This is a genomic window from Collinsella ihumii (assembly GCF_030385545.1).
Lineage (GTDB): Bacteria > Actinomycetota > Coriobacteriia > Coriobacteriales > Coriobacteriaceae > Collinsella > Collinsella ihumii.
This window is the reverse complement of the sequence record NZ_JAUEIQ010000005.1, coordinates 57,672-173,014: the sequence shown is the minus strand read 5'-3', so window position 1 is coordinate 173,014 and position 115,343 is coordinate 57,672. Positions and strand designations below refer to the sequence as shown.

At 63.7% G+C, this 115,343-nt stretch carries 93 protein-coding genes and 2 tRNA genes (2 of these 95 cut by a window edge); 18 read left to right on the top strand and 77 right to left on the bottom strand.

Annotated elements, in window-relative coordinates:
• The 12 genes from atpF to purF form a co-directional block, all read right to left on the bottom strand.
• On the bottom strand, nucleotides 1-73 hold the 5' end (the start) of the coding sequence (atpF, locus tag QVN30_RS06520) for a F0F1 ATP synthase subunit B (protein WP_066831203.1). The gene continues 524 nt to the left of window position 1, outside the view; 73 of the gene's 597 nt are visible here — the first part of the coding sequence; its start codon is at nucleotides 71-73; the stop codon falls past the left edge of the window.
• A gap of 46 nt (nucleotides 74-119) precedes the next feature.
• Entirely contained in the window at nucleotides 120-314 is a 195-nt protein-coding gene (locus QVN30_RS06515; RefSeq protein WP_066831200.1) for an ATP synthase subunit c family protein, read from the bottom strand.
• Between the two features lie 116 nt (nucleotides 315-430).
• A complete protein-coding gene (gene atpB / locus QVN30_RS06510; protein ID WP_066831197.1) occupies nucleotides 431-1,225 on the bottom strand; it encodes a F0F1 ATP synthase subunit A in 795 nt (264 codons plus the stop codon).
• Nucleotides 1,226-1,261: 36 nt separating this feature from the next.
• A complete protein-coding gene (locus QVN30_RS06505; RefSeq protein WP_289835834.1) occupies nucleotides 1,262-1,555 on the bottom strand; it encodes a hypothetical protein in 294 nt (97 codons plus the stop codon).
• 228 nt (nucleotides 1,556-1,783) lie between these two features.
• Nucleotides 1,784-2,428: a uracil phosphoribosyltransferase gene (gene upp / locus QVN30_RS06500; RefSeq protein ID WP_204565357.1), complete on the bottom strand. Its 645-nt coding sequence runs from the start codon at nucleotides 2,426-2,428 to the stop codon at nucleotides 1,784-1,786.
• 454 nt (nucleotides 2,429-2,882) lie between these two features.
• Entirely contained in the window at nucleotides 2,883-3,335 is a 453-nt protein-coding gene (gene rpiB / locus QVN30_RS06495; protein WP_087202646.1) for a ribose 5-phosphate isomerase B, read from the bottom strand.
• A gap of 60 nt (nucleotides 3,336-3,395) precedes the next feature.
• A complete protein-coding gene (gene glpK, locus QVN30_RS06490; protein WP_289835833.1) occupies nucleotides 3,396-4,940 on the bottom strand; it encodes a glycerol kinase GlpK in 1,545 nt (514 codons plus the stop codon).
• A gap of 2 nt (nucleotides 4,941-4,942) precedes the next feature.
• Nucleotides 4,943-5,641, bottom strand: a complete 699-nt coding sequence (locus tag QVN30_RS06485) for an L-threonylcarbamoyladenylate synthase (protein WP_204565356.1) — start codon at nucleotides 5,639-5,641, stop codon at nucleotides 4,943-4,945.
• 208 nt (nucleotides 5,642-5,849) lie between these two features.
• On the bottom strand, nucleotides 5,850-7,007 hold the full coding sequence (locus tag QVN30_RS06480; RefSeq protein WP_289835832.1) for a N5-glutamine methyltransferase family protein: 1,158 nt from the start codon (nucleotides 7,005-7,007) through the stop codon (nucleotides 5,850-5,852).
• A gap of 286 nt (nucleotides 7,008-7,293) precedes the next feature.
• Nucleotides 7,294-7,950: a phosphoribosylglycinamide formyltransferase gene (gene purN, locus QVN30_RS06475; protein ID WP_289835840.1), complete on the bottom strand. Its 657-nt coding sequence runs from the start codon at nucleotides 7,948-7,950 to the stop codon at nucleotides 7,294-7,296.
• 169 nt (nucleotides 7,951-8,119) lie between these two features.
• On the bottom strand, nucleotides 8,120-9,223 hold the full coding sequence (gene purM, locus QVN30_RS06470; protein WP_066831179.1) for a phosphoribosylformylglycinamidine cyclo-ligase: 1,104 nt from the start codon (nucleotides 9,221-9,223) through the stop codon (nucleotides 8,120-8,122).
• Between the two features lie 248 nt (nucleotides 9,224-9,471).
• Nucleotides 9,472-11,142: an amidophosphoribosyltransferase gene (purF, locus tag QVN30_RS06465; RefSeq protein WP_087202638.1), complete on the bottom strand. Its 1,671-nt coding sequence runs from the start codon at nucleotides 11,140-11,142 to the stop codon at nucleotides 9,472-9,474.
• Nucleotides 11,143-11,570: 428 nt separating this feature from the next.
• On the opposite strand from purF, the gene QVN30_RS06460 reads away from it, so the two are divergent.
• The gene (locus QVN30_RS06460) at nucleotides 11,571-12,887 is read left to right on the top strand and encodes a putative ABC transporter permease (protein WP_289835831.1); all 1,317 of its coding nucleotides are present in this window, start codon (nucleotides 11,571-11,573) and stop codon (nucleotides 12,885-12,887) included.
• Between the two features lie 65 nt (nucleotides 12,888-12,952).
• On the opposite strand, the gene QVN30_RS06455 is transcribed toward QVN30_RS06460, so the two are convergent.
• Nucleotides 12,953-13,360 (bottom strand): molybdenum cofactor biosynthesis protein MoaE, encoded by a 408-nt coding sequence (locus QVN30_RS06455; RefSeq protein ID WP_204565321.1) that lies wholly within the window; start codon nucleotides 13,358-13,360, stop codon nucleotides 12,953-12,955.
• 277 nt (nucleotides 13,361-13,637) lie between these two features.
• Between QVN30_RS06455 and QVN30_RS06450 the strand changes: the two genes are divergently transcribed.
• The 5 genes from QVN30_RS06450 to QVN30_RS06430 all read left to right on the top strand — a co-directional run bounded on the left by QVN30_RS06450 (nucleotide 13,638) and on the right by QVN30_RS06430 (nucleotide 18,829).
• Nucleotides 13,638-14,480 carry a DUF8171 family membrane protein gene (locus tag QVN30_RS06450; RefSeq protein WP_289835830.1) on the top strand — a complete coding sequence of 281 codons (843 nt, stop codon included), beginning with the start codon at nucleotides 13,638-13,640 and terminating at the stop codon, nucleotides 14,478-14,480.
• 12 nt (nucleotides 14,481-14,492) lie between these two features.
• Complete coding sequence (locus QVN30_RS06445) at nucleotides 14,493-16,289, top strand: ABC transporter ATP-binding protein (protein WP_289835829.1); 1,797 nt, start codon at nucleotides 14,493-14,495, stop codon at nucleotides 16,287-16,289.
• A complete protein-coding gene (locus QVN30_RS06440) occupies nucleotides 16,286-17,122 on the top strand; it encodes an energy-coupling factor transporter transmembrane component T family protein (RefSeq protein ID WP_066831164.1) in 837 nt (278 codons plus the stop codon). Before QVN30_RS06445 ends, QVN30_RS06440 begins: the two co-directional genes overlap by 4 nt.
• A complete protein-coding gene (locus QVN30_RS06435; protein ID WP_289835828.1) occupies nucleotides 17,123-17,920 on the top strand; it encodes a PHP domain-containing protein in 798 nt (265 codons plus the stop codon).
• 78 nt (nucleotides 17,921-17,998) lie between these two features.
• The gene (locus QVN30_RS06430; protein WP_087200769.1) at nucleotides 17,999-18,829 is read left to right on the top strand and encodes a MurR/RpiR family transcriptional regulator; all 831 of its coding nucleotides are present in this window, start codon (nucleotides 17,999-18,001) and stop codon (nucleotides 18,827-18,829) included.
• A 21-nt stretch (nucleotides 18,830-18,850) separates the two neighbouring features.
• On the opposite strand, the gene QVN30_RS06425 is transcribed toward QVN30_RS06430, so the two are convergent.
• From QVN30_RS06425 to carA, 4 genes are all read right to left on the bottom strand, one after another.
• Nucleotides 18,851-20,323: a sortase domain-containing protein gene (locus QVN30_RS06425; RefSeq protein WP_289835827.1), complete on the bottom strand. Its 1,473-nt coding sequence runs from the start codon at nucleotides 20,321-20,323 to the stop codon at nucleotides 18,851-18,853.
• Between the two features lie 44 nt (nucleotides 20,324-20,367).
• Nucleotides 20,368-20,841, bottom strand: coding sequence for a 5-(carboxyamino)imidazole ribonucleotide mutase (purE, locus tag QVN30_RS06420; RefSeq protein ID WP_289835826.1), 474 nt, complete (start codon nucleotides 20,839-20,841; stop codon nucleotides 20,368-20,370).
• A gap of 251 nt (nucleotides 20,842-21,092) precedes the next feature.
• Nucleotides 21,093-24,383 carry a carbamoyl-phosphate synthase large subunit gene (gene carB / locus QVN30_RS06415; protein ID WP_289835825.1) on the bottom strand — a complete coding sequence of 1,097 codons (3,291 nt, stop codon included), beginning with the start codon at nucleotides 24,381-24,383 and terminating at the stop codon, nucleotides 21,093-21,095.
• A gap of 77 nt (nucleotides 24,384-24,460) precedes the next feature.
• A complete protein-coding gene (gene carA, locus QVN30_RS06410) occupies nucleotides 24,461-25,879 on the bottom strand; it encodes a glutamine-hydrolyzing carbamoyl-phosphate synthase small subunit (RefSeq protein WP_204565316.1) in 1,419 nt (472 codons plus the stop codon).
• Nucleotides 25,880-26,289: 410 nt separating this feature from the next.
• Between carA and QVN30_RS06405 the strand changes: the two genes are divergently transcribed.
• A complete protein-coding gene (locus QVN30_RS06405; protein WP_204538196.1) occupies nucleotides 26,290-27,183 on the top strand; it encodes a bifunctional hydroxymethylpyrimidine kinase/phosphomethylpyrimidine kinase in 894 nt (297 codons plus the stop codon).
• Nucleotides 27,184-27,460: 277 nt separating this feature from the next.
• On the opposite strand, the gene QVN30_RS06400 is transcribed toward QVN30_RS06405, so the two are convergent.
• The 17 genes from QVN30_RS06400 to QVN30_RS06320 all read right to left on the bottom strand — a co-directional run bounded on the left by QVN30_RS06400 (nucleotide 27,461) and on the right by QVN30_RS06320 (nucleotide 51,517).
• Entirely contained in the window at nucleotides 27,461-27,802 is a 342-nt protein-coding gene (locus tag QVN30_RS06400; protein ID WP_289835824.1) for an Hpt domain-containing protein, read from the bottom strand.
• Nucleotides 27,803-27,822: 20 nt separating this feature from the next.
• Nucleotides 27,823-28,908: an HD domain-containing phosphohydrolase gene (locus QVN30_RS06395; RefSeq protein ID WP_289835823.1), complete on the bottom strand. Its 1,086-nt coding sequence runs from the start codon at nucleotides 28,906-28,908 to the stop codon at nucleotides 27,823-27,825.
• Nucleotides 28,909-29,013: 105 nt separating this feature from the next.
• Nucleotides 29,014-30,030, bottom strand: a complete 1,017-nt coding sequence (locus tag QVN30_RS06390) for a hypothetical protein (RefSeq protein ID WP_289835822.1) — start codon at nucleotides 30,028-30,030, stop codon at nucleotides 29,014-29,016.
• A gap of 84 nt (nucleotides 30,031-30,114) precedes the next feature.
• On the bottom strand, nucleotides 30,115-31,902 hold the full coding sequence (locus QVN30_RS06385; protein ID WP_289835839.1) for an ABC transporter ATP-binding protein: 1,788 nt from the start codon (nucleotides 31,900-31,902) through the stop codon (nucleotides 30,115-30,117).
• 222 nt (nucleotides 31,903-32,124) lie between these two features.
• The gene (locus tag QVN30_RS06380) at nucleotides 32,125-32,763 is read right to left on the bottom strand and encodes an NUDIX domain-containing protein (RefSeq protein WP_289835821.1); all 639 of its coding nucleotides are present in this window, start codon (nucleotides 32,761-32,763) and stop codon (nucleotides 32,125-32,127) included.
• A 428-nt stretch (nucleotides 32,764-33,191) separates the two neighbouring features.
• Nucleotides 33,192-40,043, bottom strand: coding sequence for a Spy0128 family protein (locus QVN30_RS06375; RefSeq protein ID WP_289835820.1), 6,852 nt, complete (start codon nucleotides 40,041-40,043; stop codon nucleotides 33,192-33,194).
• Between the two features lie 648 nt (nucleotides 40,044-40,691).
• On the bottom strand, nucleotides 40,692-41,990 hold the full coding sequence (gene purD, locus QVN30_RS06370; protein ID WP_289835819.1) for a phosphoribosylamine--glycine ligase: 1,299 nt from the start codon (nucleotides 41,988-41,990) through the stop codon (nucleotides 40,692-40,694).
• Between the two features lie 204 nt (nucleotides 41,991-42,194).
• On the bottom strand, nucleotides 42,195-43,109 hold the full coding sequence (locus QVN30_RS06365; RefSeq protein ID WP_289835818.1) for a DegV family protein: 915 nt from the start codon (nucleotides 43,107-43,109) through the stop codon (nucleotides 42,195-42,197).
• Between the two features lie 9 nt (nucleotides 43,110-43,118).
• Nucleotides 43,119-44,405: an adenylosuccinate synthase gene (locus QVN30_RS06360; protein ID WP_066831122.1), complete on the bottom strand. Its 1,287-nt coding sequence runs from the start codon at nucleotides 44,403-44,405 to the stop codon at nucleotides 43,119-43,121.
• A gap of 262 nt (nucleotides 44,406-44,667) precedes the next feature.
• Nucleotides 44,668-46,065 carry a replicative DNA helicase gene (dnaB, locus tag QVN30_RS06355; RefSeq protein WP_066831119.1) on the bottom strand — a complete coding sequence of 466 codons (1,398 nt, stop codon included), beginning with the start codon at nucleotides 46,063-46,065 and terminating at the stop codon, nucleotides 44,668-44,670.
• A 653-nt stretch (nucleotides 46,066-46,718) separates the two neighbouring features.
• Nucleotides 46,719-47,234: a 50S ribosomal protein L9 gene (gene rplI / locus QVN30_RS06350; protein ID WP_066831117.1), complete on the bottom strand. Its 516-nt coding sequence runs from the start codon at nucleotides 47,232-47,234 to the stop codon at nucleotides 46,719-46,721.
• A 53-nt stretch (nucleotides 47,235-47,287) separates the two neighbouring features.
• Nucleotides 47,288-48,259, bottom strand: a complete 972-nt coding sequence (locus QVN30_RS06345) for a DUF2232 domain-containing protein (protein WP_289835817.1) — start codon at nucleotides 48,257-48,259, stop codon at nucleotides 47,288-47,290.
• Nucleotides 48,260-48,281: 22 nt separating this feature from the next.
• Nucleotides 48,282-48,548 carry a 30S ribosomal protein S18 gene (gene rpsR, locus QVN30_RS06340; RefSeq protein WP_066831111.1) on the bottom strand — a complete coding sequence of 89 codons (267 nt, stop codon included), beginning with the start codon at nucleotides 48,546-48,548 and terminating at the stop codon, nucleotides 48,282-48,284.
• Between the two features lie 71 nt (nucleotides 48,549-48,619).
• A complete protein-coding gene (locus tag QVN30_RS06335) occupies nucleotides 48,620-49,102 on the bottom strand; it encodes a single-stranded DNA-binding protein (RefSeq protein WP_066831109.1) in 483 nt (160 codons plus the stop codon).
• Between the two features lie 59 nt (nucleotides 49,103-49,161).
• Entirely contained in the window at nucleotides 49,162-49,455 is a 294-nt protein-coding gene (gene rpsF, locus QVN30_RS06330; protein WP_066831107.1) for a 30S ribosomal protein S6, read from the bottom strand.
• A 387-nt stretch (nucleotides 49,456-49,842) separates the two neighbouring features.
• Entirely contained in the window at nucleotides 49,843-51,006 is a 1,164-nt protein-coding gene (locus tag QVN30_RS06325; RefSeq protein WP_289835816.1) for a DUF4013 domain-containing protein, read from the bottom strand.
• An 82-nt stretch (nucleotides 51,007-51,088) separates the two neighbouring features.
• Complete coding sequence (locus QVN30_RS06320) at nucleotides 51,089-51,517, bottom strand: hypothetical protein (protein ID WP_087200792.1); 429 nt, start codon at nucleotides 51,515-51,517, stop codon at nucleotides 51,089-51,091.
• Nucleotides 51,518-51,725: 208 nt separating this feature from the next.
• Here QVN30_RS06320 and QVN30_RS06315 point away from each other — a divergent pair.
• The 4 genes from QVN30_RS06315 (at nucleotide 51,726) to QVN30_RS06300 (ending at nucleotide 55,217) form a co-directional block, all read left to right on the top strand.
• Nucleotides 51,726-51,816 (top strand) — tRNA-Ser (locus QVN30_RS06315).
• A 49-nt stretch (nucleotides 51,817-51,865) separates the two neighbouring features.
• A tRNA-Ser gene (locus QVN30_RS06310) sits at nucleotides 51,866-51,957 on the top strand.
• Between the two features lie 209 nt (nucleotides 51,958-52,166).
• Entirely contained in the window at nucleotides 52,167-52,718 is a 552-nt protein-coding gene (locus QVN30_RS06305) for a LemA family protein (RefSeq protein WP_087200794.1), read from the top strand.
• A gap of 303 nt (nucleotides 52,719-53,021) precedes the next feature.
• The gene (locus QVN30_RS06300; RefSeq protein WP_289835815.1) at nucleotides 53,022-55,217 is read left to right on the top strand and encodes an acyltransferase family protein; all 2,196 of its coding nucleotides are present in this window, start codon (nucleotides 53,022-53,024) and stop codon (nucleotides 55,215-55,217) included.
• A gap of 342 nt (nucleotides 55,218-55,559) precedes the next feature.
• On the opposite strand, the gene QVN30_RS06295 is transcribed toward QVN30_RS06300, so the two are convergent.
• The 13 genes from QVN30_RS06295 to QVN30_RS06235 all read right to left on the bottom strand — a co-directional run bounded on the left by QVN30_RS06295 (nucleotide 55,560) and on the right by QVN30_RS06235 (nucleotide 71,600).
• On the bottom strand, nucleotides 55,560-56,801 hold the full coding sequence (locus QVN30_RS06295) for an NRAMP family divalent metal transporter (protein ID WP_204565302.1): 1,242 nt from the start codon (nucleotides 56,799-56,801) through the stop codon (nucleotides 55,560-55,562).
• A 10-nt stretch (nucleotides 56,802-56,811) separates the two neighbouring features.
• On the bottom strand, nucleotides 56,812-58,725 hold the full coding sequence (locus tag QVN30_RS06290; RefSeq protein WP_289835814.1) for a magnesium transporter: 1,914 nt from the start codon (nucleotides 58,723-58,725) through the stop codon (nucleotides 56,812-56,814).
• Nucleotides 58,726-59,009: 284 nt separating this feature from the next.
• A complete protein-coding gene (locus tag QVN30_RS06285; protein WP_289835813.1) occupies nucleotides 59,010-60,248 on the bottom strand; it encodes a polysaccharide deacetylase family protein in 1,239 nt (412 codons plus the stop codon).
• 577 nt (nucleotides 60,249-60,825) lie between these two features.
• Nucleotides 60,826-62,226, bottom strand: a complete 1,401-nt coding sequence (locus QVN30_RS06280) for a polysaccharide deacetylase family protein (RefSeq protein ID WP_289835812.1) — start codon at nucleotides 62,224-62,226, stop codon at nucleotides 60,826-60,828.
• A 160-nt stretch (nucleotides 62,227-62,386) separates the two neighbouring features.
• Nucleotides 62,387-63,142, bottom strand: coding sequence for a PRC-barrel domain containing protein (locus QVN30_RS06275; protein ID WP_289826881.1), 756 nt, complete (start codon nucleotides 63,140-63,142; stop codon nucleotides 62,387-62,389).
• Nucleotides 63,143-63,535, bottom strand: coding sequence for a YtxH domain-containing protein (locus tag QVN30_RS06270; RefSeq protein WP_066831321.1), 393 nt, complete (start codon nucleotides 63,533-63,535; stop codon nucleotides 63,143-63,145).
• A gap of 140 nt (nucleotides 63,536-63,675) precedes the next feature.
• Nucleotides 63,676-64,422, bottom strand: coding sequence for a hypothetical protein (locus QVN30_RS06265; protein WP_289835811.1), 747 nt, complete (start codon nucleotides 64,420-64,422; stop codon nucleotides 63,676-63,678).
• Between the two features lie 52 nt (nucleotides 64,423-64,474).
• The gene (locus QVN30_RS06260; protein ID WP_087200807.1) at nucleotides 64,475-65,815 is read right to left on the bottom strand and encodes a hemolysin family protein; all 1,341 of its coding nucleotides are present in this window, start codon (nucleotides 65,813-65,815) and stop codon (nucleotides 64,475-64,477) included.
• Nucleotides 65,816-65,906: 91 nt separating this feature from the next.
• Nucleotides 65,907-66,758, bottom strand: a complete 852-nt coding sequence (trhA, locus tag QVN30_RS06255; protein WP_289835810.1) for a PAQR family membrane homeostasis protein TrhA — start codon at nucleotides 66,756-66,758, stop codon at nucleotides 65,907-65,909.
• Between the two features lie 211 nt (nucleotides 66,759-66,969).
• A complete protein-coding gene (locus QVN30_RS06250; protein ID WP_066831315.1) occupies nucleotides 66,970-68,166 on the bottom strand; it encodes a DUF362 domain-containing protein in 1,197 nt (398 codons plus the stop codon).
• An 88-nt stretch (nucleotides 68,167-68,254) separates the two neighbouring features.
• Nucleotides 68,255-69,445 carry an ABC transporter permease gene (locus QVN30_RS06245; protein WP_289835809.1) on the bottom strand — a complete coding sequence of 397 codons (1,191 nt, stop codon included), beginning with the start codon at nucleotides 69,443-69,445 and terminating at the stop codon, nucleotides 68,255-68,257.
• Complete coding sequence (locus tag QVN30_RS06240) at nucleotides 69,432-70,655, bottom strand: ABC transporter permease (protein ID WP_289835808.1); 1,224 nt, start codon at nucleotides 70,653-70,655, stop codon at nucleotides 69,432-69,434. Before QVN30_RS06240 ends, QVN30_RS06245 begins: the two co-directional genes overlap by 14 nt.
• A 9-nt stretch (nucleotides 70,656-70,664) precedes the next feature.
• A complete protein-coding gene (locus QVN30_RS06235) occupies nucleotides 70,665-71,600 on the bottom strand; it encodes an ABC transporter ATP-binding protein (RefSeq protein ID WP_087200813.1) in 936 nt (311 codons plus the stop codon).
• A gap of 335 nt (nucleotides 71,601-71,935) precedes the next feature.
• Here QVN30_RS06235 and QVN30_RS06230 point away from each other — a divergent pair, with 335 nt between their 5' ends.
• Nucleotides 71,936-72,706: a helix-turn-helix transcriptional regulator gene (locus QVN30_RS06230; protein ID WP_289835807.1), complete on the top strand. Its 771-nt coding sequence runs from the start codon at nucleotides 71,936-71,938 to the stop codon at nucleotides 72,704-72,706.
• Nucleotides 72,707-72,775: 69 nt separating this feature from the next.
• Here the strand turns inward: QVN30_RS06230 and QVN30_RS06225 are convergent, their stop codons facing one another.
• From QVN30_RS06225 to QVN30_RS06185, 9 genes are all read right to left on the bottom strand, one after another.
• A complete protein-coding gene (locus QVN30_RS06225) occupies nucleotides 72,776-74,302 on the bottom strand; it encodes a Mur ligase family protein (RefSeq protein ID WP_289835806.1) in 1,527 nt (508 codons plus the stop codon).
• A 524-nt stretch (nucleotides 74,303-74,826) separates the two neighbouring features.
• Complete coding sequence (locus QVN30_RS06220; RefSeq protein ID WP_204538250.1) at nucleotides 74,827-75,330, bottom strand: 4Fe-4S binding protein; 504 nt, start codon at nucleotides 75,328-75,330, stop codon at nucleotides 74,827-74,829.
• Nucleotides 75,331-75,336: 6 nt separating this feature from the next.
• Nucleotides 75,337-76,428 (bottom strand): hydrogenase large subunit, encoded by a 1,092-nt coding sequence (locus QVN30_RS06215; protein ID WP_204538253.1) that lies wholly within the window; start codon nucleotides 76,426-76,428, stop codon nucleotides 75,337-75,339.
• A 3-nt stretch (nucleotides 76,429-76,431) separates the two neighbouring features.
• Nucleotides 76,432-77,082 carry an NADH-quinone oxidoreductase subunit C gene (locus QVN30_RS06210; RefSeq protein WP_066831297.1) on the bottom strand — a complete coding sequence of 217 codons (651 nt, stop codon included), beginning with the start codon at nucleotides 77,080-77,082 and terminating at the stop codon, nucleotides 76,432-76,434.
• Nucleotides 77,083-77,595: an NADH-quinone oxidoreductase subunit B family protein gene (locus tag QVN30_RS06205; RefSeq protein ID WP_239283375.1), complete on the bottom strand. Its 513-nt coding sequence runs from the start codon at nucleotides 77,593-77,595 to the stop codon at nucleotides 77,083-77,085.
• Nucleotides 77,596-77,607: 12 nt separating this feature from the next.
• Nucleotides 77,608-80,481 (bottom strand): proton-conducting transporter transmembrane domain-containing protein, encoded by a 2,874-nt coding sequence (locus QVN30_RS06200; RefSeq protein ID WP_289835805.1) that lies wholly within the window; start codon nucleotides 80,479-80,481, stop codon nucleotides 77,608-77,610.
• Between the two features lie 190 nt (nucleotides 80,482-80,671).
• Nucleotides 80,672-81,856 carry an FprA family A-type flavoprotein gene (locus QVN30_RS06195; protein ID WP_066831290.1) on the bottom strand — a complete coding sequence of 395 codons (1,185 nt, stop codon included), beginning with the start codon at nucleotides 81,854-81,856 and terminating at the stop codon, nucleotides 80,672-80,674.
• 195 nt (nucleotides 81,857-82,051) lie between these two features.
• Nucleotides 82,052-82,444 carry a helix-turn-helix domain-containing protein gene (locus tag QVN30_RS06190; protein ID WP_066831288.1) on the bottom strand — a complete coding sequence of 131 codons (393 nt, stop codon included), beginning with the start codon at nucleotides 82,442-82,444 and terminating at the stop codon, nucleotides 82,052-82,054.
• Nucleotides 82,445-82,747: 303 nt separating this feature from the next.
• Entirely contained in the window at nucleotides 82,748-84,811 is a 2,064-nt protein-coding gene (locus QVN30_RS06185; protein ID WP_289835804.1) for an elongation factor G, read from the bottom strand.
• 404 nt (nucleotides 84,812-85,215) lie between these two features.
• Between QVN30_RS06185 and QVN30_RS06180 the strand changes: the two genes are divergently transcribed.
• The 4 genes from QVN30_RS06180 to QVN30_RS06165 all read left to right on the top strand — a co-directional run bounded on the left by QVN30_RS06180 (nucleotide 85,216) and on the right by QVN30_RS06165 (nucleotide 90,381).
• Complete coding sequence (locus QVN30_RS06180; protein ID WP_289835803.1) at nucleotides 85,216-86,403, top strand: hypothetical protein; 1,188 nt, start codon at nucleotides 85,216-85,218, stop codon at nucleotides 86,401-86,403.
• Between the two features lie 300 nt (nucleotides 86,404-86,703).
• The gene (locus QVN30_RS06175; protein WP_273355933.1) at nucleotides 86,704-87,204 is read left to right on the top strand and encodes a DUF4430 domain-containing protein; all 501 of its coding nucleotides are present in this window, start codon (nucleotides 86,704-86,706) and stop codon (nucleotides 87,202-87,204) included.
• A gap of 73 nt (nucleotides 87,205-87,277) precedes the next feature.
• Nucleotides 87,278-88,150, top strand: coding sequence for an energy-coupling factor transporter transmembrane component T family protein (locus QVN30_RS06170; protein ID WP_289835802.1), 873 nt, complete (start codon nucleotides 87,278-87,280; stop codon nucleotides 88,148-88,150).
• A complete protein-coding gene (locus tag QVN30_RS06165) occupies nucleotides 88,135-90,381 on the top strand; it encodes an ATP-binding cassette domain-containing protein (protein ID WP_289835801.1) in 2,247 nt (748 codons plus the stop codon). The genes QVN30_RS06170 and QVN30_RS06165 overlap by 16 nt, the downstream gene beginning before the upstream one ends.
• A gap of 194 nt (nucleotides 90,382-90,575) precedes the next feature.
• Here the strand turns inward: QVN30_RS06165 and QVN30_RS06160 are convergent, their stop codons facing one another.
• From QVN30_RS06160 to QVN30_RS06100, 13 genes are all read right to left on the bottom strand, one after another.
• Nucleotides 90,576-91,022 carry a MarR family winged helix-turn-helix transcriptional regulator gene (locus tag QVN30_RS06160; protein ID WP_239283384.1) on the bottom strand — a complete coding sequence of 149 codons (447 nt, stop codon included), beginning with the start codon at nucleotides 91,020-91,022 and terminating at the stop codon, nucleotides 90,576-90,578.
• Nucleotides 91,023-91,064: 42 nt separating this feature from the next.
• Nucleotides 91,065-91,505 carry a 3-hydroxyacyl-ACP dehydratase FabZ gene (gene fabZ / locus QVN30_RS06155; protein WP_066830410.1) on the bottom strand — a complete coding sequence of 147 codons (441 nt, stop codon included), beginning with the start codon at nucleotides 91,503-91,505 and terminating at the stop codon, nucleotides 91,065-91,067.
• Nucleotides 91,506-91,572: 67 nt separating this feature from the next.
• On the bottom strand, nucleotides 91,573-92,817 hold the full coding sequence (gene fabF, locus QVN30_RS06150; protein WP_087200827.1) for a beta-ketoacyl-ACP synthase II: 1,245 nt from the start codon (nucleotides 92,815-92,817) through the stop codon (nucleotides 91,573-91,575).
• A 105-nt stretch (nucleotides 92,818-92,922) separates the two neighbouring features.
• Nucleotides 92,923-93,663, bottom strand: a complete 741-nt coding sequence (gene fabG, locus QVN30_RS06145) for a 3-oxoacyl-[acyl-carrier-protein] reductase (RefSeq protein WP_289835800.1) — start codon at nucleotides 93,661-93,663, stop codon at nucleotides 92,923-92,925.
• Between the two features lie 109 nt (nucleotides 93,664-93,772).
• On the bottom strand, nucleotides 93,773-94,708 hold the full coding sequence (gene fabD, locus QVN30_RS06140) for an ACP S-malonyltransferase (protein ID WP_289835799.1): 936 nt from the start codon (nucleotides 94,706-94,708) through the stop codon (nucleotides 93,773-93,775).
• Nucleotides 94,708-95,637 carry a nitronate monooxygenase gene (locus QVN30_RS06135; RefSeq protein WP_066830423.1) on the bottom strand — a complete coding sequence of 310 codons (930 nt, stop codon included), beginning with the start codon at nucleotides 95,635-95,637 and terminating at the stop codon, nucleotides 94,708-94,710. Before QVN30_RS06135 ends, fabD begins: the two co-directional genes overlap by 1 nt.
• A 51-nt stretch (nucleotides 95,638-95,688) precedes the next feature.
• A complete protein-coding gene (locus QVN30_RS06130; RefSeq protein WP_204538273.1) occupies nucleotides 95,689-96,645 on the bottom strand; it encodes a beta-ketoacyl-ACP synthase III in 957 nt (318 codons plus the stop codon).
• On the bottom strand, nucleotides 96,642-97,481 hold the full coding sequence (locus tag QVN30_RS06125) for an acetyl-CoA carboxylase carboxyltransferase subunit alpha (protein WP_204538276.1): 840 nt from the start codon (nucleotides 97,479-97,481) through the stop codon (nucleotides 96,642-96,644). Before QVN30_RS06125 ends, QVN30_RS06130 begins: the two co-directional genes overlap by 4 nt.
• Complete coding sequence (gene accD, locus QVN30_RS06120; protein WP_066830432.1) at nucleotides 97,471-98,337, bottom strand: acetyl-CoA carboxylase, carboxyltransferase subunit beta; 867 nt, start codon at nucleotides 98,335-98,337, stop codon at nucleotides 97,471-97,473. Before accD ends, QVN30_RS06125 begins: the two co-directional genes overlap by 11 nt.
• Nucleotides 98,338-98,340: 3 nt before the next feature.
• Nucleotides 98,341-99,726 carry an acetyl-CoA carboxylase biotin carboxylase subunit gene (gene accC / locus QVN30_RS06115; RefSeq protein WP_289835798.1) on the bottom strand — a complete coding sequence of 462 codons (1,386 nt, stop codon included), beginning with the start codon at nucleotides 99,724-99,726 and terminating at the stop codon, nucleotides 98,341-98,343.
• A gap of 13 nt (nucleotides 99,727-99,739) precedes the next feature.
• Entirely contained in the window at nucleotides 99,740-100,207 is a 468-nt protein-coding gene (gene accB / locus QVN30_RS06110) for an acetyl-CoA carboxylase biotin carboxyl carrier protein (RefSeq protein WP_289835797.1), read from the bottom strand.
• Between the two features lie 161 nt (nucleotides 100,208-100,368).
• On the bottom strand, nucleotides 100,369-100,599 hold the full coding sequence (gene acpP / locus QVN30_RS06105) for an acyl carrier protein (protein ID WP_066830438.1): 231 nt from the start codon (nucleotides 100,597-100,599) through the stop codon (nucleotides 100,369-100,371).
• 265 nt (nucleotides 100,600-100,864) lie between these two features.
• Nucleotides 100,865-103,540, bottom strand: coding sequence for an ABC transporter ATP-binding protein/permease (locus QVN30_RS06100; RefSeq protein ID WP_289835796.1), 2,676 nt, complete (start codon nucleotides 103,538-103,540; stop codon nucleotides 100,865-100,867).
• A 537-nt stretch (nucleotides 103,541-104,077) separates the two neighbouring features.
• Here QVN30_RS06100 and rlmD point away from each other — a divergent pair.
• Nucleotides 104,078-105,331, top strand: coding sequence for a 23S rRNA (uracil(1939)-C(5))-methyltransferase RlmD (rlmD, locus tag QVN30_RS06095; RefSeq protein ID WP_289835795.1), 1,254 nt, complete (start codon nucleotides 104,078-104,080; stop codon nucleotides 105,329-105,331).
• A 9-nt stretch (nucleotides 105,332-105,340) separates the two neighbouring features.
• Here the strand turns inward: rlmD and QVN30_RS06090 are convergent, their stop codons facing one another.
• The 7 genes from QVN30_RS06090 to tilS form a co-directional block, all read right to left on the bottom strand.
• A complete protein-coding gene (locus QVN30_RS06090; RefSeq protein ID WP_289835794.1) occupies nucleotides 105,341-106,735 on the bottom strand; it encodes a lipase family protein in 1,395 nt (464 codons plus the stop codon).
• A gap of 190 nt (nucleotides 106,736-106,925) precedes the next feature.
• Nucleotides 106,926-107,504 (bottom strand): FmdE family protein, encoded by a 579-nt coding sequence (locus tag QVN30_RS06085; protein WP_289835793.1) that lies wholly within the window; start codon nucleotides 107,502-107,504, stop codon nucleotides 106,926-106,928.
• A gap of 40 nt (nucleotides 107,505-107,544) precedes the next feature.
• Nucleotides 107,545-108,381 carry a phosphatase gene (locus QVN30_RS06080; protein WP_066831036.1) on the bottom strand — a complete coding sequence of 279 codons (837 nt, stop codon included), beginning with the start codon at nucleotides 108,379-108,381 and terminating at the stop codon, nucleotides 107,545-107,547.
• A 10-nt stretch (nucleotides 108,382-108,391) separates the two neighbouring features.
• Nucleotides 108,392-109,579 (bottom strand): pyridoxal phosphate-dependent aminotransferase, encoded by a 1,188-nt coding sequence (locus QVN30_RS06075; RefSeq protein WP_087200858.1) that lies wholly within the window; start codon nucleotides 109,577-109,579, stop codon nucleotides 108,392-108,394.
• A gap of 165 nt (nucleotides 109,580-109,744) precedes the next feature.
• Nucleotides 109,745-111,916 (bottom strand): ATP-dependent zinc metalloprotease FtsH, encoded by a 2,172-nt coding sequence (ftsH, locus tag QVN30_RS06070; protein WP_289835792.1) that lies wholly within the window; start codon nucleotides 111,914-111,916, stop codon nucleotides 109,745-109,747.
• Nucleotides 111,917-112,465 carry a hypoxanthine phosphoribosyltransferase gene (gene hpt, locus QVN30_RS06065; protein ID WP_066831032.1) on the bottom strand — a complete coding sequence of 183 codons (549 nt, stop codon included), beginning with the start codon at nucleotides 112,463-112,465 and terminating at the stop codon, nucleotides 111,917-111,919. It abuts the gene before it with no gap.
• Nucleotides 112,466-112,503: 38 nt separating this feature from the next.
• Nucleotides 112,504-114,084, bottom strand: coding sequence for a tRNA lysidine(34) synthetase TilS (gene tilS, locus QVN30_RS06060; RefSeq protein WP_289835791.1), 1,581 nt, complete (start codon nucleotides 114,082-114,084; stop codon nucleotides 112,504-112,506).
• A 43-nt stretch (nucleotides 114,085-114,127) separates the two neighbouring features.
• On the opposite strand from tilS, the gene QVN30_RS06055 reads away from it, so the two are divergent.
• Entirely contained in the window at nucleotides 114,128-114,964 is an 837-nt protein-coding gene (locus tag QVN30_RS06055) for an MBL fold metallo-hydrolase (RefSeq protein ID WP_289835790.1), read from the top strand.
• 105 nt (nucleotides 114,965-115,069) lie between these two features.
• Here QVN30_RS06055 and QVN30_RS06050 read toward each other — a convergent pair whose 3' ends face one another.
• Nucleotides 115,070-115,343, bottom strand: partial view of an Hsp20/alpha crystallin family protein gene (locus tag QVN30_RS06050; protein WP_087200864.1) — the 3' portion only. It continues 155 nt past the right edge of the window; the window shows 274 of its 429 coding nt (coding positions 156-429); its start codon lies off the right edge, out of view; its stop codon occupies nucleotides 115,070-115,072.

Below are 115,343 nucleotides of genomic sequence, written 5' to 3'. Positions count from 1 at the left end.
CGAATGCCATAGAAGGCGCCATGCATGCCGCTGCAGCAAGAATCGCAGACACACGGATGCGATCGAGTTTCATGGCTTCTACTCCCTTAACGACTGGTTGCATTCCCCGACGGGGCGGCTTACTGAACAACCAGCGCAACGACGAAGCCGATGAGCGCCAGCGCCTCAGCGAAGGCGGCGCCCATGATGAAGACGGTGAACGCGCGACCCTGGATCTCGGGCTGACGCGCCATTGCGTTCGCGCAGCCATATGCCGCAAGGCCGATTGCGAGGCCAGCGCCGATAACACCGAGGCCGTAACCGATAACTCCCACAATTCCTCCTTTAGTTGCATGCACTCTTCCGTGCATTCAGGAACTACCTGCTTATATCAAGCGCTTGCGCGCTCGGTACCGAACCTATGGGCCCGACGGGCCCGAGAGACGAAGCGCTACTCCGTCTCCTCCGCCTCCTGGATGTAGACGGCGGTCAGAATGGTGAAGACGTACGCCTGGACAAAGGCGACGAAGATCTCGATGGCGTAGATCACCAGCAAAATGAAGGCGAACAGCACGCCCGGAAGCGCCGCGAGCACGTTGGACGCGGTGACCTCCTGGAGCAGCGGCTGGGCGAACAGCGTGACCATGAGCGCGAAGGAGCCCATGACGATGTGGCCGGCGAACATGTTGCAGAACAGACGGATGGCCAGCGTGATGGGGCGCAGGATGGTCGAGATGACCTCGATGAGCCACACGAGCACGTTGAGCGGGAACATGACGCCCTCGGGAGCCAAGCTCTTGAGGTAGCCGATGGGCCCGTGCGTGCGCACGCCGCAGGCGACGAAGTAGATGAAGACCACCACGGCGAGCGCCGCGGTCGTGGAGATCGTGCCGCTGCCCGGCTTCATGCCCGGGATGACGCCCACGACGTTGTTCGCAAGGATGAAGAAGAACAGCGTGGCCAGAAACGGGAAATGCTTCTTCCAGTTCTTGCCGATGATCTGCTGGCACACGTCGTCTTTGACAAACGAGATGCCCCACTCCATGAGGTTCATGAACACGCCGTGCGGAACGAGCGTGAGCTTCTTCACGAACACGAACATGAGAACAAGCAGCAAAACGGCGGAAACGCACAGCCAAAACGTGTACTGCGTCATGCCCATCATGAGGTCGCCCACGACGGGAATGGAATGGAACTCAGAGACGAGATGGTTGATCTCGCCAGGCAGCTGAGCAAACGCGTCCAAAACTAAACCCTCCTTGAGTACCGCTGCAGCGCGGTCTTATGACCGTCTGAGCGCAAGCGCGCACAACAGCGCAAGCATAGTAAAGTATCCTACTACCATCCCGACCGTAAAGGTCAAGAAACATTTCGGAATCACCATCCATGCAATCCCGCCCGCGACCATGAGGAACCCGAACGAGATGACGATGGACGCCATTCCGCGGCCGATACCGGCGCGCTTCGTTCCATGAAGCACGGGCATGACCGCGCAGAACATGGGCACGACGCCGATAGCGCCCACAAAAGCTCCACCGAAGCCGAATGCGATGTCGCAGCCTGCTGCGAGCGGCATGGCAGCCACGTCCCTTCCGTCTATGATACTGTGCGACAGCATAGCCGACCTACGATGCCGATGACGCATGGGGCTCAACCAATGGATGGAGCCCGCTTGTCGACGAGCGGCCTTGTTGCATGCGAATCGGGAAGGCCGCACCCTCGCACTTGCCGTCACCGCGCCTATCCATGGCGTCAGGCACGACGGCCCGATGCAAGGGCCGCGTGGCCGGCACCTCCCCTACGGCTACAGGGTCCCGAAGATGCGGTCTCCTGCATCGCCCAGGCCGGGCACGATGTACGCGGCCTCGTTCAGGCCCTCATCGATCGAGCAGGTGTACACCCGCACCTCGTCATCCGCCTCGAGCACGCGCGCAAGTCCCTCGGGCGCCGCGACGATGCACAGGAAGCGAATATCGGTTGCGCCGTGTGCGCGCAGGTATTGCAGCGCGGCCTCGGCAGAACCGCCCGTCGCGAGCATGGGGTCCACGACCAGGCAGGTGCGCTCGGCGATATCTCGGGGAAGCTTGGCATAGTACTCATGGGGCTCATGCGTCACCTCGTCGCGGTACATCCCCAGATGCCCCACGCGCGCCGCCGGCACCAGATCGAGCACCCCGTCAACCATGCCGAGCCCGGCGCGCAGGATCGGCACGACGGCGAGCTTTCGACCGGCGATGCGCTTCGCGGTCGTCGCGCTAATCGGCGTCTCGATCTCAACATCCTCGAGCGGCAGATCGCGCGTCGCCTCGTAGCACTCAAAATGCGCGAGCTCTCGAACGAGATCCCTAAATTGCTTGGTCCCCGTCCGCTTGTCGCGCAGGATTCCAAGCTTGTGCTGTACCAGCGGGTGGTCGACCACCGCGACACGAGACCGATCAAACTCCACCATCAAACAACCCTCCAGCCGCATTCCGACTCTCTCGTATAGATATATATGTAGGTGCAGGCGATCCGACGGCAAGCGCGCCCCCATGGGACGACGCCCGGTTTGCAAAAAGAGCGCCCCTTGACAGGGCGCTCGGTCGACGGGGAAACCGGCACCATATGCCCTATACCCGATCTGCCGACGCATAGCCACCGCACCGAAGACGAGAGGGCGCGGCCGGCCCGCATCTCCCCCGCCGTCATGCGCAGGCGCCCGCAACAGGGCGCGCGCCGCGGGGCCTACCGCCGCGGAATGAATTGGTCAGTGTTTCCCAGGGAAACACCGATTGATTGCTTTCGCGGCGGGCGTCTCCGTGGCGAGGCGGATGCAGGCGAAGGCGAGGAAGGCGCAGTGGGGCTGCGCCGACGCAGCCTGAGCCCGCAGGCGCCCGCCACGGGGGCGCCAGGCGCGGAATGAATTAATCGGTGTTTCCCTGATCCAGATCCATGACCTTCGCCACGCGCTGTGCGTGCCGCCCGCCCTCAAAATCAGTGGAGAGGAACACGCGGAGGATCTCCTTGTTGACCTCAGGGTCGGTAAAGCGTCCGGACAGGCAGATGACGTTGCCGTCGTTGTGGCGACGGAACAGGTCGGCGAAATCGGGCGTGACGATCGAGGCGGCGCGGATGCCGGCCACCTTGTCGGCGGCAAGCGCCATGCCGATGCCGGTTCCGCACACGAGCACGCCGCGGTCGGCATCGCCGGAGGCCACCGCATGCGCCACCTTCTCCGCATAATCGGGATAGTCGACCCGGTCGTCTGTGGCGGGGCCCAGGTCCTGGACATCGACGTCGAGCTCTTGGGCCAAAAAGTCGGCGAGCATCTGCTTTTGCTCGAATCCGGCATGGTCGGAAGCGATGGCAACGCGCATGGCTTGTTCCTTTCCAGTCGTCAGGCCCCCTGATATATCAGCATGCGATGGAGGCCGGTATCACTGTATCACGGTTCGCGATCTCGCCACGGCATCGTGCCAGCCCGAAAGGCAATGTGCGACCTCTTCGTCGCTGCCCTGCGGCTCGAAGCGGCGTCCGAGCGCATGGTCGGCGACCAGCTCCTCGCGATCCTCCCAGTACCCGACAGCCAGGCCGGCGAGATACGCCGCCCCGAGCGCCGTCGTCTCCACCGCCTCCGTCTGCACGACCGGAATGCCCAAAAGGTCCGCCTGGAACTGCATGATGAACTCGTTGCGCGACGCCGCCCCGTCGACCGAAAGCTCGGAAAGCTTCATGCCCGCGTCGGCCTGCATGGCGCGCAAGACGTCATAGCTCTGGTACGCCATGGACTCGCATGCGGCGCGCACGAGCGTGGAGCGATCGGAAGCTCCCGTCAACCCCGTGATCAGACCGCGGGCCATGGGATCCCACCAAGGGGCGCCCAGGCCGCTGAACGCCGGAACAAAGTAGCAGCCGTCGTTGCTCGACACCGACCGCGCGATATCGGCCGTCTCGCGTGCGCTGGAGATGATCCCGAGCTTATCGCGAAGCCACTGGATGATGGACCCGGCATGGAAGATCGAGCCCTCGAGCGCGTAGGAGACCGTCCCGCCCTCCGCTATGCCGATGGTAGAGATGAGGCCGTTGCTCGAGTCCACGACCTCGTCCCCGGTGTTCATGAGCATGAAGCAGCCGGTGCCGTACGTGTTCTTGGTGTCGCCGCGATCGAAGCAGCAATGGCCGAAGAAGGACGCCTGCTGGTCCCCGGCAACACCGGCGATGGGAGGCATGTGCGTCATGACCTCGCTCGACACATGACCGAAATCACCCGAGCTCCACCGGACCTCGGGCAGCATCGAGCGCGGCACGCCCATGATCTTCAGCAGCTCGTCGTCCCACTCAAGCGTATGGATGTTGTAGAGCATCGTGCGGCTCGCGTTGGTCATGTCCGTGGCATAGACCAAGCCGTTCGTCAGGTTGTAGATGAGCCAGGTGTCGATCGTGCCGAACATGAGCTCGCCGGCCTCGGCGGCCTCGCGCGCACCGCTCACGTTGTCCAGAATCCACTTGATCTTCGTGCCCGAGAAGTACGGGTCGAGCTTGAGGCCGGTCTTCTCGCGCACGACGTCCTCGCACCCCGCGGCGATGAGCTCGTCTACGATGGGGGCCGTGCGGCGGCACTGCCAACCGATCGCGTTGTAGATGGGCTGGCCGCTGTCTCGATCCCACACCACGCACGTCTCGCGCTGGTTGGAGATGCCGATCGCCGCGATGCGGTCGGAATGGATACCGCTTTTGAACTGGACTTCGGCCATCACGGCGATCTGAGAGGCGAGGATCTCCGTGGGATCCTGCTCGACCCATCCGGGATGCGGATACGTCGTCTTGATGGGCTTCGACGCCTGCGCGACGATGCAGTCGTACTCGTCGACGATGATGGCGCGCACCGATGTGGTGCCCGAGTCGAGCGCCATGATATAGCTGGCGCCGGGCAGGGTCCCGACGCGATCGACCAGACCGAGATCGTTAAAAAGGAAAGCCATGGCTAATGCACCTTACGATAGGAAACGGAACAGGAAGCGAGGGCGGACTCGATGTCTGCGGCGGACAAGGCCCCCTGCCGGATGATGTCCAGCTCGCCATCGAGCAGCGACACGATGGTCGACGCATCGTGGCAAACGGTCTCGCCTGCATCGATGGCGGCGTCAACCCCTGCAAGAATGCGAGCCTCCACCTGCGCAAACGATGCCGGCGCGGGAGCTCCGTGCGTATTGGCGCTCGTTACGGCCAGCGGCGAGCCGCATGCGCGGACAAGCGCCTGGACGACAGGAGACGCCGACGCGCGCAGCGCAACCGTGCCGTCCGCAGCTCGCATGAACCGCGGAACGCGATCGGAGGCCTTGACGATCAGGGTCAGGGCGCCGGGCCAAAACGCACGGGCCAGCACGTGGACGCCCTCGGGAACATCTACGCCGAACGCATCGAGATCGCGCTCGCCGGCAACGAGCCAGGGAACGGTCTGGCGGACGTCACGCCGCTTGAGTGTGAAGATGCGGCCGTACCCGGTCGCGGGCGCGGGCGCCTCATCCCCCGACGACGCATATGCGCCGATCGCCACGCCGATGCCGTAGACGGTCTCCGTAGGCGTCAGGATGAGGCCGCCCGCGGTCAGAACCTGCGCCGCATCGCGGATAGCCAGAGGATGCGGGCCGGAGCCTCCGCCCACCCGATAGATCCGCTGCATGCGACGACCACTCCCTTTGCCTTCGTCCGTTTTGCGTAAACGATTTATCAGCGCGCGGTAAACGCGCCCCGCTGCATTGTCTCACGCCGCGGCCGCAGGGAGCCGGAATCGACTCAACCCAGCAGACAAGCGGGTAATATTCTCGGCAAAGGGCCGAAAGTATGTACGTGATATGTGATTCGGGCCAAGCGATTTTTGCGGCGCGCCCCTACGCGCGGCGGGCGAAGCGCTCGCGAGCCGCAAGCACCGCCGCTTCGGGCACGGCAGCGAGAATGATGCGCGGGCGCCCGGCAAGGTCGCTCACGATCCGCACGTTTTCGAATCCCGCCTGACGGCAGATGTCGGCAGCGGCATCGAGCGCCGTCTCGTGAAGCTCGCATGCGAGCAGGCCGCCCGGACGCACCATGCTCGGCGCGGCATTGACCAGTCGACGGAAGATATCCAAGCCGTCCTCCCCGCCCTCGAGGGCGAGCTCCGGCTCGTATGCGGCCACCTCCTGCGGCAGCTGCTTCATCACCGACGTCGGGATATAGGGCGGATTGGAGACTAAAACATCGAAGGTCCCCCACTCCGTTTGACGGTCGAGCGGAGAGACGAGGTTACCCTCTCGGAAATCAACGACCTCGGCGCCTATGCCGAGCGCATCGCGGTTGCGGCACGCCAGCGCGACGGCGCGAGGCTCTATGTCGGTCGCGATGCAGCGAACGCGCCCGGGACGCTCGGCGGCAAACGACAGCGAGATGCAGCCCGTCCCGCACCCGACCTCGAGAATACGGGCGCAGCGGGGCTCGCTCCCCTCCGCATCGGCCTCCCCTTCGAACCCGTCCACGTCATCGTCGGGTCGGTCCTCAGGCAGACCGTCCCCATCCGGTTTTGGGCCGTCATCTTCGGACTCGGCAGCATCCTGACGCGCCTTCTCGGCAGCAGCAGCCTCCTCCGCGCGGCGGGCCGCCTCGACCTCAGCGTTCCAAGGCAGCGCGGCCCGCTCTCGGCGCGATGCCCCGTCCGCCTCGCCGAACACATCGCGGTCGATGAACGCGAGGACCTCTTCGACGAGCATCTCGGTCTCGGGACGCGGGATCAAAACGCCCGGCTCGCAGGCGACGTCGATGATCCGGAACTGCGTATCTCCCGTGATGTACTGCAGCGGCTCGCCCTTTGCGCGGCGAACGACCGACCGGTGCATGCGATCGAGTTCTTCGGGCAGCAAAGGTCTATCAAAGCTCATGTAGAGCTGGGTGCGCGACAGCCCGAGAATTGACGAAAGCATCCACTCAGCCGAAACCCGCGGCTTCTCGATACCCTTGCCGCCCAGATATTCGTTCGTCCAGTCGAGGCAACGCTTTACTGTCCAGGTCTCGCTCATGGTTCGCTCCGTCCGTCGGGCCTTCGTTCTCCAGCGATTCTATAGCACGTTCACCCGAGGCGACCGACAAAACGCCCGATTGCAGCCTTCTGGGCCTTATGGCACACCCAACCTGCACCGCCTTGCATACAACCCGGCTTTTCCTTATCGCCGTCTAACATCGAAGGCCCTCGCGGAACCGGGCCGATTGCCCGTCCAGCCACCTCCCCGATTTGCACGGTGGCCGAAAAAAGGGCCCGGCATCGATGCCGGGCCCGAGGGAAACGCTGGTCTTTTCGCCGCGGCGCTATTCCTGAACGGCGACGGTGAGGTTCTCGCGCACATGGATGCGGCCGTCTGCAAGCAGCTGGACCACATGCGGGTACAGCTCGTGCTCGATCTCGTGGATATGGGCCTCGAGCGTATCGATGTCCCACCCCTCTTCGACCGCAAGCGGTCGCTGGGCGATGATCGGGCCCGCATCGTAGGCGGCGTTCGCAAAGTGAACCGTCGCGCCCGTCACCTTGACGCCGCGCTCGTAGGCGTCGGCGATAGCGTGCGCGCCCGTGAAGCTCGGAAGCAGCGCGGGATGCAGGTTCACGACGCGGTTGGGGAACGTCACGAGCAGAGGCGCGTGCACCATGCGCATGTAACCCGCCATGATCACATATTCCACGCCATGCTCCAGCAGCTCATGGGCGATGACCTCGTCGGCGGCAATGGGATCGGCGTAGATCTCCTTGGAGAGCGTGAGCGTCTGGATGCCCGCAGCCTCGGCACGCTGGAGACCCTTGGCCGAGGGCCGGCTTGCCACGACAAGCTCGATCTTGGCGTTGAGCGACCCGTCGGCGATGCGGTCGATGAGCGCCTGGAGGTTCGTTCCCGAACCGGAGATGAGCACGCCGATCTTCAACGGCTCGAGCGGCTCGCCCGCCGCGCGCGCAGCGGCACGATGAGCCTGGATCTCGTTGCAGTCGGGGAAGTGAGGCGCCTCGTCGGCCGGCTCCAGCTCCTCGATGGCCTTCTTGAGGGCGCGCTTGAGCTCCCCGTCCACGTTGGCGTTGAAGAAGGCGTCGCTCGGAAGCGCCTCGGGCGGCAGGCCGGCCTCCTCGACCAGCCTGCGGTACTCGTCGCTACTGCTCATCCGAATACACCACCTTGCCGGAGCCCGCAACGCACGTGCCGACGCGGAAGGGATGCTCGCCCATCGCCTCGAGCTTCTCGGCGATGGCAGCCTCGTCCTCAGGGGCGCAGATGATGCACAGGCCCACGCCCATATTGAACGTCTTGCAGGCCTCGTTGGGGGCGAGCTCGGCATGCTCGGAAACGTAAGTGATCACCGGCGGGACGTCCCAGCCCATCGCGGCGCCATCGCGCGTCACCACGGCATCGACGTCATCGGCGAGCGCGCGGTTGAGGTTCTCGGTGATGCCGCCGCCGGTGATATGGGCGATCGCATGAACCGGGGCACCGGAGCGCAGCAGCTCGAGGATGGGCTTCACGTAGATGCGGGTAGGCGCCAGCAGGGCGTCGGCGAGACTCAGACCGGGTGCGACCTCGATACCCTCAAGCTCGGCCTTCTTGGCCGCGGCCTCGGGCGTGCCCGGCACGATGCCGTCGACACCGATGACCTTGCGCACAAGCGAGTACCCGTTGGAGTGGACGCCGGTGGAAGGCAGGCCGAGGATGACGTCGCCGGGACGAACGTTCGCCGGATCGAGCATCTTGGGGCGGTCGACGACGCCCACGGCAAAACCCGCCAGGTCGTAGTCGTCCGGACGCATGACGCCGGGGTGCTCGGCCATCTCGCCGCCCACCAGCGCACAGCCCGCGAGCTTGCAGCCGTCCGCCACGCCGCGCACGATCTTTGCCATGTGCTCGGCCTCGATATGGCCGATGGCGATGTAGTCGAGGAAGAACAGCGGCTCGGCGCCCGAGGCGAGAATGTCGTTCACGCACATGGCGACCAGGTCCTGGCCCACGGTCTCGTGACGATCGAGAATCTGGGCGAGCACGAGCTTGGTGCCCACGCCGTCCGTACCGGAAATGAGGATGGGGTCCTCCATGTCCTTTAGCGCGGACGCGGAGAACAGGCCGCCGAACCCGCCGATGCCGCCGACGACCTCGGGACGGTTGGTCTCGGCCACCATCTGCTTGATCGCATCGACCGCACGACCGCCCTCGGCGGTATCGACGCCCGCATCCTCATACGTCACGTGCTTGGTGTTCTCGCTCATCGGCGATCCTTTCCGGAGAAATCTTCAGATAGCCAAATCATAGCAGGTGCGCCGGGGCAGCACACGCCCGGCGAGCAAGCACCTTGCAGCGCGCATCTCTCAGATCGGGCACATCTCTCAGGCTATCTCTCAGTTATCTCTCAGATCTGAGAGATAACTGAGAGATAGCCTGAGAGATGTGCCCGATCTGAGAGATGGAACGGCACGCAAGCCGGGGCTTCGGAATTTGGTATCAACTCACGGGCTTCTTACCGCTCGTGGTGCTCCTCCCAGCTGTGGTCGTGGTCCTTGACGCGCACGACGTCGCGCGGGAGCACGGGGTTCTCGCTCAGGTTGCAGGGGTTGTAGCCGGGCATGAACTTGTCGCGCCCGAAACTGTCGGGGATGGCTACGGGGTAGACGCCCGTGAAGCAGGCGGTGCAGTACCCGTGCACCGGACAACCCGCGCCGGCTGAGACGCCGGTTTCCGGCAGGCAGGCAAGCAGGCCCTCGACCGACAGGAAGCCGAGCGAGTCAGCGCCGATGAACGCGCAGATCTCCTCGACCGACTTGTTTGCGCTGATGAGCTGCGCCTGGACATCGGTGTCGATGCCGTAGAAGCACGGCCAGACGACCTCGGGAGAGTTGATGCGCACGTGCACCTCGGCCGCGCCGGCCTGGCGCAGCATCTTCACGAGCTGAACCATGGTCGTGCCGCGCACGATGGAGTCGTCGATGACCACGAGGCGCTTGCCGGCGATGTTGTCGCGCAGCGGATTCAGCTTCATGCGCACGCCCATGGCGCGCAGCTCCTGCGTGGGCGCGATGAACGTGCGCGCGACGTAGCGGTTTTTGATGAGGCCCTCGCCGAAGGGTATCCCGCTTTCGCGGGCAAAGCCCTCCGCCGGCGGAAGGCCCGAGTCGGGCACGCCAATGACCATGTCGGCATCGACCGGGTTCTCCTGCGCCAGGCGCCGGCCCATGTCGTAGCGGCACGCGTAGACCGACTTGCCGCCCATGATGGAGTCGGGACGGGCGAAATACACCTGCTCGAAGATGCACTCGGCGCTCTCGGCGGCCGCGGGAACGCCCTGCTCGGACACCAGACCCGCAGCCGAGATGCGCAGGATCTCGCCGGGGCGGATATCGCGCACGTAGCGTGCGCCCACGATATCGAGCGCGCAGGTCTCGGAGGCGACGACCCAGCCGGACGCGGACGCGAGCGCGCCCTCGTCGCCGCTCGCATCGTCTGTCTGGGACGGCAGCGCCGAGACGGCGGAGGGGTCCACCTCGTCCAGGCCCTCGTCGACCAGCTTGCCCAGCACAAGCGGGCGGATGCCGTAGGGGTCGCGGAAGGCGTAGAGCGCCTGCTCGTTGATGAGCGTCATGGCGTACCCGCCGCGCACGAGCTCCATGGTCTTGCGGATGCCTTCGCGCAGATGGTGCGTCCGCTGGGTGAAGTAGCCGATGAGCTTGGCGGCCACCTCGGAATCGGAGTTGGAGAGGAACGGCACGCCCAGCTCGATCAGCTGGCGACGCAGCTCGTCGGTGTTGACGAGCGTGCCGTTGTGGGCGAGCGCGATGATCACGTCGTTGATGGTGGACAGATGGGGCTGCGCCGCCTCCCAGCTCTTGGCGCCCGCCGTGCCGTAGCGCACGTGGCCGATGGCGAGCTGGCCGGTCAGCGTCGAGAGGTCCGCATCGGTGAACACCTGGTCGATAAGGCCAAGGTCCTTGCGCACCATCACCGTGCCGCCGTCGCCCACCGCGATGCCTGCGGACTCCTGGCCGCGATGCTGCAGCGCCTTGAGGCCGAAATAGGTGAGGCGCGCCACGTCGCGTTCGGGCGCCCACACGCCAAAGACGCCGCACTCCTCGTGCAGCGCGTCTTCGCGGGCGGATTCGCAAGTTGCCGGGGTATTCGTGATCTGTTGAGCCATGATCGTCCTTTGCGCACACGCGTTCTTGCGTAAAAATACCTGCACATTATGGCACGAACGAACCTGCTCGCAGGCGTATGGAATATGTTGTCGATTGAAATTTACGCATGCGTCCCCGCGTAATGTGCGAAGGGGCGCGAAACCGGTTGCAGGGGCCTCGCACCCCAGCCATGCACATGCGCGAAGCGTATGTTTGTTTCTATCATACCCGATGCCGTCGAAGTTTTTTCGCAGCATGTTCGTACATGATGAAATCCCACAGTTTTTGCATGTTGCACGCGGCACGGAGGCGCACAGCGCGAGATGAATTGATCAGTGTTTCCCGAGACAACCGGTTCGGAGCACCCGTTCAGCCATAATTAAGAGGCTCGTGCGAAAGGCCGCCGCTCCGCGGGGTATCATCTCGCGCAACTACGTAAGGAGCCCCTGTGAACACAAACGCATCCGCCGCATCCGGCCTACCCGACTACGACCTGCCGGGCAACGACCTCGATCCCAAGACCCCTACGCCCGAGGAACGCAAGCGCATCCCACGCATCTACAAGGTATACGGCGCACTGTGCCTCATCGACGGCATCGTCGCCCTGCCGCTCATCGTGCTGCTCATCGCAGTCGTGGGCATCGTGCTGGCGACCTCGCCCGAAGAGCTCAGCATCGCCGCGGACCCGACCCTCACCGTCGTCGTCACGGCCATCAACGTCATCCTCACGCTGGTGGCATCGGTCCTGCTCATCCGGTTCGGCCTCTCGCTCATCAAGAACCAGCGCCGCAACGCGGCGCTGTGGTCCGAGGCGCTCATCGCCATCACGCTTGCGCAGATCCTCGCCAACATCATGCTCAACGGCATCGGCGCCCACCTGATCCAGCCTGCCGTCCAGCTTGTCATCCTGCTGGCCATCTCCGTCACCATCGACCCGTCTTTGCGCGAGGAGCGCGATCTGCAGGTGCGCCTGCGGAACATGCAGGAGCGCGAGGCGGCGGAAGAGGGCATGCTCGGTCGCGACGAGACCGGCGAGGGCTATATCAAGCTCAACTTCTTCAACCTGTTCTGGGTATTCATGGTCTGCAGCGTCATCGGTCTCGTGCTCGAGATCATCTGGCACATGACCGTGGTCGACCCGGGCGTCTACCAGGACCGCGCGGGGCTGCTCTTCGGCCCGTTCTCACCCATCTACGGCGTGGGTGCGGTGCTTATGACCGTCGCGCTCAACCGCTTCTACCGCAAGAGCTTCGTCATCATCTTCTTGGTGAGCGCCGTGATCGGCGGCGTGTTCGAGTTTGCCGTGAGCTGGTTCATGCAGACCGCATTCGGCGCCGTCGCCTGGGACTACACGGGCCAGATGATCTTCGGCATCATCCCCGACCCTATCGCCATGATCGCGCAAGGGCGCACGAGCACCATGTTCGCCGGCATCTGGGGCTTTCTGGGTCTCGTGTGGATCAAGCTGCTCCTGCCGCGCCTGCTCCAGGTCATCAACCTCATCCCGTGGAAGGCGCGCTACTCCCTCACCTCGCTGTGCGCGGTGCTCATGCTCGTGAACGCCGTCATGACGCTGCAGGCGCTTGACTGCTGGTTCGAGCGCGTGAGCGACATCCAGCCGTCATCGCCGGTCGAGGAGTTCTACGCGAAGCATTTCGATAACAGCTACATGGAGCACCGGTTCCAGAGCATGACCATCCATCCCGACGACTCGAGCCGTATCGACACGTCGACGCCGGGCGAGGTCATGCAGCCGAGCGCATAAGGGCGTGCCCGCCCGCCTCTCCGAAGGAGCGCGAAGGGACCGAAGACAGCTTGGCCGACGGTCCCTTAAGCGGGTCGCTCGATCTCCGTGACGCACTCGTTTTTGAGGGTTCCCACGAGCGCCTGCAGCGCGTCGATAACGCGAGGGCGGATGTCGCCTCCGATGAGCACGAGCATGATGTCATCGCCAACGGAAAGCTCGCCCTCGTTCAGCCAGGCGCGCACATAGCCGATACCCGGCATCTCGCGCGCCGCGGCAAGCGCCGCCTCGACCTTGTCGCGATCGTAGGAAAACGTCATGCCGCCGACCTTTCGCCCCGCCTCGACGCCGTCCGTCTCGCACGCGCGCACCTGCGCCTTGGGCGTTTCGCGAACCGTGCCGTTATGGATGAGGTACATGCCGCAGGAGCGGAAGCTCGGGTCGTTTTTCGCCTCGGCAAGCCATGTATCGATCGAAGGCATCTGGTGCGCCATGGGAGCTCTCCTCACATCGTCGCGGAAAACGTTTCTGCCCTCCTTTGTTCCCACGGGAGCCCGTGTGTAAACGACTCGTAAGGAGCGCAAACGGGCGATTTGCACGAAAGCGCCCACGAACCGCCGTGCGCGCATCGGCCACGCCGTAATTATTTTCATAGGAGAGGCCCGCGAAAGCTTATTTTCATTTTACGGACCGCTTAACGATATAAGCAGGTAGAGCCCCTATCGTTGACAGTGCCGGCACCATTGCCACCACGAAAGAGGGGAATCGATCATGTCTACCTATGCAGAGCGCGGCGCCACGGGGTCGCAAAAGCTCATGGTCTTCGTCCTATCCATGTCGCTGTACGGCCTGGCGACGCTCATCTCCGAGCTGATTCCGTCGGTCCAGATCGGCATCGTCGAGCTGTCGGTCGAATTCTTCCTGTTCATCCCGCTGACGCTCGCCATGCTCTTCGACCCGCTGTCGGCCGCGCTTGGCGCCGCGACGGGCGAGCTGGTGTTCTCCGAGATCATGCTCGGCCAGTTCGGCGGACTCGGAGAGCTCGAGAAGTTCCTGACCGTCACCATCGCCGTCTACCTCGCGGGCCTTATGGTTCGCGACCCCAAAAACATCAAGCAGGTCGCCCTTGCCGCCATCAGCGGACCGGCCATCCAGCTCGCCATGAGCGCGGTGGTCGACATCGTCAAGGTCCAGGTCGCCGTCGACGACTTCGAGGCGATCCCGGGCCTTCCGGAGTCCGTCTTTGCCACCGAGGGCTTCTCGTTTCTGAACGACCTGTGCTTCTCGGGCATCCTGTTCTGCCTGCTGCCCACCATCTTTTTGGTCCCACGCCTGTACGGCAAGATCGAGCCGCTGCTGGGCTGCAATCCCCGCACGGCGACCGATGATGCCGCGCCTGCCCTGAGCGGACGCGTTGTCGCCTGGTCGGTCGTCGGCTTCGCCGTCGCCATCGCAGCCGCCTGCATCTCCAAGGCCGGCATGTCGATCATCGAGTGGGAGGCGGATTGGGCGGAAAGCCAGACCGCTGTTCTGGCCGGCATCGCCGTCGCCGCCGTCGCAGCCCTTATCGTCGGCTTCTGGGCACGGCGCAGCACCCAGCTCAAAAACGCGTAAGGCGGGCGCCCCGTGTCTGCTGTAACCCTACGCGACGTCAGCTTTACGTATCCCGGAGCAGCAGCCCCGACCCTCCGGCACGTCGACCTGGACGTGCCGGAGGGCGACTTTCTCGCCATCATGGGCGCGAACGGCTGCGGAAAGTCCACGTTGTGCAAAACCATGAACGGGCTGATCCCGCAATTCATCGTCGGCGACCTCAGCGGCTCGATCACCGTGTGCGGCGTCGATGCGGCCCGATCTCACATCGGGAATCTGGCGCAGCGCATCGGATACGTCTATCAGGATTTCGAGAACCAGCTTGTCCGCCCCACCGTCATCGATGAGGCGTCGTTCGCATGCCTGAACTACGCGTTCGACGATTACCTGGAGCGCGGCATGAGGGCGCTCGAGCTCTGCGGCCTCGCCGACCGCGCCGACTCCTATATCTGGCAGCTCTCCGGCGGCCAGAAGCATCTGCTCGCCCTTGCCGGAGCCATCGCGCTCGAGCCCGACGTCATCGTCCTCGATGAGCCGGTGGCGCAGCTCGACCCCTATCACGCCCGCCAGACCTATGAGGTTCTGCGCGACCTCAACGAGCATCACGGCAAGACGATCATCGTCATCGAGCACCACACCGACTTCATCGCCGACTACTGCACGTCGGCGGCGCTCATGCATGACGGCGCCATCTCATGGAACCTGCCCGCCCATGAGGCCCTGCAGCGCATCGAGGACCTCGAGGCGAGCGATGTGCACCCTCCGCAGATCGCTCTCGCCGGACGCGCGCTCAAGGAGGCGGGCGCTCTGCACGCCGCCGCGCCGCTGCCGACGACGGTCGAGGAGGGTTTCGCCGCCTTCTCCACCATTCCCTTCATGCCCTCTCCCCGCTCGGAGCATAAGGCGGACGAGCCCTCGCGACCAATGCGAGATCGCCCGATAGTCGAGTTCAGGGACGTATCGGTGAGCTACCGCAGCGTGAAAGGAGAGCCGCACCGCGTCTTCGACGGCCTGGACCTCACCATCCGCCGCGGGGAAAAGGTGGCGCTCGTGGGTTCGAACGGCGCAGGCAAGTCCACGCTCCTGAAGCTCATGTGCGGCCTCATCAAGCCGCAATCCGGAGAGATCCTCCTGGACGGCACGCCCACGCGCGGCATGGGGCCCGACGAGCTCTCCGAGCAGCTCTCGCTTGTCTACCAGAATCCCGAGCAGATGTTCATCAAGGACTCCATTCGCGCCGATATCGAGTTCGCCATGCGCGCCCGAGGCGTCAAGGATGCCGCCGAGCGCACCGACGAGCTCCTGGAGCGCTTCCGCCTCAGCGATCTGGCCGACCGCGACGGACGGCTCATGTCCGGCGGCCAGATGCGTCGCGCCTCGCTCGCCATCGGCATCGCGCTCGATCCGCCCGTGCTGCTGCTCGACGAGCCGACCGCGAATCTGGATATCGGCACGCGGCAGGAGATCATCAGGCTCGTCGCCGACCTGCGCGGCGTGACCGACACCGTGGTGATCGCGACGCACGACATGCAGCTCGTCTGCCAGTTCGCCGACCGCATCGTCGTGCTGTGCCAGGGAGAGATCATCGGCGACGGCACCCCGGACGAGATCTTCATGGACGCAGGCATCGTGGAGCGATCGGGCATCAGGCCTCCGGAGATCTTTGCCATGGGACAGGCGCTCGACAGCACCGCCGCCTGCTACACGCTCGATGATTTCTTGAGCGGCTTTCCCGCATGGCGCGCGCGCAACGGATCGAGCGCATCCGACGGCGCGGCGCCCGGAGCACCGGGTGCCGCAGGTACAGACGATGGGAAGAGTTCAGCATGATCGAGAAGATATCCGAAAACGTCATGGACAAGGTGTCGATTGATTTTTTGCGCGACCAGGTGCTCAAGAATGCCTACGGCAACGACGACACGCCCATCGCCGCGCTCGATCCGCGCGTCCTGTTGCTGTGGTACCTGTTCTTTGGCCTCGTGCCATGGTTCTTGAACGACGTCGCCGTCCTTTTGGGCATGTTTGCGTTCACCGCGATCACCACGCGCATGGCCCGCGTGGCGCCGCTCGTGCTGTTCGTGTTCGCCCTCGGCGTCTTCTCCCAAACCGGCTACATGTTCGTCGCCTCGCTGCTGTTCGGAGGCGACCTCTCCACGCTCGCCCCGCTGCTGGTGCTGACCCTCAAAGTCGCCACGGTCTCGCTCGCGAGCATCACGGTGTTCTCGGGGCTCGACCCCGATAGGCTCTCGTGCGGCCTGCTGTGGTTCGGCTGCCCGGAACGCCTGTCGTTTTCCATCAGCTTCGCCTACCGCATCCTGCCCATCCTCATGGAAGAGCTGCAGAACATCCTGCTTTCCTACCGCATGCGCGGACGCGCGCCGGAGCATGATACCGTCATGGGCAAAATCCGCTGGATCGTCTACCAGGTGAAGACCATCGTGCAGTCATTCTATCCGCTCATGCTCAACACCGCGAAACGCTCGCGCACCACCGTCGAGGCGCTCGAGCTTAAAGGATACCGGTACGCCTCGACCAACATGAAGGTGCTCAAGATCAAGCTCTCGACGCTGCACGCCGGTCCTCGCGAAGCGCTCTTCGCGGCCGTCAGCGTCGCATGGGCGGCCCTGTGCTTCGCCGCCCCGCATATCCTGGAGGTCCTCTAAGTGATCATCGATTTTCACACGCATGGGAAACTTGCCAAATACCTCGAGTTTTCCCCCGCCTACACAGACTGGCTGTTCGGGGCCGCGCGACGCGCCGGCCTTGATGCGCTCTGTCTGACCGAGCACTTCAACACCCAGGGCTTTCGCCAGGTTTACGCCGACATCTCGTCGCGCTACCCGCGCGAGGGCGACGCGTTCAATGTCAACGGCCTGCTCGTATTCCCGGGCATGGAGGTCGATATCGCAGAGGGCGGGCACACGCTGGTGCTCGGGCCGATGGAAGATATCCTGAGCTTCAACCTCGCGCTCGAGCCGCACAAGGCGAAGGGCTCCTTCCTTCCGTTTGACGAGCTCGCTGCCGAGGTGAAGCGGCGCGACCTGCACTTTGGAGCAGGCCATCCGTTTCGCGCGCCCGGGCACATCCCCGAGCTTTCCGACGAGCAGCTGCATGCGTTCGAGTTCGTGGACCTCAACGGCAAGGATCTCAGCCACGACCGCACGCGCACCGTCGAGAAGACCTACGCGTTTGCCCAGAGAATCGGCGATGTTCCCGTCGTGTCGGGCAGCGATACGCACCAGGCGTTCCAATACGGATGCGTCACCACGCGCATGGACGGCCGCTGCACGACGTACGACGAGCTGTTCGAGATGGTCAATGCGCGCGCATACCAGATCGAGCTTGCCGACGACCTGGAATTCCGCGTGCTCACCGCGGCCACGCTCAAACGCGCGCTCAAGGAGATCGATCGGCTGGGCGGCAGCTATGTCGACACCATCCTGGCAGGGCCCGCCGCCTGAGAACTGTGCCTTTCGGCGCCCGCCGGGCACGACCGCATGTGGTAGATATTCGCGCACGACCCCGAGGAGGATGCCCGCATGATGCCGATTTCGCTGTTCAAACAGGGCGTGGCCTACACGCAGGCGGAGCACACCATCATCGACTTCATCACGTCCAACCCGACCGAGTTTTTGGTCATGCCGATCCAGCAGCTCGCAGCGCGCCTTGGCGTATCGGACGCCACCGTCTCGCGATTCGCCCGCCATGCGGGGTTTCGCGATTTCAAGGAGCTCAAGGCGACCGTTGCAGCAAGCACCCTCGGCCCGGCGGAGAAGATCGCCGCGAGCATCGAGGGTGGCCCGACGTCGCCTCGGGCCTTTTTGGAGCGCCAGCAGTCCTACCTGGGCATCACGGCCGAGCGCATCGACGAGGAGGCGTTCATGAAAGCGGCACGCACGCTCGCCGGCGCCTCGCTCGTCCTGATTCACGGCAAGGGCGCCGCGTCCTGCTGCGCCGAGCTTCTCCGTTTTCGCCTGTCGCGTTTCTCCAAGCGCGTGGTCGTCGTGCCGCCCGCCGGCTCTGAGCTCTTCGAGGGATTGGTGCATATGGACAAAGACAGCGTCCTCGTGACGTTCGGCTTTCAGCGCCTGCCCGAGGAGAGCAGGATCGCCATCGAGCAGGCGCGCTCCGTCGGGGCCACGTCCATCCTGTTTACGAGCCGCGCGCTGCACGGAGCCGGGGCGGAGCCCGACATCGAGCTTGTCGCATATCGCGGGGAGCCGCTTGAGTACCATTCGATGGCGGGCGCCGTCGCGCTGGTGGACGCCCTCGTCGTGGCGGTTGCCGCGCAGCTGGACGGCAGCGCGACCGATGAGCTCGAACGCCTCCGTGCGCTCAAGCGGGCCTATGAGAGCACGCTGCCGCGATAACGGCCACCGCGCGCCGCGGCGCTATACGCCGTGGGCGACGATCTGGTCGACCGAAAGCACCATCACGGCGCGCGTGGTGCGCGGGATGATCTCGCCGGCGCAGGTGACGAGGCTCATGACCTGCTCGGTGTCCTCGATTCGCTCGGCGGCATCGGGAGCCTGCGACTTTGCCTGCGCGAGCATGTCCTCGAGATACGCGGTGAGCGACTCGCCCTCGCCCAGGAAGTTCGGCTGGCGCGCCTGAATATAGGTGTCCTCGACCTGCGCGGTGAGCAGCGGCGTCATGACGAACGTGGCGCTTCGGGTGATGTAGTAGGCGGTCTGGACCTTGTCGAACTCCGCCTGATCGGTCGAATTGTCGACGACCTGGAACATCGTGCCGTCGTAGGTATGGTGGCCGTACAGCGTGGTCTGCTGGTCGTACATCCCCGGAGGGGTGTTGGCCATGTCCATGAAGATCGCGCCCGAGTCGTTCGGGGTGCCGTCGAACAGCTGCTTGAGGTACGTGGTGTTGTCGTCGGTCTGAACGACCGGATAGTTGACCGGAGTGCCCGGGATGTAGATCCATCCCACGATGTCGGAGTTGATGGCCGACAGCGCATCGAAATCGACGCTCGGGACGCCGTCGCCCATGTCGGACTCGACGGTATAGCTCTCCAGCTCCTCGTAGGATTCCTGCGCCTGCCGGTAGCGCATCTGGGTCGCAAGGAACAGGCCGCCCGCAACGAACAGGAGCACGACGCCGATCACGATCAAGATGATCGCCAGCACGGGGACCCTGCGCTTGCGGCGCACGGTCGCTCCTGCATGCTGGGACGGCTCATCTTTTGCGGAAGCGGCTTGGCGTGCGGAAGAGGACGCCGGGCGCGCGGCGGGCTTCGGCGCTTGAGGCGTCGCCGGGTGCGAAGCGGGCCTCGGAGCCTCAGAGGCGGACCGGGGACAAGAGCCGGCCGCGCTTTGCGAAGGGGCGACCGGAGCGCCGAGGCTTTCAAGGGCGGCGGCGCGCGCCGACTCCTCGGACAGCCCGGCAAACGCCTCACCGGGAAGCGACGCGGTCTGCTGCGCGTCGATCGCAGGGGCGGCAGGGGTCTTCTTCGGCCGCTCGGCGGGATGCGGAACGGCAGGCGCAAGCTCCGGACGCGCCGCGACGGGTGCCGCGTCCGATCGCGCAAACCGCGTGCCGGCGGGACGCGTCACGGCATCAGAAGAGGGCGGCTCGTCGCCGACGGACCTTGCGGGAGCGAAACGCTTGCCCGCGGGGCGCTCGACATGCTCCTCGAGCGCAGATTCACGCGCGGGCGCCGCAAACCGCCTGCCTGCGGGGCGCCCGGAGCCATGCGGGGCCTCTTTTTGGGGAGCGTGCGGGGAGGCCGGCGCGAAGTGCGTGCCGGCGGGAACCATCCGCGTGCGCAGCCCGGAAGCGGCGGCAGGATTGTCCCCCGCTCCGCGTGCCGGCGATGTCGCATGGTTGTTCCGGGTCTCGTCCGCAGCCATCTGCCCCGCCTCCTCGCTCTGCATCCGCGCCCTACGCGCGCTTGCTACGCCTCCGCCATCTCGCGCTTAAGGTTCTCCACGACCGCGCGGTACTCGGGCATCGTCGCGCCGAGGATCTGCGTGGCGTAGATCGCTGCGTTCTTGGCGCCGTTGATGGCCACGCAGGCCACCGGCACGCCCGAGGGCATCTGGACCATCGACAGCAGCGAGTCGAGGCCGCCCAGATCGCTCGTCTTCATGGGGACGCCGACGACCGGCAGCGGCGTGAAGGCCGCCACGACGCCGCCGAGGTGCGCGGCCTTGCCGGCTGCGGCGACGATGACCTTGATGCCGCGGTCGGCCGCGGTCTCGGCCCACTCGTGCACCTTGTCGGGCGTGCGGTGCGCGCTCGCAATCACGAGCTCGTACGGAACGCCCAGGCGCTCGAGCTCGGCGGTGCATCCCTCCATGGTGGGAAGGTCGGACTTAGAGCCCATGATGATGCCGACGAGCGGGGTCTTTTCGGTGGAATCTGCCATGTTGCGGCCTCCAATGCGAGAGCGGCGGCGGGCACGAAGCACCCGTCCCTTGACTACAAACGCCTTCAGTATACCCGCCCGCGCCGTCGTCGGTACCGCCCGTCCCCACCGCCCGCCCACGCAAATTGGGGCGATCTTTTGGGGACAGTCCCTTTTTGTTCACGACGGCGCATGTGCGCCGTCGTGAACAAAAAGGGACTGTCCCCAAAAGTTCGCCCCAATTTGCGTGGGCGGGCTGACCGGAGGTTTCCCTACACCTCGTACTGCGGCAGGTCCTGCAGGGCGATGACCTCCATGCCGGAGCCCTCGCCGCCTTGACGTGCCTGCTGCACCGCCTCGATGGCGGCCACGAACGCGTTCGCACCGGAAAGCGCCGTCACGCAGGTCACGCCGCGACGCACGGCCTCGGTGCGGACCCGGTATCCGTCGCCGCGCGCGCCCTGGCCGTACGGCGTGTTGACGATCAGCGCGATCTCGCCGTTGGCGATCATGTCGCCGATATTGGGATGAGGCCCGCTGATCTTCTCCACGACCTCGCACTTGACGTTGCCGCCGGCAAGCACGCGCGCCGTTCCCTCCGTGGAGCAGATCTCAAAGCCCAGATAGTGGAAGATGCGCGCGACGGCCAGGATGTGGCGCTTGTCGCGGTCGTTGACGGAGATGAACACCTTGCCCTTATCCGGCGTGGGCAGCTCGTAGCTGATCGCCAGCTGGGACTTGGCGTAGGCCTCCGGATAGCTCTTGGCGATGCCCATAACCTCGCCGGTGGACTTCATCTCCGGCCCCAGGATCACGTCGGCGCCCGGGAAGCGGCCCCAGGGCATGACGGCCTCCTTCATGCAGAACCAGTCGAGTCGACGGTCATCGGCGGGAAGGTGCAGGTCGGCTATCTTCTCGCCCGACATGATGCACGCCGCGGCCTTCGCAAGCGGCACGCCGGTGGCCTTGGAGATGAACGGGACCGTGCGGCTCGCGCGGGGATTCGCCTCGATGACGTAGACGGTCTCGCCGCGGATGGCGTACTGCACGTTCACGAGACCGCGCACGCCGAGCGCCAGCGCGATGCGGCGCGTCGTGTCGCGCAGCTTCTCGACCAGGCTTTCGGAGAACGAGAACGGAGGGATGCACGTCGCCGAGTCGCCGGAATGGATACCGGCCTCCTCGATATGCTCCAGGATGCCCCCGATGTAGACCTCCTCGCCATCGCACAGCGCGTCGACGTCGGACTCGATCGCGCCCTCGAGGAAGCGGTCGAGGTACACCGGGTAATCGGGGCTCACGCGCGCGGCCTCGGCCATGTAGTCGCGCAGGTGATCCGCATCGTAGGCGATCATCATGCCGCGGCCGCCGAGCACGTACGAGGGGCGCACGAGCAGCGGATAGCCGATGCGCGCAGCGACGGCCTCGGCCTCTTCGAACGAGGTCGCCATGCCGGCCGGCGGATACATGATGCCCAGATTGTCGAGCAGGGCGCTGAAACGCTCGCGGTCCTCGGCCAGGTCGATAGCCTCGGGCTGGGTGCCCATCACGTGGACGCCCGACTCGGTCAACATGCGCGCGAGCTTCAGAGGGGTCTGGCCGCCGAGCGTCACCACGACGCCGTCGGGGCGCTCGACATCGACGATGTCCATCACGTCTTCGTACGTCAGGGGCTCGAAATACAGGCGGTCGGACGTATCGTAGTCGGTCGACACGGTCTCCGGGTTGCAGTTGACCATGATGGTCTCGTAGCCGCGGCTCGCCAGCGCGTAGCTCGCGTGCACGCAGCAGTAGTCGAACTCGATGCCCTGGCCGATACGGTTGGGACCGGCTCCCAGGATCATCGCCTTGGGCTTGGCGCACGGCGTGACCTCGTCGGGGGCGACGCGGCGGCGCTCGTCGAGGCCGGCGCGCATGGGCGCCTCATAGGTCTTGTAGTGATATTCCGTGGCGCTCTGGAACTCGGCGGCGCACGTGTCGACCGTCTTCATGGACGGCGTCACGCCCAGGCCCTTGCGGTAGGCGCGCACGAAGCGCTCGTCGCTCCCGGTGAGCAGGGCGATCTCGGCGTCGCTCGTGCCGTACTGCTTGAGCAGGCGCATGGTGTCGGCGTCGATATCCTCCACGCGCATGCCGCGGACCGCCTCGCGGACGCAGACCATGTCCTTCAGGCGACCGAGGAACCACGGGTCGATGCCGCACGCCTCGTGCACGCGCTCGACCGACCAGCCGCGGCGCAGGGCCTCGACCACGTAATGGATGCGGCTCTCGGTCGGGGTGCGCACGCCCTCGAGCAGGTCGTCCTCAGACAGGCGATCAAGATCGTCCTTGGCCGAGAACAGGCCCACGCGGCCGTCTTCGAGCGAGCGCATGGCCTTGCCGAAGCTCTCCTCGAACGTGCGGCCGATCGCCATGATCTCGCCCACGGCCTTCATGCGGGTGGAGAGCGTCGTGTCGGTGCCCTTGAACTTCTCGAAGGCGAAGCGGGGCACCTTGACCACACAGTAGTCGATCGACGGCTCGAAGCATGCCGGCGTGGCGCGCGTGATGTCGTTCACGATCTCGTCGAGCGTGTAACCGACGGCCAGGCGCGCGGCGGCCTTGGCGATGGGGAAGCCGGTCGCCTTGGAGGCGAGCGCCGAGGAGCGGGACACGCGCGGGTTCATCTCGATGACGATGAGGCGGCCGTTGCTGGGGTTGACGGCGAACTGGACGTTCGATCCGCCGGTCTCCACGCCGACCTTCTCCAGGATGGCAAGCGAGGCGGTGCGCATGCGCTGGTACTCGAGATCGGACAGCGTCTGGGCCGGGGCGACCGTGATGGAGTCGCCGGTGTGCACGCCCATGGGGTCGAAGTTCTCGATGGAGCACACGATGATGCCGTTGCCGGCGCGGTCGCGCATGACCTCCATCTCGTATTCCTTCCAGCCCTCGATCGACTCCTCGACGAGGACCTCGTGGGCGGGGCTGAGCTCCAGGCCCTGGGAGACGATCTCAATGAGCTCGGCCTCGGTGTGAGCGATGCCGCCGCCGGCTCCGCCCAGGGTGTAGCTCGGACGCAGCACGCAGGGGTAGCCCACGCGCGCCACGATGTCGAGGGCATCCTCGACCGAATACGCGTAGCCGGAGCGCGCGACCTCGAGCCCGATCTCGGCCATGACCTCGTTGAACAGCTTGCGGTCCTCGCCGCGCTCGATGGCGTCCAGATCGCAGCCGATCATCTCGACGCCGTACTTGTCGAGGGTGCCGTTCTTGGCGAGCTCGACCGCGGCGTTAAGGCCGGTCTGGCCGCCGAGGGTGGGCAGCAGCGCGTCGGGGTGCTCGCGGGCGATGACCTTCTCGACGAACTCGGCGGTGATCGGCTCCACGTAGGTGCGGTCCGCCAGTCCCGGATCGGTCATGATCGTCGCGGGGTTCGAATTGACCAGCACGACCTCGTAGCCCTCTTCTTTGAGGACCTTGCAGGCCTGGGCACCCGAATAATCGAACTCGCATGCCTGGCCGATCACGATCGGGCCGGACCCGATTACCAGGATGCGCTTGATATCAGTACGTTTGGGCATCTCTATCTCTTCTCTATCCCGTTTTGCATCAACATTCGGCAAGGGACCGACGCTGCGCGTCGGCCCCGATCGACCGGCTACTCGGTCGCGAAGACCCAGCCGGCAAGGCGGTCTTTTGCGATATCGATGTTCAGGTAGTCGGCATCACCATCCATGAGGCGCGTGAACGCCGTGAACAGGTAATGCGCATCGGTGGGGCCGGGGGCCGCCTCGGGATGGTACTGGACCGAGAAGGCGGGCTGGTCGAGCAGCTGGATGCCCTCCGCGGTGCCGTCGTTGAGATTCACGTGGGTGAGCCGGATGCGGCCGAAGCGCTCGTTCTCCACGACCGGCGCGACGCCGCGTTCGACCCAGAAGCGCAGGTCGCCATCGGCGGGATGCTCGGATACGCCGCCGGAGAGCTCGGGCACGAGCGCGCCGAGGCTGGGGAACACCAGGCCGAAACCATGGTTCTGCGCCGTGATCTCGACGCGATGCGAGATGAGGTTCATCACCGGCTGGTTGCCGCCGCGGTGGCCGAACTTGAGCTTCTCCATCTCGGCGCCGCACGCGAGGCTGATCATCTGATGGCCGAGGCAGATGCCGAACAGCGGAACCTTGCCGATCAGCTTCTCGACCTGGGAGTAGGTCTCCTCCACGGCATCCGGGTCTCCGGGTCCGTTGGACAAAAACACGCCGTCGGGATGCTTTGCCAGCACGTCCTCGGCAGGCGTGTCCCACGGCACCACGGTCAGCTCGCAGCCGACGCGCACGAGCCCCTCGAGGATGCCGCGCTTGATGCCGCAATCGTAGGCGACAACGCGGTAGTGCGCCTGCTCGGGTGCGGGCGCGGATGCGAAGGCGTGATTGGCCGGCAGGTCGGCGGCGGTATAGGGGTGCGGCTCGCCGCAGCTCACGGTGCGCACGAGGTTCTCCCCCACAAGCGACGGAGCCTGCTCGAGCAACTGGGCAAGTTCGGCCAGCGCAAAGACCTCCGTGGAGATGATGCCCTTCTGGGCGCCGTTGTCGCGCAGATGGCGCACGAGCGCGCGGGTGTCCACGCCCTCGATCGCCACGATGCCCGCATGCTTGAGGTACTCCGGCAGGCTGATGGCGCTGCGCCAATTCGACGGCGTCGGGCACATATCGTGCACGACCATGCCTCGCAGCGCGGGCGTCGATGCGCCCCGCTCGGGCGAGCCCGGGTATGCGCTCTGGACGTCTGCCGGGTCGATGCCGTAGTTACCGATCTGGGGATAGGTCATGGTCACGATCTGACCGGCATACGAGGGATCGGTCAGGACCTCGAAATACCCCTCGAGCGAGGTGTTGAAGCACACCTCCCCCGTCGCCGTACCGGATGCGCCGCACGCACGGCCATAAAAAACGGTCCCATCCTCCAGCATGAGGATTGCGGGACCGTGATAGCCTTTGCTTGTTTGCGCGATGATGCGTTGCGCCAGATCGCTGGGCGCGGCTTTGCGGGTCTCGATGCCCGCGGCGATGTTGCACTCCATCTGCTCTCCTTCTCGGTCTCTCCGTACCGCTTTAAAGGTTGAATGCCTGCGCGTATTGTAGGCTCTTTTTATCAGATGTAGGTTGACGGTGATTTTTTATTCACCGATACGCGCTTTTTTGGCAATAATATGCAGGAATTTCGTTTCATGCGTGAAGGTTCCGCGATGAAATAGGGGTCTTTTATTACCCTTCTCCGGATAATCCATCCCCTTCGAGCTGCCCATTTTGGATAATTATTTCTTATTGATTACTTGATGCATGGAAGTTTTTATCACCCCCGACCGGAGCGCGTCTCCTTTCGCACCGATATGTGAACTTTGCCGAACGACATGACCGCCACCGCGCAAGAGCGCTATGGTGGTCTCACGTACGCTGGTCCATAAGTCCGCGGAAGAAAGAAGGAATATCCATGTCCAACGAAATCACCAGCCCAGATCAGCCCCTTTACCAGCGCGAAGGGGCCTACATCCCGCGCGTCGCCGCCGTGCACGACATGTGCGGCTACGGAAAGTGCTCGCTCGGGGTCGCCATCCCCGTGCTCTCCGCAGCAGGCTGCGACGTGTGCCCCGTTCCGACATCGCTGTTCTCGTCGCACACGGCTTTTCCCGGCTGGTACATGCATGACACCACCGAGATGCTGAGCGACTACCTGCAGGCCTGGAAGAACATCGGGGTCGACATCGACGCCGTGTACTCTGGCTTCCTCGGCGCGCCCGAGCAGGTCGACCGCATTCGCGACCTGTATGCCATGTATCCGAGCGCGCTGCGCGTGGTCGACCCCGTCATGGCGGACCACGGCAAGGTCTACCCCACCTATACGCCCGAGCTGTGCGCGGCGATGGCGGACCTCGCCGATGGCGCCGACATCCTGACGCCCAACCTGACCGAGGCCGCCATCATCCTGGGCGAGCCCATCGGCGATGATTGGGCCGGTGAGAACATCTCCGACGAGCAGGCGCATCGCCTGGTCGACGGGCTGCTCGCCAAGGGAACCCGCACCGTGGTGCTCAAGGGCATCCAGCGCGAGGACGGCAAGATCCGCAATTTCGTCGGAACCGAGGGCGGCGCATTTTTCGAAGTCGGCAACGAGCTGCTTCCCTACATGCTGCACGGGACGGGCGACCTGTACTGCTCGTGCCTGCTCGCCGCCGTCATGGCGGGCCGCACGCTCAAGGAATCCGTCGTCTTTGCCGGCGACTTCGTCCACGACGCCATGCTCGTGTCTTCGCAGCAGCCGCAGTTCCGCGACCGCGGCGTCTCGTTCGAGACCATGCTCGGACGCGTCAGCGACCTGCTGAAATAGCGCATCTTGCACTCAGATAGGGATGTAATGCCGGATTTCCCGGCATTACATCCCTATCTTTATGTCTATAGAAAGATCGGGCGCGTCCTGTATGTGTGGCCTCAGGACGGGAGGGATTCGGTGGTAGCGAAAGGCAGATCGTCCGCACAGGTCAACGGTATCCATAGGCTCAACGTACCAGCCGAGCCGCGGGCGCACGCAATCGAATTGAGATAATCCCTCGCGACCTTACCAGATACCTTCCTGAACCTTACAGGCAGACCGCGTCAGCAGGGCATCACGCCTTGATGGCGTTCATCATGGCCGCGTAGGCATCGCGTATCTGGGGCACAAGGGCAAACGCGGCGGCGGTGTCCCCCGAACGGAACAGGTCGCACGCACGCGACGACAAATCGAACAGGGTCGTCATGGAAAGATTGCCGCACACCCCCTTGAGCGTGTGGGCTGCCTCGAGCGCAGCGTCGGCATCCCCATCGGCCTGCGCAGCCTCGAGCTTTGCCATGTTGCCGTCCGCCGCAAACGTGCTGAGCAACCGCTCGAGCAGGGCCTCGCTGCCCATCAGGCGAGCGAGCGCACCGTCGACATCCATGCCGGCAGCCACCAGGGCATCCTTGTTCATCGTATATCCCCTCCCCGCGCTCAGCGCGTCGCCACCGAGCGGTCGTGCAGCTCGTTGATGCGCGGCTCGACCGCAAAGAAACAGTCCAGAAGCTCCGGGTTGAACACGCCGCACGCCCCGTCGCGAATCATGGCGAGCGCCTCCTCGCGCGGGAACGCGTCCTTGTAGACGCGCTTGCTCATCAGCGCGTCGTACACGTCGGCCAGGCTCACGACCTGCACCCAGATGCTGATCTGGTCGCCGACCAGGCCGTCGGGGTACCCGCGCCCGTCCCAGCGCTCGTGATGATGGCGCGCGATGTCGATGGCATACCGGTACGCGCCCATGCTGCGCATCTGGGGGATGCGCTCCAGCAGCTCGGCGCCGCGAACCGTATGCGACTTCATGACCTCGAACTCCTCTGCCGTCAGCCTGCCGGGCTTGCAGAGGATGGCGTCGGGGATGGCGATCTTGCCGACATCGTGCATGATCGAGGCGAGCGCGATGTCGTCGATGTCCTCGGCGGCGAGGCCGTCGCCCAATCGGGTGCATTCAAGCACCATCTTGGTGATGTCGTGGATACGGCGCACATGGTCGCCGCTCTCGCCATCGCGAAACTCGATGGCTGCCGACAGAGACTCGATCATGCCGCGGTTGAGCTCGATGATGCGCGCCGCACGCTCAAGCAGCTGCAAGCGCTGGTCCTCGACGGTCATCGACAGACGCTTGCGCGCCTCGAACAGCTCGACCACCGACTGCACGCGTCGGATCACCGCATAGGGCACGATGGGCTTGCCGATGAAGTCCATGACTCCCAGGCGGTACGCCTTCTCCATGACCGCGTCGCCGCGCTCGGCAGTGATGAGAAACACGGGAACGCGCTGCAGGTAGCCCGTTGGAGCCAGGCGGCGCAGCACCTCGATGCCGTCAAGCCGCGGCATGACGACGTCAAGCAGCACGGCCACGTAGCCCTCGGGCTCCGCGGTGATCTTGTCGAGCGCCTCCTGGCCATCCGCCGCCTCATCGACGTCGTATATGCCGACGAACAGGTTTTCCAAGATCAAGCGGTTGATCTGCTCGTCGTCGACGATCAGCACGCGACCCTGGCTGTGCGCCCCAGCGTCCATGTCCCACCTCGCACTTCCCGTACAGCGGACGGCGCCCGGCGGCAGGCAAGCAGAGCCAGGCGCATGCGTTTGTACACTCTATTCTAGCTGTTCGTTCGCGCGTCCCTACGCGGCATCCTCAGCCGAGGCGTCCGCCGCCCCGTCTGTCGCGGCATCGGGCGCGGGCAAGACGTCGGAGGGGCTCTTCTCGGGAGAGCCGCCGGAGAAGACCTCGGAGCCGTGCAGGTTCTGTTCCATGTTCTGCTCGCGCTGCTCTTCGTCGATATCGTCCTGCGTGACCTCGGTGCTTTCGGCAAGCGATGACACGGAGTTGACCTGCTCTTGGATCTTGCCGGCCGTCTCCTCGTCCATACCGACGATGCGCAGCTGCCAGTCGATGTTGCTGGTGCCGGCGGTGACCTCCTTGGTCCAGATGAACGTCAGCATGGCGCGGCGCGTACCGTCGCTCTTCAAGAACCCGAAGAAGCTGTCGTGCACGAAGTTGCCGCTCTCGTCCACGCGCACGTACACGTTGTAGACCACGCGGTTGATCTTGTTGTTCAAAAGGGCGTTCGTGGCCAATGCCGCGGCTTGGATCTGCGAGTTGGACAGGAGCTCGAGCTCGTTTTTGGACGTGGTGTCAACGACCGACACCTCGACTATGCCGGACTGCTCACTGGCCTCGTCGACCGTGAACTCCTCGGGGAACTGCGTGAAGCCGTTACCCCATTCCACACCGCTCTCCATAGCGTGCTCGACCGTCTCCACGTTGGCGCGATCGGACAGGTTCGCGGTGTTGAGGCGGCGGTTCACGCCGTAGACGACCTGCATGCCCACGACGAACACGAGCACGCCGATGATGCAGATGAGCGCGGTGCGCGTGATGGTCTGCCCGACCTTGGAGCCCGAGGGGTCGTCGGCAGAGAGCGGGTCCACCTGAGCCTGACGCGCCCGGCGGCTGCACCGATGGTCGGACTCAAGCTTGTTGACCGCCTCGGCCCCGCCCTCCTCGCGCGCCTTGTCGCGCACGGCGCGACGGCGGGACGCGTCGCGGGCGCGCATGGGGTCGACAACGCCGGAATCATCAAGCTCTGAGAAGAGCTCGGTCGCTTCGTCCGCTGTCAGAGGTGGTCTTTTTGCCATAGCGCACCCTCAAACGTAGCGCGGGGGCCATAAACCCCCGCAGTCTCTCTCCATATCAATGCGACGCACGCGGCGGCGCTTTCCCTACAGTGCGGGGTCCGCAGACGGCACGTCTTTGGCGCGCACGCCTTCGAACTGCATCCGATAGTAACGGGCATACGTGCCTCCGCGCGCGAGAAGCTCCTCGTGCGTGCCGCGCTCCACGACCCGACCACGTTCCACCGTGGCGATCTCGTCGGCGTTTTTGATGGTCGACAGGCGGTGGGCGATGATGATCGTCGTGCGATCCTGCGCCAGCCGCTCAAGCGACTCCTGCACGGCCTCCTCGCTCTCGTTGTCGAGCGCGCTCGTGGCCTCGTCCAGAATGAGGATCGCGGGATCCTTGAGGAACACGCGGGCGATGGCAACGCGCTGCTTCTGGCCGCCGGACAGACGGCTGCCGCGCTCGCCGACCACCGTGTCGTAGCCGTCGGGCAGCGAGCAGATGAAGTCGTGGATGTTCGCGCGGCGCGCCGCCTCCTCGATTTCCTCGTCGGTCGCATCCGGTCGACCATAGGCGATGTTCTCGCGGATGGAGCCGTCGAACAGGTATACATCCTGCTGCACGAGGCCGATGGCACGACGCAGGCTCTCCTGCGTGACGTCGCGAACGTCCTGTCCATCGATGGTGATGGAGCCGGCATCGATATCGTAGAAGCGCGGCAACAGCGAGCAGGTGGTGGACTTGCCGCCACCCGACGGCCCCACCAGCGCAATCGTCTCGCCCGGACGGATGGAGAGCGTGAGGTGGTCGATGACGGGACGCTGCGGGTCGCGGCCGCCCAGCTCGACGTCTTTGTACGAGAAGCAGACGTCGCGGTACTCGATGGCGCCGTCGCGCACCTCGAGCGGGCGGGCATCCGGCGCGTCGACGATGTCGGGCATGGTTGCGAGCACCTCGTCCATGCGCTTGAAGCCGGCGATGGCCTTCTGGAACGTCTCGGTGGAGTTGACAAGCGTCTCGATGGGCGTGGCGAACAGGCTGATGTACAGCGCGAACGTCGCCAGATCGACCGCAGACATATTGCCCGTGGCGATGAGGTAGCCGCCGAGCACCACGATGGCGGTGTACAGCGCGCCGGTCATAAGGGCGCTCGTGGCCTGGTAGTTGCCCATCACGTGGTACTGGGCCACCTTGGAGCCCAGATACGCCTCGTTGGAGCGGCGGAACTTGGCGCGCTCGGTGCCCTCGTTCGCGAACGACTTGACGACACGGATGCCGGACAGCGAGTCCTGCAGCTGCGAGTTGACATCGGAGATCTTGCGGCGGTTGTCGGCGAACACGGCGCGCATATGCAGGTTCTGGCGAACCATGATGGCCACGAACACCGCCGTGATGAGCGCCATGACGCCGGCGAGCACGGGTGCGATGGTGAACAGGATCACGAACGCGCCGATGATCTCGATGCCGCAGATGATGATCCATTCGGGCAGATGATGGGCACCCTCGCAGATGTCGAACAGGTCGTTGACCACGCGGCTCATCATGTCGCCAGAGTTCACGCGGTCAAAGTAGGAGAAGCAGAAGCGCTCATACTGGTCGAACAGGTCCTCGCGCATCTTGGACTCCATGCGCGCGCCCATGATGTGGCCCTGGGCGGACACGAAGTACTTGCACGCGGTGCGCACGAGGTACATGGCGATCAGGCCGGTGGCCACAAACGCAAGGGAGCCCATGATGGCCTCCGGACCCTCCGTGAACAGGCCGCCGGTGAGGCCGCGCAAGATGATGGGGAACGCCAGATCGATCCCTGCGAGCACGAGCGCGCAGACCGTATCGGCGATGAACAGATGCTTTTGCGGCCCGTAATAGGCGACGAACCGGCGGAACATGCTCGGTTGCTTGCTAGACAACTCTTCTCCTCACATGATGCGTTTTGGTACTTTTTGGACGGGGTCGTTTTCCCGTCGGTCGGACCGTCGCAGCGCGGCACCGATCATCGGGGGCGGACGCAGATGGCAGGTGTCGCGATGCCGTCTCCGATTGCGACGACATGGCGAATCTGCCATCTGCGTCCGCCCCACGGCGAAGCGACGGGACGGTCGCGTGAAATGCTACAGACGATGGGCGATGGCGTCGCAGGCGAGCGCACCGACGATGGTCTTGGAATCCTGGATCTTGCCGTCGAGCACGGCGTCGATCAGCTCGTTGAGCGGCACCAAGTCGACGTTCAGGAACTCGTCCTCATCGGGGCACGCCTGGTCGAACTCGAGCTGGGTCGCCATGAAGATGTGGATGAGCTCGTCGGAAAAACCGCAGGAAGAGGCCATGGTGGTCAGATAGCGCATGTTGTGCGCGATAAACCCGGTCTCCTCATGCAGCTCGCGCTTGGCGCACTCGAGCGGGTCCTCGCCCGGATCGAGCTTTCCGGCAGGCAGCTCGACCGTCACGCGATCGAGCGCGGTGCGATACTGGCGCACGAGCGCGATCTTGCCCGACTCGGTGAGCGCCACGATGGCCGCCGCACCGCAGTGGCGCACGATGTCACGACGGGACGTATGGCCGTTCGGCAGCTGCACCTGCAGCGTGTTGACGTCGAAGATCTTGCCGGACCACGCAAGCTCCTCGGACAGAATCTTCTCGTGCAGACCGGGATCGCGCTCATCATCGTCACCGAGCACGAGCGCAGGGACGCATTCCTCTTCGGCAGCGTCGTCGGCAGTCTCTTGGGTATTCAAATCCTGCTCTTCCATGGTTGCTCCCTTACGTATGGTCATGTGCGATGCTTATTGTAGCGACCATCAGGCCATTATGAGTCCTGGACAAAAGGAGCACGAGATATCTCGAGCTTGCCCCCAGATACGGGGCAGCCTCGCCTTCACCTCACTTCAACCTCACTTGAGGTGGAAGTGGGGTTGAAGTGGAGTGGAGAAATGAGGTGATGAGCCTCGTCTGGGCCCTGTGCATACAAACAGGAGACCCGGCCGCGACAGCGCGCAGGCCGGGTCTCGGCGCATGATGACACGGTCGGGATCGTCACCATGCGATGTACGGCGGGGTCAATCGCCGCTTATGCAAAGCCGTTGGTCGGGATACGGCTGTGCACCGAAGAAATGTGTAGGTGCTTGCGCACCGGAGTGGCGCTCCGAGCTCAATTGGCTCGGAGCGCCTACGGATGCCGTTAGCTCCGGTTCTTACGGAAGAACGCGATTGCTCCACCCGCAACCAGAGCGATGCCTGCAAGTACCACAGCAAAGATCACGGCCATCGAGGAATCACCGGTCTGAGGGATGCCCTCATCAGGGGTAGTCGGGGTGGTCGGGGTGGTTGGGGTGTCCGGCGTATCGGGCGTGTCCGGAGTTGTCGGGGTATCAGGGGAATCGGGCGTGTCGGGGGTATCCGGAGTGTCCGGAGTGTCCGGAGTTTCCGGGGTGTCAGGCGTATCCGGGGTATCCGGGGTGTCTGGGGTGTCCGGAGTTACGGGCGTATCGGGCTCGTCATAGATATTTTCGAACGTGATCTCCGTAATCGGGTCCTCACCTTCGGCTACCGGCTCTCCGTTGACTGCCGTTACGCTCCAAGACACAACCAGCCCGTCTTCGCCTTCAGTCACATTGGCAACCAAGGTATAAACGTCGCGATCGTACGTCATGTTCTCGTCGCTGCCAGCCACTTCGCGAAGCGTGAACTCATATGTACCTTCTGAGCTGAAAACGATCTGGTCAATGGTCACAACACCGCTTGCGTCATTGGTGCCCTCTGCACGCATATCCTCAGAGAGAGTTCCAGCGATGCCTTCAAGCACAAACGTGAATTCATCGGGGCGCAAGTCCGTACGATCGCCCTTCAGCTCCTTGAACACCTTGATGTCCGCATCAGTCGGAGAACTCGGCTTTTCGGGCAGGTATACGTTGGTGAACGTGATCTCGGAATTCTGGACGTCGGCCGTCGCGGAAAGACCGCGGCCGTCGTTGGCCTTGGTGATCGTCACGACCACCGTGTAGACTTCTTTGGAGTACACCACGTTGTTGGCGTCCGTGCCGCCCGCACCGGGCTCACCGTCGACACCGAGTTCGTAGACCTTGTAGGTATGGGTCTCCTCCTCGGTGTAGACGATGGGATCGAATTCGAAGCTTGCCACGTTGTTATTCGCAACACCGTTGGCGGTCTTGCCGATCAGTTTCTCGGAACCGTCCGCAGCAACCTCGTACAACGCAAATGTGAAATCTCCCTCGCCAAGCTGAACGCTGTCGGAACCGTTCGTGTCGAGCACCTTTGTTCCGTTGATGGTATAGGAGGTCTTCCCGTCGTTGTAGATGTTCTCAAAGTCCAGATCACCCGCGCCGACCTCTTCGCCGTCAGCGTTCAGGATGGACTGGTCTTCAATCACGAGCTGACCATCGCCATTATCAACCACGGTGAAGCTCAGCCTGTAGACCTCAGAGCTGTCCGTGATGCCCGGAATGCCGCTCGCCTGCTCCTGCACTTCGTACACGTACGTGCCTGGCTCGGAGAAAGTCAGGGTTCCGAAAGTATAGGAGCCGTCGTCGCCGTTGGTCACCGAGGCGCCTTCGCTAGGCTGAGGCGCACTCACTCCCTCCGGAGCTGAGATGCTCTTCATGATGAACGTGAATTTACCCGCTTCGAGCGCGCCATAGGAACCATGCTCGTCAACGACCGTCTTCGTGCCAGAGAAGCCCGCCTCCGCGGGATCGCCAGGCGCGGTCACATCCTCAGGGTCGTAGGTGTTAACGAAGACGATGGCGTCGTTGCCAATCTCCTTTCCGTCCGCCGCATTCTGGTGGACGGTCATGTCCGCGATGAGCGCACCGGTCACGGGATCGTCGGCCACATTATAGGTCACGAAGTACACGGCATCGTCGTAGGTCACGCCTGCGACGGTCGAGCCGCCGTCAACCTCGCTCACACGGTAGGTGTAGGCGCCTTCGGTCGTGAAGCTGAAGGTACCGAAGTTGACGACGCCGTCAGTATCGTTGGACACGGCATAGACGCCATCGCCGCTCTCATCCTTCGCGTTGTTCGGCATCGGAACAGTGACGCCCTCGGGCGCGGACACGCTCTTGATCTGGAACTCGAAGGCACCGGCCTCAAGACCCTTGCTCCGGCCGTTCAGCGTCTTGGTGGCACGCAGGTCCGCCGTGGCGACCGCGGGGTCGTATTCGTTCACAAACTCGCCGGTGCCGGACTGGCCCTCCTGCGCAAGCGTTACGTTCAGCGTGCCGTCCTGGTTCTCGTCGGTCACTTCAAAGCGGTAGGTCACCGAAGCACCGCTCGTGTTGGAGACGTTCGGGGACTGCTTCGCGTCAATTTCGCCTTCGGTCACCGTGAACTCATAGATTCCCGGAGCGGTGAAGGTGATTGGATCGAAGCCGAAGGGCACCGAAACATCCTCAGTGGGAACGCCCTCCCCGGCCTCTTCGACCGCGTCAGCGTAATCGACCGTCACCTCAGTTTCCGTGGGCAGCACGAAGCCAGATTGCTCGTCCCCAACACCATCCGTCACGTTCTTGCCCGTCAGCGTGAATGTGAACACGTCGCTTTCAATCCAATCGCGACCGGTCAGCTTCTTACTCAGATTGACAACGCCCGTACCGTCCAACGGCAGCTCGCCGGTAGAGGAGTACGTATTGGTGAAGGGGACTGTGCGATCCTCTGGATCAACCGTCACGTTCATGTCGTTGTCGACCATAACCGTGATGGTCTCGATGTCGGTGTCGTAGGTCCAGCCCTCAATCGCACGTGGTGCCCTTTCGGCCACCTCGAAGATATAGGTGCCAGGCTCAGTGAAGGTGATGGCGCCGAAGCTCGCAGCCTGCTTGAGCTTATCTGTGGTGAACTCGTCCGTCACCTTTGCGGTCATTCCGTTGAACGCGACGAGCGCTCCGTTCTCGTCCGTTTCCCAAACGCCGCTTTCAATCGGGCTATCGTCGGCATCCTGCGCGCTTTTGAGAGAGAGGCCGAAAGTGAAATCCATGCCCGTGGGCACATTCACAGTCTTCTCCACCTTGAGCGCAGTATTAGGATTGTCGCCAATCGTCGTACCACGGAAGGAGTTCGTGAACGCCGCTGCGGTCGTCACATCCTGGTCGGCCGTGGCAGGCGCTTTGCTGTTGTCGTACGTGATGTCATCGATCTGCAGCGCACCGTTGTAATCGGAGACCGCCACGGTCACGGTTCGCGGCGCACCGGCGCTGTTATCGTAGGTCCAGCCGTTCGCCGGATTCGGCGTCACCGTGGTCTCGGTCACGTCGAAGGTGTAGGTACCCGCCTCGGCGAACGTGATGTCTCCGAACGTGGAGGTCTTCGCCGTGCCGTCCGTATACGGCGCGCCGATGGTGAGCTCCATGCTGTTGAAGGGCGTCTTGTCCTTGCCGGAGCCCTCGTAAACGGCGTCACCGTTCTCGCTCGTCAACGTCAGCTCGAAAGTGAAGCCGGACGCATCCGCGTCAAGGCTCTGGCCTGTCACGGTTTTCTGGACCTGGATGGATTTGGTCGCATCCTTATCGTCCGTCGTGACCTCGCCAGGATTATAGGAGTTGATAAATTTCGCCTCTGTCTGGGACTGCCCCTCTTTATCAACGATTGTAGGTGTGACGGTCAGCTTTCCGTCATCCCCCAGTTGAACCGCGTAGGTAACCATGTACTCGGCATCACTGTAGGTGTACCCGGCATTACCCGGTGCGGGTGCGACCTCGCGTAGCTCGTACGTGTAGGTACGGCCCGCATCGGCAGCCGTGAACGTGATGCCGCCTGTCAGCGGATTCATGGTGTCGGTGGCGACGCCCGTCGCAGGATCCATCTCGGCGGCGTCGTTCGAGAACTCGAGCGTGACATCGCCATCGGACAGGCCGATCTTCTCCGCAGCGTCCGCAGCGCTCGGCTGGCCATCGCCCTCGGTATTGAGCGCCGTCAGCGTGAAGTCGAAGTTGTTGGCGTCACCGTCCGTTCCGGAGAGATTGTTCCCCTCGAGGTCTTTCCGCACCGTCAGCGCGCCCTCGGCAGACAGCGTCAACGGCGCAACGTACGTGTTGGTGAACGAGGCGCGAGAGGTTCCCGTATTGGAGATCGTGCCCGTATCGCCCGTTGCGGTGGTGGTGTAGTTGTCCTCAGCGGTCTCGGTCACGGTGTAGGTCGTACCGACCGGCAGGTCGGACACCACGAGGCGCTCCCCGTCCTTCAGCGTGAAGGTGGTCTCATCGCGGTACGGCGTCGCCGGGTCGTCGACGCCGGAAATCTGGAACTGGGAACCGACCGGATTCCCGCTCGCGTCGTACACCTGCGCGGTGTACTTGTCGCTCAGATCGGCACTGGAGGCGTCCCTGAGCTCGACGGTGAACTCGAAGCTCTTGTCGCTATCCGACGTCGGATCGTTCTCGACGGCCTTGGTGACCTCGAGCGTGCCGGTCGTCGGCACCTTGCTGTTGGTCACCTGGATGGTCACGTCGCCGTCGAACAGCGCATTGAGGGACTGGTTGCCCAGATCCTCCTTGGGACTGTCCGTCTCATCGACATTGTGCTCGGTGCACTGGGTGATGTCGAGGCGCGACCAACCGGCATCGGCGACGTAGGCGGCGTCCCCGTCACCGGTCACGATGTAGTCGAGCGTATCGGTCGCATCGTTGTAGTGATAGTGCAGGGCATCGCCGTCATTCGTCCAAGAGGACTCATCGGCAGGATAGCTCTGCCCAGTCGAGGTCTGCGGCTGAGCGGAGACCTCGTGCAGCGTGGCGTCGACGTCATCGCCCGCAGCGAAGCCCTTCATGCTCCACACGAGGTCGCCGATGCTCGTCTCGACAGAAACGTTATCGCCCGTGCTGCCTGCGTTCACATGGACCCCGTCGTCGTCCACGACGATCTGAATGGGCGTTTGCTGCTCGATGTAGTCACTCGGCGTTTGAGTCTCGACCAACACATAGAATCCCTCGGCGAGGACACGCGATCCATCCGCACCGTCGGCGGATGTGATGTCAAGCGTGCCGTCGGTGCCCGTCGTGCCCGTGAAGCACACCGTCTCGTCCGCATCCACGGCACCGTTGCGGTTGGCGTCGGTATACATGGTGAACTCGGCGCCAGCCAACGGCTTGCCCGTATCGGCGTCGGTCTTGATGAGGGACAGCTCGTTCTTGATGTTGGGGATGTTCAGCGTGACGGAGAAGACGCGCCCGATGCCGTCGTAGCCCGACGCTGCGTTCGCATCGGTTTCAATCTGCTCGATCCAGCTCGACGCGGTCATATCCGCGATAGAGTCGGCTTTGGTCCAGTAGTACCTCACCGTGTACTCGGCGGTGCTTACATTTCCATTATTTGTCTCGAGCATGTAGGCGTACTTGGTGATGTCGCCGGGAAGGTTCTCGATGGTCACCTCGTAATCGCCCGCCGAACCGGGGAGGAACTGGTACTGGCTGTTCTCCTCCTTGGCAGCAGCGATGATGTAGGCATTGGTATTCCCGCCTGCCACGTGCCATCCGCTGAAAGCGTCACCGGACACCGGGTACCAGGCGCCGTCCTCGCCCTTCTGCATGACGACGGCGAACAGGGTCCCACCGTTCTCCGCACTGATGTCGTGAGAGCCGCCGTTCTCATCGATTACCGTCGATGGGGCCGATGCGGTCACATGTGCCTGCGAGTACGCGCCGGTGTCCCACTCGTTGCTCGCGAGCAGCACGCCGTCCTCGAAGCGCAGATATATGTCGCCGTTGCTCCGATAGCCTTCTGGGACATCGCCCTCGGTCAGCACCCAATTGTCGCTCTGATCGCCGAGCTGCTCGAGCGTGATGGGCATCTCCTTGCCGGCCCTGTTGGTGGTCGTGAAGATCATCTCGCCAGTGGAGTCGGTCGTTCCAGTCACGCTGTAGCCGTTGTCGACGATGTTGTAGTCCTGATTGGCCTGCCTCAGAGTGAAGGTCACACCGCTGATCTCGTCGCCGTACTGGTCGACCTTGAGCACGCCGGACTCGGGGATATTCACCAGGTTGTACTTGAGAGACATGTTGGAGTCGGTGTTGCCGCGCTCGAGGTAGAAGAAGTCGAGCGTGTGGTAGGTGTTGTCAGCAAAGGTGTCATCGTCGAAGTCAGACGTGTCGAAATCGCCGCCGAGTGCGGCCTGGAAGAGGGCGCGCAGCGTGGTCTTCTCGTACGGGGTACCATCATCGTTCTCGTTGTACACGTTGTCATTGTTCACGTCATGGTAGATCACGACGCTGCCGTCGGCGAAGTTGATCTCGATAGAGGACTTGTCATGGATACCGCCCAGGTCGCCCACGAGGACGCCGTCGATGTAGATCCACACGTCGTCGTCACCGGAGAAGTTGTAGGTGACCTCTTGGCGACCGGCGGTACCAGCAGCGGCCGTGTGACCACCGTACTGCTGGATGAAACGGGTGGACATGTTGAGGCCGAAGTAGTGGTTGATGTCGGCGTCGGTCGACGTGACACCATTTTGGGTAAGCTGGCCGCCCTGCTCGTTGAACACGTCTTCACCGGTGTTGAACGGGAAGAACTGCCCGTTAGGAGAATGGCCGCCCGCATTGACTCCCCAGGTATCATAGAGCGCGAAGGATTCGGCCTCTGCATCGAACGCGGCGAAGTTCGCCTGGCTGTTGTAATAGTAGTAGCCGTCATCGTCGACCTGCAGGAGACCGTCGACATCCATATAGGATGCCTTTCCCTGCTGCGCGGAATCGCTAAACAAATAGGAGAGGGACTCGTTCCCGATTCCGCCCGTTCCAGACAAAACGGGATAGCCATCGGCGGACAGTAAATCGGAAACGATGCCCTGGCGCGGTGCGGAATCGCCCGTCCAGTCGTTAACAGCGGTCGAATTGACCACGTCCTCATTGTCGTTCGTGCCCATTCCGGCACCGAACTTGAGAACATGATTTGCGTTGATTCCACGAATCTGATAATCAGTGCCGTTGTTCTGATCGTTGGAATCGCGCTTTTGGATCCAGTAATCGAACAGGTTAATCGTCGTACCACGAGGGCTCACTCCCTGAACGGTGTGGTCGATCAAGGCCGCTTGCGCCACGCCCGGTGCGCATATCAGCACCGATAGCGCAAGGGCCACCGTAGCGAGCGCCCCTACAAGTTTAGAAGCGCCCCCCGAAGGCTTTTTCTTCCGGAACAGTTGGATCATAACCCACCACCTCGCACTCGCGCCGCAGCCAACGCCAGCGGGTGATGCTCCCGATAGCTCCGCCAATCGCAGGCTGCGTTATTTCCGCTCTGTCCGTATACCGTTCGTATACAAATAGACATACATTCGTGAAAATCTTAGCTTTCACTAAAACCAGCCCCCTTGTTCAATCTTCTGAGCAAAAGTGTTCAGATTGAAGCAATTTATCTTCTCCGCATTGTTTTTTTCTCTTACTTCTTACTTCAGTTCATATCTTTTATTCTTGTTTCAATGTTAATAAGCATCCTTTTCTCACGCGTTAAATTTCTCCATTTGTGGTGGTTATGTGTAGAAATGCTTAGTTGTAAATTACAATTATCAACTCATTCGTCACCTTGATGTAAAGCGTCCCACACCAACTGGCAGTCCAGAAATGAACGCAAGCGGGGCAGCCCCCTACAGCCATCCGTCGCACAAAAAACCGGCCGGCCGGGAATCATCCCGACCGGCCGGCATCAGCCGTTTGCGCCCGTCTCCAACGACAGGTTATGCCCAGGCGTCGCGACCGCGCAGGGCACGCAGGCCGATGTCGCGGCGAAGCGTCTTACCCTCGAAGTCGATCTTCTCGCAGGCCTCGTAGGCGAGATCGCGCGCGGCCTCGAACGTGGGCGCGAGCGCCGTCACGTTGAGCACGCGGCCGCCGTTGGTGAGCACCTGGCCACCCTCGTCCACGCGCGTGCCGGCGTGATACACCGTCACGTTCTCCATGGCCTCGGCATCCTCGATGCCCGTGATGACCTTGCCCTTCTCGTACGAACCGGGATAACCCGCGCTCGTGAGGACCACGGACACGGCGTATTCGTCTCGCCAATCGAGCTCGACGGCGTCCAGCGTCTGGTTGGCACAGGCCAACATCACGTCGACCAGGTCGTTCTTCAGACGGGGCAGGATGACCTGCGTCTCGGGATCACCGAAGCGCGCGTTGAACTCGAGCACCTTGGGGCCCGTAGGCGTCAGCATGAAGCCGCCGTACAGGCAGCCACGGTAATCGATGCCCTCGTCGGCAAGCTCCGCCACGACAGCATCCATGATGCGCTCCATCTCGGCGTGCTCCTCGGGAGTCACGATGGGCACGGGACTGTAGACGCCCATGCCGCCGGTGTTGGGGCCCAGATCGCCCTCGAGGGCGCGCTTGTGATCCTGAGACGTCGCCATGGGACGCACGGTCTTGCCATCCGTGAACGCCAGAAGCGAGCACTCGGGACCCGTGAGCATCTCCTCGATGACCACCGTCGAACCGGCCTCGCCGAACACGCCGGCAAAGCACTCGTGCACGGCCTCTTCGGCCTGCTCGAGCTCGGTAGCCACTACAACACCCTTTCCAGCCGCCAGGCCGTCAGCCTTCACGACGAGCGGAGCGCCCTGCTCGCGCACGTACGCAAGCGCGCTCTCCTCATCGGTGAAGGAGCCGTAGGCCGCCGTGGGCACGCCGGCACGACCCATGACCTGCTTGGAGAACAGCTTGGAGCCCTCCATCTGGGCACCCGCCGCACCGGGGCCAAAACACGGGATGCCCGCCGCGCGCACCGCGTCGGCAACACCCGCCACGAGCGGGGCCTCGGGGCCGATTACCACAAGGCCGCAGCCCGTCTCGCGGGCTAAGTCGGCAACGGCGTCCGGATCGTTCTCATCAAGCGAGACGTTCTCGCCGACCGCGACCGTGCCGCCGTTGCCCGGCGCGATGTACAACTTGCCGCACCGGGCGGACTCAGACAGCTTCTTGGCGAGCGCGTGCTCACGGCCGCCGCTGCCCAAAAGCAGGATGTCGATGGTGTTGGTCGTCATGATGTATCCTCCCAATCCGGCCCCAAGGCCATCATGCGCAGCGATCGTCGAGCGGAGCTGGCGGCTTGCCCCTTGCACCCGACGTCTTCAGCGCAATCAAATCGATATCGGCGGTGTGCCCGCGCCCGCGCGCACCCGCCGAGATTCCGCCACATGCGGCTTGCGGCCCCACCCGTGGATCGCAAGCCCCTCTCATCGCCTCAGCTAGCAGGCGACGTTGTAGAACATATCGACCTCATCCAGCAGCGGGCTGTGCAACTCGGCGGGATAGCTCAGGAGCCCCACCGCATGCTCGCCCACATGCGTGGCGATGCACGGGCCGATTGTCGCGATGCCCGCGCATGAGGCGTTCAGCTCGAGCTCGCCCGAAACCGCCTTGTCGATCAGCTCGAGCCCGCGCTCCGAACGCGTATGCAGCTTGTAGTACGTGAGCTTTCCGAGATTCTTGGAACGCTCGACCAGCTGGCGCACCATGTACACCACGGCGTTGCGCATGCCCTTCGCCTTGTGTGCGACGTCGATGCAGCCCTGCTCTCCCAGCGCGATGACGACCTTCACGTTCAAAATCGAGGTCGCCAGGTGCTGAGCGCGCGTGGCGCGGCCGCCCTTGACCAGATTGGCCAGCGTGTCGGGCACGAAGTGGATCTTGAAGGTGTCCCGGATGGCGAGCACGCGCTCGATGGCCTCGTCCATGGTGCCGCCGGCCTCGGCGATCGCCGCCGCCTCGAGCACCATGGCGCCCTCGCCCACCGTGGCAGCGTAGCTGTCGATAACCTCGATGCGCACATCCTTGAACACTTCCTGCGCCAGATAGCGCGGGGTCTCGATGGTCGAGGACAGCTCGCGCGCGATATGGATCGACAGGATCTCGGTATAGCCCTCTTCGATCAGCGCGCGGTAGACCTCGACGAAATCGGCGGGCGCAGGCTGGGACGTTTGCGGCAGCTCCTGCTGCTGCTCCAGCAGATCGAGGTACTCATCGATCTGGATATCCATGCCATCGCGGTAATCGCGCCCGCCCGCGACGATGTGCAGGGGCACGATCCGGATGCCGAGGCGGCGCGCCGCCTCCTGGTTGATGTCCGACGCGCTGTCCGTAACGACGGCGAACTTCCGCATGGCCGACTCCTAATTCCAGAAGCGGTTGATGGTCTGCTCGCGATCCGGGCCGACGGACACGAAGGTCACGCGGGTGTGCGCGAGCTTCTCGATATAGGCGACGTAATCCTGGGCGGCCTGGGGCAGCTCGTCGAAGCTGCGGCACGCAGAGATGTCGCAGTTCCAGCCGGGCAGCTCCTCGTAGACCGGCACCGCGCGGGCGAAGACGCTCTCGTGCTCGGGCACGGTCGTGTAGCGCACGCCATCGCACTCGTAGGCGACGCAGACCTTGATGGTCTCGAAGGCGGAAAGCACATCGAGCTTGGTGAGCGCGATGTCGGTCAGGCCGTTGACGCGCGCGGCGTAGTTGGCGATCACGCCGTCGAACCAACCGCAGCGACGACGACGGCCGGTCGTGACGCCGTACTCGTAGCCGTCCTCCGTCAGGGTGTGGCCGGCCTCGCTCTCATAGGAAAGCTCGGTGGGCATGGGGCCGGAGCCGACGCGCGTGATATACGCCTTCATGATGCCGAGCACGCGGTCGATGTTCTTCATTCCCACGCCTGAACCGGTGACGGCGCCGCCGGCGGTGCAGTTGGAGGAGGTGACATACGGATAGGTGCCGTGGTCGATATCGAGCAGCGTCGCCTGGGCGCCCTCGAACAGGATGGACTTGCCCTCCTCGACCATGCCGTTGAGCAGAAGGCCGCTCTCGCAGATGTAGGGGCGCAGGCGCTCGGCATAGCCCAGATACTCATCGCAGATCTGGTCGACCGTGTAGGTCGGCATGCCGAAGATCTTCTCCAGCTGCGGATTCACGCGGTCGAGCGCGCGGCCGACCTTCTCGCGGAAAACCGCCTCGTCAAGCATGTCCTGCATGCGCAGGCCGATGCGCGCCATCTTGTCCTGATAGCACGGGCCGATGCCGCGCTTGGTGGTGCCGATGTTGTGGTCGCCCAGCAGCTGCTCGTAGGCGCCGTCCAGGTCCATGTGGTACGGCATGATGATGTGCGCGTTGCCCGACACCTTGAGGTTGGCGGTGGAGATGCCGTCGTTCTCGAACATGTCGATCTCTTCCAACAGCACCTTGGGATTCACCACGCACCCGTTGCCGATCACCGAGACGCACTCTGGATACATGATTCCCGACGGAACCTGGTGCAGGCCATATTTACGGTCGCCCACCACGATAGTGTGGCCGGCGTTGTTACCGCCCTGATAGCGAACGACGCAGTCGAAATCCCCGGCGATCAGGTCGCAGATCTTGCCTTTGCCCTCATCGCCCCACTGGGTTCCGACCAACACTGTCGACGGCATGTTGTCTCCTTACGTAAAGCGTGTGCTTCTCCATATAAGCACTCAAACATCAATATTATAGGTCCTTACCCGGACCGGCACGCTCTTGTCGAGGTATTTCCGGCAACCATCATGGTTTGGACCGCCGAAGGTGCACCACGGCGCCCCGATCGCACATGCGACCGCCTTGCCAAAAATCATGCCGTGCCCTTCGTCACGCACGCCCGTACAAGCGCCGAAAACACAGGTTGCCCGCGCCTTATCGCGGCGCGGGCAACCTGTGTTACTCCTCTGCGTGCTCGTTGAGCTCGTAGAATTTCGTTGATGCGGGCAAAAAGACCAGGTCCACGTCTCCAATCGGACCCGAGCGGTTCTTCGCCACGATGATGCGCGTGATGCCCTCGGGCGGACGGTCGTCACGACCCGCCTCCTGCTCGGAGCTCGAGCGATCCAAGAACATGACGATGTCGGCGTCCTGCTCGATGGAGCCCGATTCACGAAGGTCAGACAGCTGCGGGCGCTTGCCCGTGCGCGACTCGACCGCACGGGAGAGCTGCGAGAGTGCGATCAGCGGCACGCCCAGCTCTTTGGCCATGATCTTGAGTCCACGGCTCATCTCGGAAACCTCGACGGCGCGGTTCTCGGCGCGGCGCCCCGCCGGCGGGTTCACGAGCTGCAGGTAGTCGAGGATGATGACGCACTTCTCCTTGTTGTGCAGCATACGGCGCGCCTTCGCGCGGATCTCGGTGACCGTGGTGCCCGGCGTGTCGTCGATCAGGATATCGAGGCGCGACAGGTCCTGCGTCGCCTCGTTGATGTTTGCCCACTCCTGCGGCGAGATGCGGCCGGTACGGAAGTTCGACATGTTGATCTGGGCGTGAGCGCAGATGAAGCGCTGCGCGATTTCCTTGCCGGACATCTCGAGCGAGAAGAACGCCACGGTATAGCCTTCGGACGCGGCGTTCAACGCCAGGTTCAACGCGAACGACGTCTTACCCACAGCGGGTCGCGCGCCGATGATGATGAGCTGGCCCTCGCGCAGGCCCATAAGCATGCGATCGAGGCTCGGGTAACCCGTGGGCGCACCGTGCACGTCGCCGCCCGCCGCGCAGACCTCCTCGGCCTCGTTGTAGGCCTCGATCATGAACTCGGTCAGCGACTTATATGAGCTGCGGACCTCACGCGAGGTGACCGACAGCAGCATGGACTCGGCGCGCTCGATGACCTCCTTGGTATCGGAGGGCGCATCGTAGGCGAGCGCGTTGATCTGGTTGGTGGCCCCGATGATCTCGCGCAGCATGGAATCGCGGCGCACGATGCCGGCATGATGCTGCCAGTTGACCAGCGAAAGGGTCTGGCCCATCAGCTCGAGGATGTACGCCTCGCCGCCCACCGCCTCCAGTTTGTCGATGGATTTGAGATAGTCGACCAGCGAGATGGCGTCAATCGGGAGGTTGCGGTCATACATCTCGTGCATGGCCTGAAACAGCGTCTTGTGCGCAGGGCGGTAGAAGTCGTCCGGCAGCAGCTCGACGAGCGCCTCTTCGACGACTTCGCCCGACAGCAGCATGGCGGCCAAGACGTTGGCCTCAGCCTCCACGTTATTGGGCAGACCCTTGTGAGCGCCGCGATCGGTCACGCCCGACGGCGACCACGAGTAATCCGAGGAAGACGGTGCCATGCACGCTCCTTTCCAACCTCATCGATGCAGCGCCCATCCGGCGCCCGCTCGGACCTCAATGGTAAAGCATCGCGCGTATGCGCACGGGGCTCAGCGCGCGCGGTAAATCGGCCAAACCTGACCTCAACATGCCCTGTTGAAATCTCCGTGCTCGTTACGGTGCAAAACGACGGCTTTCAACGTTTTCAACAGTTTTGCACTCTATCTGACTAGAGTTTTCAACAGCACAGCGTTTACCAGCGAATATACGCAAACCACGGGCGCGATGCCGCGTTTTGATCGAGACTTTACTTGAAGATTTATTGAATCCGCAGGTAGTTGAGGTGTGAATATACAAAGCCCTGATAATCGGCCCATGCGCGTATGCATGCGAACACATGAACGTATCCACTTTTGTCTTCGGCTCCAGCGTTTTCAACAGGCTTACGACGTATGACCTGTGGATTTCTTCATTCGTTTTCTTGTCAAGCCTCATCGCGATTTTTTCTAGGGAAACGCTGATTAATTGCCTTCGTGCCGAGCGGCGCCGTTCCGGGCGCTCGGCGCGGAATGAATTGATCGGCGTTTCCCTGGAATTCCCTCGCGATCGACCCAGCAAAAAGGGGCCCGGACACACGTCCGAGCCCCTACCGAAGACTTCGGGTGCCAGATGCCTACTCGGCAGCGGCCTCGGTCTCGACGGTCTCCTCGGCAGCAGCCTCGGTCTGCTCGACCTCGGCCTCCGCCTCGACACCCACGAGCACGTTCACGGTAGCGCGGATCTCGCGATACAGAGAAACGACGACGGGGTGAGTGCCGGCGACCTTGATGGGCTTACCGAGCTCGACGCGCTTGCGGTCGATCTCGACGCCCAGCTGGGCGTTGATGGCGTCAGCGACCATGGTGCTGGTCACGGAGCCGAACAGGATGCCCTCGTCGCCGACCTTGGCGTCGACGGTGACGGACTTGCCGTCGATGGCGTCCTTGAGCGCGTTGGCGTCGGCCAGACGGACGGCCTCGCGCTTAGCGATGTTGTTGCGGCGCTCATCGAGCTGCTTCAGGTTGCCCTTGGTAGCCGCAATGGCGAGCTTCTTCGGGAAGAGGTAGTTCTCGGCGTAGCCCTGCGCGACGTCGACGACGTCGCCCTCGCCACCCTTGCCCTTGATCTCACCCAAGAGAATGACTTTCATGAGATCTCCTTGCGTTCGCACCGCTCATGACGGCGCAGAAATTACTGTTGCTCCTAGATGTACGAGCCGTCCCGCGGAAGTTTGCGGAAGTTCGCCCATACATCGATCAGGCCGACGATGCTCATGATGAAGAACATCATCTCGGACCAGAAGATAAAGAAGATGCTGAGGGTCCTCGTCGCGCATCCTATCCGCCTGCGAGACATCCAGGCGTTCACCACGCCGAATCCCTGGCACGCGAAGATGATGCGTATGCTCATCAGCGCCGTAGCGCTGATCGTGCGCAAAATCCCCGCCTCGGCAAAGCCGGTAAACGAGGCTCCCAGGCACACGATCGCAATCGAAAGCACCCCGACGCTCCACATGGGGGCATCGAAGTTCGACAGCGACGGCCGCTTGGGACGCCCGGTGCTGCGCGTGTGCATCAGGTAGGACCCGATGCCCGCAACCAGCGCATCGAGCGAAGCGCTGCTCACATACATGAACGGCCACATCGCTTCGATCAGGTAACCGATCTGCTGGAACAGAAGGTCACCCTCGATGTCCGACCCTGCCGATACCCGAAGGCTGTCGGCAAAGTAGGACGTAGCGATATCGTGGATCGAATCGCCGCTCGACGCGGCGATCGCCGCATCAATGCCAAAGCTCGCAAGCGCCGCGATCGCGATCGCCACCGATATGTTGGTGACCGTCGCGCCGCGCCACATGCAAAACACGACACCCAGGCAGCTCACCATCATGGGAGCCAGAAGTATCGAGGCATTGACGTCGGAGAACAAGGAGATGAGGACGAGCCCGGCGCACAGTGCAAGTGCGAGGGCAAGTCCACGCAACCCCTTAGCCTCCGCCAGCTCACGCATGCCGTATGCGATGAGCAGGACCCCAACGAACGGAAGGAACATCGCGGCGATGCATCCGAGCACCAACATGAGCGTGCCGTGCAAAATCGACGGCGCGACTGCATGCGAGGCCGGATCCGTGGGCACCATGGCGCCCCGCTGCGGATCTTGGCTTCCGTCCTGCATCAGCTAGATCCTCGTCCCTCGCCTAGCCGCGGTTGCGCTCGCCGCGGGAAGAAACCACGGGAACGGTGTAGGGCAGGAGAGCCATCACACGAGCGCGCTTGATGGCGTTCGCGATGTCATGCTGGTGCTGCGTGCAAGCGCCAGTGACACGACGGGGCTTGATCTTGCCGCGGTCGGTCATGTACTTACGGAGAAGCTGAGTATCCTTGTAATCGATGTACTCGGTGTTCTCCTTGCAGAACTGGCAGTACTTACGACGCGGCTGACGTGCTGAATAATCATTAGCCATGTCAAAATACCTTTCATTTGGCGCCGCCGGCACATGCCGCAGCGCCGCTCACTTACAACGTGTATCCCGTCCTAGAACGGAATGTCCTCATCGTAGACGTCGACCGCCGGGGGAGCCTGCACCGGTGCGGGTGCGGGCGCCGGCTGGGCCGCGGGAGCGGCATAGCCGCCCGAGTAGCCGCCACCATAGGAGCTGCCGCCGTCCTGGCTGTAGCCACCCTGGTTCTGACCACGGCTCATGAACTCGATTTCATCGACGATGACCTCGAGCTTGCTGCGACGCTGACCGTCGCGCTCCCACGAGCTGTAGCGCAGCTTTCCCTCGATCGCGACCTTCGACCCCTTCTGGAGGTAGCGACTCACGGCCTCGGCACGCGTTCCGAACATCGTGCAGTCGACGAAATTGGGGTAGTCCTCCCAATCGCCGGTCTGCGGATTGCGGCGACGGTCGTTGACCGCCACGCCAAACGAGAGCACCTGGGTGCCACTCGCCGTGGCACGCAGCTCGGGATCGCGGGTGAGGTTACCGGAGATGTTGACTCGATTGATACTCATCAGGCTCACTACCTCTCTTGTTCGGCTCGCCTCGCGGCGCGCCGGCTTCCAGACGATTCTTACTCCATGTCGTCACGACGAACGATCATGTGACGAACCACGGCATCGGTGATGCGCAGCACGCGGTCGAGCTCGGCGATCTGGGTGGGATCTGCGTGGAAGTTGATGAGGGTGTAATCACCTTCGGTGAGCTTGTTGATCTCGTAGGCGAGCTTGCGCTTGCCCCACTCGTCAACGTTGTCGACCTTACCGTTACCCTCGGCAATCGTGGTATCGATACGCTTCATCACGGCGAGACGGGTCTCGGGATCGAGCGCAGGGTCGACGAAGAACAGCAGTTCATAAGCCTTCATTTTGTCACCTCCTCTGGACATAAGGCTCCGGGTCGTGAAGGTGCGCCCAGAGCAGGAAAAGACCGGATTACTTTAGAACAACCCGGCAGCTTCCTCAAGTGTCCGTGCGTTCCCGCAGGTACAACCTCATGACCTCCACACATATCGCTGCGTGTGACATGCGGCGGACCAAAACGCGCTGCGCCCCATCAGCATGCCATGGCACCCGGACAGAAATCCTGTGCCTCCATGACGGCGTCAAACAGGACGCCGAACGCATCCATGACATATCCGATGCGCCCGCATGATGCCCGCACGGCCCGCGCGCGGGCACGGGTTGCCCTGCCGCTCCGAGCACCTCTTCATCATGAAAAAAGGCGCCGCAGCAAGGCGGCGCCTGAGAAGAAGCTATCGATCGTCATCCCCGTCGTCGGTGCTGATGGGGCCGAGCAGGATCGGCCCGCGCTCGGATGCGGATTCGGCGTCGGGGGCGCTATCGGCCTGCGAGGCCGGCACGACCGGTGTCGGCTCGTCGGGAACCGGCTGCACCGCGGCCGGCTCGGCCGTCTGGGATGCAGCCGGCGCGGCCGGCTCGGAAGCGCCTGCAGGCTGCTCTGCCGCGGACGCGTCCGCATCGGGCCTGCGAGGGGGCTGGTCGGCCTGGGCACCGGCATAGGGGTTCGACACCGTAGCGCTCGTCTGGTACGGAACGCCGTCGGGCAAGGGGGCCGAGGACACGCCCCAGCGGCCGACGTCGAAGCGGCAGAACCACTGACCGACCGCGTTGATGGAGATGAGCTGCATCGCGGTGCCGATCACACCCCCGAAGAACATGACGACGACCACGAGCACCACCGCCAAGACGATGATGCCGGGCCCGATGCCCTGGATCATATGGCTCGCGTACTCGCTGCCCCTCAATCCGGCCCCGAGCACGAAACCCATCACGCCGCCGAAGGCAAACAGGCTTCCCACCAGCGCGATCGCCATCGAATAGGCCGTGGTGACCAACCCGCCGATAAGCGACACGCCGTACGCGTGGAGAAATCCGCGCGGATCGCGCCCGATCATCTGGAACAGGCGGTCAACGCGCCAGCCGGCGGCGAAGTTGTCGTAAATGGTCGCGCGCACCATGGCCGCCGTGGCAAACGTCCCCATCAGCAGATTGACGATCAGGATCACCAGAGCGATCAGAATGGACGTGTCGCGCGCGAGATCGAACACCGAGCTCGAGAACACCCCGATGCCCATGGGGAATGCGGCGATGGGATACCAGCCGCCGAACAGCATGAGGTCGATCGCCCCGAGCACGAGGCCCATGGTCACCGTGAGCAGAAACGCGATGCCGCCCGTCGAAAGCACCTTGCCGTAGGCGACGCCGCGCTGCTTGGGCGCCGCGTCGACGCCCCATGCGGTCAGGCGCGCCCACTCCAGGCCATACCCCAGGATGGCGATCTGGCCCAAGATGGGAATCCAGCCGACAAGGGTGAGGATCAGCAGCGGCTTGATCCATCCCTTGTCGCGCGTCAGCATCTTCCAGGAAGAGACGAATCCCAGCTGCTGTGCGTACATATCTCTTACTCCTCTGATCTCAGGTCGCCGAGGCGACCGTGCCATGCACCTTCACCGCTTTATCGCGCCGCGATAGCCTCGCCTACCGGGCAACGTCCGCGAACAGCGACCGCACCGTCCCCATGCAGATGGACGATTCGGCAAACGAATACGCAGCGCCCGCGCGATACGGCAGCACCATCAGGCGCGCCATGGCGTCCCCGCGACACGCCGCCTCGCATATGAGGGCGCCGGTATGCCCGGCATCGACATCAACGAACCCATCATAGACAAAGGCATACGCCTCCGGCTTCTCGCGGACCAAAAGATCGCGCACGGAGCGGTAGATATCCCGTGCCGATCGACCGTGGTGCTCGACAATGTCGTACCCGTCGGATGCGCACATGATGGTAAAGGGAGCGAGGGAACCGCATCCGATAAGGCACGACCGCGCCTCCGCAAACGCGTGGTCGACGGCGACGCGCAGCGCCTCCGCCGGCATGGCGTGCGTGGCTATGCTCGTGGCGTACATCGCGGTTCCTCCTTTCTCACATCCTCAGTGTATCCGCGACAAAATGCCCTTATGACGGCATTTGCCCAGATTAAGCGGGTCTTAAGGCGTCGGGGGAGACAGAGACTCCTGCCTGCCGGCTCCTTAACTCCCCCACATTTTTTCGCCATCTTGCAAATTGACACTTGCGCGCGGCGCTGGATACGGTAAAATTGCCGTTGCATTTCACGGAGAGTTGTCCGAGTGGCCGAAGGAGCACGATTGGAAATCGTGTAGGCGCCAAAAGCGTCTCCAGGGTTCAAATCCCTGACTCTCCGCCAGCATCTTCTCATGGCGCGCCCCTTGTGACGCGCCATGTTTCACTCCAACGGAGGAGTGGCAGAGTGGTTGAATGCGGCGGTCTCGAAAACCGTTTACCCGGTAACCCGGGTACGAGGGTTCGAATCCCTCCTCCTCCGCCATCATGGAACGCAAAGCGCCCGCCAGCTCGGGCGCTTTTTTGTATGTCGCCCCACCTGCGAAGACAGAGCGAGCGCAAAGCCCTCCGGCCAGAACGCAGGAGCGAAGCTGGAGCTCTTGTTCCAAATCTATGACGGCAAACGATGAGAGCGCTATCCGGTATACTTTGTCTCACATCCCACGGGGCGCAAAGCCCGGAACGGAGCTGAGCATGATTCCGACCATCATCGCGATCGTTGTCGTCATCGTCATCGTCTGCGTAATCGCGGGCATCTACAACAACATGGTCACGCTGCGCAATCGCATCGACAACGCGTGGCAGAACATCGATACCCAGCTTCAGCGTCGAAACGACCTGATCCCCAACCTCGTCGAGACCGTCAAGGGCTACGCGTCGCACGAGCGCGAGGCGCTTGCCGCCGTCACCAACGCGCGCAACGCGGCCGTCACGGCGACGACGCCCGACGAGAAGATGGCCGCCGACGGCGTGCTCACCAGCGCCCTGCGCCAGCTGTTCGCCGTGGCCGAGGCCTATCCCGATCTCAAGGCCAACGCCAATTTCATGCAGCTCCAGACCTCGCTCGAGGACACTGAGAACAAGGTCTCCTACGCCCGTCAGAGCTACAACGACTGCGTGCTCAACTACAACAACGCCATCCAGACGTTCCCCGGCGTCATCTTTGCCGGCATCTTCCAGTTCAAGGAGCGTCAGGGCTTCGAGGCGGAAGAGGCGGCGCGCTCCGTCCCGAACGTGAAGTTCTAAGCAGCGCCGATCACGTGGCCGATGTGCGCCCGGGGGCTTTCCCTCGGGCGCTTTTTTGCGCGCCGTCCCGCACTCCCGCGCGCGCGGCCTTCGTTCATTCATGAAAAAGTACGGGTGTCAAACAAACGAATCCTGGGCAAACGCAGATGCGGGCCCTCGTTCATTCATGAATGGACGAGGGTCCGCATCTGCCACGGGGGACCGGCTGCCCATCGGGCGCAGGCGCATATGCCCTTTTGCCGCGCACAGCGGTACAATCAGGCGGACTGCGAACCCGATGCACGAACGGATCGACCCGAAGACATGACTTCCCCTCAGCCCAAGCAGGAGACCACCGGCACCAAGCCCGCATCAACGCACGCCCCGCGCGCAGATGCAGCCCGCCAGCAGGACATGCGCCCCGCTCGCCCGCGCTCGCGCTATATCCCGGCGCTCGACGGCATCCGCACGCTTGCCGTCGCGGCGGTCGTCCTCTACCACCTGGGCTTCTCATGGATCCAAGGCGGCCTCCAGGGCGTCACGATGTTCTTCGTGCTGTCCGGATACCTCATCACCCACCTGCTAATCGTGGAATACCGCGGCACCGGACGCATCGACCTCAAGGACTTCTGGATTCGCCGCATCCGTCGCCTGCTGCCCGCCGTGCTGACGGTCATCGTGGCGACCATCATCTTGTGCGCGCTGTTCAACCATGTGATGCTCACCAAAATGAGGCCGGACATCGTCCCCTCCATCCTGTTCTTCAACAACTGGTGGCAGATCCTGCGAAACGTGTCGTACTTCGATGCGCTGGGCGACCCCTCGCCGCTCACCCACTTCTGGTCGCTTGCCATCGAGGAGCAGTTCTATCTGATCTGGCCCCTGCTGCTGATGGGTGTCTGGAAGCTCGGCGGCAAGAACAAGCTCGTGCGCCGGAGCACGCTCGTGCTGGCCATCGTGTCGGCGGTCGCCATGACGGCGCTGTACGATCCGTCGGTCGACCCGAGCCGCGTGTACTACGGCACCGATACGCGCGTGTTCTCGCTGCTTCTGGGCGCCTGGCTCGCGTTTATCCCGACCTCCTCGATGCGTCTCGGATGGCTCGCTCCATATCTGCGCAAACTCGGCAGGAGACTTGGGAAGGCCGCAGGCGGGCACAAGCCGGCGGATTCGCACCGCGCGGGCGCCCCGCATCCCACCTACCGCATGGTCGCCCAGAAGTCCCCCGATGCGATCCGCGGCGAGCAGAAGAGGGCGAACAGCCCGTGGCCCATCGACGTCATCGGCCTTCTGAGCCTTGTGGCGCTGATCGCCATCATGGCCCTCACCAACGGTTACACCGCCTTCCAGTACCAAGGCGGCACCCTGCTGTGCTCGCTGCTCACGGTTGCGCTGGTGGCCGCCTGCGTGCAGCCCGACACGCTGCTGTCACGCGTGTTCTCGCTGCCGCCGCTCGTGTGGCTCGGCAAGCGCTCGTACGGCATCTACCTGTGGCATTACCCGCTGCTTTTGCTCATGAACCCCGTGAGCGACATCAGCGAGAAGCCCTGGTGGGTCTATATCATCCAGATCGCCCTGGTCATCCTAGCGGCGGAGCTCTCGTACCGCTTCATCGAGACGCCGTTCAGGCACGGACTGTTCGGCAAGATCGTCAAGCAGCTCAAAGGGTCGCACGAGACGCCCGGTCGCCTGGCGCGCAAGCACCCGCTTCCCGTTGCGGCGACCACGCTCGTGCTGGTCGCCGCCGTAGCGGGGCTCGTCCTGGTGCCCGACACCTCCGCCCTGTCGGCAGAGGGCGCCGCCCTGCTCGAGCAGGGCACCGATGACGGGCAGGACGCTGCGGGCGCCGAAGGGCAGGCGGATGGCACCCCTGCCGATCAGGAGGATGGCGAGACGACCGCCGCCGAACCCCAAGGGGCTTACGACATCGTGATGATCGGCGATTCGGTCTCGGTGCGCGTCATCCCAGCGTTTGAGGAGAAATTCCCCCACGGATACATCGACGCGGCGAAGAACCGCCAGTTCGGCACGGGCATCGAGATCTATCAGAGCCTCGTCGACCAGAATCTCGCCGGAGGCATCCTCGTGTTCGCCCTGGGCACGAACGGACCGATGAGCGACGAGCAGATCGACACGCTCATGGGGATCGCCGGGGCGGACCGCACCGTGGTGTTCGTCAACACGCGCAGCCCGCAGCCATGGACCGGCCCCACGAACGAGACGCTTGCGCGAGCGGCCGAGCGCTATTCCAACGTGCGCATTGTTGACTGGTACGGCTACAGCGAGGGCCGCAACGACGTCTTTGACGGCGACGGAACGCATCTGAACGAGTCGGGCGCGGTCGAATACGTGGATCTCATCTACTCTGCGGTCGAAGACATCCTGCCCGTGCACCTCGATGACCCCGAGCTGCAGCAAGAGCTGCAGAGCCGGATGCAATCGGTGACCGACGGCATCAGGACCTCGCTGACCGACAGCATGACCTCGGTGCTGCTCGAGCCCTATAACGCGCAGGAGTAACCGCTGCATATCAGACAGAGCATGGCCCCGCCTTCGCCCAGGAACAAGCGAAGGCGGGGCCATTTCGTTAGGGAAACAATGATAAAGGGGCTCGAGCCCCGCGGGCAGGATCGACAAGGTGATCGACTGTACGCTATGGGAACGCCGGCCTGTTGACTGTACGCTGTAGGCACGTTTTTCACCCGAAAGCGTTCCCATGCCGTACAGTCAACAGGCCGGCGTTCCCATAGCGTACAGTCGATTCGAGCAGCTCCGCGGGACAGGCGGGAGTTGTCCGAACCGCGTTGGCATCGGCCTATTATCCAGCGTTTCCTTAGGTATGCGAAATGAGAGAAACGCTGATCAATAGCCGAGCGCTTGAAGCACGAACATGATGATGGTCAGCACGGTGATGATGACGATGGTCGCCCAGGTCAGCACGTTCCACACGCGCCCGTTGCGATACTCGCCCATGATGTGGCGGTCCTGGGCGATGAACAGCAGGAAGACCAGCAGCACCGGCAGCAGCACGCCGTTGATGACCTGCGCGCTCATCATGATCTGGAACAGATTGATGCCGGGCATAATCACCAGCAGGGCCGAAGCGACGATGACCGCGGTGATGATGCCGCGGTAGATCGGCGCCTCCTCCCAGCTGCGGTCCGCTCCGCGCTCCCAGCCGAACGCCTCGCAGATCGCGCTCGAGGTGACGCCGGGCAGCACGCAGGCGGCCAGAAAGCTCGCCGCCACCAGGCCGGATGCGAACAGGATGGTGGAGAATTCGCCCGCGATGGGCTCGAGGGCGAGCGCCGCGTCGGCGGCATCCGACACCTGGACGCCCGCCGGGTAGAGAACCGCACCGGTCGTGACCACGATGAACCACGCGACGGCGCAGGCGATGATCGAGCCCGACGTCGTGTCGATGCGCTGCAGGATGATGCCGCTCTCGTCGACGTTCTTGTCGACCACGTTGTTTTGCGCCAAGAAGATCATCCACGGCGCGATGGTGGTGCCGATCGTCGCCACGAGCAGCGAGACGTACTCGGGTTCGGGCACGATATGCGGCGACACCGTCGCCGCCGCGACCTGCCCCCAATCGGGACCCGCCAAAAACGCCGCCACGATATAGGTCACGAACACGCAGCTCACCATGAGCAGGATCTTCTCGATGCGCTGGAAGCTGCCCGACATGGTGAGCGACCAGATGGCCAGGCCGACCAGGGGAACCGATACCGTGGCGGGCACGCCGAACAACGCGAGGCCGCTTGCGATGCCGGCAAACTCCGAGATGGTCACGGCGGTGTTCGCGACCAGCAGCGCACCCATCGCCAGCGCGCTCTTCCGCACGCCGTACTTCTCGCGGATGAGCGACGCGAAGCCCTTGCCGGTCACGCAGCCGCACCGTGCCGCGGTCTCCTGCACCACGATGAGGAGCACCGCCATGAGCGGCAGCATCCACAGCGTGCCGTAGCCGTAGCTTGCTCCCGCGCTCGAATACGTGGCGATGCCGCCCGCGTCGTTGCCCGATAGAGCAGCCAAAAGACCGGGACCCATGGCGCCGAGCACCATCCCGATCGTCAACTTCTGATGCGTCCGTCTTGCCATGTCAGCACCCCTACGCGGCGATCATGGAGACCGCGAGGGTCGAGACGACCGAATAGAGCACGCACGCGATCAGCACGGCCGACACGCTGAGCGCGATGCCCGACGTATTGAGGTCGTGCTCGTCGCGCCAGAACAGCACCTTGAGGTAGATGACCGAAAGCGCGCAGCTCACAAACGTCACGCCCGCCGCGCAGACAAAGCAGGCGGACAGCATGCGCGCCGCCCCGATGAGCGCGTTGACGGCGCCGTCGGGATCCGCCGCGGCAGGCATCCACCCGCCAGCCGAGGCGCTGGCCAGCACGTCATCGGAATAGGCGGCGCCCAGCACCAACTGACCGCATAGGTAGATCACGAGCGCCAGCACCGCGCCGACAAGCACGGTCTGCAGGAAAAAGGCCAGGTAGGGCTTGTCCTCATCGTCCGCCTCGTCGTACTCCAGATAGTAGTTGCGCACGTACGAGACGACGCGGCTCGCCGCAAGCAGGGAGACGGGCATGACGCACATGGGGTAGATGAAGTAGCTTCCAAGGCCGCCCATCATCTGCAGGACCGCCGCGATAATGCCCGATGCAATGGCCCAGACGAGCAGCCAGTACTGGCGGCGCGCGAACCACGAGAACACGTGCATGGACTCGCCCGATCCGCCCTCGGCGCCCGCCATGCCGGCGATCTGCAGGTCCTCCTGGTGCTCCTCGTTCATGACCTCCATGGCGTCGTCGACCGTGACGATGCCCAGGATATGGCGGTTCTCATCGCACACGGGCATGGCCGCGAGGTTGTACTTGGACATCTCCTCGGCGACGTCTTCCTGGTCCTCGTCGGGCGAGACCCAGACCACGTCGCGATACGCGAGGCTGTTCAGGCGCGCATCGTGATCGGCAACGATCAGGGTGCGCAGCGAGAGCACGCCGGTGAGCGCACCGGCGGGGTCGGTGGTGTAGACGTAATACACGCTCTCGAAGTCCTCATCGAGCTTGCGCAGGCCGTCGATGGCATCGGCGACGGTCGATGTTGCCGGCAGGGCCACGAACTCGGACGTCATGATACGACCGGCGGTGTTCTCCTCGTAGCCCAGCAGGTTGCGGATGGCACGCTCCTCCTTGACGCCCATGAGGCGCAGAAGCTTCTCGGCCTTCTCGTAATCGAGCTCGTCGATGAGGGCGGCGGCGTCGTCGGGGTCCATCAAGGCCAGCATCGAGGACGCATCGCGATCGGACAGGCCCTCGAGCATCTCGGCCACGAGCTCGTCGTCATCGAGCTCGGAGATGGCCTCGGCGGCCTGCGCCGTGTCGAGCTGGGCGAAAACCTGGCCGCGTAGGCGCGGGTCGAGCTGCTCGATGATGTCGGCGATGTCCGCCGGGTGCAGCTCGCCGAGGGTCTTGTGAGAAACGGACAGCTTGATGGTCTGCGTGGAGCGCTCGAGCAGGTCCATGTACGACCACGCGATGATGTCCTCTTGGAGCGGCTTGCCCACCGCGCGCGAGGCGGCGACCACGACGCGCTCGAGCACGGGATGCAGCGTGCGCAGAAGGCCGCGGACGCCCACCTCGGCGCCGAGCAGGCGCAGCTGGTTTTCGCCCGACGCGGACAGCTTGATGTCGTTCACGCGCACGACCTTCATGCCCTGCGTGTCGACGATCTGCTTGTTCATGATGTCGCGAGCGAGCAGCACCTCGTCGGGCTGCAGATAGGAGAAGCGAATGTCGGTGGCGGGCATTTTGAGATACACGCCATCGTCATCGAAGCGCTCGACATATTTGCGCCACGAGATCATGAACGGGGTCTTGCCGGGCCCCTGGAACGCGAGTGACGTCACATGAGGGAAAACCTCACCCGTGGCGATGCCCAAGTCATTGACGATGCCGATGCGCTCGCCCGCCGAATCGACGACAGGAAGCTTGAGCATCTCTGAAAGATAGTTCATGGTGCTCCTTCGAAGAAGAAAAGAAAGCTATGGCCGCGCAACCCCGGCGCGCGCCATGACGAAGGGCACCCGCAGGGGTCAGCTACTGTGTGGTCGAGGTTTGGATCTCACCTGTTACCTTTCTCGTGACCCCCATACAAGAACAAGACGGCCGCGCCCGATGGGCACAGCCGTCTGTACTATAGCATGCAATTTTAGGGACAGTCCCTAAAAATGCAGGGGGCGATTCCGCCATCACCCTCTGCGACGTATGTGTAATTTTAGGGACTGTCCCTAAAATTTCACTACAGGTTGGGGAGTGTAGCGTCTTCGGGCATCTTGACGGTCCCATCGATCACGTCCTGGGGAAAACGCCCGTCGAGCTCCATGAGCTCCGACACCGTCACCAGCTCGTAGCCGTCGGCCTGCAGGGCCTCGATGATGCCCGGCAGCGCCTCGACGTCCTGGGCGCGGTTCCCGCCGCCGTCATGCATAAGCGCGATCGCGCCGTTGTAGGCACCCGCGAGCACCTTGTTCTTGATGGCCTCGGCGCCGGGCAGCTTCCAGTCGAGCGTGTCGATGTTCCACAGCACGTTGCAGCTGATCAGATCCCCCGCGCGCGCCCATTCGGTAAGCGTGAAGGCGCCATACGGGGCGCGGATCATCTGGGGCCGGACGCCCGACGCCCCTTCGATGGCGTCCGCTGCGCTGCTGATCTCGGCGCGCAGCGAATCGCGATCGCAATCGGGCAGGTTGGCGTGCTGATTCGTGTGGCTCGCCATCTCATGGCCGCCTTCCACGACCGCCTTGCTGTCGCTGTCGACCTGCGTGCCGAGATTGAAGAACGTCGCCTTGACGCCATAGCGGTCGAGGATGGCCAAGATGTCTTTGGTGTACGCGCTCGGACCGTCATCAAACGTCAGCGCTATGTACTTCTTGTCGCCTTTGGGCTTGGGATTGTACATGGAGACCACCATGTCCACCGGAGCCTCGACGACCTCCTTGTCGGCGGTCTCGCCGGACTGCTTGCCCGTCCACACCTTCTTTTTGCCCGGCTTGCCCCACTGCGACACGAACTGGATCGCACCGGAGCCATCCGATGTGATGTTCGGGGCGATCTCGACGATCTCCTCGACATACTCCTCGGTCTTGTCGAGACCGTCGGACACGGTCAGCGCAAGGTCGTCGTCGAGCTCCATCTCGGGAAGCTCCGACGTCTCCACCGCCTCGCCTTCGCTGATGACCGAGCAGCGCTCTCCGCCCTGTTCATCGAGAACGTTGCCGTTGACCGACAGCAGGCGCCCGGCCTTGACGCCGAAGTAGTTGTTGTCGGCAAGGAACTGGTCGACCGGCGTGCCGATCTTGCCCGACACCTCCTGGCCGTTGACGGTAACGTCGACGGAACGCCAGAAGAACTGATAGCCGACACCGATGCCGACGGCGGCGATGAGCACAACCGCCACGGCCGCCGCGATGAGCGGCGCGCGCTGCATACCGCGATGCTCGTGACGCACGTACGCCTCGCGATGCCGTACGGGCGCCACGCCCCGAGGCGCCCTGTGTCCCTGATGCGGCGCCGAAGATGTCCGGGGCGAACCCTGCGCCGCGTGCGGCGCATACGCCTGCTGGCGGGATCTCTGCGGGCGCGCCGCCCTTGGATGGGCAGCTCCCGGCGATTGGAGCCGGGAAGCGGCTTTCCGCGGTCGCGGCTCAGGAGTCTGGTGGGATGCAGGGGCAGGCCGAGACGAGGCGGCACGGGTGTGGGCGGTCGGCTTGCGCGACGCCCCCGCCGTCGAGGTATGTCCCGATGCCGGCCGATAGGTCGGATGCTGAGACGGGACCGATGCGCGCGCATGGGGACGCGGCGCGGCGCCCTTCTGGGCACCGCGATCAGGCTGCGATGCCGAACGGGCACCGGACGGGGACTTGGCCGTCTTCCCCTGTGGACTCTTCTCATGCATGTCGCTCATCGGACCATCTTTTCGTATCGACCACGTCGCGCAGCGGTACGCAACGTCGAACAGGCTGTGTCCATCATGACCTTCGTCGCGGCCGCAACCCTGCATGCCTGCGACAACCGGATGATTTTCGACGATTCCTACATCATGATTGTATTTTTATCTATTCGGATTCCCCCTCACCCTCATCTATTTCAAGCGATAGATGAGGCAGGACGGCATCCGCGGGCATCGAGGTGCGAGACAGGTCGAGCGTGTCGGCCAGCTCCTCGTCGGTCTTGATGAGCTCCGAGAGGCTCACGATCTGATAGCCCGCGTCTTGAAGGCGCGAAAGCAGGGTCGGCAGCAGCTCCAGGGTCTGCTCGCCGCACGAGTCGTTGTCGGTCAGAAGGATGATGTCGCCGTTGCCGACCGAACCCATGACGGTCTCGATCACCGAATCGGCGCCGGGCAGCAGGTAGTCGCCCGAATCGATATTCCACGTCACGACCGCGCTCACCAGATCCATGGCCTCGGTCCAATTCTGCTCGGAGAACAGACCGTAGGGCGGTCGCAGCAGCGCGCAGGTCGTATCTGCGGCACGGTCGATCGCGTCGAAGCCCTGGGTGAGCTGCTGGCGCAGGTCGTCACCGGACAGCGTCGTGAGGTCGACATCGTTTTGACCGTTCGAGCCCAGCTCGTTGTCGCTGGCGGCGATGCTTGCCACCGCAGCCTGGTTGGCATCGACCCGATCGCCCTGCATGAAGAAGGTCGCCGTGGCGCCCGCGTCGGAGAGCACCCGGAGGATCTGCTCGGTATAGCTGCTGGGGCCCTCGTCGAAGGTCAAGGCCACGTACTTCCCGTCCGCCGGAGAGACGGACGTCGCGCGCACCACGCAGTTCTGGACCTCCTGCACCACACCGCGATCGGCGGTGATGCCGGAGACCGCGCCCGTCCACACCTCGGTCCTTCCAGGGATGCCCCAGGTTTCGACGTACTGGATGGGGCCGCTGCCCTTGAGCGTCAGCGTCGGCTGGATCGCGGTGGCCTGGACCTCGTGCTCCTCGTAGACATCGCGCCCGTCGCCGATGGTGAGCTCCTCGCCACCCGTGAGCTGGGTGGTATCGAGCTCGGCGTTGTCGATCTGCTCGCCGTTCAGCACGACGGAATAGGCCTCTCCCCCGCGCTTCTCGAGCACGCTGTCATCGACCGCCAGCAGATCGCCCGCACGATAGCTCAGCTCCTGGTCGTCGATGAGCTGCTGGATGGTCGAGTTGATGCGCACCGAGCTTTCCGAACCGTTCAAGGTGATGGGCACGCTGCGGTTGATGTACCACACGACGCTCGCCACGAACAGCAGGGCGGCGCAGGCGACCGCGATGATCGCATAGGGTCGGCGCGAATCGTTGCGGCGGGGCATCATGCGGCCGCGACCGTGGCGTCCGAACCCCTGCGTATGGTGGAGATATTGCGCCCCCGGCCGGCGCTTGCCCTTGCGGCGCGCAGAAGGCAGCTGGTTGCCGTTGCTGCGCCGATAGTGGGGCTTCTTCGAGATTTTGGAGTAGGAGGTGGTGTAGTTAGGCAATGGTTCTCCCCTTGGTGCGTTTGGGAAAACTGTACCATTGTTGGCCGTGCAATTTTGGGGAAACACCGATCAATCGCGTCCGCGGCACCCGGCACGGGGCGACCGGCGCGAAATGAATCGATCAGCGGTTCCCCGAGGACTCATCCCAAAATTGCACGCGCTACTTCTTTTTCTTCTTGGGCGCCCCCGCCGCCTTGCGATACTCCGCGGCAAACGACGAGAACATCCCCTTGGTCTTGCCGAGCTGCTTGCCCAGCGCGCGGCTTCCCTTGTCGAGCGCTTTCGAGCCGTGCTCGTCGATCTTGGCCGCACCCTTTTTGACCTTGTCGCCGATCACGACGGTCGCCTCGGCCGCCTTGGCGGCAGCGCCGCCGGAAAGCTCCAGCTCGCACACCTTGTCGGAAACGACCATGGCGCCTTTTCGGTAGCCCTTGAGGTAGGAGGCGGGCATCTCGATGTCGCCCACGAGCATGCTCGAGGTGCTGCCGTTGGTGATCTTGAATGTGGAGACCTTGCCGGTCTTGGCGTCGAAGGCGCAGTCGGCGCAGTAGCCCATGGCCTTACCTGAAACGGTCACGACATCCATGCCGGTCCAGATGAGGCACTCATCGAGGTTGATGCCCAAGCGCTTGGCCGCCGCATCGTCGTAGTTCTCCTTGCCGTCGGCCACCGCGATCACGCCTTCATATACCTTGAGCGCGTCGAGTGCCACGAAGCGATCGGGCTGCTTGATCATAGCGGCGACATCGGGCAGCTTGACCATGAAGCCCACGACGCGCAGACCGTCGGGCGAGAACACGGCAAAATGCACCCGCCCGAGCCGCTTGGGCTCGCGCGGGGTGCCATCCTTGTTGGTTCGCTTGGATTCGGCGGGCATGCGGTAGATGCGCGCGCCCTGGAGATCGGCGACGAGCATTTACGCCTCGGCAGCGGCCTCAGCGCCCGCAGCGGGGGCATCGGTCACGACGGACTCGACGACGACGTCGGCGGCGGGCGTCACGTTGCCCCCGGCGATGGCGTCGTTGAGCTGCTCGCGGAGCTGATCCATGCGCTCGCGGGCCAAATCGACCTTGGCGCGAAGCTCATCGGTCTTGGCGTCCACCATGGGGCCGAAATCGGTTGCGGCGGCACGGGCCGTATCGACGCCCTGCTCATACATGTCGCGTGCGCTGTCCCATGCGTCGTTGGCCATGTCGGCGGCCATGGCGCGCGTCTCGGCGCCCGAGCGAGGAGCCACCAGGATGCCGGCGACCACACCAGCGGCGGTACCCAAGACCGCGCCTGCGACAAAACTGAATCCCTTACCCATGTTGCTCCTCCCGTATAGAGTGAACGTTGTCGATGGAGTCTTCATTATACCTGCGTGTACCCACTCGGGGCATCGCATAGACCCAAACGGCGCCGGGTGGCCCGTATCGATGGGCCGCCCGGCGCCGTTTGCGGTCGGTTTTACTCGGAACGGCGGTTGGACGCCGCGCCGCCGAACATCGGGCGGAACACGTCGGCAACGCGCTTGGCAGGCGCATGACCTGCCATCTTGGCCCGCATGCGCAGGCCCTCGGTGTCGATGGCGCGACGCGGGGCATCCTGGCGGGGTACGGCGGCCTCCGGCTGAACCGGAGCCTGGGCCTCAGTCGCCGAGACGGGTTCGGGGCTACCCTCGGAATCAGTGCCCTCCGCTTCCACGTCCTCGGCGGCGTCGGCGGCCTGCTCCCCCTCGCCGCGCAGATTGAGCACCAGGCTGCGCAGGGCGGCGACGGTGCCGGGAAAATCGGGCGCCGGCGCCGAGGCGTGCAGGAACGCCCAGTCCATCATGAAGGATGCAGAGGAAAGCGCGCCGACGGTCAACGCGTCATCGGGGCATGAAAGCTCGACGTCGAACAGGCGCTCGTCACCGGGGACCGCACGGGTGCGCCCGCACGACACGTTGCCGCCCAGGCCGGTCTCGTTCATGATCTCGACCGTCAGATGCTCAAGCAGGTGCGCGAGCTCGGTATCGCCCATGCACTCCTGGAATTCACGGCCGGTGTCGCCCAGGCACAGATGCTTGGCGATGGCCGGCGCCAGATAGTAGACGCGCGCCGTCGCCTCGATATCCTCCGAGGTCTTGAGAGGCATGCCGGGGTTGACCAGCACGCGGGCGCAGAGCTTGTCGACGCCCACCGTGATCTTCAGGATGTTGAACAGCTGTGCCATGAACGTTTCCGCCTTTTCGTCTTTCGCTACGCCCGCGGCAAGCCGCGAACCGTTACTTATCATTATGCCCGTCTTCGGCCTCGTCCGCAGGCTTGGGCTCTGCGTCGGGGTCGGGACCGGTCACGCGGATGAGCGAGATGCGCTGCCCGCGCATGGACTGCACCTTGAACTTGTACCCGTCCTGCTCGAAGACGGCGCCGATATCGGGCACCGAATCGCACAGATCCAAGATCCAGCCGGCAAGGGTCTCGTAATCGTCGCTTTCCTCGATGGGCCAACCGAGCTCGGCAGCATCATCGCACGAAAAACGTCCGTCGACCAGCCACTCGCGGCGCGACAGGCGGGTGAGGTACTTGTTGTCGGGGTCGAACTCGTCCTCGATCTCACCCACGAATTCCTCGACGATGTCCTCGATCGTGATGACGCCGGCCGTTCCGCCGTACTCGTCCACCACCACAACCATCTGTTCATGCGCCGTCTGCATCTCGGACAGCAGCGGCAGGATGTCCTTGGTGTCCGGAACGAAGGTGGCATCGCGCACGTAGTCGCTCACCGGGGAGTCCGACAGGCCCTCGAGGGCGGGGCGGATCAGATCCTTGATGTGGGCGATGCCCACGATGCAGTCCTGGTCCTCGCGATAGATGGGAATGCGGGAGAAACCGGTCTCGCGCATGACGGTGAGGACGGACATGATGTTGTCGTCCTCTTCGCACATGGTGACGTCGACGCGCGGCACCATGACCTCGCGCGCCACGGCATCGCCCAGGTCGAAGACCTCGTGGATGATGCGCTTCTCCTCATCGAGCAGCGTGTCCTGCTCGCTGATCATGTACTTGATCTCCTCCTCGGAGACGTTCTGGCGATCATCGGCGCTCTTGATGCCCAGCAGCTTGGACAGGCCGTTGGCGGAGGCCTGGGTTAGCCACACGAGCGGCTTGGCCAGGTTGCGGAAGGTGGAGATGGGGCCGGCGACGGACTTCGCCATGCCCTCGGCGTCCGCGAGGCCGATGCGCTTGGGGACGAGCTCGCCGATCACGATGGACAGATACGACACGACCAGCGTGATGATGATGGGCGAGATGACCGGGGCGATTGTCGTGAGCGGGCTCAGGCCGAACGACTCGAGCCAGGTCGCCAGCGGATCGGACAGCGTGTTGGACGACACGGTCGCGGAGAAGAAACCGACGAGCGTGATGGCGACCTGGATGGTCGCGAGAAAGTCGGTGGAATCCGTCGAGAGCTCGAGCGCCTTGGCGGCGCGCCTGTCGCCCTCCTCGGCGTCGTGCTCGAGGCTGGCGCGCTTTGCCGTGGTGAGCGCCATCTCCGACATGGAGAAATAGCCGTTCAGAAGCGTCAGAAGAAGCGTTGCGATGATGGAAATTGCTATGCCCATAGCGTAATGATCGAACCTCCGAGGTCGAGTGGAAACGTGGCGATCCGCCTGCGCGGATGACGGTACGGGTGGCGCGAGGGCGCCCGAACTATCAGATCACGAAAAGGATCACCACCATGAAGACGAAGATACTGCCGGCAAGCACCCACAGGTGCCAGACGCTGTGCATGTAGCGAATGCTCTTCATGAGGTAGAAGATGGTGCCGATGGTGTAGCACAGGCCGCCGACGACAAGGAGCGCGAGCGCGAGCGGATCGAGCGCCGCCACGAGCTGGGGCAGACGGAACACCACGAGCCAGCCCATGACGAGGTAGATGATGATCGTCACCCAGCGCGGCTGGCGTTGACGTCCGACGATCTCGAAGGAGATGCCCGCGAAGGCGAGCGCCCAGATGACCACGAACATGACGATGCCGCCGTACGGCTCGAGCGTGATGAGGAGAAACGGGGTATAGGAGCCCGCGATAAGCAGGTAGATGCAGCTGTGGTCGATAGTGCGGAAGATGCGCTTCGCCGCGGGCACCTGGATGGCGTGGTACAGCGTCGACGCAAGGTACTCGAGGATGATCGAGACGCCGAACACGATGGCCGAGGCCATATGCGCAGGCGCCGCGCCGCCGAGAGCGGCCTTCACGATGAGGAGCACGAGGCCGGCGATGCCGAGCAGGACGCCGATGCCGTGCGTGATGGAGTTCGCGATTTCTTCGCCGACCGTGTAGTGCGGCGGTTCTTTGGGATTGCGCCCACGGTCCTGCTTGCAAGGGTATTTGGGGCAGGAGCGTCGCCGTTTGGGGCAGGTGGCGCATACATCCTCGACGGCGTCGTCGCGCACGTCGGTTACCACCTGAACAGGTGAGGGATCATCGGATTCGGGCACCGGCGCGGACGAGCCGCCCGGCACCGTGGTACTTCGCGATGTGGAACTGTCGCCTGATGCGGACATGTTGCTGAGCAATCCTCCAAATATAGACCGCTCAAAACTATAGCAAACGAGCAGGGTGTCGTACAAGTAGCAACGTTTTGGGTCGTTTGGGGACGGGTTCATCTTCGTCGACGACATGTCGTCGACGAAGATGAACCCGTCCCCAAACGACCCAAAACGCCGCCCGCCCCAGGACAATCCTGGGGCGGGCAGCCCAATCGACTGCTTGTCGCTACTTCATCGTGATGAGCTCATAGCGGCTCGTACCCAGACCGATCTTCTCGGCGTGCTCGATGCAGGAGCGCCAGTTGGTGTCGGGATGGGTCATGTTGAAGTGGTCGTGCTCGCAGCGCTCGGGGATGCCGCCCTCGGCCTCGAGCTTGTCGCGCATGTCGGTGAGCTCGGTGTTCGGCAGCGCCGGCGCGGCCAGCGCCATGTCGATGCAGGCCTGGTCGATGGCGACCGGGTCGAAGCTCGCGAACATGCCCAGATCGGGCACGATGGGCGTGTCGTTCTCGGCATGGCAGTCGCAGTTGGGGCTGATATCGATGGCGAGCGAGATATGGAAGTTGGGGCGATCCTGCACGACGGCCTGCGTGTACTCGGCGATCTTGCAGTTCAGCACATCCACGGCCTGGTCGTAATCCGGCTCGATGGCATCCTGGTTGCAGGCGCCGATGCAGCGGCCGCAGCCCACGCAGCGATCGTGATCGATGTGCGCCACCGGAACCGTCACGACCTTGCCGCTCTTGAGCTCGCGCTCGCGCGTCTCCTCGAACGTGATGGCGCCGTGGGCGCAGATGCGCTCGCAGGCACGGCACCCGATGCAACCTTCCGTATGGACGCTGGGCTTGCCCGACGCGTGCTGCTCCATCTTGCCGGCGCGGCTGCCGCCGCCCATACCCAGGTTCTTCATGGCGCCACCGAAGCCGGCCTGCTCATGGCCCTTGAAATGCGTGAGGCTGATCACGATGTCGGCGTCCATCAGCGCGCGGCCGATCTTGGCCTCCTTGACGTACTCGCCGTTCTTCACCGGCACGAGCGCCTCATCGGTGCCTTTGAGACCGTCGGCGATGATCACATGGCAACCGGTGGCATACGGGGTGAATCCGTTCTGGTAGGCGCAATCGATGTGCTCGAGCGCGTTTTTACGGCTGCCCACGTACAGCGTGTTGCAGTCGGTCAGGAAGGGCTTGCCGCCGAGCTCCTTGACCACGTCGGCGACGGCGCGGGCGTAGTTGGGACGCAAAAAGCTCAGGTTGCCCAGCTCGCCGAAATGAATCTTGATGGCGACGAACTTGTTCTCGAAGTCGATCTGATCGATGCCGGCGCGGCGAATCAGGCGCTTGAGCTTATCGACCTGGCTCTCGCGGCCATGGCTGCGAAGATCGCAGAAATATACCTTGGACGGTTCGGTGATGGTATCCATAAGATCCCCTCTGTGTCGTATGGATTACTGGCGCGAGCGCATTGTACCAAACGCCCATGCGGTGCGAACCGGCACGGCCGCGCCAGCCCTACTGAACAGGACGGGAGCGAGCGGCAGCGAGCCCGATGGCCGCAAAGGCCACGGCGAACAGCGCCGTGATGCCCATGCCGCAACCGGCCTCGGCGAGCACATCGGCCGTGAGCTGCGGAGCCGAGAGCAGCGAAGCGACGGCCTCGTTGGTCCAGAAAGCCGGTGAGAACCGAGCCGCAGTCTGCACGGCGTCACCCAGCAACGCAATGGGCACCCATGCACCGCCCAGAAAGGACATGATCAGGCCGCCGATATTGCCGAGCGCGTTGAGCCCTTCCTCGCCCACGCCCAGCATGGCGAGCATGAAGGCGACGGACAGCGGCACGAGGGCGAACACGAGCATGGCGACGAGCGCCAGCATCACCTGGGCCGGTGCGGCGACGAGCGTGCCGATGCCGCTCGACACGACCCCCACCGCGCTCGTAGCCGCCCACACGCCCACCGTGATCACAAGGCAGCCGAGCAGCATGTGCAAACCGAGCCTGCGGGGACGCAAAGGCGATGCGAGCATACGGCGGCGAACGTCGGGCTCCGTCATCTTGGAGAGCACGAGGCCCACGCAGACCACCACCGAGCACATGAGCGTATAGGTGCTGAAGCTCAAATATGTCTGCAGCGGATACGCGGAGCTCGTGGCGACCTCGGCGGCCTCGACCTCCACGTCAGCACGGCGACCCGCCGCGGCATCGACGGCGGCGGCGACCTCGGCGGCGCTCGCCTCGGGCTCCAACGCCGCCTCGGCGCCTGCAAGCGAGACCCAGCGGGCGGCCTGCTGCTCGGCAAACGCCGACGCCTGCGTGTAGCCGCCGTACGCGACCTGCAGACGCGGCAGCTCGCCGTCGCTGCGCGCGGCAGACAGGCAATCGTCCTCGAACCCCTGGGTCACGATGATGACCGCATCGACCTGATTGGTCGCCAGCGCATCCTGCAGCGCGAACTCCTCGTCGGGGACGTCAGCCACATCGTGTATGCGGGAGAGATAGCCCTCCAGGGCTTCCGACAGGTCGGAATCGTCGCGATCGATCACGGCCAAGCTCGCCCGCGCGGGTTCATATGTTTGGATATCCTCCTCGACGTAGGCGGCACCGCCGGTGACAAACGATCCGATGAGGGACAGAAATAGCACGTACACGCCCAGATAGATGGGGTGCTTGAACGCGATGGCGAGAGCGGTCCTAAAGATGCGCATAGCGATGCCTCCTGAACAGCGGGGCCGCGCACGCGAAGAGCACCGCGCCCCATGCGACGCAGGCGAGCAGGCGGGCGGCGAACGGCACCAGGGACTCGTAGAAATACAGGCTGTAGAACAGGTCGCATACGAGCTTGGTGGGATTGATCCACGCCGAGACGGGCACGGCGCGCGCGATGCTGTCCGCCAGCTTCATGGTGGGTTCGCCGTACAGGCCCGCAAAGATGGACAGCACGCAGGTGAGACCCGTCAGGATACCCGATCCCGACGTTGCCGACCCCTTGAGCGGCAGCGATCCGACAAGCGCCCCCAACCCCGTGGCCATGCAGGCTCCGGCAGCCAAGGCCAAAAGGCACAGCCCCTCGCGTCCCTCGAAATCGATACCGACAACGAAGCGGATGAAGGCGAACGCCACGGACAGGAAGATCGCCGACAGCGCCCACGAGCCCAGCAGGGCGCCCGCAAGCTGCCGGATGCGGCTCGTGCCGGCGATGCAGCGGCGCGCCGCCACGGCGGAGGCCGTGGGCCTGATGTTGCTCACGGCGATCATGGAGAGCTGGGCCACGAACATGGTGGCCATGCCCATAAGGGCATAGTAGTAGCGCACGGTCTCGTCAGGCGTGCCGCGCGTCAGCGAGATGTGCTCGGTGTCGGCCGCGAGCGACAACGCGCGCTCGACGACCTGCGGGTCGGACAGGGCGGAAGGGTCGCGTGCGACGAGGTCCTCCAACAGCGCCTCGGACTGGATATAGGAGCTCGCCACGGTTTCCAATATCGAACGGTTGATTCCGTAGCTTCGCCCCCGATCTCCCTGGTGCGCCGAAGAATACTCAGGTGCCACGGTAAGCTGGACCTCCCCCGCATCATCGACGCGAAACACGCCGTCGACCTCGCCAGTATCCAGTAGATCGCGGGCCTCTGCGAGGGTTTCGACCTCGGTGACGGCGAGCAGGGCGGCACCGGAGTCGTCCCCGGAGACGTCGCCGCCCTCATCGGCTAGAGCGCTGACCGCCTCCGCGAACATCGAATCATCCCAGGTGGCATCGGCCACCACCGCAACCGGCACGGCGTCCACCGATCCGTCGTTGCGCATACTTGAGAACATGAACATGAACAGCGTCGCCATCAGCACGGGAAACGCGAGGGCCCACACGAGCGCGCTGGGCGTCCTCAGCAGCATGATCACGGTCGCTTTGAAGGTACTTCGCATGATGGCCCCCTAATCGCGCAGCTCGCGGCCGGTAAGCTCGAGAAACACATCGTTTAAGGTCGGAGGCTCGGCGTACACGCGCCCCAACTGCACACGGGCCGCTCCCAGCACCCCGAGCACGTCGGTGAGGTTGTGCGGGCTCGCCTCGCAGCGCACGGTGAGCGTCTGGTCGGCATGGCCCGCCTCCAGCACGTGGGGCAGCGCGCGAAGGCGCCGCAATACGGCATCGGACACCGAGGGGACCTCGATCACGATCTTCTCGCCCGTGGACACCATGCGCTTGAGCTCCTCGTTGGTGCCCTGCGCCAGCACGCGGCCCCCATCCATGATCATGATGCGCGAGCAGATCTGCTCGACCTCCTCCATGTAATGGCTTGTATAGACCACGGTCGCGCCCTCGTCGCGAAGCCCCTTGATGCCCGCGAGAATGGCGTTGCGGCTCTGCGGATCGACCGCCACGGTGGGCTCGTCGAAAAAGATGAGCTCGGGCTTGTGCGCAATGCCGCACGCGATGTTGAGGCGGCGCAGCAGGCCTCCGGAGAGCTTCTTGGGGCGGAACCCCGCGAACTCGGCGAGGCCCACGAAGTCGATGGCCTCATCAACCAACGCGCGGCGGCGCGCGCGGTCCGATACGTACAGCGAGCAGAAGAAATCGATGTTCTCGCGGACCGACAGCTCTTCGAGCACCGCCACCTGCTGGGGCACGATGCCGATCCTCCTCTTGAGGTCATAGCGCGCCGGCGCCATATCCTCGCCGAACAGGCGGATCGAGCCCCGATCGTATGTGAGCAGCTGGAGCATGCAGTTGATGGCCGTGGTCTTGCCGCTGCCGTTGGGCCCCAGCAGTCCGAATATCTCCCCCTCGGCGATATGGAGATCGAAGTGGTCGAGTGCGAGCAGCTCGCCATAGCGCTTGACCAGTCCGTCCACCGCGACGATATCCATGGATGCCTCCCATCCGGTCCTCGATCCGGCACGACGCCGAACCCGCCTGCATCGGCACCTCGGGCAGGCGGGTGCCGCGCGGCCGATCATTTTGGAAACCATGCTGCGTCCAGTGTGCTCGAGCACCGCGTCGAGCGCCAGTGACATTTGTCATGGTCTCTATTTTCGCAGGTAGATAGCATTTGTTGTGCACGCTTGCGCACCGATGGACAAAGGGAGGCGAACGCAGCTTGAACCCCCGGGCGCCCGCCGCGCAACACGGGCATGAGGCCGATCCGCCATCGCAGCCGCCTTCTTCAGGCAGAAGGAGGAACCTCCCTTGCTATGATAGGAACATGGAACGCACGATCGACAAGCTTCTGGTCTTCTGCGGGTGCGCAGCCTGCCTTCTGCCCCTCCTTCCCGGGGGCCTGGGCACCGCTGGCGTCATCATGACGCTGCTCGCCATCTGCAGCGCCGCGCTGTCCGATGCGCTCCCCGAGCGAATTCGCGCAGCGATGCCCATCTGCTACTGCATATGCGCTTTGTCCACGCCCGCGGGAGCAGGTTTCATTCCCCTGGCGCTCTACGACACCGTACGCGACCTGCACCGCAGCGACCGGATGCGCGCCTCATGGATTGCGCCGGTCGCCTCGCTGTGCATATCGGCCGTCCTCTGGCGGCCCGAGCTGCTCACCCTGTGCGCCACGGCGGCCCTCAGCGGACTCGCCGCGGCGCTCTCGGCGCGCACGAGCCGCATGCTCGCCCGGCAGGCGACCCTCAACCGCACGCGCGACGACCTGACCACGCACGCCCGAGCCCTCCTTGACCGGGCACGGGGCCTCGAAACCCGCCTGGACGACGCGCTTCGGCATGCAGATACGACGGATACGGCATCCCGGGCAGCGGGCGCGGACGAACCCGAAAGGCGACCCGCGGCCTTCGCCTGCCTCACCGACCGTGAATACGAGGTCGCCCGCCTCATAGCCGAAGGGCTGGACAACCGAGAGATCGCGGCGGCGGCCTATATGGGCGAGGGCACCGTCCGCAACCACATCAGCTCAATCCTCTCCAAGCTGCGGCTCAAAAATCGCACGCAGATCGCCATCGCGTTCTGGCGCGGCTGAGCAGGAGCCCATGCGGGCATCGTTATGCGCATGGAGGGCGAGAACCCGTCTTTCGGCAGCGCGCGCGAGTTACTCGGCGCTTCCCCGACGGATACCGAGCGCTCTGTCGAGCTGAACGTTATCGGGCTCATAGGGCTCGCGCACGCCGTTGCGCAACATGAAGGCGTCGTCGCCCTTGCCCGCCACGACGATCACGGCGGGACCGGACGTCTCGCGCACGATCGTGCGAATCGCCTCGACGCGGTCGAGCACGATCTTCCAATTCTCGTTGCCCTGGGCGGCGACCGCACGCGCGATGGCGTCGCAGATGTCAGCCGGATTCTCGGGACCGGGGTCGTCCTCGGTGATCACGATGCGATCGGCGAACTTGCCGGCCGCCTCCCCCATCGTCTCGCGACGATCGACGCCCTTGCCGCCCGTCGATCCAAAGACCACGGCGATCTCGCGCTCCGGATAGGTCTGACGCAGCTCGCGCAGCAGCATTTCCAGACTCATGCCGTTGTGCGCATAGTCGACGACGCCGACGATACGGCCGTCGTCGGAGCGATGCATCTCCATGCGGCCGGGGACGCGCACCGCCTTGAGGCCTCGCTCGATCGACGCTCCCTCGACGCCGAGCGCCACCGCGCAGGCGATCGCCGCCAGCGCGTTCGACAGGTTGAACGTAGCGGGCGTCGGAAGGTCGATGGTCAGCACGCCCGCAGGCGTCTGCACGCGAGCGCGCAAGCCCGAATCGCCGCGCACGGCACCGAGCGCATGGATGTCCGCCCGCACGTCGGAGAGCGAGTAGGTGAGCACGCGCCCGCAGGAGCGCGCGGCCTCGAGCACGCGGTCCGCCACATCCATGTCCAGATTGACCACCGCGACGCGGCAGTTGTGGAACAGCATCAGCTTGCTGGCAAAATAGTCCTCGAGCGTCGGGTGCTCGATCGGCGAGATATGGTCTTCACCGAAGTTGGTGAACGCGCCCACGGCAAACTCGATGCCCAGCGTGCGATGGAACTTGAGCGCCTGGCTCGACGCCTCCATCACGATCTGCTGGCATCCGGACGCTGCCGCATTGGCGATGCGGCGCTCCAGGGTAAACGGCTCGGGCGTCGTCAGCAGGCTCTCGCCTCGCTCCGCTCCGTCATCGAACTCGACGCCGGTCAGGAAGGCGGGCGCTACGGCGCCGTTGCGTCGAGCATGTTCAGCGAGGATGCTGCGCAGATAGTACACGCAGGTCGTCTTGCCCTTGGTGCCCGTGAACGCGCAGACCTGGGTCCGTGCGGACGGATGATCATAGGCGGCGTCCGCAAGGAGGCCGAGGGCGCGACGGATGTCGCGCACAAGCACGCAGGGGGCATCCACGCCGTAATCGACGGTAGAGACGTAGGCGACGGCGCCGGCGCCGCAGGCATCGATAAGGTACTCGCGCTTGAACGCCGCGCCCTTGCAGACAAAGAGCGTCCCCGGAACCGCCTCGCGTGAATCATCCGTCGCGCAACGGATCTCGAGCTCGCCTGCGACCTCAGGAGCCTGCAACAGATTGCCGTCCTGCGCAAGGATCGAAAGATAGTGCTCGAGCGGATACGTTTGCTGGATGGCGGCGGGCATGCGCACTCCCTGATGTCTGCGTTCAGATTCGGTCATAGACACCAAGTGTACTCCAAGGGCGCACGGCGTGCCCCGATTCGGGCCGCCCGCAGTGCGACCGGCAAGGCGCCGCTGGCGGATTCCAGGGCCCGTATGCGCACGGTGGAAAAACCGCACCGCAAAACTGCAGGAGCGAGGGGGTTGGTACATCTTGAAGACGAATTTGGTATCAACTCGGGAAGTACGGATGGAAAACGGCCATACTTGACAAGCTTGTGACCTGCGGTTTCTTTGCTCGGCCTATTCCGGAGACCCGGAGAGGTGCCCTCGATCCGCCCACAAGTGGCCCTTTTTACCGTCAGATTGATACCAAATTCAAAACGGGGTGCCCTCGCGTCTTGGTAAAACCTTTTATCGGGGTGCGGTTCTGCACGTGGGCGGATACAGCGGTCCCTTCACGCGTTCCGAAGGAGAGACAAAAAACGACGAGGGCCCCGCCCGCACGGCAAGACCCTCGTCATGTGACAGCTTGCAGAATCCCAGGCTTACTCGGAGGCCTCCTGCGCGGCCTTGGCGGCCTTCTTTGCCGCAGCGGCCTTGCGCGCAGCCTCGACGCGCGCCTGCTGCTCAGGCGTCAGCTCGCGCTTGGGCTTGGCAGCAGCGCCACCTGCCGCCTTGGCGCCGGCGGCAGGCTTGGCGGGCATGTCCTTGTGCATCGTGAAGACGGAGAGCTCCGTCGCGGGCTCCGTGCAGTGAACATCCATCGACAGACAGTTCTTGGGACACTCGTGCGTGCATGAGGCGCACTGGACGCAGCGATACGGGTCGATGGTCCAATCGCCCGCCTTGCGATCGACCGTGATCGCTCCGACCGGGCAGGCGCGCTGGCACATGCCGCACAGGATGCAGACGTCGATATCGTTGACCACATGTCCGCGCATCTGGGGGAACAGGCGCTCCAGATCGCGCTTCTCATACGGGTAGCGCACCGTTGCGGGCTTGCTCACCAGGGAGCGCAGCGTCATCTTAGCGAGATTGAATGATCCCATACGGCCCTACCTTTCCGTGCAGCTGATGCACGGGTCGATGGTCAGGATGATCATGGGCACGTCGGCCAAGTCGACGCCCTGCAGCGCGCGCACCATGCCGGCCAGGTTCTGTGAGGTCGGCGTGCGCAGGCGGAAGCGGTCGAGGTACTTCGTACCGTTGCCGCGCACATAGTAGAACGCCTCGCCGCGCGGCTGCTCGATCAGCACGTGCGCGCGTCCCTCGGGAGGCACCACCTTGGGTCCGGGCTTGCCGCCGATGCCGTCGTGCGGAATCTTGGCAACCAGCTCCTTGACGATATCGATGGACTGGAAGACCTCCTCGCAACGCACCTTGCAGCGGGCGTAGCAATCGCACTCGTTGGAGATGATGGGCTCGAAGTGCTCAAGGTCGCCGTAGGCGCCGAACCCCGTCGTGCGCATATCGTGCTCCACGCCGGAGCCCTTGGCGAACGGACCGACCATCGACAGCTCGAGAGCGTCCTCGAACGAGATGTAGCCCACGCCGCACAGACGGCTGCGCACCGAGGAGTCGTTCAGCATGGTGTCGACGATGATCTTGTAGTCATGGCGCAGGCTCTCGAGCTTGTCGCATACGTCGCGCAGCATGCTGTCCTCGATGTCGTGAGCCATGCCGCCCACGATGCAGATGGACAGGATGATGCGGCCGCCGCAGGTCTCCTGGAAGATGTCGAGGATGGTCTCGCGCAGGCGCCAGCAGTGGTTGAACAGGCTCTCGAATCCAAAGCCGTCGGCAAGCAGGCCGAGCCACAGCAGATGCGAATGGATGCGGGACAGCTCCTCGAGAATGGCGCGCAGGTAGTCGACGCGGCGGGGCACCTCGATGCCGAGCAGCTTCTCGGTCGCGGCGGCGTAACCGTAGCCGTGGCCAAAGCTGCAGATGCCGCAGACGCGCTCGGCGACGTACACGAACTGGTTGTAGTCGCGCTTCTGAACGAGCTTCTCCAGGCCGCGGTGGACAAAACCGATCTGCGGGATGGCCTCGACGACGTGCTCGTCCTCGACGACCAGGTCAAGATGAACCGGCTCAGGCAGCACCGGATGCTGCGGGCCGAACGGGATGACGGTACGGGTTGCCATGCACTACTCACCAGCCTTCTGGGTACGCGCGGCAAGCGCGGCGCGAATCTTGGCCGCCTTCTCGGGATCCATGTTCGCGAGCTTCTCCTCCATCTTCGCCGCACGCTCCTCGGGCGTGGGCTTGGCGGCCTTGGGTCCCAGATCGTCGACGGCCGCCACGGCAGCGGCGTCGGCAGTGGCGCGATCCTCGGTCAGCGCGCGCTCGGCGCTCTTGGCCTCGGCGGCCTCGCGGGCTGCCTTGGCCTCCTTGGCGGCCTTCGCGGCGCGCAGCTTGGCCGCCTTCTCGCGCTCCGCCTTCATCTCGGGCGTGATCACGGTCATGGGCGCCTTCTCGGCAAGCTCGAAGAAGTGGCCGCCGAAATCAAGCTTCATGTTGATGAACTGCACGCCGAACAGGTCATGAGCCTCGTTCTCATATGAAAACGCGGCGAAGTACAGATCCTGAATCGAGGGGACCTCGGCCCCCTCGGGCACGCGCACGCACAGGTTGAGGGCGTTGTCGCACGTCTCGTCGTAGAACGTGTAGACCAGATCGATGCCGCCCTCGGGAAGCTCGGCGCACAGCTGGACGAACCGCATGCCCTGGTGCTTGAGGCTCTGGATGCGCGTCAGGAGATCGCACAGGTCGATATCGACGAACTCGGTGGTGTACATCTACTCTTCCCTCGCCTTCATGGCAGCAAGACGCGCATTGACCGCCTCGTCGTCCAACAGGTCGTCGGGATCGCGCAGGACCTCGCCCGCCTCCAGACGGCGCGCCTTCTCGTCAAGGATCTCAACGCCCTTGAGCACCGCATCGATGATCGTCTCGGGGCGCACCGCGCAGCCCGGCGCGTACACATCGACCGGAATGGCCTTGTCCACGCCGCCGATGACGTTGTAGGCGTCGCGGAACACGCCGCCGGTGCACGCACAGATGCCGCATGCGACGACGACCTTGGGCTCCAGCATCTGGCTGTAGATATGGCGCACGACGCGGATGTTCTGCGCGTTGATGGAGCCGGTCACCAAGAAGATGTCGGCGTGCTTGGGGTTTCCCGTGTTGATGATGCCGAAGCGCTCGATGTCGTAGAGCGGCATGAGCGAGTCGAGCACCTCGATATCGCAGCCGTTGCAGCTCGATCCGTCGTAATGGATGAGCCACGGCGATTTGGAGTTATATCCCATATCACTTGCTCCTTAGATGAACGGGGTGACGAGCACGTAGAACAGGTTGACGACGCCCATCACCAGCGCGACGAGCCACGCGAGCTTCAGGCAGTTCTGCCACTTGGTGCGCGCGAAGTTGTTGTCGATGGCGACCTCGAAAAACCACGTGATCGCGACGACGGCGAGAGCGACCACGATGGAGATGGGCGAATCCCAGATGAAGAACATGCCCACCCACATGAGGAACAGGACGCTCTCGCACCAGTGCATGATCTCGATCTTGGCGAGCGTGCGGCCGGTCATCTCGGTCGTGATGCCCTTGAGCAGCTCCTGGTGCGCATGGTGGCTGTAGGACAGGTCGAACGGGCTCTTGCGCAGCTTGATGGTCAGGATGAACAGCAGGCCCACGAAGATGGGGATGAGGGTGGTGACGATCGGTGCATCGATCTGAAACAGGCGCGCGATGTCGAACGACTGGGTCGCCGTGAAGAAGCCGACCGTCATGATCAGCAGCATGGGCTCATAGGACATGACCTGCAGGCACTCGCGATCGGCGCCGGCGTCGGCCCACGGGGAGCGCGAGGAGTACGCGGCGATGATCACGAACAGGGTGGCAAGCGTGACCAAGAAGACGCACATCAGCAGGTTGGAACCGGAGATGAACATGCCGCCGGCGAGGATGCAGAAGACGAGCGCGCAGGTGACGTACGCCTCGTCGATGGCGTTGACGCTCGTCTGCTCCTTGGACAGCAGCTTGCGCACGTCGTAGTAGGGCTGCAGCAGCTTCGGTCCCACACGCCCCTGCATGCGCGCGCTGACCTTGCGGTCAAGACCGTCGAGCAGGCAACCGACGATGGGCGCGCAGACGCCGAAGACGACCACGCCGACGAGGATGCCCACAAGGCCGGGACCGACCAGCAGCACCTCGCGCTCGACGAGGAACGCGCCGCCGGAGAGCAGGCCGGGATTGAAGATGAAGCAGGCGGCGAACGCCATGAGCAGCACCGACGTGCAGACGATCAGGCCGACGTTCGTGAGGACGCCCTCGGGGAAGATGTCGTTCAGATACCAGTTGCGCTTGGTCGAGCGCATCGTGCGGCCCATCGATCCCAGGTAGGTGCGCGAATCGGCGTCGATGCACGTGCCGGACAGATACACGTGCTGACGGGCCTTCGAGGAGCGACCCCACGGGGTCAGCAGCACGATGGCGATAAACAGGACGATAGCGACCATGATGAGCATGTTGTCGATATCGATGAGGCGCGGGACCTTGTTGTAGGTGAACTCGAGATAGGGCCCGATCACGTACTGGGAGATGACCGGCAGCAGCACACAGCACATGACGAGCAGCGCGGAGATGAACCCGATGGCCGCCCACTCGGTCGCATGGACGCCGCCCTCGACGTTCTCGGCCTTCTGGGACACGCCGGCGAGCTTGCCGAGCCACTTGGCCCAGAAGAAGAACGTCGCGGCGGAGCCGAACGCGAGCAGGATCAAGAAGATGACGTTGCCCGTCTCGGCAAACGACACGAGCGTCGCCCACTTGGAGATGAGCATGCCGAAGGGGGCCACGAACATGCCCATGATGCCGAGCATCATGAAGCGGGTCAGATGCGGCAGGCGGCTGAACAGGCCGTCCATGTCCTCGATGTTGCGGCTGCCGATACGGTGCTCGACCGTGCCGACGCACAGGAACAGCACGGACTTGGACACCGTGTGGAAGATAATCAGGAAGATGGCGGCCCACACGGCCTCGGCGGTGCCCACGCCCGCGCAGGCGGAGATCAGGCCGAGGTTGGCGATCGTGGAGTAGGCGAGCACGCGCTTGGCGTTGCTCTGGGAGATCGCCAGAAACGAGCAGAGCACGAACGTGATGCCGCCGATGCCGACGACCATGGCCGACGCGGCCGGATAGATCAGGTAGAGCGGGGCGAGCTTCACGAGCAGGAAGACGCCCGCCTTGACCATGGTGGACGAATGCAGAAGCGCGCTCGTGGGGGTCGGCGCGACCATGGCGCCGAGCAGCCACTTGTGGAACGGCATCTGGGCGGCCTTGGTGAGGCCGGCGACCGAGAGGAGCATGAGCGGCAGGATCATCAGGTCGGGCTGCTCGCCCGCCGCGAACTCGATAAGGCCGTTGATGGACAGCGGGATATGGACCACGTGCATGATCACGAGCGCGATATGGAACGCGATGCCGCCGACCATGTTGAGGTTGATCTGAAGCAGGGCGCTCTTCTTGGCCTCGTCGGTTTGCGTGAACCCGATCATGAGGAAGGAGCACACCGTCGTGATCTCCCAGCCGGCGACCAGCCAGTCCATGTTATCGGACGTCACGATGATGAACATCGCGGACAGGAACAGGAACATCAGGGCGATGAACTGGTGGCGGCGATCGGACACGGGGGTGCCCAAGCGCTTGGCCGCCTCCTCCTCATGATGCTGGAAGTCCTTCATGTAGCCCAGCGCGTAGACGCAGATCGCACTGCCGACCAGGCCGACGATGAGGACCATGATCACCGATAGGGTGTCGATGTACATGGGCTCGGGCATGGCGTCTTCGGGGTGGATGGCCATGGAGCCGCACCAGACGGAGATGACGAGCTGGACGGTCGCGAGCACCAGCGCGATGGCGTTGCGCGAGCGAACCGCGAACACGAACACGAATCCGCACAAAAACAGGTCCGTCGCCGTCGCCAGGTAATTACCGATAAGCGACGTGTCGCTGGAAAACGCGAAGGTGGTCGGGTTTCCCATGAAGGTGACAGCGGTGATGATGCTTGCGATGCCGATGATCACCGCGGAGCCGATCACGAGCGGATCGCGAACCGTGTCGGTGCGCAGAAACATCAGCGCGATCGCCACGACAAGGGGAAACGCGATCAAAAAGCCCAGTAAAGCCATAAGCACCCCTCTTCATATAAAGCTTTTCAATCCTATTAACGGTAGCACTCGGTGCACATTTTCGCCACATCTTGTCCACAGGAGGAGACGCGCGGGGAAGCAGCGGCAAGAACCCGACAGGGCATCGCATGCCCCGAACGAAAAGCGCCCCGCCCGCAGAAGCGGACGGGGCGCGATACAGGCCGAAGACCTACTCCTGAGCGGCCTCGATCATCTTGCAGACGGTGTCCTGAAGCTCGGCCAGGTTCTCCTCGGAGGGAATCCACTGCTGAGCCACGACGGGCACGGGCAGCTGGAACTTGGCGTTCTCCAGCTCGGCGTACACCTGCTTGGGGCCGAGCGGCGCCCAACCGTAGGAGCCGAACGCCAGGCCGATGCGCATGCTGTTGTTGGGCGACAGGCCGCGCATGTAGGTGAGGAAGCCCGCCACGGTCGGCATCATGTTGGAGTTCAGGGTCGGCGAGCCCACGGCGACGTACTTGGCATCGCACATCTCGAGGATGATGTCGGAGACATGCATGTGCTTGACGTCGATGAGCTCGGCGGGGATGCCCTCCTTGATGAAGGCATCGGTGATCTCGCGCGCCATGGCCTCGGTGGAGTGCCACATGGAATCGAACACCACGACGGCCTTGTCCTGCATCTGGTACGTGGTCCAGGCCTCGTACTTGTCGAGGATGTCGGCGATGTGGCTGCGCCAGATCACGCCGTGGCTCGGGCAGATCATGTTGAGGTCGAGCGTCTTCACGACGTCGAGGGCCTTCTTCGCCTGCATGCCATAGGGCCACACGATGTTCGCGTAGTACTTCTTGGCCTGCTTGTAGACCTCGCACAGATCGTTCTCGTCATCGAAGCGCTTGGTCGAGGCGAAGTGCTGGCCGAAGGCGTCGTTGGAGAACAGGATCTTGTCCACGTCGGAGTAGGTGACCATGTTGTCGGGCCAGTGGACCATGGGCGTGGTCACGAAGGTCAGCGTGCGCTTGCCGATGGAAAGCGTCTCGCCGGACTTGACCGGGGTGGCCTCGATGCCGAAGTGGGCGCGGACCTCGTTCACGCCGGCGCCGGCGGATGCGTAGATGGTCGCGTTGGGGGCGATCTTGTGGATGGCGGGCAGCGAACCGGAGTGGTCCATCTCGACATGGTTGGTGATCACGACGTCGATCTTGGAGGGGTCGACGACCTGCGAGATGCGCTGCAGGAACTCATCGGTAAACGTTGCCTTGGCGGTATCGATGAGCGTGATCTTCTCATCCATGATGAGGTACGCGTTGTACGTGATGCCCTTCTCGGTGGTGTATCCGTGGAACGAGCGCTCGTTCCAGTCGATGCCACCGACCCACCAGATATCGGGAGAGATCTCGATTGCGTTGAGCATGCGGCTTCCTTTCACCTGTGCTCGCAGATACCAATAGGTACCTGCAGTTCTTTAAGAATCTGCTACATGATAGCACGCAGAAATGCGACAAAAGGGAGCGAGCGGATTCGCCTGCGGGCGAAACGCTGAATAATTCACTCCGCGCCAGACGCCCGCCACGGGGACGCACGGCGCGGGGTGAATTGATCAGTGTTTCTAGGACTTGGGATGCTTGGGCTTGCGGCCGCGCGGCTTGTTCACCAGCGCCTCGGGACCGCCGTCGCGATACTGGCGGCACCACGTCTTGACCGACGACTCGCTCGGGACCCCGTGCTTGATCATGACCTCGCGCACGGACATGCCCTGCTCGATACGGTCGCGAACGACCGAGAGCTTGAGCTCATAGGGGTACACGCGATGCGTGGACCCGGCATTCATGACAGCCGCCTGTCCGCCCACGGCATACGAACGAGCCCACTGGCGCGCGGTCGCCTCGGGAATACCCAGCTCGACCGCAAGGGCGCGATGTCCCACTCCGGTGGCCAAAATCCGGGCCGCACGCTTGCGGATCTTTGCGTCATACTTTCTGGCTTGCGTGTTCTCGGTCATGTCCCACCTTGATCTGATGACGTACCATAATCTGCCCACAATACAGCAGTTTTGATGGTAGCACGGAAATAGTTTGTCACCACGCTATTTACAAAAGGCAATGATGACTCCTTATCTGATGCCCACCTAGGTACGGTACTATACCGTTCTCCATCGCACTGCCATATATTCCAACCAACATACTAGGAAACTGCACGAATGCACGCGCCCAATCCCCGTCGCGTCAACGGAAGGCTGATATAAGACGAGGGGACGGATGATGCGTCCGCCCCCTCGTCGTCAACGTCTTGTCCGCGCCAGAACTTACCTACCCTGTGCGCGAGACTCCTCGTAGAACTCGATCAGGTGCTTCTGCACGTCGTAGGGAACCTGCTCGTAACCGGCGGGCTCCATGGTGAAATCACCGGTGCCGCGCGTCAGCGAGCGCAGGCGGGTCGCGTAATCGACGAGCTCGGCGTACGGGACGGTCGCGGTGACCACGGTGTTGCCGCGATCATCGGTATCCATGCCGGTGACGCGGCCGCGGCTGGCGGACACGTCGCCCATCACGGCGCCGGCATAGCTCTCGGGGATGGTCACGGTGATGTTCTCCATGGGCTCGAGCACCACCGGGTCGGCCTCGGAGCAGGCCTTCTTGAGCGCGATGCGCGCGGCGGCGCGGAACGCCATCTCGTTGGAGTCGACCGGATGATAGGAGCCGTCGTAGCACGCCACGCGGATGCCCGTCAGCGGATAGCCGGCGATGACGCCTTCCTTCATGGTCTCCTGGACGCCCTTGTCGACCGCGGGGATGAGGGCGCGCGGGATGCGGCCGCCCACGACCTCGTCGACGAACTCGTAGTCGCCGTCGGCCAGCGGCTCGACGCGCAGGTAGCAATCGCCGAACTGGCCCGCGCCGCCGGTCTGCTTCTTGTGGCGGCCCTGGGCGCTCGCCACGCGGCGGATGGTCTCGCGGTACGGAATGCGGATGGGGACGATGTGCGCCTCGACCTTGGTGCGCTCCTCGAGGCGGTTGAGCAGGACGGACACCTGGGCCTCGCCCACCGCGGAGATGATGGTCTGGCCGGTCTCCTCGTCGCGCTCGATCTTCATGGTCGGGTCCGCCTCGCACGCCTTGTCGATGAACGTGAAGAGCTTGTCTTCCTCGCTGCGGTTCACGGCCTCGATGGCGATGCGGTACTGGCTGTTCGGGAACTTGAACGCAGCGGCCTCGATCTTGCCGGACACCGACAGCGTGTCGCCGGTATCGGCGGAGATCTTGGTGGTGACGATGATGTCGCCCGCCTCTGCCTTGCCGACCTCGTTCATGTCGCGGCCGCACATGACGTACAGGTGCGCCAGGCGCTCGCTCTTGCGGGTGCGGGCATTCACGAGCTCGATACCAGGGGTGAGCGTGCCGGTCAGAACCTTGAGGAAGGAGATGCGGCCCTGCTGGGCATCGTTCAGGGTCTTGAACACGAAGGCCACGGGGCGATCGTCCTCAGAGGAGATCTTGAGGGTGTCGCCGTCCATGAGCGGCATCTCGCCGTAATCGGTCGGCGTCGGGAAGTAGGTGGCGATATCGTCCATGACGGAGTGGACGCCGAGCTCCTTGGTGCAGGAGCCGACGAACACCGGGACGAACAGGCGCTGGGCGATCGCCTTGGAAAGCAGGCTCTCGACCTCTTCCTGGGTAAGCAGCTCGCCGTCGAGATACTTCATCATGAGCTCGTCGTCGGCCTCGGCGACGGCCTCGCACAGCTGCTCGCGCGCGGCCTCGGCGGCGGGCAGGTACTCCTCGGGGATGTCGAACTCGGTCTGCGTGGTGCCCTCGCAGTGGCGCGCCTTCATGCGCACGACGTCGATGACGCCCTCGAACGCCTCGCCCGTGCCCCACGGGAGGGTGACGGCGCCCAGGCGCATGCCGAAGCGCTCGCGCAGCTGCTCCATGCAGGCGTCGTAATCCGCCGTTTCCTTATCGATGCGGTTGATGAAGACGGCGCGCGCCAGGCGCAGGTCCTCGGCGGCGTACCACAGCTTAACGGTCGTGGGCTGCGGCCCCTCGGAGGCGTCGACCACGAACAGCGCCGTCTCGCTGACGGCCATGGCCGCATACGCGTCGCCGATGAAGTCGGGGTAGCAGGGCGCATCGAGCACGTTGATGCGCGTGCCCTTCCAGTCGATGGGGGCGATGGAGGTGGAAATGGAGACGCCGCGCTTTACTTCCTCGGCGTCGTAATCCAGCGTGGGCTTGGTGCCCGCGTGACCGCCCAGACGGGTGGTCTTGCCTGAAAGATGCAGCATCGATTCTGCCAGGGAGGTCTTTCCTACTCCTCCCTGGCCAACCAAGACGACGTTCCTCACATTGTTCGTCTGAGGTGCACCCATGATGACCATCCTTTCTTCGGCACGCGTGGCGCCGACGAGCAGCGAGGCGGCATATCGCCCCGCATTTCAGCCGTATGGCTTGAGACTACCCCGGAGAGCTCCGGTCATAACTGACGTATCGCCAGACGGCGCACTGCAGCGCGCTAAAGGGTTGAAAGGGTGAGGAGACATGTGCCTTATCGTCTTCCCGCAAAAAACGTCGCGACGGATTTTGCGGGAAGACGGAGCCCGTTGTGCATAACGGCCAAATCGATATAGCTGTTTACCTGCGATGTTTTCATTATGCTTTATCAGCTGTGAATATTTCTTGCGCGCTTCCCGCAAAATCCGTTACTTCGTAATATATCGACAAAAATACTTTCTACATATATACAATATTGAGTGTTAATGATACTCTATTTGCTATGAAAGACTGGATACTGCATGGCATATCGGCTCTTGAATTCCTACGCACACCACCGTGCATCAGAGAGCTTGAATTTCCTCCCGAGGTGCTGGAGTCGCTGAATCGCGCTTCGCCTTCATATCGAGAACGCTTGAATACCCCACAGCTCATCTTGGAGATCCGCCACGAAATCTTCCGCTCGCTTAAAGGGGTCTCGATTCCCGTTCACGTGCTAACCGACGGAATCCCACGCGGCGCGTCGCCCTATGCCGTATGGCATACCAGGTCGAATGATATCTCCGACGATGATCTTGAGCAGATTTCCGACAACCTCTACGCCACCTCACCGCGGGTGGCGCTCCTCCATATGGCTCGCGACTGCACGCCCGTGCAATTGGCTATGGTCATGATGGAGTGCTGCGGACTCTACGCCACCTGTCCCGGCACGTCTCGCATGCAGCGCGCCATAAGCCTGCTCGACACTACATGCGGGCTGCCCGACACGACGCGACAACTCGCGGCGTTCTACGGACTCGACGGGAAACCGCTTGCGTTCACCGACAACCACGGCGCCCCCTTGCCTTGGAGCCCCTGCAGAACGCGCGACGGCACCATCTCCAATCTCTGGAAACGACCGCCGCTGTGCAGCATCGAAGAGCTTGCGGAGTTTTCCAAATCGCTGGGACCGGTGCACGGGGCAAAGACCTTCAGGCGCGCACTCGAGATGGTCATCGCGGGTGCCGCCTCTCCGCTGGAGGCCCAGGCCGCTCTCCTCATGGGCATCAACAGGAGGCTTGGGCTCGAGGGGCTTCCACCGTTTCAGCTCAATCGTCGTGTCAAGCTATCGCCCTCTTCGGCATCGGCGTGGGGATCGCCCATCTGCGTCGTCGACATCGGATGGTTCGACGAGGGGAGCCACACACCAAGTCTGTGCTGCGAGGTGGAGGGAGCGGCATTCCACGGCATCGCGCTCGAAGATAGCGAAGGGACGCAACGGGACGACTCAGCGCGCAAAACGGCTCTGCGTAGCATGGATATCGCCGTTGAAACCATCACACACTCCCAGATCAAGAACATCGAGCGATGGGACGTGCTGATGGACGTGCTCTACCGGCATCTCGGCATCGAACGCCCGGAGCGCACCAAAAGGTTTATGGAGCAGCGGGTAAAGCTTCGCAAAGACCTGTTTGGGAGGCCTCGGCTCTGAGTGCTCGTATGAAATCGGCGCCTGTCCCCGTTTTCTTTTGGGAAAACGGGGACAGGCGCCGATTTCTCGCCTACAATCGAGGCGCATTGTTATTTGGCCAGATGGATGGTGCGGAGACGCACGGGCGCAGGCGAGATGCCGAACGCCCAGGGGAACGGGGTGAAAAACCCCAGCTGTACCAGCAACCGTGAGTTCAGCTGCCGCGAGCATATCGTCGTAGATCGGGCGACGAGACGCGGTGTGGGAACGAGCCGGATCGCCTCTCCATCGGTATGGGCCCTGGGGAGAAAGGCATGTATCATGCTCGAAAACCTGTCTCGCACGCTGTCCGCACTTTCGCGCCGCACCGTCGCAATCGGTGCGCTGACCTGCGCGCTTGCCGTCGCCTGCCTGGGCGGCTGCACGCAGACCACCGCCAGTGATGGCGGCTCGGGCGCAAGCAACGCCGCCGTCGTCGCTGACACGGGATCTGCCGCGGCGCCCGCTGCCGACGACGCCCAGATCGCCGTGCAGGTGGTCGTCGACTCGAGCGCGGCCGACGGCAGCGTGACCTATGACGGCACCGTTGAGCTCGACGAAGGCGCCACCGTGCTCGATGCGATCAAGGCAACCGGCCTTGAGCTGGACATCCAGGACTCCGACTACGGTTCGTTCGTGAACGGGATCGGAGGGCTCGCCTCGTTCGACTTCGGCGATTCGAGCGGTTGGGGCTATGACCTCAACGGCGAGACGGTGATGGATTCCGCCGACGTGGCAACCGTGTCGGATGGCGATGTCCTCACCTGGACCTACCTCGTCTAGTCGCCACCATACGCGCCCGCGCCGACCTTGCAGACTGCGGTCGGCGCGGGCGTTTTTTGCAAGAGGCATCCTGATGCACGTTCGATACAATCCTTTTTCCGATTTCCATCCTGCGGTGGTCGTCGTCTACCTCGTCTGCGCCGCCGGCTTTGCCATGGCTGCCTCGCAGCCGGTCTATGCAGCGCTCTCGTATGCAGGCGCGGGCGCATGCGCCTGCTGCGTGCGCGGAATACGCGCCGGATTGCGCCAGATCGGCTGGACGATCCCCGTGGTAGGGGTGGTCGCCGTGGCGAACCTCCTGTTTGTAGGCCGGGGAGCCCACGTTCTGTTTTCGCTATTCGGCCGCGCGTTCACCGCGGAGGCCCTGTTTTTCGGCGTGTGCACGGGCATCATGCTCGCTTCCGTCCTGCTGTGGATGACCACATGCCTCGCCTGCATCGATAGCTCCGCGGCAACCGAGATGCTCGGCGGCATCGCACCGACCGTCGCCCTGATGGTCACGCAGGCTATGCGCTTGATCCCCCAACTCGTTTCGCGCGGGCGCACCGTGGAGGCCGTCGCACAGGCGACGCCCGCGATCGCTCCGCGCACGACGCGCGAACGGGCGGCCGGCCACCTGCGCACCAGCTCGGTCCTCATGGGCTGGGCGCTGGAGGACAGTCTGGTGCGCGCCGACGCCATGCGCGCGCGTGGATACGCCTGCGGGGCGCGCCGCACGGTCTACCGCCAGTCGCGCGTCCGAAAGGCCGATGCCGGGCTGATCGGGGCCATGTGCGCGCTCGCGGCGGCTAACGTGCCGCTCGTCGCCATCGCCTGTTCCCAATACGCGTTCTACCCCACCCCTCCCCAACTCGTGTTGTGGTGGGGATATGCCCCGTTCGCCGCACTCATGCTAGTGCCCGTCGCACTGTCGATACGGGGGTGGTGGCTATGGCGAACGCTCTGAGCGCCCGCGCGGTGCGAATCTGCGATCTCACCTTCGCCTACCCTGAACATGAACCGGTCCTCGAGCACATCTCCCTCGAGGTGGATGCCGGCGCGTTCTGCCTTGTGAACGGACCCACCGGATGCGGGAAGACCACGCTTCTGCGTCTGCTCAAACCCGAATTGGCGCCCGCAGGGATCAAAACGGGCACCATCGAGGTACTCGGCGAGCAGGCGACGGATTCTCTGCGCTCGGCGACCGATATCGGCTTCATCATGCAGGATCCCGCAGCTCAGATCGTATGCGACACCGTCTGGCACGAAATCGCGTTCGGGCTGGAAAACATCGGCATGGCGCAAAGCGAGATGCGCAGGCGCGTGGCGGAGGTCGCGCACTTCTTCGGCATCGAGCCGCTTATGCACACATCGACCGACGCGCTCTCCGGGGGACAGCAGCAGCTGGTGAACCTTGCCGGGGTGCTCGCGCTGCAGCCACGGCTGCTCGTGCTCGACGAGCCGACCGCGAGCCTCGATCCCGATGCCCGCCGGCAGTTTTTGTACCTGCTCGGTCGGGTGCACCGGGAACTCGGCATCACCGTCATCATGTCGACCCATCTGCCTGAGGAGGCCGAGCATCTGGCGACCCAGACGTTCGCGATCGGGCCCGTGCCGCCCGCCGTCCCGCGCGCCGAGCTCGACCGTCGACTTGCCGCTCGCTGGAGCACCTTCCGTCGGGACCTGCCGGTCCTGTCGGCGCGCGACGTGTTCGTCCGCTACGACCGCGATGCCCCCTGGACGCTGCGGGGCCTCGACCTCACCGTCTTTCAGGGCGGCGTGCACGCCATCGTCGGCGGCAACGGCTGCGGCAAGTCGACCCTGCTCAAAACGCTCGTCGGCATCCTGCGACCCCAACGCGGGCATGTGGACAACACCTGCCATGAAACCCAAAGCTACCTGCCGCAGGACCCGAAGGCGCTCCTGGTGTGCAACACCGTCGCCGACGAACTCGACGAATGGCGCGAGCGGGCGGGATATAGCGCCGACGACATCGCGCGCATGATCGAGCGCATGGGACTTTCCGGCCTTGAGGCCCATCACCCCTTCGACCTCTCCGGAGGACAGCAGCAAAAGCTCGCCCTCGCAAAGGTGCTGCTCACCAGGCCCCGGCTGCTCGTGCTCGACGAGCCCACCACGGGACTCGACGCGAGCGGGGCGGCCGAGATCGTCACCATCCTGCGCGGCATCGCCGAGCGTGGCTGCACCGTTTTGCTCGTGACGCACGACCTGGATGTCGCCTACGCCGTCGCCGACGAGGTGTCGCTCATGTTCGACGGGCAGATCGCCTGCACCGAACCTGCACGGGAGTTCTTCGGCCACAGTCTCATGTATCGTCCCCACGAGCGTGCACGGCTGTTCGGCATGCTGCTGCAACGCGAGGAGGCGCCGATGGAAGCGGTCGATCAGCCCCCCTCAGATGTGCGCACCTCCGTCGAAGAGACCCCGCTCGAGCAGCCCCGACCCCGCAGGCCGAAGGGAAATGCGGCGATCGAGGCAATCGCCCTGGCCGCCGTGCCAGCCGTGCTCGTCATTGCGGGCCTGTGCGGGTTCAGGCAGACCGCCCTGCTGTCGTTTACCGTGGTGCTCGCCGCACTCGGCATCTTTTTCGCCTCATACGAGACGGGCGAGATGCACATGCGCGAGGTCATGCCCACCGTGGTGCTCGCCGCGCTCGGAGCCGCCGGCCGCGTGCTGTTCGCCGCGGTGCCGAGCGTGAAGCCGATAAGCGCCGTCGCTATCATCGCCGGCGTCTGCCTGGGAAGGCGCTCAGGCTTTATGGTTGGAGCACTTGCCGCCCTGACCTCGAATTTCTTTTTCGGACAGGGCGCGTGGACCCCATGGCAGATGTACGCTTGGGGACTCGTGGGCTATGGCGCGGGCGCGCTTGCGCAGATCGGCGTGTTCGGGCATCCGGACGCGAGCGGGCAGGAACGTAAGGGCATGCCGGCGCTGCTCATCTACGGATTCGTGGCCTCGGTGCTCTATGGGTGGATTCTCAACGCGTGGTCGATCATCGGCTACCTGCACACCGGGCTCGGTTTCAACCTGCTCGCGGTCTACGCCGCCTCGTTCCCCTTCGACGCCGCCCACGGAATCGCCACCGTCGCGTTTCTCGGCGCCCTCTACCTGCCCTGGCGCCGCAAGCTCGCCCGCATCGTGCGCAGGTACGGCATAGAGCGCGGCGAAAACCGATGACCGGGTTCGCCCCGCGCCGGAGCGTCGCGCGGGGCGCCCGTTACGCAAGCCTCTGATAGATGGATTGGTTGGGGACGAGTTCGTTCCAACCCATGCCTGACGTCGCGACGGCTTCTGCGGGGAGGCGCCACGGCGGCCTAACGGAGGCTTGCGCAAAAAGGCGGCCCGCCATCCGACGGGCCGCCTTGCAGCACCTATGCCTTTGCTCCCGAGGCCGGCACGGTCACCTCGGGCATGAGCTCCTCGCTCATAACGGTCAGGATCTCCCCCATCTTCGTCAGGTCCTCCTCGGAGAACCGCTGACGGATGCGATCCATGACATCGTGGATATATGAGGAGCTGATGCGGTAGTAGTCCAGGTACTTCTGCGTGGGGCGCAGATGGTACTCGCGCCCATCGCTTTCCGATTGGACCTTCTCGACATACCCCTTGCGGATAAGGCTCCCAATCTTGTAGGCCGCGTTCGAAGACGAGATGCGCATGAACTCGGCGAACTCGTGCACCGTCGGTGAACCGAGCGCGTAGATCGCTTCCATGGCGAACGCCTCGACCGTCGTCAGGCTCGCCTCACGATCCTGAAAGCGCGAGAAGGTCTCCTGGTAGAAATGGAGCTTGAACTTGTTATATATGCTCTCAAACATCTCTTCCAACTCTTGATGCTCCCTGCGCGCTGACATGGCGCACTAGGCCTCGTCGGCGGAACCGAGGGCGAGCGTCAGCGTGGCGGTGCAGGCGACCTCGCCATCGACACGGGCCTCCGCCTCGACGAACGCGAACGAACGGCGCGTCTTGACGATGCGACTCTCGAGCTCGAGCACGTCACCGGGACGCACCTGCTTGCGGAACTTCGCATCCTTGATGGACGCGAAGAAGCCGAGCTTGCCGCGGTTCTCGGGAAGCGACAGCATGGCGACGGCCGCGACCTGTGCGAGCGCCTCGACGATCAGCACGCCAGGCAGGACATGGTATTGCGGGAAGTGGCCGCAAAACACCGGGCTCATATTGCTCACGCACAGGCGACCGCGGGCCCAGGAGCCCTCCTCGCCATCGGTGATGCGGTCGACGAGCGCAAAGGGATAGCGATGCGGCAGGATCTCCGCGATCTGATTGGAATCAAGCTGCATGGGAATGCTCCTTTTGATTCAGGGGAGAACGGAGGGTGAACTTTTAGGGACTGTCCCTAAAAGTTCACTAGCCTGCCCACTTCTTGAGCAGGACGCAGGCATTGTGGCCGCCGAAACCAAGCGAGTTGGACAGCGCGTACTCGAAATCGGCCGCACGGCCCTCGTTCGGCACGTAGTCGAGATCGCACTCAGGGTCGGCCTCGACGTAGCCGATGGTGGGCGGCAGGAACTGATCGCGCAGGGCGAGCGCGGTGAAGATGGCCTCCACGGCGCCGGCCGCACCGAGCATATGACCGGTCATGGACTTGGTGGAGGAGACGGCCATGTGGTAGGCGTGATCGCCGAACACGGTCTTGATCGCCGCGGTCTCGCCCTTGTCGTTGAGCGGGGTGGAGGTGCCGTGCGCATTGATGTAGCCCACGGCCTCCGGGGCCACGCCGCCGGCATCGGCCAATGCCTGCTCCATGGCGCGCGCGCCGCCCTCGCCGTTCGGCGCGGGAGCGGTGATGTGGTAGGCGTCGCAGGTCACGCCGTAGCCGACGATCTCGGCGATAATGTTCGCGCCGCGAGCCTGAGCGTGCTCGAGCTCCTCGAGCACCAGCATGCCGGCGCCCTCGCCCATGACGAACCCGCTGCGACGGGCGTCGAAGGGCACGGAGGCGCAGGTGGGGTCGTCGCCGACGTGCAGGGCGCGCATGGTGGTGAAGCCACCGATGGAAAGCGGGGTGATGGCCGCCTCGGTGCCTCCGGTGAGCATGATGTCCGCATAGCCGTCACGGATATGGCGGAAGGCGTCGCCCACGGCGTTGGAGCCGCCGGCGCACGCGGTCACGGGGCAGGTGCACATTCCCTTGAAGCCGAACTCGATGGCCACCTCGCCGGCCGCCATGTTGGAGATGCCCATGGGGATGTAGAACGGGGAGCAGCGGTCGAATCCTCGCTTGAGGCAGCTGGTCTGCTGGGTCTCGGTCTCGCGGACGCCACCGATGCCGGAGGACACGATCACGCCGGCGCGGGTGAGGTCCTCGGAATCCAGGTCGAGACCGCTCTGCGCGATGGCCTCGCGCGCCGACACGATCGCGAGCTGCGTGAAACGGGACTTGTGCTTGGCCTCGGGAGCGGAGAAATGCTCCTTGGGCTCGAAGCCCTTCACCTCTGCCGCGATCTTGACCTTCTGGGCGCTCGCATCGAACTGCGTGATGGGCGCGATGCCCAGCTTGCCGGCGCGAGCTGCGTCCCAGCTCTCAGTCGCGGTGTTACCGATGGGCGTCAGGGCTCCCATGCCGGTGATAACAACCCTGCGTTTGGACATATGAAAGCTCCTTTCGAGGAATGATGGTCGTTTGGGGTGGCCGTTTGGGGACGGCTCAGACACGCCGGATTGCCGCGAAGCAAGGCGGCGTGCCTGAGCCGGCTGCTACATGGCCATGCCGCCGTCGACGGCCAGCACCTGGCCGGTGATGTAGGCCGCGTCATCGGAAACCAGGAAGGCGACGGCACGCGCCACGTCCTCGGGCTTGCCGGCGCGGGCGGCGGGAATCATGGAGCACATGGCCTGCTGGGCGGCCTCGGGCATAGCCGCGGTCATATCGGTCTCGATGTAACCGGGAGCGACGGCGTTCACGCGGATGCCCGCGGCGGCCACCTCGCGCGCGACGGACTTGGTCATACCGATGAGGCCGGCCTTGCTGGCGGCATAATTTGCCTGCCCCGCGTTGCCCATGATGCCGACGACGCTCGCCATGTTGACGATGCTGCCGCTCTTGGCGCGCATCATGGGGCGCAGCACGGCCTTGGTCATGAGGAAGGCGCCCTTGAGGTTGGTGGCGATCACGGCATCGAAATCCTCCTCGCTCATGCGGGCGGTGAGCTTATCGCGCGTGATGCCGGCGTTGTTGACGAGGATGTCCACGCCTCCGAGCTCGCGGGCGGCCTCCACCAGCTCCTTTGCGGAGTCGGCGCTGGTCACATCGCCCTTCACGGAGCGAGCGGCCACGCCCTCCGCCTCGACGAGCTTCACGGTCTCGTCGGCAGCGGCCGCGTTGCCGGCGTAGGAGAACACGACGTTGGCGCCGCGACGGGCGAGCTCGATGCAGATGGCGCGTCCGATACCGCGGCTGCCGCCGGTCACGATGGCGGTCTTACCGGTCAAATCCATGGGTAGTTCCTCCTTGGAACAAAACGTCGGGCGGTTTGGGGACGATAGGCCCCGCAGCAGGTCGCCGGGACCGAGCGCGCTGCCGCGCGGACGGACCCGGCTCCTCGCCCTACTCGGCGGTCAGCTTGGCGAGATCCTCGACGGTCTCGACGGGGGTGCAGGAGAGCTCCTTGGCGGTCTTGCGAACCAAGCCGGAGAGCACCTTGCCCGGGCCGATCTCGATGATGCGGTCGACACCCAGGTCGGCCAGACGGCAGATGGTGTCCTCCATGCGGACGGAGGACTGCACCTGGCGCTCGAGCAGGCTGACGATGGTGTCGCCCTCGCCCATCTCGCGCCCCAGCGTGTTGAACAGCACGGGCACGCGCATCTCACCCAGCTCCAGGCCGGAAAGACGCTCGCGCAGGGCATCGCCGGCGGGCTTGAGCAGCGAGGTGTGGAACGGGCCACTCACCTTGAGCGGGATGCAACGGCGGGCGCCGGCATCCTTGGCGGCGGCAGCGGCGGCCTCGACCGGCTCGCGGTCGCCCGCGATGACGATCTGGCCGGGGCAGTTGTAGTTGGAGACCTCGACAGTCAGGCCCTCGGCGGCGTCCGCAGCGGCAGTCTCGACCACGGACTCCACGGTCTGGCGATCAAGGCCGAGGATGGAGATCATGGCGGTGTCGCGCCCGGCGGCGGCGCTGGCCATGGCCGCCCCGCGGAAGGCAGCGAGCTTCACGGCCTCGACGGGATCGAACACACCCGCCGCGGCGAGCGCGGAGTACTCGCCCAGCGACAGGCCGGCGACGTAGTCGGGCGTGAGGCCGAGCTCGGCCAGCACCGCCGTCATGCCGCAGGCGAAAGCGACCATGCACGGCTGGGTGTACTCGGTCTGGTTCAGCTGGTCGTCGGGACCCTCGAACATGAGCGTCTTGAGATCGAAGTCGACGGCCTGGTCCGCGGCGTCGATCACGGCGGCGAACGTCGGATAGGCCTCGTACAGGTCACGGCCCATGCCCGCGTGCTGCGAGCCCTGGCCGGCATACAGAAACGCGGTCGTCATTATGCGCTCAACCCCTCGATCGTTGCCTTGCAGCCGGCAACCATATCCTCGAGAATCGCGCGAACCGGACGGACCTCGTGCACCATGCCGGCGATCTGGCCGCACATGAAGCTACCGGTGTCCACGTCGCCATCGAGGACGGCGCGACGCAGGGAGCCGAGGGTCAGCGCCTCGAGCTCGTCGCGCTTGGTGCCCTCCTGCTCGAGCTCCAGATACTTCTTGGTCATCTTGTTCTTGAGGCAGCGAACGGGAGCGCCGGCGGGACGGCCGGTCACCACGGTGTCGTTGACGCCCGCCTTGACGACCTTCTCCTTGTAGTTCGCGTGGATGGGGCACTCCTCGCTCGCAAGCAGGCAGGTGCCCACCTGCACGCCGCACGCGCCCAGCGCATAGGCGGCCGCCATGCCGCGACCGTCGGCGATACCGCCGGCGGCGATCACGGGCAGATCGACCGCGTCGACCACAGCGGGGACGAGCGCCATCGTGGTCGCCTCGCCCACATGGCCGCCGGACTCGGTGCCCTCGGCGATGATGCCGTCGATGTCCAGCCGCGCCAGGCGCTTGGCGAGAATCGGGGCGGCGACCACGGGGAAGATGCGGATGCCCGCCTCCTTCCAGGCGGCAACGTACTTGGCGGGGTTGCCTGCACCGGTGGTGACGACCTTCACGCCCTCCTCGACGACGACCTGCGCGCACTCGTCGATATGCGGGTTCATGAGCATGAGGTTAACGCCGAAGGGCTTGTCCGTGAGCTCCTTCGCGCGGCGGATCTGGGCGCGCAGGCTCTCGCCGTCCAAGCCGCCGCCAGCCACAAGGCCGAGGGCGCCGGCATTGGAGCACGCGGCAGCGAACTCACCGGTGGCGATATTCGCCATGCCGCCCTGGATGATGGGGAACTCGGTCCCCAAGATCTCGTTGAGCTTCTTCATGTATCTCTTCCTTTCGAAGGTCAGTTGCGTCTATCGATCTGATGCCCGGCGCTACGCCAGCTCGGCGAGGGCGCCGGCCCAGGTGAGACCCGCGCCAAATCCGGCCATGAGCACGCGGTTGCCGGGCACGATCTTGCCGGCGCGCACGAGCTCATCGAGCAGGATCGGCACGCTGCCGGCCGACGTGTTGCCCATATGGTCGATATTCCCCTCGCACTTCGCGGGGTCGAGGCCGAGCTTTTTGACCGAATAGTCCACGATGCGCTTGTTGGCCTGGTGGTACACGAAGCGGTCGACCTCGTCTGCCGTGATGCCGGCGGCGTCGAGCACCTCTTTGGTGGCGCGCGGCATCACCTCAGTGGCGAAGCGGAAAACGGCGCGACCGTCCATATGCAAATACGACGGCTCGTCGCACCCCACGCCCGGCGCGTACAGGGACGCATCGTCGCCGCGCGAACCCCAGACGGCATACAGCTGCGGGTAGTCTTCGCGGCACTCGAGCACCGCCGCGCCGGCGCCGTCGCCGAACAGCACGCACGTCGTGCGGTCCGTGAAATCCATGACGCGCGACAGCGTATCGATGCCGACCACGAGTGCATAGGGGCGCTTGGCGCCCGGAAGCAGGCACTCGGCGACGTGCAGGCCGTACACGAATCCCGCGCAGGCCGCGTTCAGGTCGAAGCACAGCGTGTCCTCGGGCATGCCCAGATCGGCCTGCAGCACGCACGCCGCCGACGGGGTGCAGGTGTCGGCGGTGAACGTGGCGACGAGGCACACGCCGACCTGGTCGGCGGTAAGACCGGCGGCCTCGAGCGCGCGGGACGCCGCATCGCGCACGAGCGAGCGGTGGGTCTCCCCCGCCTCCGCGTCGCAATAGTGACGCGAGCGGATGCCGGTACGCGAGCTGATCCATTCGTCCGACGTATCGACGATCTTCGCCATGTCGTCGTTGGTCATCACGCGCGACGGCACCGCCGATCCGGTTCCGACGATCTTCACTCCGCTCATACGCGACCCCTCTTCACGGCCGTCGTGCCCACGGCACGGAACTTGCGATACCGGTCGTTGGCGAGCGCGGTGGGGCTCATCTTGGAAAGCTCCTCGAGCTCGCGCGAAAGCTGCGTGTCGAGCACCTGGAACAGCGCCTGCGGGTTCTCGTGGGCGCCGCCGGCGGGCTCGGGGATGATGCCGTCGATGACGCCGAGTTCGAGCAGGTCGTCAGCCGTGAGCTTCATGACCTCGCAGGCCTCGTCGGCACGGCTCGCGTCCTTCCAGAGGATCGATGCGAAGCCCTCGGGCGACAGCACCGAATACACGGCGTTCTCGAGCATGATGACGCGGTTGCCCACGGCGAGCGCCAGCGCGCCGCCGGAGCCGCCCTCGCCGCAGATGACGCTGATCACGGGGACCGTCAGCGAGCTCATGAGCTCGATGGAGCGCGCGATGGCCTCGCCCTGACCGTGCGCCTCGGCCTCAAGACCCGGATAGGCGCCGGAGGTGTCGACGAACGTGAAGATGGGGCGGCCGAACTTCTGCGCCTGGAGCATGATGCGCTGCGCCTTGCGATAGCCCTCGGGAGACGCCATGCCGAAATTGAACGCGATGCGGTCCTCGATCTCGGTGCCCTTGCGGTTGCCGAGAATCGTGACCGGGCGGCCGTGGAAGCGCGCGATACCACCCATGATGCTGCGGTCGTCGATGGCGGCACGGTCGCCGCGCTGCTCGAAGAAGTCCGTGAACAGGGCGTCGACGATCTCGGCCACGCCCGGACGGCCGGGATGGCGCGCGATGGCCACGCGCTGGGCTGCGGTAAGCACGTCGACCGGGACAAGGTTATCCGACATGTTCGGCACCCCCCTTCTTGTGGAGAGAAAGCAGACGGATGAGCGTGGTGCGCATGCGGGCACGCGGCACGACGGCATCCAGGAATCCGTGCTCGACCTGGAACTCGGCGCTCTGGAAGCCCTCGGGAAGCTTCTCGCCGATGGTCTGCTCGATCACGCGCGGACCGGCGAAACCGATGAGCGCGCCGGGCTCGGCGAGCATGATGTCGCCCAGGCTGGCAAAGCTCGCGGTCACGCCGCCCGTGGTGGGATGGGTCATAACCGAGATATACAGGCCGCCGCGGTCGGAGAAGCGCTGGATTGCCGCGGAGGTCTTCGCCATCTGCATCAGCGAGATGATGCCCTCCTGCATGCGGGCGCCGCCGCTGGCGGAGAAGATGATCAGCGGAAGGTGCTGCTTGGTCGCGCGCTCGATGAGCCGCGTCAGGCGCTCGCCGACCACAGCCCCCATGCTCGCCATGAGGAAACGCGTGTCGAGCGCGGCGATGGCGACGCGGATGCCGCCGATCTTGCCGATGCCCGTGACGACCGCGTCGCCGGTATGCGTCTTGGCGCGCAGGGTGGAAAGCTTGTCGGGATAGCCCGGGAAATCGAGCGGATCGGTCGAGACGAGCGAGGCGTCGAGCTCGCGGAACTGTCCGTCGTCGACGACCATGCGGATGCGGTCGCGCGCGGGAATGCCGAAATGATGGCCGCAGTACGGGCAGACGAACTGATTCGCCGCCAGGTCGCTGTCTGCGAGCGCGCGCCCGCAGCTGGGGCACGTCTTCTCCTCAACCGTCGGGGCGCTGCCCTGCTCGCGCATCTTCTTGAGCGCTATGAGCCGGTTGCGGCGCTCGGCAAGAATTCCTGCCATGCGTTACGCCTCCTCTTGCACGTCGGCGGCGTTGGTCCACGCGAGCAACGTGTCCAGGTTCTCATCGATAAACGACGTGTTGTACGTCGCGCGGATGAAGCCGGGGTGATACATGATCTGATGAAGGACGTCGATGTTGGTCTTGGGGCCGTCGATAACGAACTCCTCCAGGCAGCGACGCATGCGGCGAATGGCCTCCAGACGCGTCGGCGCCCAGACGATGAGCTTGGCCGCCAGCGAGTCGTAGTAGGGCGGCAGCTCGCAGCCGGCATACAGGCCGGTGTCGACGCGCACGCCGTAACCGCCAGGCAGGTGCACGAAGTCGACGAGGCCCGGCGATGGCATAAAGCCGTGAGCCGGATCCTCGGCGTTGATGCGGCATTCGATCGCATGCCCGCGCAGGTTGATATCGTCCTGCGTGAAGGACAGCGAGAGGCCCGAGGCCACGCGCAGCTGCTCGCGCACCAGGTCGATGCCGGTCACGCACTCGGTGATGGGGTGCTCAACCTGGATGCGCGTGTTCATCTCGATGAAGTAGAACTCGCCGGAGGGATCAAGCACGAACTCGATGGTACCCGCGTTCACGTACCCTGCGGCGCGGGCCGCCTTGACCGCCGCCTCGCCCATGCGCTCGCGCAACTCGGGCGTGAGCACGCGCGAAGGGGTCTCCTCGATCATCTTCTGGCCGCGACGCTGGATGGAGCAGTCGCGCTCGCCCAGCTGCACGACGTTGCCGCAGCTGTCGGCCATGATCTGGAACTCGATGTGGTGGGGGTTCAGCACGAGCTTCTCGAGGTACATCTCGTCATCGTTGAAGCAGGCGCGCGACTCGGCACGGGCCTCCTCGAACAGGTCCTCGAACTGATCCGGGTCGAACACCTTGCGCATGCCGCGACCGCCACCGCCGGCAGCGGCCTTGATGAGCACGGGGTAGCCGATCTCATCGGCGATGCGCTTGGCCTCCGCCGCATCGGCGACCGAGCCGTCGGAGCCGGGCACGACCGGCACGCCGGCGTCCTTCATGAGCTCGCGCGCGGCGGCCTTGTTGCCCATCATGCGGATGACGTCGCCCGACGGGCCGATCCACGTGATGCCGTTCTTCTCGCACTCGTCGGCGAACTCGGCGTTCTCGGAAAGGAAGCCGTATCCGGGGTGGATGGCATCGCAGTGCGCGGCCTTGGCCACCGTGAGAATGGCGTCGGTGTTGAGGTAGCTCTGGGCCGACGAGGCGGGACCGATGCAGTAGGAATGCTCGGCGAGCTGCACGTGCAGGGCCTCGCGATCGGCCTCGGAATAGACGACCACCGGCTCGATGTCGAGCTCGCGGCACGCGCGGAACACGCGCACGGCGATCTCGCCTCGGTTGGCGATGAGGATTCGCTTGAACATAGGCCCGCTTCCCTTACGCCTCGTGGTAGCGGATCAGCGGGGCGCCGAAGGACACGAGCTCGCCGTCGGTCGCCATGATCTCGTCGATCACGCAGTCGACCGGAGCGGTGACCTCGCTCATCATCTTCATGGCCTCGAGCAAGCAAACCGTATCGCCCTTCTTGACGCGGTCGCCGGGCTGGACATAGGGGTCCTTGTCGGGCGACGGGGCGACGTAGAACGTACCGACGAGCGGAGCGGTGATGCAGGGACCGTCCGCTGCCGCGGGCTCCTCGGACGCAGGCGCAGGCGCAGCGGGGGCCGCGGAAGCGGCAGGGGCAGCAGGCGCGACCGGAGCGGCAGCGATCGCCGCGGGCGCCGGCACGCAGCCGGGCTTTTCGAGCTCGATGGTGGTGTCGCCGCTCGTGATCTTCATGCGGCCGATGCCGCTCGTGTCAAAACGACCCATGAGGTCGATGATGTCCTGAGTTTTCATAGCCATGTGCATGGACCTCCTTTGTTCGGGAAACACTGGTCGTTTGCCTCCGGGGCGAGGCGCCCGTCTGCGGCGCCGGCTCGGAACCAATCGATCAGCGCATCCCGCGAAGCATAAATAAAACCGGGCAGAGCGCACGGCCCTGCCCGGTTCTTGGCTCGGATATGTTACTGAGCCTTGTTCTCCAGGTAGTCGGCCAGATCGCCAACGGTCTTGAACTGGTCGAGCTCGGCGTCGTCGATCTCGCAGTCGAAGGCCTCCTCGAGAGCCATGACGAGCTCCATGGCGGCCAGGGAGTCAGCGCCCAGGTCCTCCTCGAGCTTGGCCTCGCGGGTGACCTTCTCAAGGTCGCAACCGACGGTCTCGGAGATGACCTCGCGCATCTTCTCGAAATCCATGACAACTCCTTCCCGAGCGCGCCATTCGTCTGCGCTCGAATCCGAAACGCACGCAGCGCGCACGCCCCTGTCTGCAAAACTCGCTAAAGCATTTTAGTTAAAAATTTTGAGATGTTGACGACGCAACATCTCTACGCAGGAACTGCACAATCCGGCATTGTGGCTGGTAAATATTGGTAAACGAATCGTAAGGAGGTATACGGGAAGGCCGCGTACGGGACAGCTCCCGCACGCGGCCCTGAAACCCTTGCGTTGCGATGGGGTTCTATTCGGTGCGCAGCGCCGTGACCGGGTCCTTCTTCGCGGCCATGCGGCTGGGAGCCACGCCGGCGACGAGCGAGAGCACGACCGAGATGAGCACCAGCGCGATGCCGGCGCCGACGGGCACCGCCGCGAGATCGGCCACGCCCGCCACCTGCTCGATGATCATGTTGGCGGGGATGTCCAGCAGAACCGTGACCGCGATGCCCAGCACGCCGGAGACGAATCCGATGATGAACGTCTCTGCCGTGAAGATGCGGCTCACGTCGCGCTTGCTCGCGCCGATAGCGCGCAGGATACCGATCTCCTTGGTGCGCTCAAGCACGGAGATGTAGGTGATGATGCCGATCATGATCGAGCTTACCACCAGCGAGATCGCCACGAACGCGATGAGAATGTAGGTGATGGCGTTCACGATATCGGTCACGCTCGACATCAGCGTCCCCACGATATCGGTGTACTGGATCTCGGTCCCCTCGCCCGATGCGGCGATGTCGTCGTTGTACTCGGCGATGAGGTTGTCGACGTACTCTTTGGCCTCAAAGTCGTTGGGGTAGATGTTGATGGAGTACGGATCGTCCAGGTCCGCGACGCCGAGCTTCTCCAGATTGCCGTCATAGGTCGCGTTGTCGGTCTGCTGGGACATCTGGCGCGAGAAGGCGGAGGCGATCTCCTCGTCCGATAGGCCCTCACTCCTCAGCTGGTCGACGTAGGCCTGCAGCTGGGCACCCTGCTCGGCGGGCATCTGGGAGATCAGGGCCTCGATGCCCTCCATGGTGAGCTCGTCGGTCGAGGAATCCTGGAAGGGCATACCGGTGAAGATATCCGTCGAGGGATTGCCCTGCTGGGCCTCCACGACGGCGCTGTCGTTAACGAGGCCGACCATGTGCTCCATAAGCTCAGGTGTATACAGGACGGCGCCCCAGTTGCTACCCGAATCGTTGTCCTCCGAAGGACGCACGATGCCCACGACGCGCACCTCTTCGGCGCTATTGACCACATCGGTCATGTAGGCGTCGTCATCCTCCATATCAAGCCAGGTGCCGTCGTCCTGCTCTGCGTACTTGGAGCTCTCGGGCACGAGCTTGAACGCGAGATCCATGAGCTCGTCATAGGTGTAGCTCGTCTGCTCGACCTCCTCGACACGCTTGCCGGCGATGACGTCGGCCATCATGCCGCGCAGGTCGGACTGATCGAGCAGCCCGAGCGCGTAGAGCGTGTAGTCCGAGATGCGGTCGTTGCGGTCGACGTAGATGACGACCTCGTTCCAGCTCTCGGGCATGCGGCCGGCAACGATGTCGTAGTCGCGATCCCACAGCTCGCGGTTGGGGAGCAGCGCCGTCCATACGTCATAGCTCGAACCGCTCGTCCCCGACATGGAGCTCATCATCTCGGTCTGTGTCGAGCCGGAAGTCGAGAAGCCGAGCGAGTCCATCACGGTCGCGGGGTTGACCTGCACCGGGCCATCCGACGTATCGGACTTGTAGACGTTGAGCGGCGTGTCGTAGCTGTACTCTATCGCGGTCACGTAATCGTTGATGTCACCGGGGTTGGAGTCGAGCCACTTCTTGATGGCCTCCATGTCGTTCTCGTTGGCACCGTCGGCGACGCTGGTCACCATATCGGTCACCAGGTCTTTCGACTCGACCTCGCCCGATGTGTTCTCGGATGCCGCCTCTCCGGCGGTCCCCATCATGGACGTCATCATGCTCGCGATGTCGATCGAGGTCTCCTGGATCGTGAGCGGGTAGTCGCCCATCGTCGATTCCTCGGTCTCGGCGATATAGTTCTGCGCTCCATCCGACAGCGACAGAATCAGCGCGATGCCGATGATGCCGATCGACCCCGCGAACGCCGTGAGAAACGTGCGCCCCTTCTTGGTCATGAGGTTGTTGAACGACAGCATGATGGCCGATAGATAGCTCATGCCCCGCTTGCCCTTGCGCGCATCGGCGACGGCGTGCTCTTGGATCTGTTCTTCGGTGAGGTACTCGACCTGGGAGTCGACGGGATTGGAATCGCTTATCAGAACGCCGTCTGAAATGCGAACGATGCGATCCGAATACTCCTCGGCGAGCTGAGGGTTATGGGTCACCATGATGACCAGGCGATCGCGCGACAGACGCTTCAGGATCTCCATGACCTCGACGGAGGTGTCGGTATCGAGCGCGCCCGTCGGCTCGTCTGCCAGGATGATCTCGGGATCGTTGACGATGGCGCGCGCGATGGCGACACGCTGCATCTGACCGCCGGAGAGCTGGTTGGGGCGCTTGTGCATATGCTCAGCCAAGCCGACCTGCACCAAAGCCTCCTCGGCGCGCTGCCGGCGCTCCGCCTTGGGTGCACCCGAGAGCAGCAGCGCCATCTCCACGTTCGCGATGACGCTCTGATGGGGGATCAGGTTGTAGCTCTGGAAGACGAAGCCCACGGAATGGTTTCGATACGTGTCCCAGTCGCGATCGAGGTAGCTTTTGGTCGATCGTCCGTTGATGACGAGGTCGCCGCGGGTGTACTGGTCGAGTCCGCCGATGATGTTGAGCAACGTGGTCTTGCCGCAGCCGGACTGACCGAGGATACTCACGAATTCCTGGTCACGGAAGGTAACCGATATGCCCTTCAGCGCATGGACGACGGAATCACCTGCCGGATAGTCCTTGGTAATGCCTTTGAGTTCGAGCACCGAATCTCCTTTGGGATATGTGGATCGGCGAAAGGCCGCCTCGAGTTCCGAATGCAGTTATCCTACCCACTCGATGCGGCAGCATACGAAAAAGAATGGAGCCACGGCAGTAAAGTGGCCACATCGGACACATGGGGCAGGGGCCGGATGCGAATGGCGCTGGAATCAAGGGTAGTATGCCGGAAAACCCGGCGTACTACCCTTGATGTAATGTTTCTCTATAATTAGTATTTATTTAAATATGTTGCTCAAACAAAAAAGGACTTTTGGGTACATTATTCAGGGGTTCGCAAGTAGATGGCCTGATAGATATCTTTTTGTATATTTTTAACGCTATTGAATATAATACATCTGGAGGTCTACTCAGAGAGACCCAAAATATGTACCCAAAAGCCCCGTTTTCGTTTTGAACTCCCCTCTCGTCGACGCCCCGCACCCCTTAAGACGTGTTCATTTTGCTGAAGACAGGCGCGGATCGCTTCCATGCAGCACAATGGTTCTGTTTTGACCCACACCCAGCGCTCGATTGGATCGTTCATGCCAAAGCCCTCCGCCCCGCTCAAGCAAAAGCGCGTCACAGCCGACGGGCCGTGCCCGGTTATGCGTTCGTGCGGCGGCTGCACCTGGCTTGGCATGCCCTATCGCAAGCAGCTTGCCCGCAAGCAGCAGGCCACCGAGGAGCTCTTCGCCCCGCTCATCGCACGCCATCAGTGGGATGTCTCTATCGATCCCGTGCGAGGCATGGGCGGTTGCGCCGGCGAGGGGTCGCTTCCAGCTCCGCGTGCATTCCGCTACAAAGCGGTCACCCCGTTTGCACCCAGCCAGCACGGAGGGGTGCGCTGCGGGTTTTTCGCACGGGGAACCCATCGCATCGTGCACGTTCCGGACTGCATCGTCGAGGCGCCTGACGCCCGGCATATACTCAACGCGGTAGCGCACGCAGCAGAATCCTGCCGCATCCCCGCCTACAACGAGGACACCCACCGCGGCCTGCTGCGCTACGCCGTCCTCCGCATGGGATGGCGCACCGACGAGGCCATGCTGACGCTCGTGACGAGTCAGCGGCAACTGCCGCGCTATCGAGCGTTCATCGAGGCCCTTCAGCGTATCGACGGGCGCATCACCACGATCGCCCAAAACGTCAACCCTCGCGTCACCAACGCGATCCTGGGCAACGACACGCGCATCCTTTTCGGACGCACCCACCTGCGTGATCAGCTGCTCGGATGCACCTTCGACATCTCCCCCACCGCGTTCTATCAGACGAACCCCGCGCAGACGGAGGTGCTCTATCAGCTCGCCATCGATGGCATGGGGCTTGAGGAGGGGGACGTTCTGATGGACGCCTACTGCGGCAGCGGCACCATCGGCCTGTGCGCCGCGCAGGCAGCATCGGATGCGGGGGTCAACGTTCAGGTCATCGGCGTCGAGCGCAACGCCGCCGGCATCGCCGATGCAAAGCGCAACGCGCAGCTGAACAACCTTGAGCAGTGCGCGCGATTCATCAACGATGACGCCACCTCGTATATGAAGCGCGCCGCCGAGCGAGGCGAGCGCGTCGACGTGCTGTGCTTCGACCCGCCGCGAGCGGGCTCTACGCCCGCATGCCTCGACGCGGCGTGCGCGATGGCTCCCCGCCGCATCGTCTACGTCAGCTGCAACCCTCAGACACAGGTGCGCGACATCGAGCATCTCGCACGCGGGGGATATCGTCTAACGCGTCTGACGCCCGTTGACATGTTCCCCCACACTGAGCATGTGGAGACGGTCGCGGCGCTCGAGCGCGCTTAGAAATAACGGCTACCGATCCGCCTGCGACGCTAGCCATGCGATGTAGACGCTGGGGTAATGGCCGTTCAGCATGGTGGTTGGGTCTACGTGCTCTGCCAGTATCGCGAAGGCGTGGGCGACACCAGCTGGTGTTTTAAGCTCCTCGATGGAGGCGATGCGCTCTGAAAGGTCGTCGATGAGGGCGCGCGCCTTCCGGTCGGCATCGGTGTCGACTGGGCATGAGGAGCCAACGATATCGGCAAACGATGAGGTCATCTGCTCATAGCGCTCCGCAAAGGATTCATCTTCGCTCGACGGCAAGCTTGCGTCAACACCATAGCGTTCGTAGCCCCATGCCTGCAGGGGAAGATATGTCATGATGTCGGCCGGGTTGAGCACGTTGAAAATCGACGCGTACCGACTGCCGCGGGCATCGGCGTCGGTGGTCGTCCCCGGTGTTGCGAAGGTGTAGGTAAACACCTCGTCGCCCGCGTGAAGCGGAACGATGGCGTTATCGCTAACTGCAGTAGACAAGCTGTCACATGCCCAAGCCCCAACCAGGTTGGCGATCGCGCCGCCACGGCTGTGACCAACCACGAGCAGCTTCACCGAACGCCCCCCGCCGTGTGCGCGGCGGATGCGACCAGAAAGCTCATCGCAGATCTCTTGCGCCGCTTCGGTGTAGCCAGGGTTGTCTTCCTCCGCTCCCGCCGCACGGTCCGCACCAGACGACCGCACCACAGCATCTGCAATGGCGCAGTCGGCCTCTTGGGCACGCTCGTCCTGCTCAAACAGAATCTGCAGGTTGCTGAGCCATTCTGACCCATAGCTTCCGCGTACGGACACCAAGATCAGCTCTGCATCATATGCGCCATCCGCACTCGCTATAGGCTTTGATGCGACGGCATATGCCGCCGAGTCCGCTGTCTGCGTGACCAGCGACAAGACTTCATCAACCACTTCGCTGCGATAACGATACGACTCGGTGGAAACGTCCTCGAACCCCAAGGATGCGAGGGCGAGCTCCATATACGCCGGCTGATCAGATCCCTGCTGGTAGTAACCCGACTCTGCATACGCCAGCGATGCCAGCACCGATGAGGCAAACGCAAGATCGGGGTTGTAGCGTGTGGGATCGGAAAAGAACCACGCATCGTCCCAGGGTATCGTAACGCCAAACTCCCCCGTTCCAGGAGCTTGAAGGTCGGTCAGGCGCACAGTTTGCAAAAAGGAACCCTCACGAGGCAACTCGGCTGCCTGGGCCACCCGAGGAGCGGCAACCGCACCCGTATCTCTTTGCTGCTGATGATGGCGAACGTAGAGTATGGTGACGCATGCCATGACCACGAGCGCGATCAAGACGATCGCGGCAATCGACGTTCGCGCAAGCGCACGTCCTGTCGCGCAAAACACCCGGTGTCGCATAGCCCCTCCCTCCCGAGCGGCAACTCACGTCTAGCATACCAAGCAGTCATGACGGGCTCATGGGGAGAGCCTTACGTTTTCCTAAGGAAGCGCCGATTGTTGAGAGGTTGTGGATGGGTCGGTTGGGGACGGGTTCGTTTCAACCCATCGATGGGTTGAAACGAACCCGTCCCCAACCGACCCACTTCCCTTAAAGGGAAATGGGTGCACCCAGGGTGTAGTACACGTGCTCGCCGGCACAGCGACGGCAATATGTATGCCCATCGCGCTCGATGGCGCGATTGTCGTGAATCAAGTCGCCACATACCCCGCAGTACTGCTTCCTGCGGGGACGTCCCGGCAGATCGAATTCGTCGAAATCCGTCAACGAGACCTCATGGGCGTAAAACAGCTCATCATCGGTAAGCTCCGCAAAGAACGCGAGCATCTCCTGCTTGTCGCGCGGAGCATGCGGGACATCCGGTCGCTCGGCGATGCGGATGGCGCGATCGCTTCCCAGATCGTAGAACGTGGCCGCCATGATGCCGTAGTCAGCCCATTTAAGGCGGCGCCTGCCCAGATGGCAGTTGGCAACCGATATGACGGCATCCGCAAGGCACCGGTCGCATTCCACAAAGGCAACGAGGTCGCGATATGAATACGGATCCTCGATACCGAAATGCTTGAGCGCGATACGCGCCATGCGCGTTCCGATGATCTGACCCGCACACATGTGACCATGGAACGCTATCGCGCGCTGCAGGTCTTCCTCAAATGTCCGCTCGGACATATGCCGACTCCTCACCCCGGGGTATCCCAACGGGGCCATGCTATTCGTAATCGGCCAAATCCGCAAGCTCGCACAGATTGCAGATCCCGGCGCGCTCAAGCGCGTCCAGCAATGTCCGACGGTCGCGATTCATGATGAGTTCCTGCGGGAACCCGATTCCCTCGAGCATATCCTGGGCATGCTGGAACTGCCCGATCGCGGGCGCAAGGTGGGCATCACTCGACACGATGATCCCTACGCCCATCTCGGCACACCGCTGGGCGATGCGCGAGCAGACGCTATGGAACCAACCGCGCGAGTCGATCTCAAGGCTGTGCTCGTTGATCTCGATCAGTTTGTTCTTCTCCTTGGCGACCGTCAGTACCTCGTCATAGTCAAACGGGACGCCCGAGCGCCCGGTATGCCCCAGCACGAAGACCTGCGGATTCTCCAGCGCCTTCACATACATATTCGTCGTGCGGGCGATGGGAGCACCCTTGGTGAAATCGCCGTTGTGGACACTTGCAATCAGATAGTCCATGCCCGATGTCACGCGGTCGAACAGCGAGCCATCGCTCGCATAGGGACGACCCACGATAGTGTTCGGCACATCGATATCCTGGCCGAACAGGTCCCCATCGAGGGAGACGATATCGACCTCGAGGCCGCGCAGGACCACCACGCCATCCCACACGCGAGGCCAACAACCCTGATTCAGGAAATACTGGAAGTTGCGGAGATGCTGATCGGGAAAGAGCATCGAGCTGAAGTGATCGCTCGAGCCGAGCAGCTCCATGCCGCGTTCGCGACAGACCGCAACGTTCTCCCCGATGGTCGAATAGGCATGACGCGAGAAGATCGTATGCGTGTGGATATCGCAGGCGATGTGATATGACATCCTCAGCTCCTTACCGCTCACGACGATAGTCGTCTGCCAACTGCTTCCAGGCGGGAAGCGAGTTCACGATGACATCGTAGTCGATGCAATAGCCCAGGCGGAACCAGCCAGGCACACCAAAGCTGTTCGAGGGCACCGGAAGCAGCTCGTAGCGCTTCGCACGCTCGCAGAACGCCTCCGCATCGTCCTCGAGCGCCTTGACCCATAGGTAGAAGGCGCCGTCGGGCTCAACGTAGGTATACCCGTATGAAGAGAGCGCCTGCGTGAGCACCTCGCGGTTGCGAGCATAGGCGGCAACGTCAGACGGTTCGTCAACGCAGTCGGCAACCACGCGCTGGAACAGCGCGGGGGCGCACACGAATCCGAGAGTCCGGGCCGCGCCGGCGATGGCCGGCATGACACGAGAGGCGTTCGGGCAGGTATTGGGCACGAGCACCCAGCCCACGCGCTCGCCGGGAAGCGACAGGGACTTTGAATAGGAGTAGCACACAACGGTGTTCTCGTATATCGAGGGAACCCATGGCACCTCGACGCCATAGACGATCTCACGGTACGGCTCGTCGGAAATCAGGTAGATCGGCTCATCGCGATCGGCATTCGCGGCGCTCAGCACGGCAGCGAGCGCGTCCAGTGTCTCCCGCGTATAGACGGCGCCGGTCGGATTGTTGGGCGAATCGATAATCACCGCCGCGGTGCGCGGCGTGATGGCCGCCGCGACGGCTTGGGCATCCACCTGGAACGTACCTTGGTCCGCCAGCACCTCCACGCACGTCGCCCCTGCCTTTTCAATCCACACGGCATATTCGGGAAAATACGGGGCGATCACGATGACCTCTTCACCAGGGTTCGTGAGCGCATGGATCGTCATGGACACCGAGGCTGCGGCGCCGACGGTCATAAACACATCGCCCATACCGTACGAGGTCCCGAACCTGCGGTTCAGCGATTCGGCCACTGCGGTACGAACCTCCGGAAGGCCGGGAGCGGGCGTATACCCATGGAGCTGATCGCTCGGCAGCTGCAGGGAACGCTCGATGGAAGCGCGCACTGCCGCAGGAGCCGGCACGCTGGGGTTGCCGAGTGAGTAGTCGAACACCTTGTCGGCACCGATCTGCGCCTTGCGCTCGAGGCCGTACGAGAAGATCTCGCGGATGACCGAGCTCTCGGCGCCGCGTGCAAACATCGTGTCGTTAACCATATCTACCTCCTTGGCTGCGTTTAGCTGCATTGTACGCGCATGATGGGGTCAGATCGGCGAGATCGGAGCTGGTCGAATCGTGTTAACGGACCGCATGCATCAGAAAACTCCTGGTGGCTCCCCGCAGCCGACCCATAGAAAAAGGGCCCCGGCAGGGGCCCTTCGTCATTCATCCGTCTGATCCAACGACTCCGGCGCTTCGTCCGATTGCTCGGAAGCAAGCGCTTTTTGGGCAAACGCGGCGGCCTCGGCGGCGATCTCCTCGTCGGACTGCTTGGGAACGCGCGCCTTACGTGCGTCGTGGGACTCCTCGTCGGCCTCGCCATGGGCCTCCAGATACTCGTCCCACGTGTTGTCGAGCAGCGCCGTCACGGCGTCGCCCTCGACCGTCTCGCGCTCAAGCAGCACGCGCTTCATAAGCTCAAGCTGCTCGCGGCGCTCGTTCAGGATCTTGTAGGCGCGCTCGTGGGCCTCGCGCATGATACGCTGGACCTCGGTATCGATGCGACGAGCCGTCTCCTCGGAATAATCCTGGTGATCTGCGTAGTCGCGACCCAAGAAGACCTGATGCTGAGCCTCGCCGAACACCTGCGTACCGAGCTCCTCGCTCATACCCAGGCGAGTCACCATCTCGCGCGCCATCTTCGTTGCGCGCTCGAGGTCGTTGGAGGCACCGCTCGTGATGTCCTCGCACATGATCTCTTCGGCCACGCGACCGCCCAGGAAGACCGCGAGTTCGTCGAGCATCTCGTTTTTGGTCTTGAGGTAGTGGTCCTCGGTCGGAAGCTGCATGGTATAGCCAAGCGCCTGGCCGCGCGGGATGATCGTGATCTTGTGGACCGGATCGGAGTGCTCCAGAACATGGCCCACCAACGCGTGGCCGCTCTCGTGATAGGCGATCGTGGTGCGCTCGGTCACGCTCATGACGCGCGCCTTGCGCTCCGGACCGGCGATCACGCGCTCCATCGACTCCTCGACCTCGGCCATCGAAATCGTCGAGCGGTGACGGCGCGCAGCAAGAAGCGCAGACTCGTTCAGAAGGTTCGCCAGGTCGGCGCCGGTGAATCCGACGGTGAGCTTGGCGAGCTTGTCGAAGCGCACGTCATCGGCAAGCGGCTTGTTGGCCGCATGCACGCGCAGGATCTGCTCTCGGCCCTTGACGTCGGGACGGTCGACGGTGATCTGGCGATCGAAGCGGCCGGGACGCAGCAGGGCGGGATCGAGGATGTCGGGGCGGTTCGTGGCAGCGATCAGGATAACGCTCTCGGAATCCTCGAAGCCGTCCATCTCGACCAACAGCTGGTTCAGCGTCTGCTCGCGCTCATCATGGCCACCGCCCAAACCGGCGCCGCGCTGGCGACCGACCGCGTCGATCTCGTCGATGAAGATGATCGACGGGGCCTGGCTTTTCGCCTCCTTGAACAGGTCGCGCACGCGCGAGGCTCCTACGCCGACAAACATCTCGACGAAGTCGGATCCGGAAATGGAGAAGAACGGCACGCCGGCCTCTCCGGCGACCGCCTTGGCAAGCAGCGTCTTACCGGTACCCGGAGGGCCAACCAGCAACACGCCGCGCGGTATCTTGGCGCCCAGCTTGCGGAAGCGCTCGGGGTCGGCCAGGAAGTCGCGGACCTCCTTGAGCTCCTCGACCGCTTCATCGATACCGGCGACATCACCGAACTTGACCTTGGGGCGCGTGGACTCGTTGGTCTTGGCGTTGGTCTTGCCGAACTGCATGGCTTTGTTGTTGGCGCCGAGCATCTGCCTCATGAAGTAGAACATGACGAAGACGAGCAGGATGGTGGGCAGCACGTTGACCATGAGGTTCGCCAGGAAATTGGGGTCGGACGTGTCGACATCGTACTCGACGCCGTCTTTCCCACCGTATTCGGCCATGAGCTCGTTCAGCGTATCGGAGCCCACATACGTGGCGGTATACGGCACCAGCTCGGAATCCTGACCGACGTCGGAGGCGTCTTGCCAAAACGCGCCCGACACGCTTCCATCAGCGACCGTGTAGGTGGCCGTGTCGACGCGCCCTTCCTTAACCGCCGTTACAAAATCGCTGGTGGTGAGCTGCACCGCGCCCGTCGAGCGGTTGAAGAAGCCGCCCATGTTCATGAACAGGTACGCAACCAGCATGCAGGCGAGCAGAAAGTACAGCCAGCCGATGCGCGAGGGGGGCCTGTGGTTACCACCCGGCGTGCGCCCGCTTTTGCGGAGATCGTCGAGCGAGCCGAACAGGCCGTCGTCGTCGCGACGATTCTTGTCGTCATCGCCGCCATCGGCCATGACGACGACCCCGTTGTTCTCGACGGTATCGTTCCAAAACGTCATCTACGAATAAACCTCCGGTTTGAGTACGCCCACATAGGGCAGGTTGCGGTACCGCTCGGCAAAGTCCAGGCCGTAGCCGACCAGGAAGCCTTCGGGGCAGCGGGCACCGATGTACTTGGGTTCGATAGCAGCCTGCTTGCCCTCGATGTCCCTTAGCAGGAAGGCAGCGACTTCCAGCGAAGCGGGATGACGGCTCGACAGGTTCTTCATCAGGTAGCGCAGCGTGAGCCCGGAGTCGAGGATGTCCTCGACGATCAGCACGTCGCGCCCCTTGATATCGATATCGAGATCTTTGACGATGCGCACGATGCCCGACGACTTGGCACCGTCTCCATAGCTCGACACCGCCATGAAGTCGATGGCGAGCGGGCACTCGACAGCGCGCATCAGATCGCCCATGAAGACCACGGCGCCGCGCAGAACCGCAATGAGAACCAGGTCCTTCCCCTGGTAATCGCGGGTGATCTCCGCGCCCATGCGCTTGACGATATCAGCGATCTCCTCCTGGCTGAGCAAAAGACGATCGACGTCGGGATGCAGCGATTCCATGGCAGACCTTTCTGTTGCGTGTATCCGCTGGATACACCCTACCCATCCATACGCGCACCGGTCTCAGCGATGGCGCGAATGACTAATTTTATCAAGAGCTTGCTTGCAGCCGTGCACTTGAACCGCTCATCAAGGCGAATACCACCAACCCACACAATGGCTCCGCCCGGAGATGTCCTCACGACGGGGACGCTCGCGCGCTCTGCCACCGGAACATGCGCCGCGCCGAGGATGTCAGAGACCTTCTTCGAGCGACCGTGCATGCCCAGCGGACACATGATATCACCGGGGGCAGGGGCATCCACCCACAGGCGCGCGTTTAAAACCTCAGCTGGAAGGGCCGGCGAGGCCTCGAGCAGACGGGTCAGGTCGCGCTCTGCATAGCCGAGCGCCGCGGCATCCACGCATACGGTCCTCCCAGCTTGCAATGCGTCGGACGCCTCGGACAGCTCGCGCGCGAACGCCACCGGATCCGCTCCATGGGGCACCTCGACGACACTCGTCTCGAGCACCGCCTGGCTTGCCAGCGGCATGGTGCCCGGAACCGGCACCCATCCGGCGACGATGCTCTCGCGGGCGGCTGCGGTGCGCAGGGCGAGCGTGCCGAATTCCATGCGCGCATCGACGCTTCCCGGAAGCGAGAGCGAACCGGCGCCCGCGGCGACGCACGAGAGCACCGCCTCGACATGGCGCATCTCGATCCGCTCCTCGGGCGCCACGAAACGATAGGCGAGCCGGATCATGCGGCGCGCGATGGCGATCTCGGCCGATGCCAGACGGTCCGCGTCGATGACGATGAGCCCCTCCTGCTCGCGGCGGACGCACGCGCGCAGCGAACGCGCCGCGAGCTGGGACATGAACGCGTCCTCCTCGCCCAGGATGTCGCACGTGGCGCCGATCGTCCGCTCGAGATTCGCGTTGCGCTCCGACGCCAGCGGCACCACGCGGTGCCGCACGAAGTTGCGCAGGTACGACGTGTCCTTGTTGGTCTCGTCCTCGCGCCACGTCATGCCCGCGACCTCGAGATAGCGGCACAGCTCCCCATGCGTCATGTCGATCAGAGGGCGAACGATGATGTTGCGTCGGCGAGGAATGCTCGACAACCCCGCAGGCCCCGAGCCCTTGATGGCGTTCATGAAAAACGTCTCGGTGCGGTCTGAGGCCGTATGAGCTGTCACGATGCGCGCGGACGTGCGCGGGGTGTTCGTCTGGGCGCACAGCTCGCGCACGTAGCGGCGAGCCGCCGCATAGCGCGCCTCGCGAGCGGCCGCCTCGAGATTTTGGCCACCGAGATCGGAAAACGATGCGTGTTCCACGCAGACGGGAACGCCGAAATGCGCGCACAGGTCGCGCACGAACCGCTCGTCTTCATCGGAGGCGACACCCCGCAGGTGATGGTTGATGTGGAGCACGTGGATGCGCTCGCGCGCGATACGCGCCAGACCGCGGCCGTCGCGCAAATCGAGCTTTGATGTGCAGGCCATGACCAGAAGGGCGGTTGAGTCCGCGCCGCCTGATACCATGAGCACCACAGGAGAGGCCTGCTCTGGTGCGGCCCCGCTCAGGCGCTGAGACGATGTTGGGTGAAGCCGGGCAAAGTGCTGTGCGACGGTGGGCATGAAACCTCCTTGGAACGCATACATTGTAGCCATTGGAGAAGTCGTGGAATCGAACGGCAGCAGATACGGTGCGCTGCACCTTCACATCTTGGGAAGCGGATCCAAGGGCAACTGCGCCCTTGTCGAGGGTCCGCAGGGGCTCATCATGATCGACGACGGGTTTTCACGCCGCGAGGTGCTCAAGCGCATGCACGAACTCGGTCTTTCCGAACACGACGTGCGGGCGCTGCTGCTCACCCACGAGCACACTGACCATGTCAGCGGCATCAGCGTATGGTGCCGGGCATTCGATATCGAGCTCTACGCGAGCGTGGGGACACCGGAGGCGCGCGCCTATCTCGACACCCTCCCCTTCTGTGAGTTCGTCCCGGGGCTGCGCTTTGACGTTGCCGGCGTGAGCGTTCAGACCTTCCCCACGTCTCACGATGTGGTGAACCCCGTGGGCTTTCGCTTCGAGTGCTCTGGGGACTCGATCGGATACGCCACGGACACCGGCGTGCTCACCGACGAGGCGCGCGACGCGCTGGCGGATACGCGCATCCTCGCCCTCGAGAGCAACCACGACGTGCCCATGCTCCGCTGCGGCTCGTATCCGCGGTACCTGCAGGATCGCATTATATCCGCAGCCGGCCACCTCTCGAACGAGCAGGCCTCGACTGCTGCCGCAGAACTCGTCGGTGCGCGCACCGAGCATCTCGTCGCCATGCATATCTCGCAGGAGAACAACCGCCCGAGTCTTGCCGTGCGATCGTTTGCCGAGGCGCTGGGCGCCGACCTCGACAACGATCTGGGATCTTCGGCGACGCTGACGCGCGACAGCGACCATTCCGACCTGCACATCTGCGCTGCAGGCCAGAATAGACCCATCTCGATCCTTTGACGATCCGTTTTACGATGCATCGACCGCAAAAAGGCTCGGAGCCGTAAAGCTCCGAGCCTTTGCCGAGTCAAATGTGCGGGCGCGTGCAGCCAGATGCTTGCTGCGCTAGTCGATGGCAATCTTGGTGACGTTGCTCTTCTCGACGATCTTGGGGACAGTCACGGTCAGGATGCCATCTGCATAGCGGGCGGACAGGCCCTCGCATGCGGCGTCCTTCAGATACACGCCGCGCGTCGCGCTGTAGGACGTGAACTCCTTCTGCAGGTAGTTCTTGCCCTTGTCCTCTTCCTTATCCTCAACCTTCACGGAGATGGAAAGACGACCCTCGTTGAGCTCGACGTCGATATCGTCCTTGTTGACGCCCGTCAGATACGCCTTG

Bases quoted from the DNA above. Each gene is read 5' to 3' on its own strand.
- rpsR (WP_066831111.1), bottom strand. From the start codon at position 48,548: ATGGCTAATGATTATTCAGCACGTCAGCCGCGTCGTAAGTACTGCCAG.
- QVN30_RS06200 (WP_289835805.1), bottom strand. From the start codon at position 80,481: ATGGCTTTACTGGGCTTTTTGATCGCGTTTCCCCTTGTCGTGGCGATC.
- glpK (WP_289835833.1), bottom strand. From the start codon at position 4,940: ATGGCTTTCCTTTTTAACGATCTCGGTCTGGTCGATCGCGTCGGGACC.
- purM (WP_066831179.1), bottom strand. From the start codon at position 9,223: ATGAGCGAGAACACCAAGCACGTGACGTATGAGGATGCGGGCGTCGAT.
- accC (WP_289835798.1), bottom strand. From the start codon at position 99,726: ATGTTCAAGCGAATCCTCATCGCCAACCGAGGCGAGATCGCCGTGCGC.
- upp (WP_204565357.1), bottom strand. From the start codon at position 2,428: ATGGTGGAGTTTGATCGGTCTCGTGTCGCGGTGGTCGACCACCCGCTG.
- QVN30_RS06215 (WP_204538253.1), bottom strand. From the start codon at position 76,428: ATGGCAACCCGTACCGTCATCCCGTTCGGCCCGCAGCATCCGGTGCTG.
- QVN30_RS06265 (WP_289835811.1), bottom strand. From the start codon at position 64,422: ATGGCACAGCTGTTCAACATCCTGAAGATCACGGTGGGCGTCGACAAG.
- QVN30_RS06225 (WP_289835806.1), bottom strand. From the start codon at position 74,302: ATGCCCGCCGCCATCCAGCAAACGTATCCGCTCGAGCACTATCTTTCG.
- QVN30_RS06180 (WP_289835803.1), top strand. From the start codon at position 85,216: ATGAAAGACTGGATACTGCATGGCATATCGGCTCTTGAATTCCTACGC.
- accB (WP_289835797.1), bottom strand. From the start codon at position 100,207: ATGGCTATGAAAACTCAGGACATCATCGACCTCATGGGTCGTTTTGAC.
- QVN30_RS06395 (WP_289835823.1), bottom strand. From the start codon at position 28,908: ATGGACGCTGGGGCGCACAGCCAGGGTCGCGTGCTGATCGTCGACGAC.
- QVN30_RS06090 (WP_289835794.1), bottom strand. From the start codon at position 106,735: ATGCGACACCGGGTGTTTTGCGCGACAGGACGTGCGCTTGCGCGAACG.
- trhA (WP_289835810.1), bottom strand. From the start codon at position 66,758: ATGTCCGCATCAGGCGACAGTTCCACATCGCGAAGTACCACGGTGCCG.
- ftsH (WP_289835792.1), bottom strand. From the start codon at position 111,916: ATGACGTTTTGGAACGATACCGTCGAGAACAACGGGGTCGTCGTCATG.
- tilS (WP_289835791.1), bottom strand. From the start codon at position 114,084: ATGCCCACCGTCGCACAGCACTTTGCCCGGCTTCACCCAACATCGTCT.
- acpP (WP_066830438.1), bottom strand. From the start codon at position 100,599: ATGGATTTCGAGAAGATGCGCGAGGTCATCTCCGAGACCGTCGGTTGC.
- fabD (WP_289835799.1), bottom strand. From the start codon at position 94,708: ATGACGACCGCGTTTCTGTATGCCGGCCAGGGCTCGCAGCACGCGGGC.
- hpt (WP_066831032.1), bottom strand. From the start codon at position 112,465: ATGGAATCGCTGCATCCCGACGTCGATCGTCTTTTGCTCAGCCAGGAG.
- QVN30_RS06160 (WP_239283384.1), bottom strand. From the start codon at position 91,022: ATGTTTGAGAGCATATATAACAAGTTCAAGCTCCATTTCTACCAGGAG.
- QVN30_RS06190 (WP_066831288.1), bottom strand. From the start codon at position 82,444: ATGACCGAGAACACGCAAGCCAGAAAGTATGACGCAAAGATCCGCAAG.
- QVN30_RS06425 (WP_289835827.1), bottom strand. From the start codon at position 20,323: ATGGCTGCGGACGAGACCCGGAACAACCATGCGACATCGCCGGCACGC.
- fabG (WP_289835800.1), bottom strand. From the start codon at position 93,663: ATGGATTTGACCGGTAAGACCGCCATCGTGACCGGCGGCAGCCGCGGT.
- fabF (WP_087200827.1), bottom strand. From the start codon at position 92,817: ATGTCCAAACGCAGGGTTGTTATCACCGGCATGGGAGCCCTGACGCCC.
- QVN30_RS06480 (WP_289835832.1), bottom strand. From the start codon at position 7,007: ATGAGCGAGACCTGGACAGTAAAGCGTTGCCTCGACTGGACGAACGAA.
- QVN30_RS06430 (WP_087200769.1), top strand. From the start codon at position 17,999: ATGATGCCGATTTCGCTGTTCAAACAGGGCGTGGCCTACACGCAGGCG.
- purD (WP_289835819.1), bottom strand. From the start codon at position 41,990: ATGACGACCAACACCATCGACATCCTGCTTTTGGGCAGCGGCGGCCGT.
- carA (WP_204565316.1), bottom strand. From the start codon at position 25,879: ATGGAGTGCAACATCGCCGCGGGCATCGAGACCCGCAAAGCCGCGCCC.
- QVN30_RS06290 (WP_289835814.1), bottom strand. From the start codon at position 58,725: ATGAACTATCTTTCAGAGATGCTCAAGCTTCCTGTCGTCGATTCGGCG.
- carB (WP_289835825.1), bottom strand. From the start codon at position 24,383: ATGCCCAAACGTACTGATATCAAGCGCATCCTGGTAATCGGGTCCGGC.
- accD (WP_066830432.1), bottom strand. From the start codon at position 98,337: ATGGCAGGAATTCTTGCCGAGCGCCGCAACCGGCTCATAGCGCTCAAG.
- QVN30_RS06230 (WP_289835807.1), top strand. From the start codon at position 71,936: ATGGAACGCACGATCGACAAGCTTCTGGTCTTCTGCGGGTGCGCAGCC.
- QVN30_RS06235 (WP_087200813.1), bottom strand. From the start codon at position 71,600: ATGGATATCGTCGCGGTGGACGGACTGGTCAAGCGCTATGGCGAGCTG.
- QVN30_RS06260 (WP_087200807.1), bottom strand. From the start codon at position 65,815: ATGGGCATAGCAATTTCCATCATCGCAACGCTTCTTCTGACGCTTCTG.
- QVN30_RS06440 (WP_066831164.1), top strand. From the start codon at position 16,286: ATGATCGAGAAGATATCCGAAAACGTCATGGACAAGGTGTCGATTGAT.
- QVN30_RS06360 (WP_066831122.1), bottom strand. From the start codon at position 44,405: ATGCCGTCGACAGTGTTGGTCGGAACCCAGTGGGGCGATGAGGGCAAA.
- rplI (WP_066831117.1), bottom strand. From the start codon at position 47,234: ATGAAAGTCATTCTCTTGGGTGAGATCAAGGGCAAGGGTGGCGAGGGC.
- QVN30_RS06380 (WP_289835821.1), bottom strand. From the start codon at position 32,763: ATGGAAGAGCAGGATTTGAATACCCAAGAGACTGCCGACGACGCTGCC.
- QVN30_RS06295 (WP_204565302.1), bottom strand. From the start codon at position 56,801: ATGGCAAGACGGACGCATCAGAAGTTGACGATCGGGATGGTGCTCGGC.
- rpiB (WP_087202646.1), bottom strand. From the start codon at position 3,335: ATGCGCGTTGCCATCGCTTCCGACCATGCCGGATTCGAGCAAAAGCAG.
- QVN30_RS06080 (WP_066831036.1), bottom strand. From the start codon at position 108,381: ATGTCATATCACATCGCCTGCGATATCCACACGCATACGATCTTCTCG.
- QVN30_RS06210 (WP_066831297.1), bottom strand. From the start codon at position 77,082: ATGTACACCACCGAGTTCGTCGATATCGACCTGTGCGATCTCCTGACG.
- QVN30_RS06365 (WP_289835818.1), bottom strand. From the start codon at position 43,109: ATGCGGAAGTTCGCCGTCGTTACGGACAGCGCGTCGGACATCAACCAG.
- QVN30_RS06185 (WP_289835804.1), bottom strand. From the start codon at position 84,811: ATGGGTGCACCTCAGACGAACAATGTGAGGAACGTCGTCTTGGTTGGC.
- rpsF (WP_066831107.1), bottom strand. From the start codon at position 49,455: ATGAAGGCTTATGAACTGCTGTTCTTCGTCGACCCTGCGCTCGATCCC.
- QVN30_RS06195 (WP_066831290.1), bottom strand. From the start codon at position 81,856: ATGCTCAACGCAATCGAGATCTCTCCCGATATCTGGTGGGTCGGTGGC.
- QVN30_RS06390 (WP_289835822.1), bottom strand. From the start codon at position 30,030: ATGGCAAAAAGACCACCTCTGACAGCGGACGAAGCGACCGAGCTCTTC.
- QVN30_RS06325 (WP_289835816.1), bottom strand. From the start codon at position 51,006: ATGTACGCACAGCAGCTGGGATTCGTCTCTTCCTGGAAGATGCTGACG.
- QVN30_RS06250 (WP_066831315.1), bottom strand. From the start codon at position 68,166: ATGGATACCATCACCGAACCGTCCAAGGTATATTTCTGCGATCTTCGC.
- QVN30_RS06270 (WP_066831321.1), bottom strand. From the start codon at position 63,535: ATGGGTAAGGGATTCAGTTTTGTCGCAGGCGCGGTCTTGGGTACCGCC.
- purE (WP_289835826.1), bottom strand. From the start codon at position 20,841: ATGGCAGATTCCACCGAAAAGACCCCGCTCGTCGGCATCATCATGGGC.
- QVN30_RS06305 (WP_087200794.1), top strand. From the start codon at position 52,167: ATGATTCCGACCATCATCGCGATCGTTGTCGTCATCGTCATCGTCTGC.
- dnaB (WP_066831119.1), bottom strand. From the start codon at position 46,065: ATGGCACCGTCTTCCTCGGATTACTCGTGGTCGCCGTCGGGCGTGACC.
- QVN30_RS06085 (WP_289835793.1), bottom strand. From the start codon at position 107,504: ATGTCCGAGCGGACATTTGAGGAAGACCTGCAGCGCGCGATAGCGTTC.
- QVN30_RS06405 (WP_204538196.1), top strand. From the start codon at position 26,290: ATGTCCAACGAAATCACCAGCCCAGATCAGCCCCTTTACCAGCGCGAA.
- QVN30_RS06165 (WP_289835801.1), top strand. From the start codon at position 88,135: ATGGCGAACGCTCTGAGCGCCCGCGCGGTGCGAATCTGCGATCTCACC.
- QVN30_RS06455 (WP_204565321.1), bottom strand. From the start codon at position 13,360: ATGGCGCACCAGATGCCTTCGATCGATACATGGCTTGCCGAGGCGAAA.
- QVN30_RS06320 (WP_087200792.1), bottom strand. From the start codon at position 51,517: ATGTACGCCACGAGCATAGCCACGCACGCCATGCCGGCGGAGGCGCTG.
- QVN30_RS06450 (WP_289835830.1), top strand. From the start codon at position 13,638: ATGTCTACCTATGCAGAGCGCGGCGCCACGGGGTCGCAAAAGCTCATG.
- QVN30_RS06240 (WP_289835808.1), bottom strand. From the start codon at position 70,655: ATGCGAAGTACCTTCAAAGCGACCGTGATCATGCTGCTGAGGACGCCC.
- QVN30_RS06385 (WP_289835839.1), bottom strand. From the start codon at position 31,902: ATGTTCCGCCGGTTCGTCGCCTATTACGGGCCGCAAAAGCATCTGTTC.
- QVN30_RS06400 (WP_289835824.1), bottom strand. From the start codon at position 27,802: ATGAACAAGGATGCCCTGGTGGCTGCCGGCATGGATGTCGACGGTGCG.
- QVN30_RS06205 (WP_239283375.1), bottom strand. From the start codon at position 77,595: ATGGGATATAACTCCAAATCGCCGTGGCTCATCCATTACGACGGATCG.
- fabZ (WP_066830410.1), bottom strand. From the start codon at position 91,505: ATGCAGCTTGATTCCAATCAGATCGCGGAGATCCTGCCGCATCGCTAT.
- purF (WP_087202638.1), bottom strand. From the start codon at position 11,142: ATGGCTCAACAGATCACGAATACCCCGGCAACTTGCGAATCCGCCCGC.
- QVN30_RS06485 (WP_204565356.1), bottom strand. From the start codon at position 5,641: ATGCAGCGGATCTATCGGGTGGGCGGAGGCTCCGGCCCGCATCCTCTG.
- QVN30_RS06170 (WP_289835802.1), top strand. From the start codon at position 87,278: ATGCACGTTCGATACAATCCTTTTTCCGATTTCCATCCTGCGGTGGTC.
- QVN30_RS06345 (WP_289835817.1), bottom strand. From the start codon at position 48,259: ATGCAGGACGGAAGCCAAGATCCGCAGCGGGGCGCCATGGTGCCCACG.
- QVN30_RS06125 (WP_204538276.1), bottom strand. From the start codon at position 97,481: ATGTCGGATAACCTTGTCCCGGTCGACGTGCTTACCGCAGCCCAGCGC.
- QVN30_RS06130 (WP_204538273.1), bottom strand. From the start codon at position 96,645: ATGAGCGGAGTGAAGATCGTCGGAACCGGATCGGCGGTGCCGTCGCGC.
- QVN30_RS06245 (WP_289835809.1), bottom strand. From the start codon at position 69,445: ATGCGCATCTTTAGGACCGCTCTCGCCATCGCGTTCAAGCACCCCATC.
- QVN30_RS06220 (WP_204538250.1), bottom strand. From the start codon at position 75,330: ATGGGATCATTCAATCTCGCTAAGATGACGCTGCGCTCCCTGGTGAGC.
- rlmD (WP_289835795.1), top strand. From the start codon at position 104,078: ATGCCAAAGCCCTCCGCCCCGCTCAAGCAAAAGCGCGTCACAGCCGAC.
- QVN30_RS06175 (WP_273355933.1), top strand. From the start codon at position 86,704: ATGCTCGAAAACCTGTCTCGCACGCTGTCCGCACTTTCGCGCCGCACC.
- QVN30_RS06300 (WP_289835815.1), top strand. From the start codon at position 53,022: ATGACTTCCCCTCAGCCCAAGCAGGAGACCACCGGCACCAAGCCCGCA.
- QVN30_RS06335 (WP_066831109.1), bottom strand. From the start codon at position 49,102: ATGAGTATCAATCGAGTCAACATCTCCGGTAACCTCACCCGCGATCCC.
- QVN30_RS06505 (WP_289835834.1), bottom strand. From the start codon at position 1,555: ATGCCGCTCGCAGCAGGCTGCGACATCGCATTCGGCTTCGGTGGAGCT.
- QVN30_RS06075 (WP_087200858.1), bottom strand. From the start codon at position 109,579: ATGGTTAACGACACGATGTTTGCACGCGGCGCCGAGAGCTCGGTCATC.
- QVN30_RS06135 (WP_066830423.1), bottom strand. From the start codon at position 95,637: ATGAAGAAGCTCAACGAGATCTTGGGGACCGAGTTCCCCATCATCCAG.
- QVN30_RS06275 (WP_289826881.1), bottom strand. From the start codon at position 63,142: ATGCTCGTCGCCGATCTCCAGGGCGCGCGCATCTACCGCATGCCCGCC.